Annotated in this window: 111 protein-coding genes (2 of these 111 running past the window's edge); 61 read left to right on the forward strand and 50 right to left on the reverse strand. The window is 68.7% G+C overall.

The genetic code is table 11. The features are described 5' to 3' along the window. Positions 1-441: the beginning of a circularly permuted type 2 ATP-grasp protein gene (locus RCO38_RS00515; RefSeq protein ID WP_308326322.1), read on the reverse strand. The gene continues 999 nt to the left of window position 1, outside the view; 441 of the gene's 1,440 nt are visible here — the first part of the coding sequence; its start codon is at positions 439-441; its stop codon lies beyond the left edge, outside the window. A 46-nt stretch (positions 442-487) separates the two neighbouring features. Beyond that, positions 488-2,860: a DNA internalization-related competence protein ComEC/Rec2 gene (locus tag RCO38_RS00520; protein ID WP_308326323.1), complete on the reverse strand. Its 2,373-nt coding sequence runs from the start codon at positions 2,858-2,860 to the stop codon at positions 488-490. 125 nt (positions 2,861-2,985) lie between these two features. Between RCO38_RS00520 and RCO38_RS00525 the strand changes: the two genes are divergently transcribed. The 5 genes from RCO38_RS00525 to RCO38_RS00545 all read left to right on the forward strand — a co-directional run bounded on the left by RCO38_RS00525 (position 2,986) and on the right by RCO38_RS00545 (position 10,656). Continuing rightward, positions 2,986-6,504 carry a transglutaminase family protein gene (locus RCO38_RS00525; protein WP_308326325.1) on the forward strand — a complete coding sequence of 1,173 codons (3,519 nt, stop codon included), beginning with the start codon at positions 2,986-2,988 and terminating at the stop codon, positions 6,502-6,504. An 86-nt stretch (positions 6,505-6,590) separates the two neighbouring features. Beyond that, complete coding sequence (locus RCO38_RS00530; protein ID WP_445297925.1) at positions 6,591-9,185, forward strand: circularly permuted type 2 ATP-grasp protein; 2,595 nt, start codon at positions 6,591-6,593, stop codon at positions 9,183-9,185. Positions 9,186-9,188: 3 nt separating this feature from the next. Next, positions 9,189-10,163, forward strand: coding sequence for a transglutaminase family protein (locus RCO38_RS00535; protein ID WP_308326328.1), 975 nt, complete (start codon positions 9,189-9,191; stop codon positions 10,161-10,163). Positions 10,164-10,211: 48 nt separating this feature from the next. Next, complete coding sequence (locus RCO38_RS00540) at positions 10,212-10,358, forward strand: hypothetical protein (RefSeq protein WP_308326329.1); 147 nt, start codon at positions 10,212-10,214, stop codon at positions 10,356-10,358. Positions 10,359-10,374: 16 nt separating this feature from the next. Then, positions 10,375-10,656, forward strand: a complete 282-nt coding sequence (locus RCO38_RS00545; protein WP_308326331.1) for a DUF427 domain-containing protein — start codon at positions 10,375-10,377, stop codon at positions 10,654-10,656. Between the two features lie 15 nt (positions 10,657-10,671). Here the strand turns inward: RCO38_RS00545 and RCO38_RS00550 are convergent, their stop codons facing one another. From RCO38_RS00550 to ylqF, 3 genes are read right to left on the reverse strand one after another with little or no spacing between them, the layout of a single operon-like run. Further along, positions 10,672-11,268 carry an NAD(P)H-dependent oxidoreductase gene (locus tag RCO38_RS00550; RefSeq protein ID WP_308326332.1) on the reverse strand — a complete coding sequence of 199 codons (597 nt, stop codon included), beginning with the start codon at positions 11,266-11,268 and terminating at the stop codon, positions 10,672-10,674. 60 nt (positions 11,269-11,328) lie between these two features. Then, positions 11,329-11,730 carry a carboxymuconolactone decarboxylase family protein gene (locus RCO38_RS00555; RefSeq protein WP_308326333.1) on the reverse strand — a complete coding sequence of 134 codons (402 nt, stop codon included), beginning with the start codon at positions 11,728-11,730 and terminating at the stop codon, positions 11,329-11,331. Between the two features lie 16 nt (positions 11,731-11,746). Next, positions 11,747-12,730, reverse strand: a complete 984-nt coding sequence (gene ylqF, locus RCO38_RS00560; RefSeq protein WP_308326334.1) for a ribosome biogenesis GTPase YlqF — start codon at positions 12,728-12,730, stop codon at positions 11,747-11,749. A gap of 72 nt (positions 12,731-12,802) precedes the next feature. On the opposite strand from ylqF, the gene RCO38_RS00565 reads away from it, so the two are divergent. Continuing rightward, the gene (locus tag RCO38_RS00565; protein WP_308326335.1) at positions 12,803-13,285 is read left to right on the forward strand and encodes an SRPBCC family protein; all 483 of its coding nucleotides are present in this window, start codon (positions 12,803-12,805) and stop codon (positions 13,283-13,285) included. On the opposite strand, the gene RCO38_RS00570 is transcribed toward RCO38_RS00565, so the two are convergent. Then, entirely contained in the window at positions 13,286-13,474 is a 189-nt protein-coding gene (locus RCO38_RS00570; protein ID WP_308326336.1) for a YgaP-like transmembrane domain, read from the reverse strand. It abuts the gene before it with no gap. A 270-nt stretch (positions 13,475-13,744) separates the two neighbouring features. Here RCO38_RS00570 and RCO38_RS00575 point away from each other — a divergent pair, with 270 nt between their 5' ends. Then, positions 13,745-13,984 carry a 2Fe-2S iron-sulfur cluster-binding protein gene (locus RCO38_RS00575; protein WP_308327298.1) on the forward strand — a complete coding sequence of 80 codons (240 nt, stop codon included), beginning with the start codon at positions 13,745-13,747 and terminating at the stop codon, positions 13,982-13,984. A gap of 39 nt (positions 13,985-14,023) precedes the next feature. On the opposite strand, the gene RCO38_RS00580 is transcribed toward RCO38_RS00575, so the two are convergent. The 3 genes from RCO38_RS00580 to RCO38_RS00590 all read right to left on the reverse strand — a co-directional run bounded on the left by RCO38_RS00580 (position 14,024) and on the right by RCO38_RS00590 (position 17,612). Continuing rightward, positions 14,024-14,920, reverse strand: coding sequence for a dienelactone hydrolase family protein (locus tag RCO38_RS00580; protein ID WP_308326337.1), 897 nt, complete (start codon positions 14,918-14,920; stop codon positions 14,024-14,026). A 102-nt stretch (positions 14,921-15,022) separates the two neighbouring features. Beyond that, positions 15,023-16,588, reverse strand: coding sequence for a glutamate--cysteine ligase (gene gshA / locus RCO38_RS00585; protein WP_308326339.1), 1,566 nt, complete (start codon positions 16,586-16,588; stop codon positions 15,023-15,025). 31 nt (positions 16,589-16,619) lie between these two features. After that, positions 16,620-17,612, reverse strand: a complete 993-nt coding sequence (locus tag RCO38_RS00590; protein WP_308326341.1) for a tRNA dihydrouridine synthase — start codon at positions 17,610-17,612, stop codon at positions 16,620-16,622. A gap of 137 nt (positions 17,613-17,749) precedes the next feature. Here RCO38_RS00590 and RCO38_RS00595 point away from each other — a divergent pair, with 137 nt between their 5' ends. The 10 genes from RCO38_RS00595 (at position 17,750) to RCO38_RS00640 (ending at position 26,131) form a co-directional block, all read left to right on the forward strand. Further along, the gene (locus RCO38_RS00595; RefSeq protein ID WP_308326342.1) at positions 17,750-18,289 is read left to right on the forward strand and encodes a FecR family protein; all 540 of its coding nucleotides are present in this window, start codon (positions 17,750-17,752) and stop codon (positions 18,287-18,289) included. Further along, positions 18,286-18,942: an OmpA family protein gene (locus RCO38_RS00600; RefSeq protein ID WP_308326343.1), complete on the forward strand. Its 657-nt coding sequence runs from the start codon at positions 18,286-18,288 to the stop codon at positions 18,940-18,942. The genes RCO38_RS00595 and RCO38_RS00600 overlap by 4 nt, the downstream gene beginning before the upstream one ends. A 10-nt stretch (positions 18,943-18,952) precedes the next feature. Further along, the gene (locus RCO38_RS00605) at positions 18,953-19,435 is read left to right on the forward strand and encodes a HugZ family pyridoxamine 5'-phosphate oxidase (RefSeq protein ID WP_308326344.1); all 483 of its coding nucleotides are present in this window, start codon (positions 18,953-18,955) and stop codon (positions 19,433-19,435) included. Next, entirely contained in the window at positions 19,432-20,088 is a 657-nt protein-coding gene (locus RCO38_RS00610) for an RluA family pseudouridine synthase (protein ID WP_308326345.1), read from the forward strand. The genes RCO38_RS00605 and RCO38_RS00610 overlap by 4 nt, the downstream gene beginning before the upstream one ends. A 29-nt stretch (positions 20,089-20,117) precedes the next feature. Further along, entirely contained in the window at positions 20,118-20,885 is a 768-nt protein-coding gene (locus tag RCO38_RS00615; RefSeq protein WP_308326346.1) for an SDR family NAD(P)-dependent oxidoreductase, read from the forward strand. Between the two features lie 33 nt (positions 20,886-20,918). Next, positions 20,919-21,512 carry a histidine phosphatase family protein gene (locus RCO38_RS00620; protein ID WP_308326347.1) on the forward strand — a complete coding sequence of 198 codons (594 nt, stop codon included), beginning with the start codon at positions 20,919-20,921 and terminating at the stop codon, positions 21,510-21,512. A 95-nt stretch (positions 21,513-21,607) separates the two neighbouring features. After that, positions 21,608-22,792, forward strand: a complete 1,185-nt coding sequence (gene bktB / locus RCO38_RS00625; protein WP_308326349.1) for a beta-ketothiolase BktB — start codon at positions 21,608-21,610, stop codon at positions 22,790-22,792. Between the two features lie 141 nt (positions 22,793-22,933). Further along, a complete protein-coding gene (locus tag RCO38_RS00630) occupies positions 22,934-24,292 on the forward strand; it encodes an AAA family ATPase (protein WP_308326350.1) in 1,359 nt (452 codons plus the stop codon). Between the two features lie 12 nt (positions 24,293-24,304). Then, a complete protein-coding gene (locus RCO38_RS00635) occupies positions 24,305-25,759 on the forward strand; it encodes a vWA domain-containing protein (RefSeq protein WP_308326351.1) in 1,455 nt (484 codons plus the stop codon). Between the two features lie 96 nt (positions 25,760-25,855). Then, positions 25,856-26,131: a YkvA family protein gene (locus tag RCO38_RS00640; RefSeq protein WP_308326352.1), complete on the forward strand. Its 276-nt coding sequence runs from the start codon at positions 25,856-25,858 to the stop codon at positions 26,129-26,131. Between the two features lie 42 nt (positions 26,132-26,173). Here RCO38_RS00640 and RCO38_RS00645 read toward each other — a convergent pair whose 3' ends face one another. Further along, complete coding sequence (locus RCO38_RS00645) at positions 26,174-26,914, reverse strand: 2OG-Fe dioxygenase family protein (RefSeq protein ID WP_308326353.1); 741 nt, start codon at positions 26,912-26,914, stop codon at positions 26,174-26,176. A gap of 145 nt (positions 26,915-27,059) precedes the next feature. On the opposite strand from RCO38_RS00645, the gene RCO38_RS00650 reads away from it, so the two are divergent. Together RCO38_RS00650 and RCO38_RS00655 are read left to right on the forward strand one after the other, a co-directional pair. Further along, positions 27,060-27,503, forward strand: coding sequence for a bacteriohemerythrin (locus tag RCO38_RS00650; protein ID WP_308326354.1), 444 nt, complete (start codon positions 27,060-27,062; stop codon positions 27,501-27,503). An 86-nt stretch (positions 27,504-27,589) separates the two neighbouring features. After that, positions 27,590-28,444: a DUF2189 domain-containing protein gene (locus RCO38_RS00655; protein WP_308326355.1), complete on the forward strand. Its 855-nt coding sequence runs from the start codon at positions 27,590-27,592 to the stop codon at positions 28,442-28,444. Between the two features lie 7 nt (positions 28,445-28,451). Here the strand turns inward: RCO38_RS00655 and RCO38_RS00660 are convergent, their stop codons facing one another. Continuing rightward, on the reverse strand, positions 28,452-30,161 hold the full coding sequence (locus tag RCO38_RS00660; protein WP_308326356.1) for a long-chain fatty acid--CoA ligase: 1,710 nt from the start codon (positions 30,159-30,161) through the stop codon (positions 28,452-28,454). Between the two features lie 363 nt (positions 30,162-30,524). On the opposite strand from RCO38_RS00660, the gene RCO38_RS00665 reads away from it, so the two are divergent. From RCO38_RS00665 to RCO38_RS00680, 4 genes are all read left to right on the forward strand, one after another. Continuing rightward, a complete protein-coding gene (locus tag RCO38_RS00665; protein WP_308327299.1) occupies positions 30,525-31,496 on the forward strand; it encodes an amino acid ABC transporter substrate-binding protein in 972 nt (323 codons plus the stop codon). Positions 31,497-31,602: 106 nt separating this feature from the next. Beyond that, complete coding sequence (locus tag RCO38_RS00670) at positions 31,603-32,802, forward strand: amino acid ABC transporter permease (RefSeq protein WP_308326357.1); 1,200 nt, start codon at positions 31,603-31,605, stop codon at positions 32,800-32,802. A gap of 1 nt (position 32,803) precedes the next feature. Next, complete coding sequence (locus RCO38_RS00675) at positions 32,804-33,907, forward strand: amino acid ABC transporter permease (protein WP_308326358.1); 1,104 nt, start codon at positions 32,804-32,806, stop codon at positions 33,905-33,907. A 31-nt stretch (positions 33,908-33,938) separates the two neighbouring features. Continuing rightward, complete coding sequence (locus RCO38_RS00680; RefSeq protein WP_066262178.1) at positions 33,939-34,694, forward strand: amino acid ABC transporter ATP-binding protein; 756 nt, start codon at positions 33,939-33,941, stop codon at positions 34,692-34,694. Positions 34,695-34,702: 8 nt separating this feature from the next. Here the strand turns inward: RCO38_RS00680 and RCO38_RS00685 are convergent, their stop codons facing one another. After that, a complete protein-coding gene (locus RCO38_RS00685; RefSeq protein WP_308327300.1) occupies positions 34,703-35,167 on the reverse strand; it encodes a Cd(II)/Pb(II)-responsive transcriptional regulator in 465 nt (154 codons plus the stop codon). A 73-nt stretch (positions 35,168-35,240) separates the two neighbouring features. On the opposite strand from RCO38_RS00685, the gene RCO38_RS00690 reads away from it, so the two are divergent. The 6 genes from RCO38_RS00690 to RCO38_RS00715 all read left to right on the forward strand — a co-directional run bounded on the left by RCO38_RS00690 (position 35,241) and on the right by RCO38_RS00715 (position 39,194). Then, positions 35,241-35,876 carry a cation transporter gene (locus RCO38_RS00690; protein ID WP_308326360.1) on the forward strand — a complete coding sequence of 212 codons (636 nt, stop codon included), beginning with the start codon at positions 35,241-35,243 and terminating at the stop codon, positions 35,874-35,876. Between the two features lie 31 nt (positions 35,877-35,907). Beyond that, positions 35,908-36,279: a hypothetical protein gene (locus RCO38_RS00695; protein ID WP_308326362.1), complete on the forward strand. Its 372-nt coding sequence runs from the start codon at positions 35,908-35,910 to the stop codon at positions 36,277-36,279. 88 nt (positions 36,280-36,367) lie between these two features. Beyond that, on the forward strand, positions 36,368-36,853 hold the full coding sequence (locus RCO38_RS00700; RefSeq protein WP_308327301.1) for a cupredoxin domain-containing protein: 486 nt from the start codon (positions 36,368-36,370) through the stop codon (positions 36,851-36,853). A gap of 24 nt (positions 36,854-36,877) precedes the next feature. Then, complete coding sequence (locus RCO38_RS00705) at positions 36,878-37,360, forward strand: DUF411 domain-containing protein (RefSeq protein WP_308326364.1); 483 nt, start codon at positions 36,878-36,880, stop codon at positions 37,358-37,360. Between the two features lie 14 nt (positions 37,361-37,374). Beyond that, positions 37,375-37,671 (forward strand): copper-binding protein, encoded by a 297-nt coding sequence (locus tag RCO38_RS00710; protein ID WP_308326365.1) that lies wholly within the window; start codon positions 37,375-37,377, stop codon positions 37,669-37,671. Positions 37,672-37,859: 188 nt separating this feature from the next. Next, positions 37,860-39,194: a TAXI family TRAP transporter solute-binding subunit gene (locus tag RCO38_RS00715; RefSeq protein WP_308326367.1), complete on the forward strand. Its 1,335-nt coding sequence runs from the start codon at positions 37,860-37,862 to the stop codon at positions 39,192-39,194. Positions 39,195-39,215: 21 nt separating this feature from the next. Here RCO38_RS00715 and RCO38_RS00720 read toward each other — a convergent pair whose 3' ends face one another. The 6 genes from RCO38_RS00720 to RCO38_RS00745 form a co-directional block, all read right to left on the reverse strand. Then, positions 39,216-41,297: a DUF1631 family protein gene (locus RCO38_RS00720; RefSeq protein ID WP_308326369.1), complete on the reverse strand. Its 2,082-nt coding sequence runs from the start codon at positions 41,295-41,297 to the stop codon at positions 39,216-39,218. Positions 41,298-41,399: 102 nt separating this feature from the next. Further along, positions 41,400-41,954: a DUF1415 domain-containing protein gene (locus RCO38_RS00725; RefSeq protein ID WP_308326371.1), complete on the reverse strand. Its 555-nt coding sequence runs from the start codon at positions 41,952-41,954 to the stop codon at positions 41,400-41,402. After that, complete coding sequence (locus RCO38_RS00730) at positions 41,951-42,598, reverse strand: hypothetical protein (RefSeq protein WP_308326373.1); 648 nt, start codon at positions 42,596-42,598, stop codon at positions 41,951-41,953. The genes RCO38_RS00725 and RCO38_RS00730 overlap by 4 nt, the downstream gene beginning before the upstream one ends. Positions 42,599-42,648: 50 nt before the next feature. After that, a complete protein-coding gene (gene ettA, locus RCO38_RS00735; protein WP_308326374.1) occupies positions 42,649-44,310 on the reverse strand; it encodes an energy-dependent translational throttle protein EttA in 1,662 nt (553 codons plus the stop codon). A gap of 75 nt (positions 44,311-44,385) precedes the next feature. Then, complete coding sequence (locus RCO38_RS00740) at positions 44,386-44,943, reverse strand: hypothetical protein (protein WP_308326375.1); 558 nt, start codon at positions 44,941-44,943, stop codon at positions 44,386-44,388. A 29-nt stretch (positions 44,944-44,972) separates the two neighbouring features. Next, complete coding sequence (locus RCO38_RS00745; protein ID WP_308326377.1) at positions 44,973-47,135, reverse strand: DUF1631 family protein; 2,163 nt, start codon at positions 47,133-47,135, stop codon at positions 44,973-44,975. 302 nt (positions 47,136-47,437) lie between these two features. Between RCO38_RS00745 and RCO38_RS00750 the strand changes: the two genes are divergently transcribed. From RCO38_RS00750 to RCO38_RS00765, 4 genes are all read left to right on the forward strand, one after another. Further along, entirely contained in the window at positions 47,438-49,210 is a 1,773-nt protein-coding gene (locus RCO38_RS00750; RefSeq protein WP_308326378.1) for a DEAD/DEAH box helicase, read from the forward strand. Positions 49,211-49,300: 90 nt separating this feature from the next. Next, positions 49,301-49,963: a response regulator transcription factor gene (locus RCO38_RS00755; RefSeq protein WP_308326380.1), complete on the forward strand. Its 663-nt coding sequence runs from the start codon at positions 49,301-49,303 to the stop codon at positions 49,961-49,963. Beyond that, a complete protein-coding gene (locus RCO38_RS00760) occupies positions 49,960-51,309 on the forward strand; it encodes an ATP-binding protein (protein ID WP_308326381.1) in 1,350 nt (449 codons plus the stop codon). The genes RCO38_RS00755 and RCO38_RS00760 overlap by 4 nt, the downstream gene beginning before the upstream one ends. 40 nt (positions 51,310-51,349) lie before the next feature. Beyond that, positions 51,350-52,384 carry an endonuclease/exonuclease/phosphatase family protein gene (locus RCO38_RS00765; RefSeq protein WP_308326383.1) on the forward strand — a complete coding sequence of 345 codons (1,035 nt, stop codon included), beginning with the start codon at positions 51,350-51,352 and terminating at the stop codon, positions 52,382-52,384. On the opposite strand, the gene RCO38_RS00770 is transcribed toward RCO38_RS00765, so the two are convergent. From RCO38_RS00770 to RCO38_RS00785, 4 genes are all read right to left on the reverse strand, one after another. Next, a complete protein-coding gene (locus tag RCO38_RS00770; RefSeq protein ID WP_308326385.1) occupies positions 52,381-53,475 on the reverse strand; it encodes a WD40/YVTN/BNR-like repeat-containing protein in 1,095 nt (364 codons plus the stop codon). The genes RCO38_RS00765 and RCO38_RS00770 overlap by 4 nt on opposite strands. A 31-nt stretch (positions 53,476-53,506) precedes the next feature. Continuing rightward, positions 53,507-53,776: a MoaD/ThiS family protein gene (locus tag RCO38_RS00775; protein WP_308326386.1), complete on the reverse strand. Its 270-nt coding sequence runs from the start codon at positions 53,774-53,776 to the stop codon at positions 53,507-53,509. 70 nt (positions 53,777-53,846) lie between these two features. Continuing rightward, positions 53,847-54,230: a hypothetical protein gene (locus tag RCO38_RS00780; protein ID WP_308326388.1), complete on the reverse strand. Its 384-nt coding sequence runs from the start codon at positions 54,228-54,230 to the stop codon at positions 53,847-53,849. Positions 54,231-54,361: 131 nt separating this feature from the next. Further along, positions 54,362-54,976 (reverse strand): DUF4148 domain-containing protein, encoded by a 615-nt coding sequence (locus tag RCO38_RS00785; RefSeq protein ID WP_308326390.1) that lies wholly within the window; start codon positions 54,974-54,976, stop codon positions 54,362-54,364. A 226-nt stretch (positions 54,977-55,202) separates the two neighbouring features. Between RCO38_RS00785 and RCO38_RS00790 the strand changes: the two genes are divergently transcribed. The 4 genes from RCO38_RS00790 to RCO38_RS00805 all read left to right on the forward strand — a co-directional run bounded on the left by RCO38_RS00790 (position 55,203) and on the right by RCO38_RS00805 (position 58,535). Continuing rightward, entirely contained in the window at positions 55,203-56,135 is a 933-nt protein-coding gene (locus RCO38_RS00790; RefSeq protein WP_308326392.1) for a LysR family transcriptional regulator, read from the forward strand. A 99-nt stretch (positions 56,136-56,234) separates the two neighbouring features. Then, a complete protein-coding gene (locus RCO38_RS00795) occupies positions 56,235-57,017 on the forward strand; it encodes a hypothetical protein (RefSeq protein WP_308326394.1) in 783 nt (260 codons plus the stop codon). 31 nt (positions 57,018-57,048) lie between these two features. Then, positions 57,049-57,624 (forward strand): RNA polymerase sigma factor, encoded by a 576-nt coding sequence (locus tag RCO38_RS00800; protein WP_308326395.1) that lies wholly within the window; start codon positions 57,049-57,051, stop codon positions 57,622-57,624. Then, complete coding sequence (locus tag RCO38_RS00805; protein ID WP_308326397.1) at positions 57,621-58,535, forward strand: ankyrin repeat domain-containing protein; 915 nt, start codon at positions 57,621-57,623, stop codon at positions 58,533-58,535. Before RCO38_RS00800 ends, RCO38_RS00805 begins: the two co-directional genes overlap by 4 nt. Positions 58,536-58,574: 39 nt before the next feature. Here RCO38_RS00805 and RCO38_RS00810 read toward each other — a convergent pair whose 3' ends face one another. Continuing rightward, positions 58,575-59,576, reverse strand: coding sequence for a GlxA family transcriptional regulator (locus RCO38_RS00810; RefSeq protein WP_308326399.1), 1,002 nt, complete (start codon positions 59,574-59,576; stop codon positions 58,575-58,577). A gap of 92 nt (positions 59,577-59,668) precedes the next feature. Between RCO38_RS00810 and RCO38_RS00815 the strand changes: the two genes are divergently transcribed. Then, a complete protein-coding gene (locus tag RCO38_RS00815; RefSeq protein WP_308326401.1) occupies positions 59,669-60,013 on the forward strand; it encodes a DUF2834 domain-containing protein in 345 nt (114 codons plus the stop codon). Positions 60,014-60,028: 15 nt separating this feature from the next. On the opposite strand, the gene RCO38_RS00820 is transcribed toward RCO38_RS00815, so the two are convergent. Both RCO38_RS00820 and RCO38_RS00825 read right to left on the reverse strand, forming a co-directional pair. Then, on the reverse strand, positions 60,029-61,012 hold the full coding sequence (locus RCO38_RS00820; RefSeq protein ID WP_308326402.1) for a 2-hydroxyacid dehydrogenase: 984 nt from the start codon (positions 61,010-61,012) through the stop codon (positions 60,029-60,031). Between the two features lie 8 nt (positions 61,013-61,020). Beyond that, on the reverse strand, positions 61,021-61,368 hold the full coding sequence (locus RCO38_RS00825; protein WP_066150438.1) for an FKBP-type peptidyl-prolyl cis-trans isomerase: 348 nt from the start codon (positions 61,366-61,368) through the stop codon (positions 61,021-61,023). 174 nt (positions 61,369-61,542) lie between these two features. On the opposite strand from RCO38_RS00825, the gene RCO38_RS00830 reads away from it, so the two are divergent. Further along, on the forward strand, positions 61,543-62,358 hold the full coding sequence (locus RCO38_RS00830; RefSeq protein WP_308326404.1) for a hypothetical protein: 816 nt from the start codon (positions 61,543-61,545) through the stop codon (positions 62,356-62,358). 4 nt (positions 62,359-62,362) lie between these two features. Here RCO38_RS00830 and RCO38_RS00835 read toward each other — a convergent pair whose 3' ends face one another. The 3 genes from RCO38_RS00835 to RCO38_RS00845 all read right to left on the reverse strand — a co-directional run bounded on the left by RCO38_RS00835 (position 62,363) and on the right by RCO38_RS00845 (position 64,611). Then, on the reverse strand, positions 62,363-63,091 hold the full coding sequence (locus tag RCO38_RS00835; protein ID WP_308326405.1) for a nitroreductase: 729 nt from the start codon (positions 63,089-63,091) through the stop codon (positions 62,363-62,365). Between the two features lie 72 nt (positions 63,092-63,163). Next, a complete protein-coding gene (locus RCO38_RS00840; RefSeq protein ID WP_308326407.1) occupies positions 63,164-63,616 on the reverse strand; it encodes an acyl-CoA thioesterase in 453 nt (150 codons plus the stop codon). Between the two features lie 26 nt (positions 63,617-63,642). Beyond that, on the reverse strand, positions 63,643-64,611 hold the full coding sequence (locus RCO38_RS00845; protein WP_308326408.1) for a histone deacetylase family protein: 969 nt from the start codon (positions 64,609-64,611) through the stop codon (positions 63,643-63,645). 229 nt (positions 64,612-64,840) lie between these two features. Between RCO38_RS00845 and RCO38_RS00850 the strand changes: the two genes are divergently transcribed. Beyond that, positions 64,841-65,383 carry a phasin family protein gene (locus tag RCO38_RS00850; protein WP_308326409.1) on the forward strand — a complete coding sequence of 181 codons (543 nt, stop codon included), beginning with the start codon at positions 64,841-64,843 and terminating at the stop codon, positions 65,381-65,383. 230 nt (positions 65,384-65,613) lie between these two features. On the opposite strand, the gene RCO38_RS00855 is transcribed toward RCO38_RS00850, so the two are convergent. Next, on the reverse strand, positions 65,614-66,543 hold the full coding sequence (locus RCO38_RS00855; RefSeq protein WP_308326411.1) for a patatin-like phospholipase family protein: 930 nt from the start codon (positions 66,541-66,543) through the stop codon (positions 65,614-65,616). A gap of 48 nt (positions 66,544-66,591) precedes the next feature. Between RCO38_RS00855 and RCO38_RS00860 the strand changes: the two genes are divergently transcribed. Beyond that, complete coding sequence (locus tag RCO38_RS00860) at positions 66,592-67,632, forward strand: extracellular solute-binding protein (RefSeq protein ID WP_308326412.1); 1,041 nt, start codon at positions 66,592-66,594, stop codon at positions 67,630-67,632. Between the two features lie 89 nt (positions 67,633-67,721). Next, on the forward strand, positions 67,722-68,480 hold the full coding sequence (locus tag RCO38_RS00865; protein ID WP_308326413.1) for a 3-hydroxyacyl-CoA dehydrogenase: 759 nt from the start codon (positions 67,722-67,724) through the stop codon (positions 68,478-68,480). 142 nt (positions 68,481-68,622) lie between these two features. On the opposite strand, the gene RCO38_RS00870 is transcribed toward RCO38_RS00865, so the two are convergent. Beyond that, positions 68,623-70,566 (reverse strand): GspE/PulE family protein, encoded by a 1,944-nt coding sequence (locus RCO38_RS00870; RefSeq protein ID WP_308326415.1) that lies wholly within the window; start codon positions 70,564-70,566, stop codon positions 68,623-68,625. Positions 70,567-70,696: 130 nt separating this feature from the next. Here RCO38_RS00870 and RCO38_RS00875 point away from each other — a divergent pair, with 130 nt between their 5' ends. Continuing rightward, complete coding sequence (locus RCO38_RS00875) at positions 70,697-72,541, forward strand: gamma-glutamyltransferase family protein (RefSeq protein ID WP_374694492.1); 1,845 nt, start codon at positions 70,697-70,699, stop codon at positions 72,539-72,541. On the opposite strand, the gene RCO38_RS00880 is transcribed toward RCO38_RS00875, so the two are convergent. After that, entirely contained in the window at positions 72,538-74,184 is a 1,647-nt protein-coding gene (locus tag RCO38_RS00880; protein ID WP_308326416.1) for an acyl-CoA synthetase, read from the reverse strand. The two genes, RCO38_RS00875 and RCO38_RS00880, sit on opposite strands and share 4 nt — an antisense overlap. Positions 74,185-74,228: 44 nt before the next feature. Here RCO38_RS00880 and dnaG point away from each other — a divergent pair, with 44 nt between their 5' ends. Together dnaG and rpoD are read left to right on the forward strand one after the other, a co-directional pair. Next, on the forward strand, positions 74,229-76,217 hold the full coding sequence (gene dnaG, locus RCO38_RS00885) for a DNA primase (protein ID WP_308326418.1): 1,989 nt from the start codon (positions 74,229-74,231) through the stop codon (positions 76,215-76,217). A 301-nt stretch (positions 76,218-76,518) separates the two neighbouring features. Beyond that, entirely contained in the window at positions 76,519-78,831 is a 2,313-nt protein-coding gene (rpoD, locus tag RCO38_RS00890; protein ID WP_308326420.1) for an RNA polymerase sigma factor RpoD, read from the forward strand. A gap of 399 nt (positions 78,832-79,230) precedes the next feature. On the opposite strand, the gene RCO38_RS00895 is transcribed toward rpoD, so the two are convergent. Both RCO38_RS00895 and RCO38_RS00900 read right to left on the reverse strand, forming a co-directional pair. Further along, entirely contained in the window at positions 79,231-80,079 is an 849-nt protein-coding gene (locus RCO38_RS00895) for a class III extradiol dioxygenase family protein (RefSeq protein ID WP_308326421.1), read from the reverse strand. A gap of 16 nt (positions 80,080-80,095) precedes the next feature. Then, the gene (locus RCO38_RS00900) at positions 80,096-80,440 is read right to left on the reverse strand and encodes a protocatechuate 4,5-dioxygenase subunit alpha (protein ID WP_308326422.1); all 345 of its coding nucleotides are present in this window, start codon (positions 80,438-80,440) and stop codon (positions 80,096-80,098) included. A 93-nt stretch (positions 80,441-80,533) separates the two neighbouring features. Here RCO38_RS00900 and RCO38_RS00905 point away from each other — a divergent pair, with 93 nt between their 5' ends. Further along, the gene (locus RCO38_RS00905; RefSeq protein ID WP_308326423.1) at positions 80,534-81,433 is read left to right on the forward strand and encodes a LysR family transcriptional regulator; all 900 of its coding nucleotides are present in this window, start codon (positions 80,534-80,536) and stop codon (positions 81,431-81,433) included. Between the two features lie 74 nt (positions 81,434-81,507). Further along, a complete protein-coding gene (locus RCO38_RS00910; RefSeq protein WP_308326424.1) occupies positions 81,508-82,509 on the forward strand; it encodes a lysylphosphatidylglycerol synthase transmembrane domain-containing protein in 1,002 nt (333 codons plus the stop codon). Between the two features lie 22 nt (positions 82,510-82,531). On the opposite strand, the gene RCO38_RS00915 is transcribed toward RCO38_RS00910, so the two are convergent. Genes RCO38_RS00915 through RCO38_RS00935 form a run of 5 tightly spaced genes read right to left on the reverse strand, consistent with a single transcriptional unit; the run spans position 82,532 to position 86,406 of the window. Further along, positions 82,532-83,908 carry a HAMP domain-containing sensor histidine kinase gene (locus tag RCO38_RS00915; protein WP_308326425.1) on the reverse strand — a complete coding sequence of 459 codons (1,377 nt, stop codon included), beginning with the start codon at positions 83,906-83,908 and terminating at the stop codon, positions 82,532-82,534. Then, positions 83,905-84,606, reverse strand: coding sequence for a response regulator transcription factor (locus tag RCO38_RS00920; RefSeq protein WP_308326426.1), 702 nt, complete (start codon positions 84,604-84,606; stop codon positions 83,905-83,907). Before RCO38_RS00920 ends, RCO38_RS00915 begins: the two co-directional genes overlap by 4 nt. Before the next feature lie 4 nt (positions 84,607-84,610). Then, positions 84,611-84,901 carry a hypothetical protein gene (locus RCO38_RS00925; RefSeq protein WP_308326427.1) on the reverse strand — a complete coding sequence of 97 codons (291 nt, stop codon included), beginning with the start codon at positions 84,899-84,901 and terminating at the stop codon, positions 84,611-84,613. Continuing rightward, positions 84,894-85,364 carry a Spy/CpxP family protein refolding chaperone gene (locus tag RCO38_RS00930; RefSeq protein ID WP_308326428.1) on the reverse strand — a complete coding sequence of 157 codons (471 nt, stop codon included), beginning with the start codon at positions 85,362-85,364 and terminating at the stop codon, positions 84,894-84,896. The genes RCO38_RS00925 and RCO38_RS00930 overlap by 8 nt, the downstream gene beginning before the upstream one ends. Positions 85,365-85,419: 55 nt before the next feature. Continuing rightward, on the reverse strand, positions 85,420-86,406 hold the full coding sequence (locus RCO38_RS00935) for a LysR family transcriptional regulator (RefSeq protein WP_308326429.1): 987 nt from the start codon (positions 86,404-86,406) through the stop codon (positions 85,420-85,422). A gap of 78 nt (positions 86,407-86,484) precedes the next feature. Between RCO38_RS00935 and uraD the strand changes: the two genes are divergently transcribed. From uraD to RCO38_RS00960, 5 genes are all read left to right on the forward strand, one after another. Further along, positions 86,485-87,072 (forward strand): 2-oxo-4-hydroxy-4-carboxy-5-ureidoimidazoline decarboxylase, encoded by a 588-nt coding sequence (uraD, locus tag RCO38_RS00940; protein ID WP_308326430.1) that lies wholly within the window; start codon positions 86,485-86,487, stop codon positions 87,070-87,072. Further along, the gene (locus RCO38_RS00945) at positions 87,069-88,043 is read left to right on the forward strand and encodes a Bug family tripartite tricarboxylate transporter substrate binding protein (protein WP_308326431.1); all 975 of its coding nucleotides are present in this window, start codon (positions 87,069-87,071) and stop codon (positions 88,041-88,043) included. Before uraD ends, RCO38_RS00945 begins: the two co-directional genes overlap by 4 nt. A gap of 3 nt (positions 88,044-88,046) precedes the next feature. Next, positions 88,047-88,415 carry a hydroxyisourate hydrolase gene (locus RCO38_RS00950; protein ID WP_308326432.1) on the forward strand — a complete coding sequence of 123 codons (369 nt, stop codon included), beginning with the start codon at positions 88,047-88,049 and terminating at the stop codon, positions 88,413-88,415. A gap of 111 nt (positions 88,416-88,526) precedes the next feature. After that, on the forward strand, positions 88,527-89,873 hold the full coding sequence (locus RCO38_RS00955) for an esterase-like activity of phytase family protein (RefSeq protein WP_308326433.1): 1,347 nt from the start codon (positions 88,527-88,529) through the stop codon (positions 89,871-89,873). A gap of 102 nt (positions 89,874-89,975) precedes the next feature. Then, complete coding sequence (locus RCO38_RS00960; RefSeq protein WP_308326434.1) at positions 89,976-90,761, forward strand: alpha/beta hydrolase; 786 nt, start codon at positions 89,976-89,978, stop codon at positions 90,759-90,761. Between the two features lie 11 nt (positions 90,762-90,772). Here RCO38_RS00960 and RCO38_RS00965 read toward each other — a convergent pair whose 3' ends face one another. After that, entirely contained in the window at positions 90,773-91,666 is an 894-nt protein-coding gene (locus tag RCO38_RS00965) for a LysR family transcriptional regulator (RefSeq protein ID WP_308326435.1), read from the reverse strand. A gap of 137 nt (positions 91,667-91,803) precedes the next feature. On the opposite strand from RCO38_RS00965, the gene RCO38_RS00970 reads away from it, so the two are divergent. The 7 genes from RCO38_RS00970 to RCO38_RS01000 all read left to right on the forward strand — a co-directional run bounded on the left by RCO38_RS00970 (position 91,804) and on the right by RCO38_RS01000 (position 99,079). Beyond that, on the forward strand, positions 91,804-92,781 hold the full coding sequence (locus RCO38_RS00970; RefSeq protein ID WP_308326436.1) for a Bug family tripartite tricarboxylate transporter substrate binding protein: 978 nt from the start codon (positions 91,804-91,806) through the stop codon (positions 92,779-92,781). A gap of 81 nt (positions 92,782-92,862) precedes the next feature. Next, the gene (locus tag RCO38_RS00975; protein WP_308326437.1) at positions 92,863-93,636 is read left to right on the forward strand and encodes an SDR family NAD(P)-dependent oxidoreductase; all 774 of its coding nucleotides are present in this window, start codon (positions 92,863-92,865) and stop codon (positions 93,634-93,636) included. Between the two features lie 18 nt (positions 93,637-93,654). Then, positions 93,655-95,328 (forward strand): (2,3-dihydroxybenzoyl)adenylate synthase, encoded by a 1,674-nt coding sequence (locus RCO38_RS00980; protein ID WP_308326438.1) that lies wholly within the window; start codon positions 93,655-93,657, stop codon positions 95,326-95,328. 25 nt (positions 95,329-95,353) lie between these two features. Continuing rightward, positions 95,354-96,196 carry an amidohydrolase family protein gene (locus RCO38_RS00985; protein ID WP_308326440.1) on the forward strand — a complete coding sequence of 281 codons (843 nt, stop codon included), beginning with the start codon at positions 95,354-95,356 and terminating at the stop codon, positions 96,194-96,196. Positions 96,197-96,198: 2 nt separating this feature from the next. Then, complete coding sequence (gene pcaF / locus RCO38_RS00990; protein WP_308326441.1) at positions 96,199-97,401, forward strand: 3-oxoadipyl-CoA thiolase; 1,203 nt, start codon at positions 96,199-96,201, stop codon at positions 97,399-97,401. Positions 97,402-97,499: 98 nt separating this feature from the next. Beyond that, the gene (locus tag RCO38_RS00995; RefSeq protein WP_308326442.1) at positions 97,500-98,309 is read left to right on the forward strand and encodes a crotonase/enoyl-CoA hydratase family protein; all 810 of its coding nucleotides are present in this window, start codon (positions 97,500-97,502) and stop codon (positions 98,307-98,309) included. Then, on the forward strand, positions 98,306-99,079 hold the full coding sequence (locus RCO38_RS01000; RefSeq protein ID WP_308326443.1) for an enoyl-CoA hydratase-related protein: 774 nt from the start codon (positions 98,306-98,308) through the stop codon (positions 99,077-99,079). Before RCO38_RS00995 ends, RCO38_RS01000 begins: the two co-directional genes overlap by 4 nt. Before the next feature lie 21 nt (positions 99,080-99,100). On the opposite strand, the gene RCO38_RS01005 is transcribed toward RCO38_RS01000, so the two are convergent. The 7 genes from RCO38_RS01005 to RCO38_RS01035 all read right to left on the reverse strand — a co-directional run bounded on the left by RCO38_RS01005 (position 99,101) and on the right by RCO38_RS01035 (position 105,159). After that, positions 99,101-100,099: an aldo/keto reductase gene (locus RCO38_RS01005; RefSeq protein WP_308326444.1), complete on the reverse strand. Its 999-nt coding sequence runs from the start codon at positions 100,097-100,099 to the stop codon at positions 99,101-99,103. 68 nt (positions 100,100-100,167) lie between these two features. Then, a complete protein-coding gene (locus tag RCO38_RS01010) occupies positions 100,168-101,118 on the reverse strand; it encodes a Gfo/Idh/MocA family oxidoreductase (RefSeq protein WP_308326445.1) in 951 nt (316 codons plus the stop codon). 15 nt (positions 101,119-101,133) lie between these two features. Then, positions 101,134-102,012 (reverse strand): class III extradiol dioxygenase subunit beta, encoded by an 879-nt coding sequence (locus RCO38_RS01015; protein WP_308326446.1) that lies wholly within the window; start codon positions 102,010-102,012, stop codon positions 101,134-101,136. Positions 102,013-102,014: 2 nt separating this feature from the next. Beyond that, a complete protein-coding gene (gene ligA, locus RCO38_RS01020) occupies positions 102,015-102,458 on the reverse strand; it encodes a protocatechuate 4,5-dioxygenase subunit alpha (RefSeq protein ID WP_308326449.1) in 444 nt (147 codons plus the stop codon). A 1-nt stretch (position 102,459) separates the two neighbouring features. Continuing rightward, positions 102,460-103,392: an amidohydrolase family protein gene (locus RCO38_RS01025; RefSeq protein WP_308326450.1), complete on the reverse strand. Its 933-nt coding sequence runs from the start codon at positions 103,390-103,392 to the stop codon at positions 102,460-102,462. A 9-nt stretch (positions 103,393-103,401) separates the two neighbouring features. Further along, a complete protein-coding gene (gene ligK, locus RCO38_RS01030; RefSeq protein ID WP_308326451.1) occupies positions 103,402-104,085 on the reverse strand; it encodes a 4-carboxy-4-hydroxy-2-oxoadipate aldolase/oxaloacetate decarboxylase in 684 nt (227 codons plus the stop codon). A 27-nt stretch (positions 104,086-104,112) separates the two neighbouring features. Continuing rightward, the gene (locus RCO38_RS01035) at positions 104,113-105,159 is read right to left on the reverse strand and encodes an amidohydrolase family protein (protein ID WP_308326452.1); all 1,047 of its coding nucleotides are present in this window, start codon (positions 105,157-105,159) and stop codon (positions 104,113-104,115) included. A gap of 208 nt (positions 105,160-105,367) precedes the next feature. On the opposite strand from RCO38_RS01035, the gene RCO38_RS01040 reads away from it, so the two are divergent. Together RCO38_RS01040 and RCO38_RS01045 are read left to right on the forward strand one after the other, a co-directional pair. Next, positions 105,368-106,369, forward strand: a complete 1,002-nt coding sequence (locus RCO38_RS01040; protein ID WP_308326453.1) for a Bug family tripartite tricarboxylate transporter substrate binding protein — start codon at positions 105,368-105,370, stop codon at positions 106,367-106,369. 73 nt (positions 106,370-106,442) lie between these two features. After that, positions 106,443-107,345: a LysR substrate-binding domain-containing protein gene (locus RCO38_RS01045; protein ID WP_308326454.1), complete on the forward strand. Its 903-nt coding sequence runs from the start codon at positions 106,443-106,445 to the stop codon at positions 107,343-107,345. A 9-nt stretch (positions 107,346-107,354) separates the two neighbouring features. Here the strand turns inward: RCO38_RS01045 and RCO38_RS01050 are convergent, their stop codons facing one another. From RCO38_RS01050 to RCO38_RS01065, 4 genes are all read right to left on the reverse strand, one after another. Further along, on the reverse strand, positions 107,355-108,311 hold the full coding sequence (locus RCO38_RS01050; protein WP_308326455.1) for an AEC family transporter: 957 nt from the start codon (positions 108,309-108,311) through the stop codon (positions 107,355-107,357). A gap of 98 nt (positions 108,312-108,409) precedes the next feature. After that, positions 108,410-109,315, reverse strand: a complete 906-nt coding sequence (locus RCO38_RS01055) for an NAD(P)-dependent oxidoreductase (protein ID WP_308326456.1) — start codon at positions 109,313-109,315, stop codon at positions 108,410-108,412. 12 nt (positions 109,316-109,327) lie between these two features. After that, positions 109,328-110,314, reverse strand: coding sequence for a Bug family tripartite tricarboxylate transporter substrate binding protein (locus RCO38_RS01060; protein WP_308326457.1), 987 nt, complete (start codon positions 110,312-110,314; stop codon positions 109,328-109,330). A 102-nt stretch (positions 110,315-110,416) separates the two neighbouring features. Further along, on the reverse strand, positions 110,417-110,719 hold the final stretch of the coding sequence (locus RCO38_RS01065; RefSeq protein ID WP_308326458.1) for a TRAP transporter large permease. 1,023 nt of this gene lie beyond the right edge of the window; 303 of the gene's 1,326 nt are visible here — the last part of the coding sequence; its start codon lies beyond the right edge, outside the window; it ends in the stop codon at positions 110,417-110,419.

The following is a 110,719-nucleotide window of genomic DNA, read 5'->3' on the forward strand; positions in this document are numbered from 1 at the left end:
GCCCGCGATGTGCGAGTAGATCTGGCTGGGCACCTGCACACCCATCATCTCAGGGCGGAACTGCGCGTTCTGGAAGATCTGGTCGGCCGGGATGTGGCCGGCCTTGATGATTTCCTGGTCGTGGTAGACGTCGTGTATGAAGCGGTTGAGCGCGGTCACGCGCTGCACCAGGCCGGCCTGCATGCGCTTCCACTCGTGCGCGGGGATGATGCGGGGAATCAGGTCGAAGGGGATGAGCCGCTCGGTACCGGCGCCGTCCTCGTCCTTGGCGCCATACACCGCGAAGGTGATGCCGACCCGGCGAAAGATCATTTCCGCCTCTTCCCGGCGCGATGCCATGACCTCTTCAGGTTGTTGTGCCAGCCACCGAGCGTAGTTCAGGTAGTGGGCCCGCACCTCCTCGGGGGAGGCGTTCATTTCGTCAAACATCGGTCGGCTCATGGGCTTTTTTCTCCTGTGCTCAGCATAGCAAGGAGCGGGCCAGTGGTCACCCACCCGGGTCCGCGCCATCGCCCTCATCCTCCATGGGCGCACCCGGATGGTGCCAGTAGCGACGCACGGCATCCCGGTGGCAATGCACGCCGGAAGGCTCGTCGCTGCGCCACAACGCCGCACCACATTGGGGCGAAGTCACCCAGTGCATGGCCCGCGCCCGGTACCGGTCCACCACCACGGCCGCCGGATGCCCGAAGCGGTTGCGGTAGCCGGACTGCACGAGCGCCACCGACGGACGCAGGGTGTTGAGCAGCACCGGGCTGCTCGAGGACGCACTCCCGTGGTGCGGCGCCAGCAGCAGGTCGGCCCGCAACTGCGGCCGCGCCAGGGCCAGCCGGGTTTCGCGCTCGGCGTCCAGATCGCCGCTGAGCCAGGCCCAGCGCCGACCGTTGCCCACCCGCAGCACGCAGGACATGGCGTTGCTCGGCAGCCGCCCCTGGCCGTTGTCATCGAAGTGTTCGGGCGACGGATGCAGCAGTTCAAAGTCCACCCCGTCCCACTGCCAGCGCTGGCCGGCCAGGCAGCGCTCACCGTCGCCGAACGAGGACAGCCAGCGCGCCTGCGGCCACGCAGTGCGCACCGCAGCAGAACCACCCGAATGGTCGCTGTCGCTGTGGCTCACCACCACTGCGTCGGGCGCCTCGCCCAGCGCGCGCAGCAGCGGCACCACCACCCGGTCGCCGGCGTCGCTGCCCGGGCCGTAACGCGGACCGGTGTCATAGAGCAGGCTGTGGCCGGCGGTGCGCACCAGCACTGCGCTGCCCTGGCCGACGTCGACCGCCAGCACCTCGAACTCGCCCGCCCCGGGCCGCGACGGCGCCCAGACCAGCATCGGCGTCAGCAGCACCAGCCCGCCCGAGCGCAGCGGCCAGGGCAGGCGCAGTGCCAGCAGCAGCCCGCCGGCCACGCCGCAGAACGCGATGGGCAAGGGCGGGATGGGCCAGAACAGCGTGGCCCAGCGCCACCCCCCGAGCCACTGCAGAAAAGCGACCAGCCCCTGCACCGCCAGCGCCGCCAGGTCCCACAGCCACGGCACCAGCACGCCGAGCATGGCCAGCGGCGTGACCACACCCGTCACCCAGGGAATCGCCAGCAGGTTGGCCGCCAGGCCGGCCAGGGACAACTGGCCGAACAGCAACACGCCCAGCGGCGCCAGGGCCACCGTCACCACCGCCTGCTCGCGCAAGAGCCGCACCATCCGGCCGTGCTGCACGCCGCTCCCCGAGGCGAACAGGATGCCCACCGCCACAAAGCTCAGCCAGAACCCGGGCTGCAGCAGCGCCCAGGGGTCGAGCGCCAGCACCGCCACCATCGCCAGCAGCCAGACCAGGGGCCAAGGCCACTGGCGCACGCCCTGCCGCAGCCCCACCACCAGCGCCAGCATCAGCACCGTGCGTTGCGCAGGCACGCCCCAGCCCGAGAACAGGGCGTAAGCGGCCGCGGCCGCCACACCACCCCAGGCCGCCGCCCGCGGCGCCGGCACGGCCAGCAGCACCCCCGGCCACACGCGGGCCCAGCGCCGCCAGCCCCAGCCGATGCCCGCCGTGGCCAGCCATGCAAACACCGTGACATGAAGACCGGAGATGCTCATCAGATGAGCCACGCCCGTGTCGCGAAACAGGGTCCAGTCGCTGCGTTCGATCGCCGCCTGGTCACCCACCACCAGCGCCGCCAGCACGCCGGCGCTGCGCGGCTCCGGCACGCGTGCCGCGATGCGGTCGGCCACCCACTGGCGCGCGGCCTCGACCGGGTGGCTGCCGTGCGCCCCGAGGAACACCGGCGCAGGGTCGCGCGGGCCGGCGCGCAGGTAGCCGGTCGCGCCGATGCCCTGCTCCCAGAGCCAGCGCTCGCGGTCGAAGCCGTGGGGATTCGATGCACCATGGGGCCGCTTGAGCCGCACCGTCAGCCGCCAGGCGTCGCCCGCCCGCCAGGAGCGCCCCGCGCCCTGCCCGCGGAAGTCGCTGATCAGCAGCCGCGGCGGGAGGTCCACCGATTGCCCGCCCTGCGTCGCCGATTCCACAACGAACTCGAAGCGGTCGCTGTCGGCGCCCCGCTGGGGCAGGGTGGCCACCTGCCCGGTGACCACCAGGTCCACGCCCTCCATCGCGGGGGCCAGCCCCTGCGCCTGGTACCTCGCCGCGCGCAGGCCTGTGGCCCCGGCCGCGGCCAGCGCGCCCGCCAGCAGGGCCACGCCGGTCGCCCACCCGATACGGCGCCCGCCGCCGATCCGTGTGGCGATGCCCGCCAGGAGGAGCGCCGCCGCCAGCAGCGCCCCGTAAATGGTCCCGGGCCACAACCGCCCTTGCTGCAGCTGCAGCGCCACACCCAGCACCGCGCCGGGCAGCACCGCCCACAGCGGGTGCATCAGGCGGTCCGCCGGACGGCCATGCGCCGTGGCGCGGGACTTGCTAGATTCTGCAGAACGCGCGCGGCGTCCCGCCCTGGCAGCGTTTTCATTGTTTGTGACTCCCTGTTGAAAGTGACCCCAGCATGGCCATCCATGTCGCCCTGAGCCACATCACCCATTATCGGTACGACCGCCTGGTCAAACTGGGCCCGCAGGTGGTCCGGCTGCGTCCGGCGCCGCACAGCCGCACCAAGGTGCTGTCGTACTCGCAGAAGATCGAGCCGGCGGGACACTTCATCAACTGGCAGCAGGACCCGTTCGCCAACTACCAGGCGCGCCTGGTCTTCCCCGAGCCCACCACCGAGTTCAAGGTCACCATCGACCTGGTGGTCGAGATGGCGGTCTACAACCCGTTCGACTTCTTCCTCGAGCCGCGTGCCGAGAAGTTCCCGTTCAGCTACGACGAAGCCCAGCGGCAGGAGCTGGCACCTTACCTCGCCACGGCACCGGTGACGCCCCTGCTCAAAAGCTACCTGGAGCAGGTCGACCGCAGCGAGCAACGCACCATCGATTTCCTGGTCGGCATCAACCAGAAGCTCTGGAAAGACATCGCCTACACCATCCGCATGGAACCGGGCGTGCAGACGCCAGAGGACACTCTGACGCTGAAGAGCGGCTCCTGCCGCGACTCGGGCTGGCTGCTGGTGCAGCTGCTGCGCCACCTCGGCCTGGCCGCGCGCTTCGTCTCGGGCTACCTGATCCAGCTGACGCCCGACGTGAAAGCCATCGACGGCCCCAGCGGTCCCGAGAAGGACTTCACCGACCTGCACGCCTGGTGCGAGGTCTTCCTGCCCGGCGCCGGCTGGATCGGCCTGGACCCGACCTCGGGCCTGCTGGCCGGCGAGGGCCACATCCCGCTGGCCTGCACCCCGCAACCTTCCAGCGCCGCGCCGGTGGAGGGTGGCGTGGACAAGTGCGAGGTCACGTTCAGCCACGAGATGAAGGTCACGCGCATCCACGAATCGCCGCGCGTGACCAAGCCCTACACCGAGGACCAGTGGGCCGATGTCCTGAAGCTGGGTGCACAGGTCGACGCCGACCTGGTGAAGGGCGACGTGCGCCTGACCCAGGGTGGTGAGCCCACCTACGTGGCCGTGAGCGACCGCGACGCCGCCGAATGGAACACCGACGCGCTGGGCCCCACCAAGCGCGGCTACGCCACCGAACTGCTGGGCCGCCTGCGCGAGCGCTACGGCGACGGCGGCTTCGTGCACATGGGCCAGGGCAAGTGGTACCCGGGCGAGCAGTTGCCCCGCTGGGCGCTGTCGGTGTTCTGGCGCGCCGACGGCGAACCCTGCTGGGGCAACCCGGCCCTGCTGGCCGACGAGCGCGACGAGGCCCACTACACCGCCGAAGACGCGCAGCGCTTCACGCAGGCGCTGGCCCGGCGGCTCGGCCTGTCGACCCAGTACATCACGCCCGGCTACGAGGACACCTGGTACTACCTGTGGCGCGAGCGCCGCCTGCCGGTCAACGTCGACCCCTTCGACAGCAAGCTCGACGACGAGCTGGAACGCCAGCGCCTGCGCCGCGTGTTCGGCCAGGGCCTGGACGCCACCGTGGGCTATGTGCTGCCGCTGCAGGCCTCGGGCCACGGTCCGCTCTCGAACAACGGCAAGAGCGCCTACCACCGCGTCAGCGGCACCGTCTGGTCCACCGGCCCCTGGTTCTTCCGCGACGAGCGCATGTACCTGATCCCTGGCGACTCGCCCATGGGCTACCGGCTGCCGCTGGACTCCCTGCCCTGGGTGTCGATGGGCGACTACCCCTACCACATCGAACAGGACCCTCACAGCGCACGCGACCCGCTGCCCACCGGCGCGGCGCTGCGCCACCAAGTGCACCCGCACACCGTGGGCGGCGGCTTTGCCGAAGGCGGCACGGTCTCGCTGCAGGGCACCGACTGGTTCGAGGAACAGGGCCCGGGCGGCGAGGTCGAGGCGCTCGGCCTGCGCCGCGGACAGCCGCACCCGGCCTCGGCGCCTGCGCAGCACCTGTCCTCCCGCTTCCCGCAGCGCGGCGAATCGGCCGCCTGGCTGACCCGCACCGCGCTGGTGGTCGAGGCGCGCGACCCGCAGCGCGCCAACGGTCCCAAGGCCGAGAAGGCCAGCGGCGGCAAGGGCCAGCACCTCTACGTCTTCATGCCGCCGATGCAGCGCCTGGAGGACTATCTCGATCTGCTGTCGGCGGTGGAAGACACGGCCGAACGCCTGGGCATGACGATCGTGCTCGAAGGCTATCCGCCGCCGCGCGACCCGCGCCTGAAGATGCTGCAGGTCACGCCCGACCCGGGCGTGATCGAGGTCAACATCCACCCCAGCAGCAGCTTCGAAGAGCTGGTCGAGCGCACCGAGTTCCTCTACGAGGCCGCGCACCAGACGCGGCTGTGTGCCGAGAAGTTCATGACCGACGGCCGCCACACCGGCACCGGCGGCGGCAACCACTTCGTGCTCGGTGGCGCGACACCATCGGACTCGCCCTTCCTGCGCAAGCCCGAGCTGCTGGGCAGCCTGGTGGCGTACTGGCACAACCACCCCTCGCTGTCCTACCTGTTCAGCGGCCTGTTCATCGGCCCGACCAGCCAGGCGCCGCGTGTGGACGAGGCGCGCAACGACCAGCTCTACGAGCTGGAAATCGCGCTCAACCAGATCGAGCAGAACCGTCAGCGCCACGGGCAGGACATGCCGCCGTGGCTGGTGGACCGCACGTTGCGCAACATCCTGGTCGACGTCACCGGCAACACCCACCGCAGCGAGTTCTGCATCGACAAGCTCTACTCGCCGGACTCGTCCACAGGTCGTCTGGGCCTGCTGGAGCTGCGCGCTTTCGAGATGCCGCCGCACGCGCGCATGAGCATCGCCCAGCAGCTGCTGCTGCGCGCCCTGATCGCGCGCTTCTGGCAGCAGCCCTGGCAGGGCCGGCTCACCCGCTGGGGCACCGAGCTGCACGACCGCTTCCTGCTGCCGACCTTCATCCGCATGGACTTCGAGGACGTGCTGGCCGAGCTGGCCGAGGTGGGCTACCGCTTCGACATGGCCTGGTTCGAACCGCACTTCGAGTTCCGCTTCCCGCTGGTGGGCCAGGTCGCCGCACGCGGCATCGAACTGACGCTGCGCAACGCGCTGGAACCCTGGCACGTGATGGGCGAAGAAGGTGCGCCTGGCGGCACCGTTCGCTACGTCGATTCGTCGCTGGAACGCATCGAGGTGCGCGTGAGCGGCTACAACGACAGCCGGTACGTGATCACCTGCAACGGCCGCGCCCTGCCCCTGCAGCCCACCGGCACCGCGGGCGAACACGTGGCCGGTGTGCGCTACAAGGCCTGGAACCCGCCGTCGGCGCTGCACCCATCCATCGGCGTGCACGCACCGCTGACCTTCGACATCGTCGACACCTGGATGCACAAGTCGCTCGGTGGCTGCCAGTACCACGTGGCCCACCCGGGCGGCCGCAACTACGACACCTTCCCGGTCAACGCCTACGAGGCCGAAAGCCGGCGCCTCTCGCGCTTCTTCCAGATGGGCCACACGGCGGGCAAGATGGTGGTGGCCGCAGCCACCCCGAGCCGGGAGTTCCCGTTCACGCTCGATCTGCGCCAGTGACCGTGACCACGTGCCCGTGACGGATGCAACGGCCCGAACCGCCCGGGGGTCCCCCAAAGGATGAGCCACGGGCATACTCCAAGTCCGTGACTTCAGAAGAATCCAGAGACTCCCTGTTCGACGAGCTCAGCCCCGAATCCCCACGGGACTGGGCCTTGTCGCTGTCGGTGCCGGCCGACGCGGGACACCGCGACGAGCTGCGCGACAGCAGCGACCCGCATGCCCTGGCGCCCCACTGGGGGCGCTTCTTCGACCACGTGGGCACCGACGGCCTGGCCGACCTGAACCGGCGCGCCGAGAACCTGCAGCGCCAGATCCGCGACAACGGCGTCACCTACAACGTCTACGCCGACGCCGCCGGCGGCCTGCAGCGCCCCTGGGCGCTCGACCTGTTCCCCATGATCGTGGCGCCCCAGGAATGGGCCGTGATCGAGGCCGGCGTGCTGCAGCGCGCGCGCCTGCTCAACGGCATGATGGCCGACCTCTACGGCCCGCAGGACCTGCTGCGCCGCGCCCTGCTGCCCACCGCGCTGGCCCAGGGGCATCCCGGCTACCTGCGCGCGATGAAGGGCGTCACGCCGCCCGGCCACACCTGGCTGCACATCGCCGCCTTCGACCTCGCGCACGGACCCGACGGCCGCTGGTGGGTGGTGGGCCAGCGCACCCAGGCGCCCTCGGGACTGGGCTATCTGCTGGAAAACCGCATCGCCATCGCGCGGCAGTTCCCCAAGGCCTTCGCCGGCATGAAGGTGCAGCGCCTGGCCGCCAGCTACCGCGCGCTGATGGACGGCATCAAGGCGCTGGCGCCCGAAGGCGACGATGCGCGCATCGCCCTGCTCACGCCCGGCCCCTACAACGAAACCTATTTCGAACACGCCTACCTGGCGCGCTACCTGGGCCTGACCCTGGTCGAGGGCAACGACCTGACGGTGCGCGATCAGCGCCTCTACCTCAAGACGCTCAAAGGCCTGGAGCCGGTGCACGCGCTGATCAAGCGCGTGGACGACCAGTGGCTGGACCCGCTGGAGCTGCGCGCCGACTCCAGCCTGGGCGTGCCCGGCCTGCTGCAGGTGCTGCGCGCAGGCAACCTGCTGCTGGCCAACGCGCCGGGTTCGGCGCCGCTCGAGTCGAGCGCGCTGCTGGGCTTCATGCCGGCCATCAGCCGCCACCTGCTGGGCGAAGAACTCAAGCTGCCCTCCCTGGCCACCTGGTGGTGCGGCGAAGACGCCGCGCTGCGCGAGGTGCTGCCCCTGCTCAAGGGCGGCGTGATCAAGCCCACCTACCCCGGCTCTGGCCTCGACACGGCCATCGGGCAGAGCCTGGGTCCGCGCGAGCTGGACGAATGGTCCGGCCGCATGGTGCGCCACCCCGACGACTACACGGTGCAATCCTGGCTGCCGCTGTCGCAGACGCCGACCTGGACCGGCGAGCGGTTGGTGCCGCGCTCGGCGATGCTGCGTGTGTTCGCGCTTGCCGACGGTCCACAGAGCTGGCGCGTGCTGCCCGGCGGCCTGGTGCGGCTGGCGCCGCGCGGCCAGCTGATGGCGTCGATGCAGCGCGGTGGTTCGAGCGCCGACTGCTGGGTGATGACCGAGGGCGAGGTCGACACCACCAGCCTGCTGCAGTCGCAGCCGAGCACGCTGGCACTGGCGCACCAGAAGCGCCCCGTCACCAGCCGCGCGGCCGAAAACCTGTTCTGGCTCGGCCGCTACACCGAGCGTGCGGAAAACGCGGTGCGGCTCGCGCGCATCGTGCTCGACCACCTCGGTGGTGAAGAACCCAGTTCGCGCGCGCTGCTCGCCTGGCTTTCGGCGACCGCGCGCGAGAACGCGCTGGTGCTGGACGATGTCCCCGGCGCCGAGCAGGCGGCACGCGTGTTCGCGCGTTCGCTGATGGCCGGTCTGGCACCGGTGCCGGACTCGCCCCTGGCGGGCCGCAGCTTCAGCGTGGGCCACAACCTGCGCGCGCTCAAGAGTGCGGCCGCCCAGGTGCGCGACCGGCTCTCGCCCGAGCACTGGAACCTCATCGAGCACGCCGAGGCCAGCTTCGGGCAGGACTGCGCGGCCATGGCCGCCGACGCCGAATACGGCACTGCCGAAGCGCTGGCCGCGCTCGCGGCGCTGAGCGAGCGGCTGGCCGCCATCACCGGTGCGCAGACCGACCGCATGGTGCGCGACAACGGCTGGCGCCTGCTGTCCGTGGGGCGGCACATCGAGCGCCTGATCACGCTCTCGCGCGCGCTCTCGCTCGGGCTGGAACACCGCTGCATGGAAGACCCGACAGGCTTCGAGGCGGTGGTCGCGCTGTTCGACAGCACCATCACTTTCCACGCCATGTACCAGCAGCGGCGCGACATGGTGGCGCTGATCGACCTGCTGGTGATGGACCGCGACAACCCCCGCTCCATCGCCTGGGTGGTGCAGACGCTGCGCTCGCGCCTGGCCAAGCTGTCGCAAAGCGCCACGCCGCAGGACGCCGTGCTGGCCCAGGGCCTGCCCGACCCCGACGTCTGGGTGCTGACCGAGCTGAGCAGCTGGCAGCGCGAGGGGCAGACCATGCGCTACGGCACGCTGGCCGAACTGCTGGACGGGTGCGAGGCCGCAGCGGCCGACCTGTCCGACGAAATCACCCGGCTGCACTTCAGCCACGCCGACCGCAAGACACAGAGTGTCGGTGTCTGAGCCATGGACCTGCGCATCCTGCACACCACCACCTACCGCTACCAGGGCAGCGTGGACATGGCCCAGCACATGGTGCACCTCTCGCCGGTGGACACCGCCACCCAGACCGTGCTCTCGCACACGCTGACGGTCTCGCCCGAACCGGCGGCCCGCAGCCAGACCACCGACGCCTTCGGCAACCTGCGCATCTTCTTCTCGCTGCAGGCGCCGCACGAGGTGCTCACCGTCACCGCCGACAGCCGGGTGGACACCCGCGCGCCCGCGCCGCTGCCGGACGACCCGGCCTGGCAGACACAGACCTGGGAAGCCGTGCGCGACCACTTCCGCTACCGCGCCCGGGCCCCCTACGACCCCGCCAGCGAATTCCTGTTCGCGTCACCCCACGTGCCGCGTGACGACGCCTTCACCGCCTTCGCCCGGCCGGCCTTCGCCGCGGGCCTGCCCATGCTGGCCGCGGCCCGGGCCCTGATGGAGCGCATCCACACCGGGCTCGCCTACGAAACCGCCAGCACCGAGGTCAACACCCCGGCGCTGGTCGCGCTGGCGCAGGGCAAGGGCGTGTGCCAGGACTTCGCCCACATCATGACCGGCTGCCTGCGCAGCCTGGGCCTGCCGGCGCGCTACGTCAGCGGTTACCTGCTCACGCAGCCGCCACCGGGCCAACCGCGGCTGATCGGGGCCGACGCCTCGCATGCCTGGGTCTCGGTCTACGTGCCGCTGCCGCCGGGCACCGGGGCGCAGGCCGGCGGCGAACCGGCCACCGGGGCCTGGTTCGACTTCGACCCCACCAACAACCGCTGCGGCTGGGGCAGCCCCGGCGAGGACTATGTGACGCTGGCCACCGGGCGCGACTTCGCCGACGTCTCGCCCATGCGCGGCGTGATCCAGGGCGGCGCCCACCACACGCTGGAAGTCGCCGTCACCGTGGCACCGCCCGACGAGCTGGACGCGCTGCAGGACCCGGCCGCGGGCCGGTAACATCGCGCGATCGGCCGCAGCCCGCGGCCATTTCCAACGGAGCACACCATGGGCAAGGAACAGCGCAACGAGAAGATGAGCAAGAAGCCGAAGAAGGACACCTCGGTGCCCAAGGGCCCGGTCAGTTCCGACCGCCCGGTCGCGCCGGTCACCGCGGTGATCCCGCGCGGCAAGGACAAAGACAAGTACAAGTGACCCGGGAACGGACCGCATGAAAGCCACCTGGAACGGCGCCGTGATCGCCGAGAGCGACGACACGGTGCTGGTCGAAGGCAACCACTACTTCCCCGAGAGCGCGCTCAACCGCGCATTCGTCACCTTCAGCAACCACCGCACCACATGCCCCTGGAAGGGCGAGGCCAAGTACCTCTCGCTGTTGGTGAATGGCGAACTCAACGCCGACGCCGCCTGGTACTACCCGGACCCCAAGCCCGAAGCCGAGCACATCCGCGGCCGGGTGGCGTTCTGGAAGGGTGTGAAGGTCGAGGACTGAGCCCGGCGCGGCCGCTCAGGCGGCCTGCGTTCCCAGCTTGCGCAGCTTCATGCACCACTGGGCCACGCCCGGCTCGCCCAGCCGGTCCACCAGCCCGACCAGGGTTTCGTGCACCGGGGCAATGCCGACAAAACCCAGGATGTTGCGCTCCAGCGATCTGACGCTGTGGGCGCGGAAATACCAGCGGTAGACCAGGGCCGGCATGCCCATGGTCACCACGATGCGGGCCGAACGCCCGCCCAGCGCTTTCTGGCCGAACGGGTTCTTCTCGTCGCGGTGAAAGGCGAAACCGGGCCGCGCCACCTGCTCCAGAAAGCCTTTGAGCACGGCCGGCATGTCGCCCAGCCATAGCGGAAAAGCCAGCACCAGGTGCTGGCACCAGGCGATGTCGTCCTGGGCGGCCTTCAGCCCTTCGGGCAGCGCGCCATGCTCCCATTCCGCCGCGCTGCGCAGCAGCGGAAAGTCCAGCGCCCCGACCTCCACCCGCCGAACCTCGTGGCCCGCCGCCTGCGCGCCCTCGGCGTAGGCGTCGATCAGTTGGTGCAGCAAATGGCGCGCCCCGGCGTCGGGGTGGCCGTTGACGATCAGGATGCGGCGGGGTTCGGTGCTCATGGCGGGGCTCCCAAAAAACCCCATGCTGCGCCTCTGCGCCGCCAGCGTCCTTGACCCGGCTCAAGCCTTCTGAAACTCCGGGTCCACCGGCACCTGCAGACCCGTGGCGAGCTGGTTGGTCTTGGCCGCCAGCGCGATGATGGACAGCAGCTCGGCGTGCTGCTCGCGCGTCATGCCCTTGGCCGCGGCCGCCGCCGTGTGCGAGTGCACGCAGTAGCTGCAGCCGTTGATGATGGACGCCGTGATGTAGACCAGCTCCTTGGTCAGCGGGTCCAGCGTCGACGGCGTGGCCATCACCCTCTTGACCTCGGCCCAGGTCTGCTCCAGCAGCGCCGGGTCGAAGGCCAGGTAGCGCCACATGTTGTTGATGAAGTCCGTCTTGCGGGTGGCGCGGATGTCGTCGAAGACGGCCTTGACACGCGGATCGGCCTCGGGGTTCGTGGGCGGGGCGATGGTGGACATGGGCGTCTCCGGTGTGTCAGCGGGGCTTGCGCGCCGACGGGCGTTTGTCGGCCTTGGGCTTGCGTTCGGGGCTGATGTGCCCGTCCTCGCGCAGCTTTTTCTTGCGCGCCGCGCGTTCGGCGTCGGCCTGCTTGCCGGCCTTGAGCCAGCGCGCGAACTGCTCGGGCGTTTCCAGGGTGATGCGGCCGATGTGCAGGGCGCGGAAGTCGGCGATCACCAGCTCGGCGGCCTTCTGCATGTTCACCCGGCCGCCGCCGGCCAGCGCACCCCGTTTGCGGCCGATGGCCTCGACCAGTTCGTCGTCGTGCGTCTGCGCCCAGGCCTCGGGTGTCAGGCCCAGCTGGTAGCGCGCCTCCATGAGCTTCGGGTAGTCGGTCTTGAGCTTGGCGATGAGTTCGTAGGCCACTTCTTCCTCGTCGTAGGCGTTCTTGCCCACCGCGCCGCTGGCCGCCAGGTTGTGGCCGCTCTCGGGCACGAAGATGCGCGGCCAGAGCATGCCCGGCGTGTCATACAGATAGAAGTCGTCGGCCAGCACAATGCGCGCCTCGGTGCGGGTGACGCCGGCTTCGTCGCCGGTCTTGGCCGCGCGCTTGCCCTTGAGCGTGTTGATCAGCGTGGACTTGCCGACGTTGGGGATGCCGCAGATCAGCACCCGCATCGGCTTGAGCATGCCGCCGCGCTTGGGCGCCAGTTCGAAACAGGCATCGATGAGCGCCCGCGCGGGCGCGGTCACGCTGGCGTCGAGCGCGATGGCGCGGGTGTCGGGCTGGGCGTTGTAGTGCGCCAGCCAGAGCGCGGTGCGCGCCGGGTCGGCCATGTCCTGCTTGTTGAGCACCTTGAGCGTCGGCCGGCCGCTGGTGAGCTGCTGCATCAGCGGGTTGGCGCTGCTGCCGGGCAGGCGCGCGTCGAGCATTTCGATCACGACGTCGATCTCCTTGACGCGCTCGGCAATCGCCTGCCGCGTGAGGTGCATGTGCCCGGGGAACCACTGGATGCTCATGTATTGCCGTTCTGTGTGCGTGGCCGCTGCGTGCCACAATGATTTTTCCCGCCAACCACAAGAGGAGACCCCATGGCCATCACCGTGAAGATCGATCTGGGCTACGAATTCAATGTCAAGGCCAAAGCCGCCGAGGTGTTCGAGGTGCTCTCCGACGTACCGACCTCGGTCAGCCATTTTCCCAAAGTCGACCAGCTGGTCGACCTGGGCGGCAACAGCTACCGCTGGGAGATGGAAAAGGTGGGCACGGCCCAGGTCAACATCCAGACGGTCTACGCCTGCAAGTACGCGAGCAAATGGGACGCCGCCAAGGGCCACGGCGCGGTGAAGTGGACCCCGGTCAAGGGCGTGGGCAACGCCCTGGTCTCGGGCAGCTGGGACATCAGCGACCAGAAGAAGCACACCGCGATCGCGCTCGCCATCCAGGGCGACATCGAGGTGCCGCTGCCCGGGCTGATGAAGATGGTGGTGGTGCCGGTGGTCGAGGGCGAATTCGAGAAGCTGGTCGAGAAGTACATCGCCAACCTGATCAAGCGCTTCGGCGGCGAAGCCTGATCAAGACGTGCTGCGGACCTGCAGCTCCACCAGCGGGCAGGCGTTGATGATTGCGGTGGTGAGCACGAGGCCGGCCGAAGCATAGGCCAGCACCTGCAGCAGCCCGGTCAGCGAGAACACGGCCACCAGAAGGATGGCGGCGCCGGAGAGGAAGCGGTAGGCCCGGTCTGCGCCGGTGAGGCTGTACATGATGGGAAATGCAGGTTCAGGGAAAACCCTGAACTCTAGCCAGACCCCGCTTCCACAGTGTTGATACTTCTCAACTTGTCCCAAGATTTCCGGGACAAGCTTGTGGATAAGCCTGGAGAAGTCCTGTACGGGGCACCCAAGTCCTTGATCTGCATAGGCAATCTTCAGACTGCCTGTTGAACAGGCAACCGGACACAAGGTTAGATTCGGGGCATGCCGACAGAAGATATCCCCCGCCGCTGGGTGCTGGACCTCCCCGAACAAGGTCTCATGCTGCAGGCCCCTGAAGAGCGCACCCTGCTGCAGACCCTGCAGAGCGCCGGCGTGGCCTGGCCGGCCTCCTGCCGCAACGGCACCTGCCGCACCTGCATCGGCCGGCTCACCGCCGGGCAGGTGCGCTACGGCGTGGACTGGCCCGGCCTGTTGCCCGAAGAAAAGGCCGCGGGCGCGGTGCTGCCCTGTGTGGCCTACCCGGTCAGCGACGTGGCGCTCGTGCCGCCGGTGGATTGAATCCCCTGGCGGCGTCCCGCCGCGTGGGGGGAAACGCGGTCAACGGAGGTGCTGTGCGAAAAATGCCAGGGTGCGGTCCCAGGCCAGCTTCGCGGCGGCGGCGTCGAAGCGCGGGGTGGTGTCGTTGTTGAAGCCGTGCTGGGTGCCGGGGTATTGGTGGGCGGTGTAGCGCACACCGGCCGTCTTGAGCGCGGCCTCGTAGGCCGGCCAGGCGGCGTTGATGCGCTCGTCCACCGCAGCGAAATGGATCAGCAGCGGCGCCTTGACCCTCGCGGCGTCCTCGACCGGCGGGTGGTTGCCATAGAACGGCACGGCGGCCGCCAGGTCGGGCAGTTGCGTGGCCAGGTAATGCGCCATGCCGCCGCCGTAGCAGAAGCCAACCACGCCCAGCTTGCCGTTGCTGTCGGGGCGTGCCTTGAGCAAGGCCGCTGCGGCCAGAAAGTCCTGCCGGGTCTTGCCCTGGTCGAGCTGGGCGAACAGGGCCCGGGCCTTGTCCTCGTCGCCGGGGTAGCCGCCCAGCGGGGTGAGCGCATCCGGGGCCAGCGCCAGGTAGCCGTCCACCGCCAGGCGGCGGGCGATGTCCTCGATGTGCGGGTTCAGGCCGCGGTTCTCGTGCACCACCAGCACGGCGGGCAGCTTGCTTGGGGCATTGGCCGGTCGGGCCAGGTAGGCTTTGACCTTGCCCGAACCATTGGGCGAGTCGACTTCGATCCGCTCGGTGGCGATGCGCGGATCGCCCTGCGGCACCACCTGGGCAATGGCAAAGTCCGGGCTGAGCGAGGCCAGCAGGCCAGCCGCCGTGACACCCCCGACGGCGAACTTCGCGGCCTTGTCGAGGAAGCCCCGGCGGTCGATGTCGCCGTGCACATAGGCGTCGAAAAGGATGAGCAGTTCCTGGTCGAAATCGGCGGCGGTCAGGCGCGGGGTCGGTGCCATGGCGGTCTCCTGGAGGAAAGGGAGGGCACAGGATAGGACCGATCCTCCGCAGCCCCCGCGGCGTCCGGCAAACACCCTGCGCCAGCAGGGGTTCGCGGTACCTCAGGCGGGCTGCGCCACCGCGGAACGCGGCATCAGGCGGGCGGGCGAGACGTATTCCTGGCGGTAGATCTCGAACGGCATCGAGTCGGCCGCTTCAATGGCCTGCTGGTCCGCCATCGAGCGCACCGCCATGACCACGTAGCGGGACTGCTGCTCGGCGCCCCAGGGCAGGTCCAGCAGCTGCTGGCGGATGCGCTGCGAACGGGTGCGGACAAAGTCGATGAACGAGGAGCCGTGCTCGTGCCGGGTGGCCGCGAGCACCCGGGCCGACGGCAGGGTGTCCGGCGCGAGCAGCGAGGCGCGTGCAGCGGCCACCGCCTCGCGGTGCAGGGACCCGCCGTGCAGGGCGTCCAGGTGGTCGGCGATCGGTTCGAGCTGGTCCAGGATCTCCAGGCCCCAGGCCTGCAGGGCCACCTCGGCTCCGCCGCGCAGCAGGTGCAGGCCGGGCTCGCGGCCGCGCGCCGCGGTCAGGTGCTGGTTGTGGGCCAGTTCGCGGATTTCCTCCGGCGTGTCCGGCGGGCTCTCGGACAGCAGGCAGTGCAGGAGGAACACATCCAGGAAGCGCAGCGTGGCCGCGTCGATGCCGATGGCTTCGAAGGGGTTGAGGTCCATCAGGCGCACCTCGATGTACTCAACACCGCGCTCGCGCAAGGCGTGCAGCGGGCGTTCGCCCTGGTGGATCACGCGCTTGGGCCGGATCGTGCCGTAGAACTCGTTCTCGATCTGCAGCAGGGTCGTGGCCAGCTGGTTGTAGTCGCCCCCGGGGTTGCGGATGCCCACCGTTTCATAGGCCGGCCAGGGCCGGGTGAGCGCGTCGTGCAGCGAGGCCGCATAACCTTCGAGGCTGTTGTAGCTCACGGCCAGCGAAGCCTGGGCGTCGCTCTGGTAGCCCAGGCGCCCCATGCGCAGGCTGGTGCCATGCGGCATGTGCAGGGTGCCGCCGCTGCCCAGGGGCTGCAGCTCGTGCTGACGCCCCTCGACGAAGGTCGAGCACAGGGCCGGCGACGCGCCGAAGAGGGTCAGCAGCAGAAACGCGTGGCGGCGGAAGTTGCGGATCAGCGCGAAGTAGCCTTCGTTGTCCACCCCGGGCAGCGACCAGTTGTAATGGATACCGCTGATGGTCTGCATGCGGCGGCCGTAGCGGTGCCCCAGGCCCATGCGGTACACGCTCTTGGCGCGGCCCACGTTGGACGAGCCGTAGCGCCCGAGCGGAATGGTCTCGTCGGTGGGCAGGCCGCAGGGCATGCTGGAAGCCCAGAGCATTTCTTCGCCCGCCACCCCGCCCTGCGCCTGAAGACTGCGCAGGGTGAACTGGTGGATCTCGGTGAGCTCGGCCAGACAGCTTTCCACGCTGGCATGCACACCCGTGATCAGCTCCAGCTGCGATTCAGAATAGTCGGTGGTGATGTGCGGGTGCGTGAGCGCGCTGCCGAGCGCCGCCGGGTGCGGCGTCAGCGCCAGCTTGCCATCGGGTTGCGACCGCAGGCTCTCCTTCTCCAGCCCGCGCCGCATGCCGCGCAGTCGTTCGGCTCCCAGGCTCTCCAGCCGCTGTTGCAGGGTCTTCATGGTGGTTTCTAGTCTTGACCGGGGCCGGACCTTAGCACGCCACCGGAATTTCCGCTGGCGGCACGGACATGGGTTCCTGTGGCAGAGATTGCCCCTGCAGCCAGGCCTCCACACGGGCCGGGTCGTTGGACTCGCGCAGCTCGTCGAACGCGCGCTGACCTTCGGGATAGCGCTTGCGCAGGTAGTTCAGCCACTGCTTGAGCCGGCCGGCGCGGTGCCGCCGCTCGACCCGGTCGCACACCTGGGACCAGAACACCGACAACAGGGGCAGGATCTGTGACCACGGCACATCCCCCTGCCCCCGGATCGCCAGCGCCAGACCAGGATCGGTGACCATGCCGCGACCGATCATGAGCCGGTCGCAGCCCGTCACCTCGCGGCAGCGCAGCGCATCGGCCACGGTCCATATCTCGCCGTTGGCAATCACCGGCAGGCGATCGGGCAGCACGGCACGGACCTCGGCAATGCGTTCCCAGTAGGCCGGCGGGCGGTAGCCCTGGGCCTTGGTGCGCGCATGGATCACGAGTTCGTCGGCCCCGGCCTCTGCAATGGCCCTCGCGCAGTCTTCAGCCACGCGGTCGTCGCCATAGCCCAGCCGCATCTTGGCCGACACCGGCCGGTGTGCCGGCACAGCGCGCCGCACCGCCGACACGATGCGCCCGATCAGTTCGGGCTCGTCCAGCAGCACCGCGCCGCCCCGGCTGCGGTTGACCGTCTTGGCCGGACAGCCGAAGTTGAGATCGACACCGAACGGACTGAGTGCCGCCAGCCGCGCGGCGTTCTCGGACAGGCAGACCGGGTCCGAGCCGAGAAGCTGCGGCCGCACCGGCACCCCGGCGCGGGTCCGACCGCCGTTGAGCAGTTCGGGCACCACCCGCACGAAGGCCCGCTCGGGCAACAGGGTGTCGGTGACCCGGATGAACTCGCTCACGCAGCGGTCGACGCCGCCGGTGCGCGTGAGCACATCGCGCAGCGTGGCATCGAGCAGGCCTTCCATGGGCGCCAGCAACAGGGTCGGGGTCATCGGGGCAAGGGGGTTGGGGCCGACAGAAACGTGACGCATGTCACTGGAAGGCGGACCGGGGCGAGGATTGTAGGTGCATGCATTGGTCCACGTGAAAGGCTGCGACTACCATGCCGGGTAAACCATTTGGAGTACCCATGCCCGCCCTGAACGCCCGCCGACTGTTCCGCACCTTGCCCGCCGGCGTGCTTGCGCTGGCGGCGGCTGTGGCGTCGGCCCAGACCTCCGGCGCCGCGGCCGACACACGGGCCGGCACGTTCAAGCAGGTGCAGGGCGAAGTGCGGTTGGGCCGGGACGATGGCCGCCCCGCCCGGCCCGGCGAACCCGTCCGAGCGGGCGAACGCATCCGCACCGGCAAGGACGGCGCCGCCAGCATCGTGCTCAAGGACGGCACGGTGATGGTGCTCGGCCCGGACAGCACCGCCGACCTGAGCCAGTACCGGTTCGACACCACCACCCAGGAAGGCAGCCTGCTGGTGGAGCTGCTGCAGGGATCGGTGCGCATGGTCACGGGCCTGCTGGCCCGGGTCAACCCCGAGCGTTTCAAGGTCAAGACCCCGACCGCGGTGGTCGGAGTCCGCGGGACCGACTTCATCGTCGAGGCCAACCCCAGGGGCGAGCCGCTCTATTACTACCTGCGTCACCACTGGAACGACCATAGTAGACTGCGGCGATGACGCTTCCGAGCCCCGTCCCGCACGCTGCGACACGTTCGGTCGCCGCCCTCCCCCCCCTGTTCCGGCCCCTCACCCGCGGTTTCGCCGTTGCGGCACTGGCGGCCCTGTGCGCCGCCTGCGCACCGGCCGGCCGTGTGATCCTGCTTCCCCAGCCCGAACGGTCCAGCGCGGTGCTGGTGTCCACGGCCCAGGGCTCGGCCGAGCTGGCCACCCCGTACGCCGCCGCCGAGCTGGGTCACCAGGGTGAGGTCCAGCCGGCGCAGTCCAGCGAGGCCGAGGTGCGGGAGCGCTATCCCGCGCTGCTGCGACTGGCGCCACCGGCGCCTCAGCGCTTCACGCTCAATTTCCAGCCCGGCACCTCGGACCTCACGCCTGACTCGGCCGCCCAGCTCGACCAGGTGGTTGCCGCGGCCCGCGCGCGCAGCGGTGGCGAGATCGTGATCGTCGGCCACACCGACCGCCAGGGTGCGGCCGACGCCAACGACGCCCTCTCGCTGCGCCGCGCCAATGCCATCCGGGACCTGCTGGTGGGCAAGGGCTTCCGGCCCGAGCTGGTCGAGCCGGTCGGGCGCGGCGAGCGTGAGCCGGTGGTTTCCACGGACGACGACGTGCCGGAGCCTCGCAACCGCCGGGCCGAGGTGTTTGTCCGCTGAAGAGGCTCCCTTGGGCGAACACAGCCTGACCCGCGCGCTGCGTGAGCTGCTGCTGGCGCGCCGCACCGCGGCCCTGGGCACGCTCGACAGACACGGCGGCGTGTTCGTGTCCATGGTGCCCTTTGCCATCGACAGGGAGGCGGGTGAACTGGTGCTGCACGTCAGCGCGCTGGCGGCCCACAGCGGCAACATGCAGCACAGCCCCCATGTCTCGCTGCTGGTGTGCGCGGCCGAGCCCGACGGTGAACCGGTGCACGCCCTGCCGCGCGTGACCCTGGAGGCGCGGGCCCGGTTCGTGGAACCCGGCGGTCCGGAAGCGGCGGCGTCGCGCCTGGTCTACCTGCAACGCTTTCCCGAAGCCGAGATGATGACCACGCTGGGCGACTTCCGCTTCGTGCGCCTGCACCTGCTGGGGGCGCGCCAGGTCGCCGGCTTCGGCGCCGCGCGCAGCCTGCCGACCGACGAGTTGTACCGGGCTCTGGCGGCCATATGAGCCCCCACCCCCTGTCGCTGATCCACGCCGATGAGCACCTGCTGGTGTTCGACAAGCCGGCCGGGCTGCTGGCCGTGCCGGGTCGCGGACCGGAGAACCAGGACTGCCTGAGCGCCCGCGCCCAGGCGCAGTATCCGGACGCGCTGATCGTGCACCGGCTCGACATGGCGACCTCGGGCCTGATCGTGATGGCGCGCGGCATCGAGGCGCAGCGCCGCCTGAGCATGGCCTTCGAGAAGCGCCGGGTGCACAAGCGCTACATCGCCGCCGTCGCGGGCGAACTGCACAACCCGCTGCCCGACAACGGCTGGAACAGCATCGACCTGCCGCTGATCGTCGACTGGCTGGCGCGGCCGCGCAGCAAGGTCGACCACGAGATCGGCAAGCCCAGCCTCACGCGCTGGCGCATCGCGCCCGCACCGGCACCGGAGCGGGGCTCGACGCGGCTCGAACTCGAACCGGTCACCGGCCGCTCGCACCAGTTGCGCGTGCACCTGATGGCCATCGGCTTCCCCATCGTGGGCGACCCGCTGTACGCGAGCGAGGCGCAGGAGGCCATGGCCCCGCGCCTGCTGCTGCACGCGCAGGCCATCGACATCCCCCACCCCGCGACCGACCAGCTCATGCGCTTCGAAGCGCCCTGCCCGTTCTGAGGTCACCCGGCTCCTGTCACACTGGTGGCATGCAAGACCTTGTCATCCTCACCGGCGCCTCGCGCGGCCTGGGGCTGGCGATGGCGCGACAGCTGATCGCGCCGGGCCGGCCCCTGCTCTGCCTCTCGCGCCATGCCAATCCCGAACTCAACGACCTGGCCCAGGACCGCAAGGCCACGGTGCTGCAATGGACCGTGGACCTCGCCGATCCGGCGCCGGTCCCGACGCGTCTGCAGCAATGGCTGTCGCAACTGGACGCGCCCAGCCTGGCCAGCGCCACCCTGGTCAACAACGCGGGCGTGATCCCGGACATCGCGCCGCTGGAGCAATGCCCGCCGGACGGCATCTCGCGGGCCCTGCGGGTCGGTCTGGAGGCGCCGATGCTGCTCACCGCCGCCTTTCTGAACGCCAGCGGGGCCTGGGTCGACGCGGGCTGGCGCGGCCCGCGCAAGGTGCTCAACATTTCCTCGGGGCTCGGCCGCCGGGCGATGGCCGCCCAGGCCCCCTACTGCGCGGCCAAGGCCGGCATGGACCATTTCTCCCGCTGCGTGGCGCTGGACGAGGCGCGCCGCGCGCACGGCGCACGGATCGTCTCGCTGGCCCCTGGCGTGGTCGACACCGACATGCAGACCCAGCTGCGCGCGGGCGACCCGGCCGGCTTTCCCGACCACCAGCGCTTCGTGGAACTCGAGCGCCAGCAGCAGCTCACCAGCCCGGACGACGCGGCGGCCCAGGTGCTGGCCTGGCTGCAGCGACCGGACTTCGGCCGTGAGCCCGTGGCCGACGTGCGGGGCTGACCGCCCGCGCCGCCACTCCCACCCTGCACCCGCATGCCGCCCTTCGCCCCGCCCACCCCGAACCGCCGCCAGGCGCTGCTGCTGGCGGCGGGCACGCTGTCCGGCCTTGATATGGCCCAGGCGGCGCCCGGCGGCTTCTGGCCGCTGCTGCGCCAGGGAGGTTTCGTGGTGCTGATGCGCCACGCCCAGACCGAGCCCGGCGTGGGCGACCCGCCCGGCTTCACCCTGGGCCGCTGCGAGACCCAGCGCAATCTGAGCGCCGCCGGCCGCGCACAGGCGGGTCGCGTGGGCGAGGCCTTTCGGCGCGAAAGCATCTCCATCGCCGCGGTGCGCAGCAGCGCCTGGTGCCGCTGCACCGACACCGCCCGTCTGGCCTTCGGCCGCTACACCGTGTGGCCGGCCATCAACTCCTTCTTCCAGGGCCAGGGCGAGCAGGACGCCCAGACCCGCGAGGTGCTGGCCACTGTCGGCGACCTGGGTGCGCCGATCAACTGGGTGCTGGTGACGCACCAGGTGAACATCACGGCGCTCACCGGCGAACACCCCGCGATGGGCGAGCTGTTCCTCACCCGCGCCGACCCCGCCATGCCGGGGCGCCTGAAGCTGCTGGCGCGGCACACGGTCTGAGACTGTCGTCTGCTTGACGTGGCACAAGCCCCCTGTAAGGGAGCTGGCCTTACCATGTGCCGTTGATCCCGTACCCATCCACAGAGGAGCATTCCATGAGCCGTGAAGTCGTCGTCGTCAGCGCTGTCCGTACCGCCATCGGTACCTTCGGGGGCAGCCTCAAGGACAGCCCGCCCACCGAACTGGGCGCCCTGGTCGTGCGCGAAGCGCTGGCCCGCGCCAGCACCGAGGGCAAGGACGTCGGCCACGTCGTGTTCGGCCACGTGGTCAACACCGAGCCGAAGGACATGTATCTCTCCCGCGTCGCCGCCATCAACGGCGGCTGCGCCGAAGGCACGCCCGCCTTCAACGTCAACCGCCTCTGTGGCTCGGGCCTGCAGGCCATCGTCTCGGCCTCGCAGTCCATCCTGCTGGGCGACACCGACATCGCCATCGGCGGCGGCGCCGAGTGCATGAGCCGCGCACCGTTTGCCTCGCTCAACATGCGCTGGGGAGCCCGCATGGGCGACACCAAGATGGTGGACATGATGATCGGCGCGCTGCACGACCCCTTCCACAACATCCACATGGGCGTGACGGCCGAGAACGTGGCCACCAAGTACGGCATTACCCGCGAGATGCAGGACGCGCTGGCGGTGGAAAGCCACAACCGCGCAGAGCGCGCCACCGCCGAAGGCCGCTTCAAGGACCAGATCGTGCCCGTCATGCTCAAGAGCAAGAAGGGCGACGTGGCCTACGCGACCGATGAGCACTTCCGCGCCGGCTGCAAGCTGGAGGACATGACCAAGCTCAAACCGGTGTTCCTCAAGGAAAACGGCACCGTGACCGCCGGCAACGCCTCGGGCATCAACGACGCCGCCGCCGCCGTGGTGCTGATGGACGCCAAGGCCGCGCAGGCCCGCGGCGCCAAGCCGCTGGCCCGCCTGGTCGGCTACGCCCACACCGGCCTGGACCCCAAGATCATGGGCGTGGGCCCGATCTCGGCCACGCAGGCCGTGCTCAAGAAAACCGGCCTGTCGGTCAACGACCTGGACGTGATCGAGGCCAACGAGGCCTTCGCCGCCCAGGCCTGCGCCGTGACCAGGGAACTGGGTCTGGACCCGGCCAAGGTCAACCCCAACGGTTCGGGCATTTCGCTGGGCCACCCCATCGGCGCCACCGGCGCACTGATCACCGTGAAGGCGCTGTACGAACTGCAGCGGGTCAACGGCCGCTACGCCCTCGTCACCATGTGCATCGGCGGCGGCCAAGGCATTGCCGCTGTATTCGAGCGGCTATAAGCCGCCCCCCGCGCCGCTTCGCGTCACCCCCCCAGAGGGGGGCGATGCGAGTGGCCCGGCGAAGCCGGTTCCACCGCATCCTGGCGGGTGTCCCCTCTCCGGATGCAAAATTTCGCGATGACCAGCCTACAGGAGTGCCGGATGCGATGGACAGCCGCCATTGAAGAACTCGAGCGCGGCCTGCTCCAGCGCGACGTGGCGGCCCGCGCGCTGCTGCTGGCGGCGCTGGCGGGTGAACACGTGCTGCTGCTCGGCCCGCCGGGCACGGCCAAGAGCGAACTCGCGCGCCGGCTGCAGCGCCTGCTGCCCGGCGCGCACTATTTCGAGCGCCTGCTGACCCGCTTCTCGGTGCCCGAGGAGCTGTTCGGTCCGCTCTCGCTCAGTGCCCTGGAAGACGACCGCTACGAGCGCCTGACCGCAGGCTACCTGCCGTCCGCCGAGGTTGCTTTTCTGGACGAGGTGTTCAAGGCCAACTCGGCCATCCTCAACACCCTGCTCGGCCTGCTGCACGAGCGTTGTTTCGACAACGGCCAGCACCGGGTCGACGTGCCCCTGGTCTGCCTGGTGGGCGCGAGCAACGAGGTGCCGCAGGACGAGAGCCTGCACGCCTTCTACGACCGCTTCCTGCTGCGCGTGCCGGTGACACCGGTGGACGACGCGCACTTCGCCGCCCTGCTGCAGACCGCCCTGCCCGACGGTGAGGCGCACCCGGATGCACAGCTGTCGTCGGCTTCGTTGCAGGCGTTGCGCGCGCAGGCGGGTCGCGTGCGGCTGGGTGACGAGGTGATCGCCCTGCTGTCGTCGGCCCGCGAACGTGCGCGAGACACGCAGCAGACCGTCTCCGACCGGCGCTGGCGCCAGACCGCCGCGCTGCTGCAGGTGCAGGCCGCCAGCCGCGACGCCACCGAGGTCTCTGTCTGGGACGCCTGGCTGCTGCCCTTCACCCTGGCCGCCGACCCGGACCAGGTGCCCGGCTGGACCGACTGGTTCCTGCAGACCGTGGCCAAGGCCACGCCGCTCGCCATCGACGGGCTGGAGCGCGCCGCCACCGCCTTCGAACAACAGCTGGACGTGGAACGCCGCGCCCCGGCCGACGCACAGGACGACAGCGCCGGCAAGCTGGCCCTGGCCCGCGCCATCGCGGGCCCCAGCAGCGAGAGCGAACTCGTGCGCATCACCAGCGAACGGGCGCACCGGCGTTATGGCGCACTGCACATCCGCGCCCGCGTGGCCCAGGTGGCCGAGGTGCAGCAGCGCGTGACTGCGGTGCACACAGAGGTGCAGACCACCGCGCAAACGGTGCCGGCGCAGGCCCGTGCCCACGGCTGGCTGCCGCCGTCGTGGCTCGCGCGCGTCGAAGCCGCGCACACTCAACGCTGCGCACAGATGGACGCGCTGGCCGCGCGGCTGACCGAACTGCACGCTGGTTTCGCAGCCCTGCCCCGTCTGGCCGAAGACGCGTCCGAGTTCGTGCCCACGCCGGTCAGCTGGCAGGCCTGAGCCCTCACAGCCATGACGGCCCCCGCCGACCGCCCCTACCACCACCTCGACGCCATCGCCCGCGAACTGTGGCGCTGGTCGGTGGTGTGCAGCGGCGGCACGGCCGAGGCCCGGCTGGCACAGGCCGCGCCCTGGCACGATGCGCTGCTGGCCGGCCGCCTGCCCGACGCCGCGCTGGACCTGGGCGACCCCGAAGCCGTCGCACCGCTGCGCCGGCTGCTGACCGAACTTGACCTGCTCACACTCACCCAGGGCAACGCATCCCTGACGCGCCAGATGTTGCAGAGCCTGCTCTGGCACCTGGACAGCCTGATCGAACGGCCCGCCAGCGAAACGCGCACCGAGGCCATCGCCCGCATGGCCGACGAATTCCGCGAGAACTGGACCCTGCAGCGCCAGGGCTGGGAAGAAGCCATGTCGCTGCTCAAGTCGCTGGGCGACCCCTCGCACCTGAACTGGGACGACCTCCAGGGCCAGCTGAGCCGCCGCGAATGGACCGATGCCCGCCGCATCGGCAGTCTGCTCGAACGGCTGCCCGCGCTGGCGCAGTTCATCGACGGTGTGGGCCGACGCCAGCTGGCCGCGCACCAGCCGCTGGCGCGCACCGCCACGCCGCAGCCGCAGGCCGCCGACCAGGCGGCGCCTCTGCCCACCGACGACGACGAGCGCCGACCCGAACCCACCGCCGTGGATGGCGTGCACCGCTCGCGGGCGCTGGCGCGCATGACCGGCAGCGAGAGCCTGAACCTGACCCACCCGGTGCTGCGCCGCCTGTGGCGCGCACGCTTCGCCGAAGCGCAACTGCTCACCTACGACGACCGCGCGCGTACACCGTGGCCGAATCCGCGCCCGCAACCCGAGGGCGCCGCCGCACGCCCGCAGGACACGAACATGGGCCACGGCCCGCTGATCGTCTGCCTGGACACCTCGGGCTCGATGCAGGGCGCGCCAGAAAACGTGGCCAAGGCCTGCGTGCTGCAGGCCCTGCGCAGCGCCCACACGGGCGACCGCCCCTGCCGGCTGCTGGCTTTCGGCGGCCCGGGCGAGTTGTTGGAGCGGCCGCTCACGCGCGACGCCGCCGGCCTGGACGCTTTGCTGGACCTCATGGGCCAGTCCTTCGACGGCGGCACCGATGTGCAGACCCCGATCGAGCGGGCCATCGAACAGGTGCAGCAGCGGGGCTGGGAAGACGCCGACGTGCTGATCGTCAGCGACGGGGAGTTCGGCCTCACGCCCGCCACGCTGGCTGCGCTGCGCCAGGCCAAGGAACGGCTGGGCCTGCGGGTGCACGGCATCCTGATCGGTGACCGCGAGACGATTGGTCTGGTCGAGATCTGCGATGCCCTGCACTGGGTTCGCGACTGGCGGCGCTACGGGCAAGCCAGCGGTGCCGCCGCGGAGGGCTTTTCACCGGTGCACAGCCGCAGCCTGACCGCGATGTACTTCCCCAACGCCATACGACGGTGATCGCACGGGGAACCTTGCGCTTGCAATCGCGGTCCACACCCCCACACTTCGTGTCGTCCGGAGGTTCCGGACCGCAAGCGCCCTGGAGGTGAACGCATGTGGAAACGTCTGTCGGTGCTCTGGCTCGCCGTGCGCGGCGATGCAAAGAGGCTCTGGTACGCGCTGGGCCACCCGGACGCGCCGGTCTGGCTCAAGGCCGGCACAGCGGCCATCGTGCTCTACCTGCTCTCGCCGATCGATCTGATCCCGGAAATGATCCCGGTGTTCGGCGTGGTCGACGACCTGGTCATCGTGCCGATGGCGCTGCGCTGGCTGCTGTCGCGGTTGCCGGCGCACATCCGCGACCATGCAGTGGCAAAGGCAAGCAGATAGCCTTTGAGGGAAGCGACCCGCGCAGCGGTGGAGCGTGGGGGCTTATCCCCCCTGGAACCCGCCGCGCCGGTAGGTCAGCACCAGCGTGTCGCGCCAGCCCAGTTCACCGGGGACGAGCGGCTGGATCGGCGTGGTCTCGTGGATCACGCGCGCGTCGTCCAGCAGCAGCAGCGACCAGGGCTCGGTCAGCGTGAAGCGCTGACCGGCTGGTCCCTCGGCCTCGAACACCCGGCTTTCGCCGCCCTTGATGCCGTGGCGCTCCAGCATGAAGACCGCGACCAGGTCCACACCATCACGGTGCGCACCTTCGGGCGTCGGCCGGCCGATGCCGTCGGTGGTGTCGATGCGAAACGGATGCGCCTCCACGTACCAGGGGCGCGCGCCATGCAGCGCGGACACCGCCTCGCCGACCCGCACCAGGATGCGCTGCCACAGCGGGTCCGCGCGCGTCTGCGCCGCCATGGGCTCGAACCAGCGCTGCATGCCACCGTGGAGCGCGTTGTATTCCAGGGGCTGCCAGTGCGCACGGTGCGGTGATTCCACGACTTGCTCGCCGTCCACCACGAAACAGCTGTGGCGCCGGCGCCGGTAGCGCCCGCCGTCCTTCAGATAACCATCGGCCGGCAGATCGCTCCAGGCTCCGTGCAGACGCTCCAGGTCGGTCGCCGATGCGCCCAGCCATGCCGCCACTTCTGGAGCGCCCAGCAGGCTGAAACCCTGCCGGGCCAGATCGGCGTCGGACTGGTCGAGGGAGGAATAAGGAGGATCGAAGGCGCGTGTCATGCGGGCAGTGTAGCGACCTGCGCCAGGGCAAACCCCGGCGAAAAACGGCCGGCCACCCGCCCGATGCGCGCGAAAGTTCTGCGCTGGATCAAGGATCGGCCGCGCGCACGCTGTCAAGCTGTTTTCAACAGACGGAGGTGCTGCAATGAACACTGTTGAATGGTCCGACACACTGCTGCTGGACTTCCCGCCCATGGACGAGGTGCACCACACGTTCGTGGACCTGCTCGCGATGGCGCAGACCGCGCCCGACGAGACACTGCCGCAGGCCTGGTCGGCGGTCATCGACCACACGGTCCGCCACTTCGGCAGCGAGGACGACTGGATGAGGCGCACGCGTTTTGCCGCCGCAGACAACCACATCATGCAGCACAAGGTGGTGCTCAACGTCATGCGCGAAGGGCTGGGGCTGGCGCGTGCCGGCAACACCGCCGCAGTGCGGGAGATGGCGGGCGAGCTGGCGGTCTGGTTCGCCAAACACACCCAGACCCTGGACGCCGCACTGGCCCTGCACATGCGTTCGGTGGGCAGCGAGGCACCGGCCCGCCGCACGCAACGGGCCAACGGGCATCCGGCCTCGGCGCCCTGACCCGGCCGGCACCGGGGTCTCCGGGAAAACCATGTCCACCCACTATGCGCGCATGGTTATATTGATTTTTATCAACAGGAGACCCCATGGCCGAGGCCTTGCACGCGAACGCTGTCCCCGCTTCTGCTCCGGAGGCGGACGCGACGGAGCCCAACGAAGACCGACCGGACCCCGGGCAGGAAGCCCGCGGGCCCTCGGTGTTCTCGCTGCCGCTGGCGAAGCTGTCCGCCCGCGATCCACTGCGCTGGCTCCAGTTCGGCTGGGAGGACTTCCGTCGCTGTCCGCGCATCGGGCTGTTCTATGGCCTGTGCTTTTTCCTCATGGGCCACGCGCTGCTGGCCGTGTTCCAGAACGCGCCGGCCTCTGTGCTGGCGCTGAGCGCCGGCTTCCTGCTCATGGGGCCGTTTCTCTGCCTGGGCCTGTACGACGCCAGCAAGGCGCTGCAGACGCAGGACCATCGGCCGTCGCTGCGTGCCTCGCTGCAGGCCTGGCGCCCCACCAAGGGCACGATGGCGATCTTCGCGGGGGTGCTGCTGATCCTGGAGATGCTCTGGGGCCGCGCCTCGCTGGTGGTGTTCGCGGTGAGCTTCAACACCATGCCGGAGAAGGCCAACATCCTGGCGATGCTGATCGACCCGGAGAACATCGGCTTCCTGGTCACCTACACCGTGGTGGGCGCCGTCTTCGCCGGCCTGATCTTCACCACCAGCGTGATCTCGATCCCGATGATCATGGACCGTCAGGTCGACGCCATCTCCGCCGGCCTGACCAGCATCCGCGCCTGCCTGCAGAACCCGGGCGTGATGCTGCTGTGGGGCGCGCTGATCACCGGCATCATCCTGCTGGCGATGCTGCCGGTGTTCCTGGGTCTGTTCGTTGCCGGACCGGTCATCGGGCATGCCACCTGGCACGCCTACAGACACATCGTCCCGAAGGAGTGAGGCGCGCTCACTCCTTTTCCTGAAGCAGTCGCCACATCACCTTGCCGCTGCCGCTCTTGGGCAGCGCGTCGACGAACTGCACCACGCGCGGGGCCTTGTAGACCGCCATGTTCTCGCGGCACCAGTCGATGATGTCCTGCTCCGTGGTCTGGCCGCGCGCGGCCTCGCGCAGCACCACCACGGCCTTCACGCTCTCGCCGCGGTAGTCGTCCTTTGTGCTGATGACGCAGGCCTCGGCGATGGCGGGGTGCTTGAACATCAGCGCCTCCACCTCGGCCGGCCAGACCTTGAAGCCGCTGGCATTGATCATGCGCTTGAGCCGGTCGGTGATGAAGAAGTAGCCATCCTCGTCCACCCGACCCAGGTCGCCCGAGCGGAAGTACCTCCGGCCCTCGAACTCGACGAAGGCGGCCTCGGTCGCGTCGGGCCGCTTCCAGTAGCCGCGGAACACCTGGGGGCCACGGATGATGATTTCGCCGGCTTCGCCGGGCGGCATCTCCTGCAGCGTGTCGGGGTCGACCACGCGGGCGTCTACGCTCAGGAACGGGATGCCCAGGCACTGCTGTTTGGGGTGGTCGGCCGGGTTGTTGTGCGAGGGCGCCGCGGTCTCGGTCAGGCCATAACCCTCGGCGTAGCGCAGGCCGAACTGTTCGAGCAGGCGCTGCGCCACCGCCTGCGGCATGGCCGCGCCGCCACCGCCGATGAAGACCAGGCTGGAGAGGTCGTACTGGTCGAAGCGCGGGCTGGCCAGCAGGTCGATCACCATGGTGGGGATGTTGGTCCAGTGCGTGACCTTCCACTGCGAGATCAGGCGACCCGCCAGTTCGCGGTCCCAGCGTGGCATCAGCACCAGGGTGGTGCCGGTGTAGACCCCGCAGTGCATGCCTACCACCATGCCGGTGATGTGGAACATCGGCACGACCAGCAGCGCGACGTTCTCGTGCGTGCCACCGGTCCACAGCTGCCCGGCCACGGCGTTGTGCATGATTGATGCGTGGGTGTGCATGCAGCCCTTGGGCAGGCCGGTGGTGCCGCTGGTGTAGGGCAGCACGGACAGATCCTCGGGCCTGCGGTCGTGCACCGGCGGCGCGGCGCTGCAGGCCAGCGCCTCGGACCAGTCGGCCACGGTGCCACCCGCCAGCACCGGCAGCGGGTGCCGGGTGGCCAGCCAGTCGGCCCAGGCTGGGGGAATGTCTGCGTCGGGTCCGATGGCGTCGTGGTAGTGGGCCACCACCAGGTGCGACAGGCGTTGGGTCTCGGGCAGTTCGGCACTGGCCTTGATGAGGTCGCCCGCGAGGTCGGCTGCGGCGATGGCCACCTTCACATCCGGATCGGTGATGTAGTGCTTGAGCTCCTCGGCCCGGTTCATCGGGTTGACCGGCACCACCACCGCGTTGGCGCGCAGGATGGCGTAGTGCGCCACGATCCACTGCGGGCAGTTCTGCATGAACAGGATCACCCGGTCGCCGGCCTTCACGCCCTGCGCATGCAGGTGAGCCGCCAGGCGTTCAGCCTGTTCGTGCAGCTGGCGGTACGAGGTGCTGCGGTCGAAGAACACCATCGCCGGCTTGTCCGGGTAGCGGCGGGCACTGACCTCGAGGTTGAACCAGAGCGAGGTGGCCGGCGGCGTGATGGCGTGCGGCAGCCGGCGCGGCCAGAAGCGGTGGTGGGGGCGCAGGCCGGCGGGTGCGGCACTGGCGGCGGCAGGGTGCGTCATGGCTTGTCTCCTGGTGTTTTTCGCTCGCAGCATACGGGCCGCCGCTGCAAAAAGGAAAGCACGCTTGTCGCTGCCGTGACGGGCCGCGGGACGGCCTTTGGCATGGAAACTGCTGCGGCCAAGGCGGCGGACACGGGGGTGAACCGGCAGGCCATGCGGTCATACATTCTTCGCATAGTTTTCCCACGTAAACCCCGATGTCCCGGCCTGCTGGGCGGGAATACATTCGCTCGGCGGGTGCGGGGCGCCCCGATCTGGTGCGCTACCCCCTGGCTGTTCACAACTTCCCTACAAACGGAGTGACCGATGAAATTGAATTCCCTGAAACTGACCGCCCTCGGACTGGGCGCTGCGGCGGCCCTGATGAGCCTGCCCGCCCATGCCGGCAAAACGGTGGACGCCATCAAGGCGCGCGGTCAGCTGATCTGCGGCGTGAACGTGGGCCTCGCAGGCTTCTCTGCCGCCGACAGCAACGGCAACTGGACCGGTCTGGATGTGGACTACTGCAAGGCCGTGGCGGCCGCGATGCTGGGTGATGCAAGCAAGGTCAAGTGGGTGCCGCTGACGGCGCAGCAGCGCTTCACCGCCCTGCAGTCCGGAGAAGTGGACGTGCTCTCGCGCAACACCACCAACACCCTCTCGCGCGACGCGTCGCTGGGCCTGCACTTCGTGGGCGTGAACTACTACGACGGCCAGGGCTTCCTGGTCAACAAGGGCAAGATCACCAGCGCCAAGCAGCTCAAGGGCGCCACCGTGTGCGTGCAGTCGGGCACCACGACCGAGAAGAACCTGACCGACTTCTCGCGCGCCAACAACCTGGGCATCAAGGCCGTGGTGTTCGAGAAGCTGGAAGCCTCCACCGGCGCCTACTTCTCGGGCCGCTGCCAGGCCTACACCACCGACGCCTCGGGCCTGGCCTCGATCCGCGCCAAGGAAGCCAAGGACCCGGCGGCCCACGTCATCCTGCCCGACCTGATCTCCAAGGAGCCCCTGGGCCCGATGATCCGCCGCGGCGACGACGAGTTCTTCGCCATCTCCAAGTGGGTGCTCAACGGTCTGATCGAGGCGGAGGAATACGGCATCACCCAGGCCAACGTGGACGAGATGAAGAAGAGCACCGACCCGCAGGTCGGCCGCATGCTGGGCTCCACGGAAGACCTGGGCAAGCACCTGGGCCTGGACAAGGAATGGCTGGCGCGCGCCCTCAAGGCGGTGGGGAACTACGGCGAGAGTTTCGAGCGCAACGTCGGCCCCAAGACGCCGATCAACCTGCCGCGCGGCAAGAACAACCTCTGGAGCAACGGCGGCTTCATGTACGCCGCTCCGCTGCGCTGATCCCTCGCACACGGCACTTGGCCGTCGCAGGCACAAGGGCTCTATGAACGTCGTTCGTAGGGCACTTGTGCCCTTTTTTTAGCCTCTCCCGCCCGGAGCTTCCAACATGTCCCAAACGACCATGATCGAGGCGCGCCCCCTTCCTGCCAGAAAACGGCGCTCGATATCCTGGAACAGCCGCGAAGGCCGCGGCGTCATCTACCAGGTGGTCGCCATCGCCTCGGTGGCCACCCTGATCTGGCTGCTGGTCCGCAACACGCTGCGCAACATGCGCGAACGCGGCATCCAGAGCGGCTACGACTTCATGGGCCAGCCCTTCGGTTTCGATGTCAGCGAAACCATGATCCCGTACGACGTGATGAGCACGTACTGGACGGCCTTCTCCATCGGCCTGCTCAACACCCTGAAGGTGGCCGTGATCGGCATCGTGCTGGCCACCATCCTTGGCACCCTGATCGGCGTGGGCCGCTTCTCGGCCAACTTCCTGGCGCGCAAGCTCTGCTACGGCTACGTCGAGTTCTTCCGCAACGTGCCGATCTACCTGCAGTTGCTGATCTGGTACATCGTCTTCACCGAAGTCCTGCCGCCCTTCGAAGAGGCCTGGCAGGCGGGCCACTTCTACCTCAGCAAGGGCGGGTTCGCCTTTCCCTGGCCGGTCTGGAAGCTGGGTCAGACGCTGGCGCTCATCGGGCTGCTGGCGGGTGTGGCCGGGTCCTGGATCTACGCCCGCAAGGCCAGCCGGCACTTCGACCTGACGGGCCAGCAAAAGCCGGTGCTGCTGGTGTCGCTGGGGCTGATCGTTGGCCTGGCGCTGCTGGGCTGGCTGGCCGGCGGCGCGCCGACCGGCTGGGACCTGCCGGTCAAGGGCGATTTCCAGATCGAACAGGGCGCGGCTTTCAGCCCCGAGTTCCTGGCCCTGCTGCTGGGCCTGGTGACCTACACCGCCTCGTTCATCGCCGAGATCGTGCGCTCGGGCATCTCGTCGGTGTCGCTGGGCCAGCACGAGGCCTCGGCCTCGCTGGGCCTGAGCAAGCGCCAGTCCATGCGCCTGGTGGTGCTGCCGCAGGCGCTGCGCGTGATCATCCCGCCGCTGACCAGCCAGTACCTGAACCTGACCAAGAACTCCTCGCTGGCGGTGGCCATCGGCTACCCCGATCTGGTCTCGATCGCCAACACCACGCTCAACCAGACCGGCCGGGCCATCGAGGCGCTGTCGATCGTGATGCTGGTCTACCTCACGCTCTCCCTCCTCACCTCGGCGCTGATGAACTGGTTCAACGCCAGTGCCGCCATCCAGGAGCGCTGACATGCAGAACACCTTCCAACCGATTGAAGCCCGCCCCATGCCGGGTCAGCAGACCGGCGCCGTCGCCTGGCTCAGGACCAATCTGTTCTCCAGCCCGGGCAACGGCCTGATGACCATCGCATTGGTGGCGGTGGTGACCTGGGCGCTGTCCCACGCCCTGGACTGGAGCGTGTTCAACGCCGTGTTCGGTGCCAACCTCGAGGCCTGCAACAACCTGCGTGGCGTGGGCGCCTGCTGGGGTGTGGTGGCCGAAAAAGGCCGCCTGATCGTGATGGGCCGCTACCCCGACACCGAGCACTGGCGCCCGGTGATCGCCACCGCGCTGATGCTGGGCGTGGTGATGATCAGTTGCATGCCGCGCTTCTGGAACAGGGCGCTGCCGCTGGTCTGGGTGGTGATGCTGGCCGTCTACTTCACGCTCATGAAAGGCGGTGTGCTGGGCCTGACCGAGGTGCCCACCGACCAGTGGGGCGGCCTGCCGCTGACCGTCATGCTCACCGTGGTGTCGATGACGATGGCCTTCCCGCTCTCGATCTTCGTGGCACTGGGTCGGCGCTCCAACATGCCGGCCATCAAGACCCTATGCACGCTGTACGTGGAGCTGATCCGCGGCGTGCCGCTGATCACGGTGCTGTTCATGGCCTCGTTCATGCTGCCGCTGTTCATGCCGCACGGCGTGAGCATCGACGTGCTGATCCGGGTGGTCGTCGGCATCACGCTGTTCTCGGCCGCGTACATGGCCGAAGTGGTGCGCGGTGGCCTGCAGGCCCTGCCCAAGGGCCAGACGGAAGCGGCCGCCACGCTGGGCCTGACCTACTGGCAGACCCAGCTCAAGATCGTGCTGCCGCAGGCGCTGACCACCGTGGTGCCCTCGCTGATGAACACCTTCATCGGCATGTTCAAGGACACCTCGCTGGTGACCATCGTCTCGCTGTACGAACTGACCGGCGCGCTGGCGCTGGCACTCAACGCCGACGCCGACTGGCGCCCGTTCAAGCTCGAAGCCTATTTCTTCATCACGCTGATCTATTTCGTGTTCTGTTTTGCCATGTCGCGCTACTCGCTCTGGGTCGAGAAGCGCACCGCCGTCAGCAAGGTCCGCTGAGCACCGAACACCTCAAAAAAGAAGGCCTCTCATGAATTCACAAGAAGCTCCCATCATCCAGTTCGAAGGCGTGAACAAGTGGTACGCCAGCAATGGCTATCACGTGCTGCGCGACGTGAACCTGAGTTTCGCCAAAGGCGAGAAGGTCGTGATCTGCGGCCCGTCCGGTTCGGGCAAGTCCACGCTGATCCGCTGCGTCAACGCGCTGGAGGAATACCAGCAAGGCAAGCTCACCGTCGACGGCACCGTGGTCGGCGACGACGTCAAGGGCATCGACAAGGTGCGCCGCGAGGTCGGCATGGTGTTCCAGCAGTTCAACCTGTTCCCGCACCTGACCGTGCTGGAGAACCTGATCCTCTCGCCCACCTGGGTGGCCAAGATGCCGCGCAACGTGGCCATCGAGAAGGCCATGGTCCAGCTCGAGCGGGTGCGCATCGCCGAGCACGCCAACAAGTACCCGCTGCAGCTCTCCGGCGGCCAGCAGCAGCGCGTGGCGATTGCGCGCGCGCTGTGCCTGACGCCCAAGATCATGCTGTTTGATGAGCCCACCTCCGCGCTCGACCCGGAGATGATCAAGGAGGTGCTGGACGTGATGATCGGCCTGGCCGACCAGGGCATGACCATGCTGTGCGTGACGCACGAAATGGGCTTTGCCAAGGCCGTCGCCGACCGCGTCATCTTCATGGACCAGGGCCAGGTGGTGGAGCAGAACACCCCCGAGGAGTTCTTCAACCACCCGCAGACCGACCGCAGCAAGGACTTTCTGTCCAAGATCCTGGGGCATTGAGCCCCGGGTCACACGTGGCGCCGCGCTGCTGACACGGACGGTCGTGGCGCACCGGCATCGGCCCGCTCGTGCAGGGCTTCGATGATGTGGCAGTGGTCGTCGGAGCCGTCGCAGCGGTCGCGCAGGCCGCGCAGGTCCTTCTCCAGCGCGCGCAACTCGGCCAGGCGCTCGCGCACATGGGCGAGGTGCTCGTCCAGCACCTCGCGCGCCCGTGCGCAATCGGCCTTGCGCCCCAGGTCCAGCGACAGCAGGGACCGCACCTCCTCCAGCGACATGTCCATCGCCCGGCACAGCCTGATGAAGCGCAGGCGGTGCACGTCGTCCTCGCTGTAGAGGCGGTAGTCGTTGTCGGCGCGGGCCTGCGGCGCCAGCAGCCCCTCGCGCTCGTAGTAGCGGATGTTGGCCGCACCCACGCCGCTGCGGCGCGCGGCCTCGCCGATCTTCCAGCGGGGTTCGTTCGAAGGAGCTGACATCATGCGGCTTGACCTTGAAGTGACTTGAAGGTTTCCAATCGTGGCACGAATTCACCTTCAGCGAAAGATTGCCATGTCCTGCGAATGCCACGACCACTGCACCATCGAATCCCGGGGCCGCGACAGCGCCACGAACCCGGCCTGGCGCCGCGCGCTCTGGATCGCCCTGGCGCTCAACCTGGCCATGTTCGTGGTCGAGCTGGCGGCCGGCCTGCAGGCCGACTCGGTGTCGCTGCTGGCCGACGCGGTCGACTTTGCGGGCGACGCCGCCAACTACGCACTGTCGCTGGCGGTGCTCGGCATGGCCGTGGTATGGCGCAGCCGTGCTGCCCTGGTCAAGGGCCTTTCCATGACGGCCTATGGCCTGTTCGTGATCGGCAAGGCCGCCTGGGTGCTGCACAGCGGCACCGTGCCCGAGCCACTCACCATGGGCTTGGTGGGCGCCATCGCGCTGCTGGTGAACACCGGCGTGGCGGTGCTGCTGTACACCTTCCGCAGCGGCGACGCGAACATGCGCAGCGTCTGGCTGTGCTCGCGCAACGACGCACTGTCCAACCTGGCGGTGATGCTGGCGGCGCTGGGGGTCTTCGGCACCGGATCGGCCTGGCCCGACCTGACCGTGGCCGGCGTGATGGCGGTGCTGGCGCTCAGCGCCGGGGTCACCGTGGTGCGGGACGCCCGGCGCGAGCTGGCGGCCGTGCCAACCTGAACTTTCCGCACCGGGACGTATCATTTCTCGCATGCACCGCTGGTTCGTCGTCCTCCTCATCGTGCTCCTGCCTTGGCGGGCCTGGGCAGGCGATGCCATGGTGCTCTCGATGACCGCGGGCCCGGACCACACGGTTGAACCCGTGGGTTCGATGGAGGTCGTCACACCCCACTGTGCCGACCATGCGGTGGCCGACCTCGCCGCGGCTGCGCTCCGGCGCGGTGCGTTTTGCCAGCGCCCTGTCCCGCCCGTGGCACAAGCCGCCCATTTCCTGACCTCCCCCACCCGTGGTGCGTCCGCTCGTCCGCCAGGCGCGGTGTACCGGTTCGTGAAGCCAGGAGATTCCCATGATTCCAATGAAGCGAGGCTGGCCGGTCTGGGTGCAGACACGGCCGGCAGTTGAAAGCCCCGAACTCAGCGAGGTCCGGCAACGCTGGCGCGAGGTCGACGAGCCCGGAGACCGGGCCGTGCACTGCCACCGGCGCCAGTTGCTGCGCACGCTGGGCCTGCTCGCAGCCCCTACCCTGTTGCCCCTCGCCGTGCGCGCCCATGGTGACCGCCATGCCGACGGCCCGCGCGATGTCGTGCGCGAACAGAAACCCTGGGGCATCGGCGCCGCACCGGCCGAAGCCACGCGCACCATCACGATCCGCATGGACGACAAGATGCGCTTCACGCCCGCACACCTGGACGTGCGTGAAAGCGAGACGCTTCGCCTGCGCATCGCCAATCGCGGCAAGCTGCTGCACGAAATGGTGATCGGCACGCCCGAGGAGCTGCAGGCCCATGCCGAGCTGATGAAGAAGCACCCAGGCATGGAGCACGACGAGCCCTACATGGCCCACGTGAACGCCGGCCGACGCGGCGAGATCACCTGGACCTTCAACCGCCCCGGCGAATTCGAGTTCGCCTGTCTGATCGCCGGCCACTTCGAGGCCGGCATGCGCGGCACCATCCGCGTCCGCCCGAAATCCTGAACCCTTGCCTGAACGGAGCACACCATGCATCGACGTTCCCTCCTCCTCGGCGCCACCGCCCTGCTGGGCGCCACCCCACTCGTGGCCCGCGCCGCGACACCCGCCACCAAGACCGGTGCCCTGCCCGTGATGCAGGTCTGGAAAGACCCGAACTGCGGCTGCTGCAAGGACTGGATCGCCTACCTGCAGCGCGACGGCTTCCAGGTCCAGGTCTTCGAAACCGGCAACGCCGCGGTGCGCCAGCGCCTGGGCATGCCGCAGAAGTTCGCGTCCTGTCACACCGCGCTGATCGGTGGTTACGTGATCGAGGGGCACGTCAACGCCCCGGAAATCAGGCGCCTGCTGGCCGAGAAGCCCCAGGCCCTGGGACTCTCCGTGCCCGGCATGCCGGTGGGGAGTCCCGGCATGGACGGCCCCGAATACGGCGGCCGCAAGGACCCGTACGACGTGGTCCTGGTCCAGCGCGACGGCGGCAGCCGCGTCTACCAGTCCTATTTCCGCGCCTGAACCCGGAGCCCTTCATGAACCACCTCCTGCGCACGCTCATCGCCTCCACCAGCCTGATCGCCACACTGGCGATCGCCGCCGACCCGCCGCCGTTCGTCGACGCCGAGGTCCGCAAGGTCGACACCACGGCTGGAAAGGTCACGCTCAAGCATTCGGACATCCCGAATCTGGACATGCCGCCCATGACCATGGTGTTCCAGGTCAAGGACCCGGCCACCCTGACCCCGCTGAAGGCGGGCGACCAGGTCCGCTTCCGGGCCGAGAAGGTCAACGGGGCGTACGTAGCCACGGACATCGAACCCAGGCGCTGAGCGGCGAGCGAGGCCGCCGCACTGGCCAGCAAGGCCACCGACGTGGCCCGCCAGGACAACGAAGCCATGGGCCGCGTCGCTCAAGGGCCAGGCGGCGGTCATGCAGGAATCCGTGAAGGTGTTCCGCCTGAACAGCGGCTCGCACTGACCGTCACGGGCGGACAGGCCGCCCGTGCTAAGGTAGCGCGATGCCCCACAACATCCGCTACACCCTGCTGTCGCTGCGCGATCTGCTGGCGTCGATCGGGCCCTTTGCGCTGCTGACGCTGCTGCTGCTGGCACTGACCTACTGGTGGCTCGACCCGAACCCGCCCAAGCGCGTGGTGCTGGCCACCGGCCCGGCGCAAAGCGCATACGACGAGTTCGGCAAGCGCTACGCCCAGGCACTGGCGCGCTACGGCATCACCGTCGAACTGCTGCCCTCCCAGGGCTCCTCGGCCAACCTCGAACTGCTGCGCACCGGCCAGGCCGACCTGGGCTTCGTACAGGGCGGCAGCGCCGACATCGGCTACGACGACGAAGAAGCCATCACCTCGCTCGGCAGCCTGTTCGTCGAGCCGCTGTGGCTGTTCTACCGCGAGGACTCGGCGCAGCGGCTCAAGCAGAGCCCGACCATCCAGTCGCTGGGCGATCTGGTCGGCTGGCGCGTCAACGTCGGCACCCCCGGCAGCGGCGTGCCCCGCCTGTTCTCGACCCTGCTGGACGTCAACCGCATCGACCGCCAGCAGCTGCAGCTCAGCGAGCTGGAGCAGACCCCCGCCACGGTGGCCTTCCTGGACGGCCAGATCGACGCCATCGTGTTCGCCTCCGCCCCCGAGTCGCTGATGGTGCAGATGCTGCTGCAGTCGCCCGGCGTGCGCCTGCTCAACTTCTCGCAGAGCGAGGCCTATTCGCGCCGCTTCGGCTACCTCACGCCGGTGGTGATGCCGCAGGGCGTGGTCGACCTGTCGAAGAACATCCCCGACACCGACATGCATCTCGTGGCCTCGACCACCAGCCTGCTGGCCGGCGCCAAGACCCACCCGGCCATCCTGCAGCTGTTCGCGCAAACGGCCACTGGCCTGCACAGCGGCGGCAGCTGGTTCAACCGGGCGCGCGAATACCCGAGCCTGGAACACAGCGAGGTTCCGATCTCGCCCGAAGCGGTGCGCGCGATCAAGAACGGCCCGCCCTTCCTGCAGCGCTACCTGCCGTTCTGGCTGGCCAACCTGGTCGAACGCATGTGGCTGGCGATGGGCCTGATCCTGGCGCTGGCCCTGCCGCTCTCGCGCGTGGTGCCCCCGCTCTACACCTTCCGCATCCGCTCGCGTGTGTTCCGCTGGTACGCCGAGCTGCGCAGCATCGAGCAGCGGTTCACCGAGCCGGGCGATGAGCCGGTGCCCGTGGACGAACTGATCGAGCAGCTCGACCGGCTGGAAGCCCGCGTCGAGCAGGTGGTGGTGCCGCTGTCCTACACCGACGAGCTCTACGCCCTGCGAAGCAACATCGGGCTGGTGCGCAAGAAGCTGCTGCGCAAAGGCTGAAGTCCCGCCAACACCGCCCCGTCAGGCCAGCTTGCCCGAGTTGGCCCAGGCCAGGCGGGCGACCGCCGCGAGGGCTTCGTCCACCACGCCGTGTTCGGCCACCACCCGCAGCTGGCCGCCTGCTTCGAGACGGTCCATGCCCTGGCGGGTGAGCGACACCGACTGCCCTTCGGCGGTGGCGAACAGGAACAGCGTGCGGTGCGGACTCGCCCAGCGCAGCTGGCAGCGCTGCACGTGGTCCGTGTATTGCAGCTCGATCCAGGCGCCCACCGCGAGGGTGTCCCCGCTGCCCAGCGGCTGCTGGCAGGTGACCGGTTCGGTGTCGGCGAACTCGGCGACCATCAGCTGGGTGTCGATGAACCCGGACTCGCGGGCCTCGTGACCCTGCAGCCAGGGCTCCGGCGCGGCCACCGGCGCCTCCGGACGGCGCAGGCCGGCCTTGAGCAGGCCGTCGCTGCGTTGCGACTTGTAGGCCGCCTCGTGCAGCCCCATCAGGGCCTGGAAGAACGATTCGGCCTGCGGACGGGGGAAATCGATCGCGTCCAGCCCTTCGCGCAGCGTGCGCAGCACGACCGGCACCACACGGACCAGCCGAGCCCGGTCCTGGCTCGCCTGCGCCAGCTGGCAGGACCAGAGCAGGTCGGTGAGGATGTCCATGTAGCGTTCCGAAGACAGCTCGCGCACCGCCAGCAGGTCGGGCTGCGTCGCCAACTCGCCCAGGATGTCGGCCGTCAGCCGGGCATGGGCCACCACCTGGGCCCAGGGGCCACACAGGAAGCGCTTGACCAGGGCGGGTGCACGTTGGAAATCGTCCCGCGTCCGGATCTCCCGCGCCACCCGTTCGGCCAGCAGGTGCCGCTGCTCGACGCGCACCAGCGTCTGCATCGCCGGCCCTTGGTCGGTCAGCCCCAGGGACTCCATGTGCTGCATGCAGGCCACCACGCGCTCGGGCAGGTCGGCCGACGGCGACTGCAGCGACTGCACCGTGTGCAGCACCTGTCCCGCGAACTCGCCGAACCCGGTGTCCTGCTCGTGGATGTAGGCCAGGCTGCGCGCAGTGATTGCGTCCAGCAGCCGGCGGGCCGGGTTGTCGCGGTCGGCAAAGAAGCGCGGATCGGTCTTGGCCAGGTGCAGCAGCGCGGGTTTGAGCTGCATCACCAGGTCGCGCACGGGCGCCAGCAGCCGACGGTCTTCGGCGATGCTGCGCAACATCTGCGTCACCACCTCCGCCGCCAGCGTCCGCACCAGCGCGTTGCCCGAGCCCGAGGCGCCATGGTCGGACACCTCGGCACCGCCCTGGGCCAGATTGCCCACCAGCAGACGGTGCAGATGGTCCAGTGTGAGCACCAGCGGAGATTCATCGGCGGTGGCGCCGGCGGCCGCCTCGGCGGCCTGGTCCGCGAACGGATCTGTGGACGGCGCGCGGGCGCCCCGCACCGGCAGCACCGTGGGCACCACCACGTAGCCGGCCGGCTGCACGCCGTCCGCTTCCAGGTGCCGCACCAGCGCGGCGTAGAACCGCCCGAGGGTCTGCCCGAGGGACACCGCGCCAGCGTGCAGCCAGCGCTGCCGGACGGTCTCGTCGATGCGCAGCTCGGTCAGGGTCGCCATCAGGGTGTCGATGACGACATCGGGGCGCAGCGGGTTGGCCTCGGCGCGCACGCTGGGCAGGCCCCGCGCGGCGCAGAGCAGCGCACCCAGCGTGATCAGCTCGTCGTCCACCGCCATCCTGACCACCTGCTGCAGGCGGGCCAGCTCCACCGAGGCCTGCACCTGGCCATGGTCCATCAGTGTCAGGTCGTCCAGGCTCAGCGCGGCCTTCGGCTTGCGTGGGGTGGCCGAGGGTGCACCGGCCTCGCGCGCCACGTCGGCGTGGACCGCCTCGGCGAAGGCCTCCACCAGACGGGCCTCCAGCCGCTCTCGGCACCGCACCAGCTCCAGGCGCGCATGGCCGAAGCCGCGCTTCTCGTGCGTGGCGCCGGTCGCCTCCCGGTGCACCAGGGCGGCCTGCAGTTGGTCCAGCCAGCGCGGAATCCACTCGCCGGACAGGACCAGCGCGGCCGTCAGACAGCTGTCAAAGGGGGTGCGGGTGCGGGCGTTCATGGCGGGGGCAGCACAAGTCGATCGGTCGGGACCTCATGACCGAGGATTGTGGGCACCCCTTGCGGCGGCAAAGGCCGGATCAGCCCTGGATTTCCACGCAGTTCAGGGCTTAGAGAGCAAGACCTTCCAGCCCTCGGCGCCCAGCGTGCGCAGCGTGGCAATGTTGCGCTCCACGATCTTTTCGGCGTCCCCGCCGTCGCTGGCCACCGCGCGCTCCACGCTGTCCTCGCGCAGCAGGTGCAGCGTGGGGTACGGCGCGCGGTTGGTGAAGTGGCTGGGATCGTCCACCGCCTCGCCCTCGAAGAGGAACTGCGGGTGGAAGTTGGCCACCTGGATCTCACCTTCGAGTTCGTGTTCGGCCACCACGTCGTCGACCACGTTCATGAAGTCGTTGAAGACCTCGAAGTCGGGGAACAGCGTCGGATGCACCAGCAGCGTGGTGTCAATCTCTTCGGCCGGCGTGTTCACCAGCAGGTCCAGCTCGCGGTCCAGCTCGTCCAGGAAGGCGTCGAGGTGCCGCGCGCGGCTGACCACGATGCGCACCTGGTTCTTCACGTACACCGAGCGCGCGAACGGACACAGGTTCAGCCCGATCACCGCCTTCTCGATCCAGCGGCGGGTGTCGTCGAGCACCTGCTCGTCGTCGGCTGAAGTCACTCGACCGCTCCCTTGCGTGGGCCGGCAGACGCCGTCCAGTCTCCCATGGGCAGGAGCCGGGTGGTCACCCGCCCCTTGATGGACACAACCTTCTTTTCAGCCAGAGGGATGTCGATCACAGCCCTGTCCCGGACCTCGGGCACGGCCCCGGCCACCGCTTTGACACCGATCAACGAGCGACCAGCCACGTGGTTTAGGTTGAGGTTCCCGATGTAGACGACTTCTCCGGCCCGCACATCGAACGTGAGCGGGGGCAGTTCGGCACGAGGCTCCAGTCGAGACATGCCGGTGACCGTGAACCATGAGCTGACCGTGTGGGTACCCGGTTCCATGTCCAGCACATAGACCCGCCCGTGTACGTCGTCGAAATCACTGCCCTTCGGCACGCCCAGCACTTCTTCGATGGAGCGCAGGATCCGCGTCGAATGGACCTTGCTGTCGCGGTCCAGCACGAACCCCGCCTTGGCACGGCGCCCGGTCTCCGCATCGTGGGTGACCGACACCACGACCACCGCCTTTTCACCAACGCTGGAAGCGGGTGCATCGGCGGCAATCTGGTTTCCCGCGCAGCCTGCAAGCATCAGCAAAAAGACCGCTGACCCCGCAATGAGGCGGCGCACAGTCGAAAGTTTTCCCTGTTTCATGTCTTGGTCACTCTTGGTCCGTCTGTCAAACCACGCATCCGATCAGAACGTCAGATGGACTTGAAGCGCGTGCGCTTCGGACGCGCGCCCTCTTCGCCCAGGCGCTTCTTCTTGTCGGCCTCGTACTCGGTGAAGTTGCCGTCGAAGAAGTACCACTGCGAGTTGCCTTCGCAGGCCAGGATGTGGGTGCAGATGCGGTCGAGGAACCAGCGGTCGTGCGAGATCACCATGGCCGAGCCGGCGAATTCCAGCAGCGCCTCTTCCAGCGCGCGCAGGGTTTCCACGTCGAGGTCGTTCGACGGTTCGTCCAGCATCAGCACGTTGCCGCCCTGGGCCAGGGTCTTGGCCAGGTGCAGGCGGCCGCGCTCACCGCCGGACAGGTTGCCCACCAGCTTCTGCTGGTCGTTGCCCTTGAAGTTGAAGCGGCCGATGTAGGCGCGCGAGGGCATCACGAACTTGCCCACGGTGATGTTGTCGAGCCCGCCGGAGACGTCTTCCCACACGGTCTTGCTGCCGTCCAGGCTCTCGCGGCTCTGGTCCACGAAGGCCAGCTTGGCGGTCTGGCCGATCTCGACCGTGCCCGAATCGGGCTGCTCGACGCCCTGGATCATGCGGAACAGCGTCGACTTGCCGGCGCCGTTGGGGCCGATGATGCCGACGATGGCGCCCGGCGGCACCGAGAAGCTCAGGTTGTCGATCAGCAGACGGTCGCCGAAGGACTTGCTGACGTTCTTGAATTCGATGACCTGGTTGCCCAGGCGATCGGCCACCGGGATGAAGATCTCGTTGGTCTCGTTGCGCTTCTGGTATTCGACGTCGCTCAGCTCCTCGAAGCGGGCCAGACGCGCCTTGCTCTTGGCCTGGCGGCCCTTGGCGTTGGAGCGCACCCACTTGAGTTCTTCCTTCATCGCCTTGGTGCGGGCGTCTTCGGACTTCTGCTCTGTCTCCAGGCGGCGTTCCTTCTGGTCCAGCCAGTCGGTGTAGTTGCCCTTGTAGGGAATGCCGTGGCCGCGGTCGAGTTCGAGAATCCACTCGGCGGCGTTGTCCAGGAAGTAGCGGTCGTGGGTGATGGCCACCACGGTGCCGGGGAAGCGCTGCAGGAAGTGCTCCAGCCACTCGACCGACTCGGCGTCCAGGTGGTTGGTGGGTTCGTCGAGCAGCAGCATGTCGGGCTTGGAGAGCAGCAGGCGGCACAGGGCCACGCGGCGCTTTTCGCCACCGGAGAGGTTCTTGATGGTGGCGTCCCAGGGCGGCAGGTTCAGCGCGTCGGCGGCCAGCTCCAGCTGCAGGTCGGAGTTCTCCGAGCCACTGGCGGCGATGATGGCTTCGAGCTCGGCCTGCTCGGCGGCCAGGGCGTCGAAGTCCGCGTCGGGTTCGGCGTAGGCGGCGTACACCTCGTCCAGGCGGGCCTTAGCCTTGAGCGCACCACCGATGCCCTCCTCCACCGCCTGGCGCACGGTCTGCTCGGGCGCCAGCTGCGGCTCCTGCGGCAGGTAGCCGATCTGGATACCCGGCATGGCGATGGCTTCGCCCTCGATCTCCTTGTCGATGCCGGCCATGATCTTGAGCAGCGTCGACTTGCCCGATCCGTTCAGACCGAGCACGCCGATCTTGGCGCCAGGGAAGAAGCTGATGGAAACGTCCTTCAAGATCTGCCGCTTGGGCGGCACAGTCTTGGTGACACGGTTCATGGAAAAGACGTACTGGGCCATGGCGGATGGGCTCGCTGGTGAGGTCGCGTTGGTCCGGCGGGGCTGCCGGAAGGAGCAAAGGGGGGAAACCGGGGATTATCGCCCGGTGGCCGGTTCGTCGAGGTCGGGCGGCAGCGGCCGGCCCAGCAGGTCGCGCACCGCGGCGGGCGTCATGGGTTCCTGCAGCCACTCAGGCAGCGGTTCGGGCAGATTCCAGTGGGTCTGCTGGAGCACCAGGGCCAGCCCGCGGTACCACAGGTGCATGCCCTTGCGGCTGAGCCGCAGAACCACCGGGCCGGCGCCGGTCTCGAAGTTCAGGGTGACGCTTTGCGGCGTGGCCTGGGTGGTGAGCCTGGTGCACAGGCGCTGCTGCGGGTCGCTCTCCAGCCCCGGGCGTTCGCGGCCCGCGCGAATCTGCGCCGGTCGCTGGCCGGGCGCCGCCTCGTGCAGGGACAACTGGTGCTCGATCGACGCCCGCGCCCGGGGTGCCGCCCCGCCCTGCTGACCCGGGGTCGAATCCTCGAACACCTTGAGCATGGGCCCCAGGACACTGCGCACCATGCGCCGGGTCAGCCAGAGGGTGACGTCCTGGTCGTGCACCCGCATCCAGATGCGGTCCTGCGCCGGGTCGTAGCCGAAGGTGGTCGTGGTCAAGAGAGGAACCTGTGCGTGCCGGGGGCGCCTCAGTGGCCGATGTCCGGACCGGTCCCGTGCGCGTTGCGCAGTGCCTGCTGGGCCACCGCGTCCAGCGCCCCCTCCACCACCCCGCCGCGGGTGATGATGCGCAGGGCGTCCTTGCCCAGCAGCTTTTCCAGCGTGCGCCGGGTCATGGAGTGGGCCAGGCCATTGGCCGAGATGAACATGAACAGGCTGCCGCGGGGGCTGGTCCAAGTCAGCTGGGCCCGCAGCCACTCTCCCTGCACCTGCAGATCGACCCAGGCGCCCGGCGCAAGGTCCATTTCGACCACACTCAGCCCGTCGATGGGCATGGGGCCGGTCTCGGCCTCCACAAAACCCGCGTCCTCCGCCTCCTTGCCCGCGATCCAGAACGAATCGTCGATGGGCAGTTCCTCGACCGACATGCCCTGGGTGATCGGGTCATCGGGCCTGTCCACCGCCAGGTCGGCCCCGGGCGCATCGGTCAGGGTCGGCACATCGAAGGCCTTTTCGTGCACCGTCACCAGTGCGTCGAAGAACTGGCCCGTGAGTTCCGCGGGGTAGGCGATGCGTTCCAAGCCCTGGCGCATCTGGCCCAGCAGGCGGGGCACCAGCCGCGCCAGGCGGTCGGCGTCGCGCCGGATCAGCGCCGGTTGCACGCTCCAGATCAGGTCGTCGGCCACGCCGTCCAGCGAATCGCCCTGGTTGCCCGGCAGGCGGCCCACCAGCTGCGTTTCGGCCAGAACCTGCGCCCAGGGGCCGGAGAGAAAGCGCTGCACGAACTCCGGCACTTCCTTGTCCTGCATGCGCTGCTGGAACTCGCCGGCCAGCCGTTCGGCCAGCACCTGCCGCTGCTCTGCGTGCAGCAGTGCGCGCGCCGCCTCTGCCTGCCGCTGGTTCTTACGTTCGTCGTCCTCTTCCCAGCGGCGGCGCAGGCGCTTGAGCAGCCGGGCGAACACCTCCTCGCTGGCGTCGACGCGCTGCAGCGAACGGACCGCCCCGGCCACGGAGCGCAGCAGGTCGCTGAACCCATCCTCGCTCTGACTCTGGTAGCCCAGGCTGCGCTGGGTGATGCTCTCCAGCAGCTGGCGCGCGGGGTGCTGGCGGTCGCTGAAGAAGCGGGGGTCGGCCTGCGAGAGCCGGGTCAGCGAGGGCTCGAGCAGCCCGATCTGCTGGCGGATGGCCGGCAGCAGGCGCTCGTCCTGGGTCAGGTTGTCCAGCATGAGGCGCACCACTTCCTGGCCCAGCAAACGTCCCAGCTGGTGGCCCGAGACCACCGGCAGCTCCGCCACCGCCCCCTGACCGGCGGCCCGGGCCGGCCGCTGGCGCAGGCGCTGCATCAGCGGCTCGATGAGGTCCATGTCCTCGAGCGCCGACATCGAGGCCGGCACGGTGTGCAGGAAGATCGGCCCGCCCTCCTGCTCGCCGTTGAGGTCCCCGGCGAGCAGCTGGCGCAGCCGGCTCAGCGTGAGCAGGGTGCGCCCCACCGCATTGCGCGACGCCTTGTCGGCCTGCAGCGTCTGGGTGGTGTTCTCCAGCGGCTCGACACCGTGCGCCATCAGCCACTGGACCAGTTCGCGGTACACCTGCCGCAGGCTCTCACCCAGGATGCCGGCGACCGGCACGAACAGCGCCGTGCGCTGGTGCGGATCGGGCACGTGCTGGACCATCACGGCGCGCAGCGCACGGGCGTAGGCCGAGGGTCGCAACGGATTCAGATCAGGCTGCACCGTGAGCCAGCCCATGAGATTGCTCACCAGCGCGTTCAGACGCGGCAGCAGCTCCTGTGTGGATTTGGTCAGCGCCTGCTCGGCGATGGCGAATTCGATGCTCGCGTCCAGCTGCCGGTCGTCCAGCAGACGGAGGTCGTCGAAACGCACCGTGGCGTGCAGCTCGGGGTCGTGCACCTCGCCGTGATAGAAGACCTGGCGCAGCTGCTGCGACCAGGTGTGCTTGATGGCGTCGGCCTCGTGGATCCAGCGGTCGATCTGCCCCACGTCCACATGCTCCAGTTCCATCGGCAGGTTGGCCAGGCGGTCCGGGTCGGCCACCGCGGCCAGTTGCGCCAGCAGCTCGTCGATCATGGAGTCCGCGATCGACAGCGCGGCCTCCAGGCAGTGCTGGAGGGTCGGGCGCAACTTTCCCGCGTCATTGGCCACACCGGACCGGATCAACTTGTGCGAATCCATGGCTTCTCGTGGAGAGTGGGGCCGACCGGCCAGGGCGGCGGGAGGGCGGACCGCCATTATGGAGACAGGTGCTGACAGGCGGACACGACGATTCTCCGGACGGTCGCCCGGCAAGACGTGCGACAATATGGCCTGTTGCGTCGCATCAGTGGCCCGCAACACCGGCAACCCCGCCGGAGGGTCGGCCCCAGTTCCTGGTCCTGCTGCCCACTTTGTAGACCCCGTCTGCCTTCAACTGAACGGCTGCTTTGGCAACCGCACAGGCAGATGCCCCCAGCACCCTGGACGGGTGCCTCTCATTGATGAAATTCGAAGATCTGAACCTGGCCCCGGCCATCGTGCAAGCGGTGCGCGAACACGGTTATGAAACCCCCACCCCGATCCAGGTCGAAGCCATACCGGCCGTCCTGGCCGGCCGCGACCTGCTCGGTGGGGCCCAGACCGGCACCGGCAAGACCGCTGCCTTCACCCTGCCGATGCTGCAGCGCCTGTCGCAAGGCGAGCGCGGCCAGAGCCGCTTCGGCGGCGTTGCCATCCGCGCCCTGGTGCTCACCCCCACCCGCGAGCTGGCGGCCCAGGTCGAAGAATCGGTGCGCGTCTACGGCAAGCACCTGTCGCTGACCTCCACCGTGGTCTTCGGCGGTGTCGGCATGAACCCGCAGATCAACGCAATGAAGCGTGGCGTGGACATCCTGGTGGCCACCCCTGGCCGCCTGCTGGACCTGCAGCAGCAGGGCTTCCTGGACCTGTCGCAGGTGCAGATCCTGGTGCTCGACGAAGCCGACCGCATGCTGGACATGGGCTTCATCCACGACGTCAAGAAAGTGCTGGCCCTGCTGCCACAAAGCAAGCAAAGCCTGCTGTTCTCTGCGACCTTCAGCGACGAAATCCGCGACCTGGCCAACAACCTGCTCAAGGACCCGCAGAGCATCCAGGTCACGCCGCGCAACACCACGGTGCAGCGCATCACCCAGGTGATCCACCCTGTCGGTCGCGGCAAGAAGAAGGCCCTGCTGGTGCATATCATCAACCAGCACAACTGGAGCCAGGTGCTGGTGTTCACCCGCACCAAGTTCGGCGCCAACAACGTGGCCGACTACCTGACCAAGAACGGCATCAAGGCCATGGCGCTGCACGGCAACAAGAGCCAGGGTGCCCGTACCCAGGCGCTGGCCGACTTCAAGAGCGGCGACATCCGCGCCCTGGTGGCCACCGACATCGCGGCCCGCGGCATCGACATCGACGAGCTGCCGCACGTCGTGAACTACGAAATCCCCAACGTCTGCGAAGACTACGTGCACCGCATCGGCCGCACCGGCCGCGCCGGTCGCGAAGGCCAGGCGGTCAACCTCGTGAGCCTGGACGAAGAGGGCTTCATGATGGACATCGAACGCTTCACCAAGCAGCAGATTCCGGTCGAGATCTTCCAGGAGTTCATGCCCGAGCCGGGCGAGAAGGCCGAGCCCATCGCCATGGGCCGCCAGACCATCTGGGGCGGTGCCGGCAAGCCGCCCAGCCGCGAGGTGATGGCCGCCGCCGCCAAGGCCGCGCGCCAGGAAATGATGACCCGCATCCGCGAGAAGAAGGCAGAGGGCGGCAATGGCGGGCGCAGCAACAACAACGGGGGTGGGCAGCCGCGCCAGCGCGCCGAGGCCGGCGATGGCCAGCCGCCCGCCGAGGGCCAGGGCGAAGGACGGCGCCGCAACCGCAACCGCCGGGGCGGCGGTGGCGGCAACGGACAACCGCGCCAGGCCAATGCCAACGGAAACCCCAACCAAAACGGCCAGCCCCGCCAGCACCAGGAGCGCCCGCCGCGCGCCCCGCGCGAGGACCGCTACGACGGCGAAGACCGCCCCGAGCGACAGCCCGGCCCCAACGCCCACCTGGGCAGCCTGCGCATCCGCGAGCCGCGCGCCCGCGCCGCCGCGCCGGGCGGCCAGCCCGACCCGCTGCGCACCAGCATCGATTCGATGCGCACCGGCAACCGCAACAAGAACAAGGGTGGTGGTCAGCGTGGTGGCAACGGTGGCGGTGGCGCCGATCCGCTGCGCACCAGCTACGGCCGCATCCGCTGAGCCCGGCCTTCTGGCCCCCCGGCGACCGAGAGGCGGGCATGTGCCCGCCTTTTTTTCGCCGCTACCATTGCGCACCAGAGGTCATCCACCATGAAGCTGCTGCTTGCCGAAGACGACGTGATGCTGGGTTCCAGCATGGAAAAGGGGCTGGATCTGGCCGGGTTCCAGGTGGACTGGGCCAAGACCGGGGAGCAGGTGGTCGATGCGCTGGGTCGCCGCAGCTACGACGTGGTGCTGCTGGACATCGGCCTGCCGCAGCTCGACGGGCTGCAGATCCTGCGCTGGATGCGCAAGGAAGGTCAGACCACACCGGTGATGCTGGTGACCGCGCGCGACGCGGTGCCCGACCGTGTGGCCGGGCTCAACCAGGGCGCCGACGACTACCTGACCAAACCGTTCGACCTGGACGAACTGTGCGCGCGCATCCATGCGCTGGCACGCCGCCAGGGCGGGCGCGTCACCTCGCACATCCATCTGGGGCGCCTGGAGGTGCGGCCGGCGGAACGTGAGGCCCTGCTGTCGGGCAAGCAGCTGCCACTGTCGCAGCGCGAGTTCGACCTGCTGGCCACGTTCGCCCGGCAGCCGGGCGTCGTGCTCTCGGTCGAACAGCTGGAGAAGCAGCTGTACGGCTGGAGCGAGGACATCTCCAGCAACGCCGTCGAGGTGCACCTGCACCACCTGCGCCGCAAGCTCGGGGAGCCCTGGATCGTCAATGTGCGCGGGGTGGGGTACAAGCTGGTGCAGTTGCCTTGAAGCTTCGCTCGATCCGCTCCCGGCTGCTGCTCTGGCTGATCTCGTCGGTACTGATCACCACCCTCGTGGTCGGTTACCTGACGGCGCGGCTCACCTGGAGCGGATTCAACAATGTGCGCAACATGGGGCTGGAGCAGATCGCCCAGACGGTCATGCGCCACGACGAGGCGGCGCCCGCACAGCCCTCGGCGCCACTGCCATCGACCGCACTGGCCGATGACGACCTCGACCAGTTCGTGAGCCAGATCTGGGAGCACTCGGGCCAATTGGTCTACTCTTCGCTGGCCGATATTGGCCCGCCCCTCCAGAGTCCGGGGCACCACATCGTCACCTGGCAGGGCCAGAGCTGGCGCGTCTACACGCAGGCGCACGACCGTCGCATTGTCCAGGTCGCGGTCACCACCAAGATCCGGCGCCAGCACTTCTACTCGCTCACCCCGTGGCTGCTGGTGCCGCTGGTGCTGCTGGTGCTCGTGTTGGCCGTGCTCACGAGCACGGGCGTGGACCGTGTGCTGCTGCCGCTGGAACAGCTGCGCAGCGACATTGCCCGCAGCAATCCGGAAGGCCTGCAGCCCATCGACACCTCCGGCCTGCCCGCCGAAGTGGCCCCACTGGCCGACACGCTCAACCAGCTGCTGGCGCGCATCGAACACATGCTCAATCACCAGCGCCGCTTCCTGGCCGACGCTGCGCACGAGCTCAACACCCCGCTGGCCGTGGTCAAGCTGCAGGCACAACTGGTACGGCGCGCCAAACCGGGCGAATGGGATATCGCCCTGGACCAGCTGGATGCGGGCATCGAACGGGCTTCCCGGCTGAGCTTCCAGCTGCTCCAGCTGGCGCGCCTGGAGCCCGAAGGACAGACGGCGCAGCTGCAGGCCCTGCGGCTGGACGACCTGCTGCGCGAGGCGGTGGCGGGCTTCTCGGCGCGGGCCGAACAGCAGGGCAGCGACCTGGGCCTGGTGCATGCGGACCCGGTCGTCCTGATCGGCGACCCGCACGCGTTGCGCACGCTGGTGGACAACCTGATCGGCAACGCGCTGACGCACAACCCGGGGCCGGTGCGCATCGACGTGGGCCTGCACACCGAGGGCGCGCACGCGGTGCTCGAAGTCAGCGACAACGGCAGCGGCATCGCACCCGAGGACCGTGCGCGGGTGCTGGAACGTTTCGTCCGGCTCTCGCCGGGCGACGGCAAAGGCAGCGGACTTGGGTTGTCCATCGTCGGCGAGATCGCGGCCCTGCACGGCGGCACGGTGGCCCTCGACGATGCGCCCGGTGGCGGACTCACGGTGCGCGTGCGCCTGCCGCTGGCCGAGGCCCGGCCCGCGCCGCGCACAGCCTGAGCCCGCCGGCAGCGCCGGGCCACTGGTTACATTCGCGGCCATGGTCACCACATTGCCACCACCCTCCCGCTGGGCCACCCTGACCGTCGCCAGTGCGAACGTGCTGAATCTGGCGCAGCCGGGTCGCCATTTCTACGACGGGCAGGAGCCCTACAGCCAGAACGAGTTCGAGCGCAAGGTTGGGTGGCTCGGGGAGCGCTTTCGCGTGCTCAACGCCGATGTGCTGGCGGTGCAGGAAGTCTGGGACGAGGTGGCGCTGCGCGCCGCCATCGCCCGCAGCGGCCTGCAGTACGGCACGGTGGTCGTGCCCGGCGCTGAAAACGGTCCCGGACAGCACGGGGCGCAGGGCACGCCGCGCGTGGGCCTGGTGACACGGCTGAAGGTGGAGTCGCTGCAGTCCATCGCCGATTTCCCCGCCGCCGCCGTGGTGCAGGTGCCCGGGCTGGGGCCCCACACCCGCTTCGAGCGTCCGCCCCTGCTGGCCACGCTGCGCATGAAACATGGGCAGGAGATCGCCGTGCTCACGGCGCACCTCAAGTCCAAGCGCCCCAAATACCTGCAGGACGCCAGCGGCCAGACCCTGGAGGACACCGAAGACCCGGTTGTACAGGCACTGGGTTCGCTGCGTTCGCTGCTCATGCGCGCGGGCGAGGCGCTGGCGCTGCGGCTGAAGGTGGTCGAGCTGCTGCACCGCACGCGACTGCCTCTGGTCGTGATGGGCGATTTCAACGACGGCCCGCACAGCGTGACCACGCAACTGATCGCAGCGACCTCACAGGTGGCCTACGACAAGGGCGCGCGCGACAACGCCCTGTTCAGCGCCTGGGATGTGCAAGGCGATGCCGCCCTGCGGCGCGACGTGGCCTATTCGCACATCCACCAAGGCTACCCCGAGGTGCTGGACCAGGTGCTGGTGAGCGAGGAGTTCGTGGCCACCAGCCGCGCCGCCATCGGCGACGTGCGCCGCGTGGAGTTCTTCAACGACCACCTGCACGAAGGCCGCGACCGCAGCCGCAGCGACCACGGCTTCGTGCGCGCGCTGCTGCGACTGAAGCTGCCGGATGTGCTCGTCTAGACGAACCTGACCATCGCCAGAGGGGGCAGGTCGCGGGAAAGCTCCTGCCAGCGCTCGCCCGCATCGGCGCTGACCCAGAGCCCGCCCGTGGTCGATCCCATGGCCAGCACCCGGCCCGTGCCGTCCACGTCCAGCGCATGCCGGTAGACCAGGTGGTAGGCGTGGCGCTGCGGCAGGCCCTCGCCGAAGACCTGGAAGCTCTGGCCGCCGTCGTCGGTGCGCAGCACCACCAGCCGCCCGTCCACCGGGATGCGGCACACGTCGGCCTTCGCCGGCACGAACCAGGCCCGTTGCGGGTTGTTGGGATCACAGGCCACGGCAAAGCCGAAGCCCGACGGCGCGGGCGCGGCGATGGGCTGCCACAGCGCGCCACCGTCGGCAGAGCGGTAGATGCCGCAGTGGTGCTGCACCCACAGGGTGTCGGGCTGCACCCGGCACTGCACCATGGCGTGCGGGTCCTGGGTGTTGCCGTCGTCGGCGCTCTCGGCCGGCAGGTAGTCGGCTCTCATGCCCTGTGCGGTCAAGGTCCAGCTGTCGCCGGCGTCGCGCGTCTGCCAGACGCCACCGCAGGAGATGCCCAGTGTGATGTGGCGCGGCTCGCGCGGATCGACCAGGATGGAGTGGATGCCGGCGTGGTCGTAGCCGCCGCCAAACCATTCGCGACGACCGGGTTGCTCCCACAGCGGCCGGTTCAGCGCCCAGCTGGCGCCGTGGTCGTCCGAGCGGAACAGGCCTGCCGGCAGACAGCCGGCCCACAACACCCCTGGTTCGTCGGCGCCGCCGGCCGCCATCGACCAGACCAGATCGACCGTCCAGGGCATGGTGTCGTCGGCCATCGGCCCTTCGGCAGGTTTGGGCGGAAACGCCGGCGCAGCCACCTCGGTCCAGTGCACGCCCCGGTCGGCGCTGCGGTGCAGCTTGACGCCGAAATGGCCCAGGCGCAGCGCGGCGTACCAGTGGCCGTCGCGCGGATCGACCAACACGCTGGTGACCGGCTCGCCGGCAAAGTGCAGCGCCGTGATGCGCCATTCGGTGCCCTCGCCCTCCCACACGAACAGGCCTTTGCGGCTCGCCACCAGCATCGTCGGCATCGCGGTCTCCTTGGTTTGTGGGGGCGGCGGTTCAGCCGCCACTCAGCGCCTGCACCACCAGCACCCGGTCGCCCGCCACCAGGGCCCGGTCCAGCCGGACGCGGTCGGCCACCAGCTCGCGGTTGACGAACACCGCCACGTGCTTGCGAACGGCGCGCTGATCGTCGAACACATATCCCGCCAACGCCGGCGCAGCCCGCAGGGCCTGTTCCAGCGCCGCACGCAGCGTGCCCGGCGGCACCTGCTGGGGTCCGCAGTCCACGTGGCGGCGCAAGGCGGGGGCGAATTCGACAGTCACCATGGCGGGCTCCGTCCGCAGTGTCTGTTCAGACGCGGGCAGGCGCAAGGCCGGAACCCTTCTGGGGGCGGGGTCAGCCTCGCACGAACAGCGTCACCAGCGGCTGGTCGCCGACCTGGCGGCTCCAGTGGCCATGCACCGCCGGATCGAAGGTCGCGCCCTCGGGCAGGGTGTCGGCGGAATAGAAGTGATCGCCCGGGCCGAAGATGCGCGAGCTGCCGTCCTGCAGCCCTATTTCCATCTGCCCCTGCAGCACGAACAGCCACTGCGGAGCGCCGGTGCAGTGGAACTGGCTGCGAAAGCCGACCGGGCTATGGCGCAACTGGTAGCCACCCGAAGGCATCAACGGCGAAAGGCACGCCGCTGGCGTGCCTTCGCTGAGTTCGACCGATTCCTCGCGGAACGCGGCCCGTCCGTCGGTGCCGGTGTAGAGCACCACCTTGGTGAAACTTGTCATGGTCATCTCCTGCGTCGCAGGGTTGTACCAGACACGTTCGCCCGACATTCCAGCACACACCGCGGAACCGGCTTTGCCGGGCCGCTGGTGTGGTCCCCCCGGGGGGAAGCCGCGAAGCGGCGCAGGGGGGGTCAGTTCTTCGGGTAACGGCTGGGGTACAGCTCGTTGAGCTTCTTGCCGCTTTCGCCATCGGCAATGATGTCGCCGGTGCGCTGGGCTTCGGCCAGTTCGGCCTTGACCTGCTCACGCGTCTTGCCCTGGGCGACGACTTCCTTGGGGTAGCGGTTCGGGTAGACCTCGCGCAGGGTGCGGCCGGACTCGTTGTCGGCGATCACGTTGCCGCTTTCCTGGGCGGCACGCAGCTCAGCGCGCACTTCCTCGCGGGTCAAGGCCTGGCCCTTGGGTGCGGCGGCGTAGGCGCTGGGGTTGATTTCGCGGGCGGTGCGGCCGGACTCGTTGTCGGCGATCACGTTGCCCTCACGCTGGGCGGCAGCCAGCTCGGCCTTGACGTCGGCGCGGGTCTTGACCTGGGCGGTGGCGGCGGCCGGGTAGCGGTTGGGATACATCTCGCGCAGGGTGCGGCCGGATTCGACGTCGCCGATCACATCACCGGCTTGCTGGGCCTGGATCAGTTCGGCGCGGACCTGCTCGCGGGTCAGCGGGGCATCCGCGTCGGCGGCGAAGGCCTGACCGGCCGACAGGGCGGCCACGGCGAGGGCGATGCTGGAGAGGTAAGAGGCTTTCATGGTGCTTCCTTTCAAGAAGTGGTGAAACGGTGAAGTGATGGTGCCGGCCGGAAGGTCGGGTGTCTTTTCGCGGCGGTTTCGCTTCTTTGCGTTGTGTTTCGGAAGAGATTCGTTCGCGATGGGTGAACTTTAAAATTTCATCCACAGAAGAAAAACCGCCGAATCGTCGTCAATCTATTTCCAATTCAGCAACAATCACCCCGTTTTAAATCCTCACCATCGACCCATGGACCGACTGACCTCAATGCGTGTGTTTCTCCGTGTGGCGGACGAAGGCGGCTTCGCCGCCGCTGCGCGGGCTTTGGACATGTCGCCCGCCGTCGTGACGCGGCTGGTGGCCGACCTGGAGGAGCACCTGGGCACCCGGCTGCTGCAGCGCACCACACGCCGGCAGTCGCTCACCGACGCCGGCGAGGCGTACCTGGAGCGGGTGCGCCACATCCTGCAGGACCTGGACGATGCCCACTCGCTGGTCAGTTCGCAAACCCAGCAGCTCTCGGGCACGCTGCGGGTGCTGGCACCGCCGGTGCTGGCCACGCACGTGCTGGCGCCCATGGTCGCCAGCTTCCACCAGCGCTACCCGCAGATCCAGCTGGACATCGAAGTGGCCAGCCACCGCGAGCCCCCCATTGAAGCCTTCGACATCACGCTCATGGGCACCGACGAGGGCTACGACGCCAACATCATCGCCCGCAAAGTGAACACGACCGAGGCCTTCCTGGTTGCGTCTCCGGCGTACCTCGCGCGCCGGGGCTCCCCCGCCACGCCGCAGGACCTGCTGCAGCACGACTGCCTGCGCATCAAGCCCGACATGGGCACCCGCAGCCGGCTGTTGCGCCTGTTCCGCAGCGACCAGGAGGACGAGGTGCTGCTGGATGTGCGCCCGGTGCTCTGGGCCAACCACACCGACACGCTGATGCGGGCCGCGCTCGATGGTGCCGGTATCACCGGAACCACGGTCGAGCTGGCCGCGCCGCACCTGGCCAGCGGCGCGCTGGTGCGCGTGCTGGCGCCGTGGATCACCGGCCGTTTCACGCTCTACGCAGCCCTGCCCAGCCGCAAGTTCCTGCCGCAGCGCACCCAGGTCTTCCTGGATCACCTGACCGACCGGACGCGCGAGCGCGTCGCACAGGCGCTGGCCGGCTGCAACGTGTGCTGAAAAAGGAGCGGCCCGGGACTGAATTCGTTCGCCAAGGTTTCACCCCGTTTCGCCGTTCCGTTCGTTTCAGTGGACTCCATGCATTTTTCTGGAGTCCTCATGAACACCACCCTGCGCCACCTGACCCTGCCCACCTTCGCAGCACTGGCCCTGCTGTCCGCACCGCCCGCCCAGGCCATTGGCGGGCTCGCCGACGTCCAGGTGATCGACCGCGACAGCGGCGAAGCCCTGCCGGTCTACCGGCACCGGGGAGAACACTGGGTCGCCGGCCGGCCCGGCGCCCGCTACGCCGTCTCGGTGCGCAACGCGCAGCCTGGCCGCCTGATGGGCGTGGTCTCCGTCGACGGCATCAATGTGGTCTCGGGCCAGACCGCGGCCTGGCACCAGACCGGCTATGTGCTCGGCCCCTGGCAGCGCTACGACATCACCGGCTGGCGCAAGACGGACCACGAGGTCGCGGCCTTCCACTTCACCGCTTTGCCGGCGTCCTACGCGGCACGCACCGGCCGCCCGGCCCATGTGGGCGTGATCGGTGTGGCGCTGTTTCGCGAGAGGGTCGAGGCGCCCGCGGTGGCTCCGCTCTCCGAACCGGGGGACGGGTCCTGGCGCGACCGGCTCGAGTCCGGTGCGGCCGAGCGCAGCGCGCCCCAGGCCGCCGCTGCGCCGAAGCTGGGCACCGGCCACGGTGAACGTGAACACGACCGCATCGGCCACACCACGTTCGAGCGCCGCGGCGACCGGCCCGACGAGCTGATCCGCATCCGCTACGACAGCCGCGAGAACCTGGTGGCGATGGGCGTCCTGCCGCCGGACGTGGTGCCCCACCGCCCGCAGCCCTTCCCCGGTTCGCGCTCGCCGCGCTACGTGCCCGACCCGGACTGAAGCGCGCACGCCTCCACCCATAATCGCCCGCATGACCGCGGCCGACACGCCTACCAACGAACAGCTCATGCAGGCCTACGCCCGCGGGGACATGCGCGCCTTTGAAACCCTGTACGACCGCCACGCCCTGCCGGTGTGGCGCTTCGTGCAGCGCAGCGTGCAGAACGCGGCGCTGGCCGACGACCTGGTGCAGGACGTCTGGTTCAGCGTGGTGCGCCATGCCTCGCAATACGAGCCGCGGGCGAAGTTCCGCACCTGGCTGTTCACCCTGGCGCACCACCGCGTGGTCGACCACTGGCGCACGCAGAAGAACCACACCAGCCTGGACGCCGAGAGCGAGGACGGCACCGCGCTGGCCGAGATGCTGGCTGCTGAATCCGGCTTCGGTCCCGAGCGGCGGCTTGATTCGCGCGAGCTGGCGCAAGCGCTGCTCGACGCGCTCGCGGCCCTGCCCGAGGTGCAGCGCGAAGCTTTCCTGCTGCAGGCCGAAGCCGGCATGAGCCTGGCCGAGATCGCGCAGACCACGGGCGTCAACATGGAAACCGCCAAGAGCCGCCTGCGGTATGCCCGCGCCCGCCTGCGCGAGACCCTGGAGGCCCACGCATGAACCGCCGCGACCACCTGCCACCGACGCCCGACGACGCCCTGTTGCAGCGCTACCGCGAAGCCAACGAGCTCGACACCGCGCGGCCCGGCGCCGCGCTGCGCGAAAACGTGCTGGCCCACGCGCGTGCGGCCGCCGCCTCGCGCACCGACGCGATCCGCCCCGAAGTGCGGCCCGCGGCCAATGACAGTGTCTGGACCTGGCGAGCCCTGGGCGGCCTTGCGGTGATCGGCCTGGTCGGTCTGCTGGTGCTGCAATTCGACCACGGCAACTTGGAGGAGAAGGAGCTGGCGCTGGGCTCCGGCATCTCGCGGCCCGCCGCCGAAACAGCCGCCAGCAGCCCCCCGCCAGAGCCCGCTCCAGCGGCAGAACCGGCTCCACGGAAAGCCTCGCCGCAACGAAGCGAAGCACCTGCCCCTGCCCCCGCCTCCGATCCCCAAGCCCCGGACCGCATGGCCAAGGCCGAAGCGCCGGAAGGACCGGAGGCGCCCGCCCCAGCGGCCAAGTCCTTGACACCCCAGGCGCCCGCCCCCATGCCCCGTGCAGCGCCCGCCTCACGTGCCGCCGCGCCCGCCACCGCCGACAGCGCGGCGTCCGCCGAAGGAGGGGTGATGCGGGAGCGGCGGGAGGTCACGACCATCCGTCCCGAGCCCCTTTCTCCCATGTTCGCCGCCATCGCATCCGGTGACGCAAAAGCGGTGGATCAGCGGCTGGCCGAAGGTGCCGACCCGAACGAGCGCGACCCCGCCGGCCGCACGCCACTGATCGCGGCCGCGCGGACCGGCAACGAGGCGGTGGTGAAACGGCTGCTGGCCGCAGGCGCGGACCGCACCCTGCGCGACCGCGACGGGCTCAGCGCCGCGGACCACGCCGGACGCAACGGCTCCCCCGGGCTGCTGCCGCTGCTGCGCTGAGCCGGCCAGGCGGCGGACACACCGTTCCTCCCGACGCGCTCAGCCCGCCGGCCGCACCGGCCTGGCCCACGAGCGCTGCCGCCGGACCTGGCGCGGCGTGGCCTCCATCAGCCGCAGCAACATCCGGCGCAAGGCGGTGGCGTCCTGGTAGCCCACGGCGGCCGCCACCTGCTCCACCGGCAGCCGCGTGTTCTCCAGCAGCGCCCGGGCGCGCCGAAGCCGCACGCTCTGGATCAGCGCCATGGGCGACCTGCCAGTGGCGCGCTGCACATGGCGGGCCAGCGTGCGGGTCGACATCGCCGCCTGCTCTGCCAGCATGGCCACGGTCACGGGTTCGGGCCAGCGCGCCTCGATCCGCTGCACGAGGCCGCTGACGAAGTCGTCGCCGGCCACCAAGGCCTGGGGCACCACGTAGGGCGACTGTGCTGCACGCGCGTCGATCAGCAACACCCGGCCGACCCAGTCGGCCAGGGCATGGCCACCGTGTTCGCGCAGCAGGTGCAGCATCAGGTCGGTCTGCGCCAACGCCGCCCCGGCGGTGGCGACCGGGCCGTCCACGCACACCATGCGGTCGGCCTCCACCCGGCAGCCAGGAAAACGCTGTTGCAGCAGATGGGCCAGCCACCAGGTGGTCGTGGCGCGGCGCCCGTCCAGCACCCCAGCCAGCCCAAGCACGAACACCGAGAAACACGACGCCGCCACACGCCCGCCCGCGACCACGTGGCGGCGCACCGCAGCGGCCGCTGCCTGCACCAGCGGGTCGTCCAGGTGCTGTGCCAGTTGAGCGGTGTCCGCCAGGCGAAGGCCCGGCAGCACCCACACCGAAGAGTCGGCGCCCGCCCGCCGCGGCAGAGGGCGGGTGTCCACGGTCAGCCCCATCGACAGCCGCACTGGGCCGCCCGCCGGCGACAGCACCCGCCAGGTCGGTGCAGGCACGCCGCAGCGCGGCGCCATCACCTGCGCCGCCGACAGCATGTCCAGCGTCACTGCCACACCGCTGGTCAGGCTCCCGGGCAACACGATCAGATTGAAATCGGCCATGTCTCAAAACGCTTCAAAGATGTCATTCCGGACACTGTAAGACACGCCGCTCCACGGGTTCAATGAACCCCATCGATTCAAGGAGCCCCCTCTTGAAACCCGCCTCTTCGACCGCCTCCTCCCGCGTCTATCTGGTCCTGGCACTGGCCGGGCTGGTGCTCACCTGGTTCTTCAACCTGCAATACTTCCTCTCGGGGGGCAGCGTGGCACCCGACCGCTTCTGGGCCGATGCCATGGCCAACCCGCTGACCCGCGCGATCACGCTCGACGTGTACCTGTCGGCGCTGGTGTTCGGGGTCTGGGTCTGGCGCGAAACGGCCACGGCCGGTCGCTGGCGGCCACTGGCCTGGGTGGCGCTGTGTTTCGGCATCGGGCTGGCCGTCGCCCTGCCGCTGTATCTGGCGCGCCGGGAACGCACCGCAGCGCCAAGGCCGTGAACGGGTCCGCAGGCCTCAGCGCGGTGCGACGCAGTTGAGCGGTGTCTTCGCCTGGCCTTTGGTGAGGTAGGCGATCAGGTTGTCGGCCGCCAGCATGGCCATGGCCATGCGCGTGGGCAACGTGGCGCTGGCGATGTGCGGCGTGAGCACCACGTTGGGCACGGTCAACAGCGCGGGGTTGACCTGTGGCTCGCCTTCGAACACGTCCAGCCCCGCCGCAGCAATGCGCTTCTCGCGCAGCGCCGCGACCAGCGCGTTTTCATCCACGATGCCGCCGCGGGCGATGTTGACCAGCGTCGCGGTCGGCTTCATCAGGGCGATTTCGGCCGCACCCACCGTGTGGTGCGCAGCCGGGGTGTAGGGCAGCACCAGCACCACGTGATCGGCCTGCGAGAACAGGTCCTCGCGCGAAACGTAGTGCGCGCCGCAGGCCGCTTCCTTGTCGGTATCGAGCCGTGAGCGGTTGTGGTAAATCACCCGCATGCCGAAGCCGTGGGCGCCGCGGCGGGCGATGGCCTGGCCGATGCGGCCCATGCCCAGGATGCCCAGTGTGCTGCCGTGGATGTCGGCGCCAGCGAACAGGTCGAGCGACCACTGTTTCCAATGACCGGCGCGCAGGTAGTGTTCGCTCTCCGCAATACGCCGCGCGGTCGCCATCAGCAGCGCGAAACCGAAGTCGGCCGTGGTCTCGGTGAGCACGTCGGGCGCGTTGGTGGCCTGCACGCCGGCCGCCGTCATCGCGTCCAGATCGAAGTTGTTGTAGCCCACCGCGAGGTTGGCCACGATCTTCAGCTGCGGGCAGGCCGCCAGCAGCGCCGCGTCGATGCGCTCGCTGCCGGAGGTCAGCACCCCGTCCTTGCCCTGCAGGCGCTCGATGAACTCGGCCGGGGACCAGACCACGCCATGCGGTGTGGTCTCGACCTCGAAATGCCCGCGCAGGCGCTCCACCACCTCGGGGAACACCGCGCGCGCGATCAGGATGGTGGGGCGCTGGTTCATGCGCGTGCTCAGACCGCCAGCAGATCGACTTCGAACAGCAGGGTGGCGTTGGGCGGAATCACGCCGCCAGCACCGCGCGCGCCATAACCCAGCGCGGCCGGGATCACCAGGCGGCGCGTGCCGCCGACGGCCATGCCCTGCACGCCTTCGTCCCAGCCCTTGATCACATGGCCGGCGCCGAGCGGAAATTCGAAGGGCTGGCCGCGGTCCTTGCTGGAGTCGAACTTGGCGCCCTGCACGCCGTCGTTGTAGAGCCAGCCGGTGTAGTGCACCTGCACACGGCGGCCGGCCTGGGCGACCTCGCCGTTGCCGACGGTGGTGTCTTCGTACTGCAGGCCGCTGGGGGTGGTGATCATGGTGTGTCCTCGGGTTGAAAAAAACGGAAGGCCGATTATTCCAGCCCCGCACCGCCCCGGCGCTGGCACCACTTCAAACACCTGTTTACACAGGCTTTGCACGGCATGGGGCAAACGTTGACGCGGCGGCGGTGTACTGCAGTCCTCGCAACCACCGGTCCCAGGAGACCCACGATGACCACCTCCATCCCCCTGCTTTCCCGCCGCCTGGCGCTGGGCGCCCTTGCCGGCTCGGTCCTGCTCACCGCGTTGCCGGCCATGGCCGAGGGACGCCTGACCGACGTGCGGGTGGTCGACCGCGACCGCGACGCGGTGCTGCCGGTCTACCGTTTCCGCGGCGAGCTCTGGGTGGCGGGCGAACCCGGCGCCCGCTATGCCATCGAACTGCTCAACGACAGCCGCGAGCGTCTGCTCAACGTGGTGTCGGTGGACGGGGTGAACGTGATCACCGGCGAGACCGCCGACTTCGACCAGGCCGGCTACGTGCTGGAACCCATGCAGCGCTACGACGTGGCGGGCTGGCGCAAGAGCAAGCGCGAGATCGCGGCCTTCGAGTTCACGCGCCACTCTCGCTCCTACGCCGCGCGCACCGGGCGGCCGGACGACGTGGGCGTGATCGGCGTCGCGGTGTTCCGCGAGCGCGAGGCCTTCCATCTGCCGCGCCCGCCGCTGCCGCCCTTCCCGCCGTTCGACCGCAGCGAGCCCCGCTCGGGCAGCAAGTCCAGCCCGCAGCTGCAGGAACGTTCGCATGGCAGCGCCCAGGCGGGACCTCAGCTGGGCACCGGCCATGGGGACCGTGAACGCGACCGCGTCGGCGAGACCGACTTCGAGCGCCGCAGCAGCCGGCCGGACGAGGTCATCCGCATCCGATACGACAGCCGTGAGAACCTCATCGCGCTCGGCGTGATCCCTCCGGAGCGCCGCCGCTGGCGCGACCGGCCCAGCGCCTTCCCGGGCGCGAACCGGGGGTATGTGCCGGACCCCTATTGACCCTTCACTCCAGCCAGTGCGTGAAGCTTGCCACCGGCTCGCGGGGTGTGACGAACCCGTTCACCTTGTCGGCCGGGTCGGCGTAGCCCAGTGCCATGCCGCAGACCAGCATCTCGTTGTCGCCCGCGCCGATGTGCGGCAGGATGATCTTCGCGAAGCCGTTCCAGGCCGCCTGCGGGCAGGTGTGCAGGCCGTGGCCGCGCGCGGCGACCATGAGGTTCTGCAGGAACATGCCGTAGTCCACCAGCGAACCGCGGCCCATGACCCTGTCCAGCGTGAACATCAGGCCCACCGGTGCGTCGAAGAACCTGAAGTTGCGCTGGTGCTGGGCGTGCATTTTGTCCTTGTCGCCCTTGGTGATGCCCAGCAGGCCATACAGGCTCCAGCCGTTCTCGCGCCGGCGGTCGATGTAGGGGCTGACCCACTGCGTCGGGTAGTAGTCGTATTCCTCTCGATACTGCTCGGCCAGCGACGGGTCGGCGCGCAGGGCGTCGTGCGCGGCGCAGCATTTCTCCACCAGACCGTCTCGGCTGGCGCCTTGCAGCACATAAACCTTCCAAGGCTGGGTGTTGGTGCCCGACGGCGCGCGAGAGGCCACCTCCAGCAGGTGCTCCAGCGTGGCGCGCGGCACAGGCTGGGGCAGGAAGGCGCGCGCCGACATGCGGCTGGTGATGGCGGCATCGACGCTGGCGGCATCGATCACCGGAGAGGCGGCAGGCGGGTTGTGGCTCATGATGTCTCCTGTATGTGACGTTTACGTCAACGTCAATTATGGCAAGCGGTGCCGCCCTGCGTTGGCCGGCGGTCAGATGAGGGTTTGCAGGGTGGCCTTGAGTTTCTCGGGCAAGGGGACGGGCCGGCGGGTTTCGCGGTCCACGTACACATGGATGAAGTGGCCACAGGCCGCTGCCTTCGGCTCGCCTTGGGCGAACAGACCGACCTCGTAGCGCACGCTGGAACTGCCCAGGTGCGCCACCCGCAGACCGGCTTCGATGGTCTGCGGAAAAGCCAGCGGCGCGAAGTAGTTGCACTGGGTCTCGATCACCAGCCCGATCACGCCACCGGCATGGATGTCCAGCGCGCCCTGCTCGATCAGCCAGGCGTTGACCGCGGTGTCGAACCAGCTGTAGTAGACGACGTTGTTGACATGGCCGTAGACGTCGTTGTCCATCCAGCGCGTGCCGATGGCGCGGAACACGCGGTAGTGATCGCGCGGCAGGGCCTGGGGACGTGGAGCGGGGGTGGCGGCAGCGTTCATGGCGGCGGATTCTGCCTGCGCGGCCTTCAGGCGGCTGTCGCCGCCGCGCGTTCCCCATCCCGGGCGGCCGCCGCCCAGCGGTCGTGGTACCCGAGTGCCACCCGGTAAGTGTTCATCTGCACCTGCACCGTGGCCTCCATGTCGGTGCCGTAGCCGCCGGCCATGGCAAAGGCCAGCGGCAGGCGGCGCTGCCAGGCCCAGTCCATCACCCGCCGGTCGCGCGCCTCCAGCCCGTCGAACGTGAGCTTCAACCGTCCGAGGCGGTCTCCTTCGTGCGGGTCGGCTCCGGCCAGGTAAATGACAAGACCCGGGTCGAAGCGGTGTGCCAGTTCGTCCAGCGCACGCTCCAGCGCCTCCAGGTAGGCGGCATCGCCGGTGCCGTCGGGCAGCTCCACGTCCAGGTCGCTCGGCTCCTTGCGGAACGGGAAGTTCTTTTCGCCGTGCAGCGAGAGCGTGAACACCGAGTCGTCGCTGGCAAAGATGCGCGCCGTGCCGTTGCCCTGGTGCACATCGAGATCGATGATGGACACTTTCAATGGCCCGCGCGCCCGGTGCTGCCGCGCGTGTTCGGCCTGCATCAGGCGTGCGGCCACGGCGGCGTCGTTGAACACGCAGAAGCCACTGCCCTTGTCGGCGTAGGAATGGTGCGTGCCACCTGCGATGTTGGCGGCCAGGCCTTCGCCCGACATCGCGGCGCGGCAGGCCTGGATGGTGGCACCGACCGAGCGCCGCGCTCGCTCGGCCATGGCGGGGCTCCAGGGAAAGCCGATCTCGCGCTGGGCGGCGGCGCTCAGCGTGCCGGTCTGGACCGCCTGGATGTAGGCCGGCGTGTGCACCAGCGCCAGTTCGCCGTCGCTGGCCGGCAGGGCCTGGCCCAGCCGGATCTGCGGGCACTCGGCCGCCAGCCGCTCGCGCAGGCGCCCGTACTTGGCCATGGGAAACCGGTGCCCCACGGGCAGCGGCAGGATGAAATGGTCGGCGTAGAAGACGTGCACGGCGCATTGTGGCCGGAGCAAGAAATCCAGCCGTGGCAGACCGGTTTTAGAAAACCGCATCTAGATTGCTGCAGCGCAACAAAAAACCCTTGCGCCCGCCCGGCCAGTCTCTATAATTCAAGTCATGTTGCAGCGCAGCAAAGCGAACGAAAACAACAGCGTCCAGACAGCGCGGTGTTCTCGAAGCAGCCTTCAACTACCCTTTAAAACCCTCTACAGGAGCTAAAAAATGTTGACCGCTGAACAGATCGTTGCCGCCCAGAAAGCCAACATCGAAACCCTCTTCGGCCTGACCCAGAAAGCCTTCGAAGGCGTTGAAAAGCTGGTCGAGCTGAACGTGCAAGCCACCAAGGCCGCCCTGAGCGAGTCCGCCAACAGCGCCCAGGCCCTGCTGTCCGTCAAGGACGCCCAGGAACTGCTGACCCTGCAAGCCAGCCTGATGCAGCCCCTGGCAGAGAAGACCGTGGCCTACAGCCGTCACCTGTACGACATCGCTTCGGGCACCGGTGCCGAGTTCGGCAAGGCCGCTGAAGCCCAGGCCGTCGACGCCCAGAAGAAGTTCATGGCCGTCGTCGACAACGCCGCCAAGAACGCTCCCGCCGGTTCGGAAACCGCCGTGGCCGTGATGAAGAGCGCCGTGTCCGCCGCCAACAACGCCATGGAGTCGGTGCAGAAGGCCGTCAAGCAGGCCACCGAAATGGCCGAAGCCAACTTCAACACCGTCACCGCCCAGGCCGTGACCGCCACCAAGGCCGCCGCCAAGAAGCGTTGAACAACACCGGGTTTCTGCGAATGTTCCGGCCTTTGACTTCGATCAAGGCCGATACCATTGAACTCAAGCAGACTAGCGCCAGACCTGTGAAGGCGGCGCTGAACCCTCAGACCGTTTTTCTGGTTGTCTCCTCGGGTCCTTTTCGAAATCCCGATTTCATCGGACCCCTTCAAGCCCTCGCTGCAAAGTGAGGGCTTTTTTTATGGGCCTGAGCCCGGCCGGCCAGGTGATCAGTGGGGTTCCACCGGCCGCCCCCTGGCCAGCAGTTGTTTGAGCCTGGGCAAAGCCACCAGCATCGCGGCCCGGCCCGCTTCGATGGATCGCTGGCGCGAGGCGAAATCGGCGCTGCCCACCCCCGCCAGAGCAGGCCGCACGACCACGTCGGCACGCAACAGCTCCAGCCGGTTGATGCTCTGCCCCATGATCGCCGTGGTCTTGGGCAGCAGGCTGAACAGGCCCCCGGCGGGGATGTCCTGCGGATCGGCCGAAATGTCGATCGCCAGCACCACCTCGGCCCCCATCTCTCGCGCCTGCCGCACCGGCACCGGCGCCACCAGGCCACCGTCAACGTACTCCCGACCGGAGATCGATACCGGGTTGAACACCCCTGGCACCGCGCTGGACGCGCGCACCGCCTGCGCGGTGTCGCCCCGGCGGAACAGCACGCCGCTGCCGTTGGACAGATCGGTCGCCAGGATGCCCAGCGGCAGCGCCATCTGCTCGATCAGCCTGCCGTCCACCGCCTGCCGCACATAGCGCGCCAACGCCTCGCCCCGCAGCAGGCCACGGCTGGCGAGGGGCATGGTCCAGTCCGTCAGCAGCGCCTCGTCCATGCCCTGCGCCACACGCTCGAGTTCGGCCGCGCCCTTGCCGCTGGCGTAGAGCGCCGCCACCAAGCTGCCGGCGGAGGTGCCGGCGACCACATCGGGGCGGATGCCGTTCGCCTCCAGCACCTGGATCACGCCCACATGGGCGAAACCGCGCGCCGCGCCGCCACCCAGCGCCAGTCCCAGCCTGGGTGGCCGCTGGGGCGCCTCCACCACGGGCGGGGTCACCACCGGTGGCTGCGTGGGCGGTGCCACGGTCGAACAACCAGCCAGCAACGCCAGCACCAGGGCATTGACCCAGATCAAGAATCTCTTATCAAGAACCATTCGCATTTGTGTTAGCATCCGCCGCAATTCATTCCCCACCCTGAAAGACAACCCATGCGCCAACTCGCCGTGCTCCCGATTGTCCTGGCTGCCGCCACGTCCCTGAACGCCCTGGCCCAGGACAAGGTCCTGAACCTGTACTCCGCCCGCCACTACCAGACAGACGAGGCGATGTACGAGAACTTCACCAAGACGACGGGCATCAAGATCAACCGGGTGGACGCCGACGACGCCGGCATCGTGGCCCGCCTCAAGGCCGAAGGCAGCGCTTCGCCGGCCGACGTGATCATGCTCGTGGACGCCGCCCGCATGGCCAGTGCCGACAAGGACGGCCTGTTCCTTCCGATCAAGTCTGCCAAGCTGGACGCCGCAATCCCGGCCAACCTGCGTGCCGACGCCACCGGCGAGGGCGTGACCTGGACCGGCTTCTCCACCCGTGCCCGAGTGATCGTGTACGACCCGCTGCGCGTCAAGGCCGCCGACGTCGCCACCTACGAACAGCTGGCCGACCCCAAGCTCAAGGGTCTGCTGTGCACCCGTTCCGGCTCGCACCCCTACAACCTCTCGCTGTTCTCGACCGTGGTCGAGCGCCTGGGCGACGCCAAGGGCGAAGCCTGGCTCAAGGGCCTGGTCGATAACATGGCGCGCGCACCCAAGGGTGGCGATACCGACCAGATCAAGGCCGTGGCGTCCGGTGAATGCGGCGTGGCCATCACCAACACGTACTACGTCGCACGCCTGGTCAAGTCCAGCAAGGCCGACGAGAAGGAAGTGATGGAGAAGGTGAAGGTGGTGTTCCCCAACCAGGGCACGACCGGCACGCACGTCAACATCGCCGGAGCCGCCGTGGCCAAGCACGCCAAGAACAAAGACAACGCCATCGTCTTCATGGAGTACCTGTCCAGCCCGTATGCACAGGACTACTTCGCCAACGGCAACAACGAGTTTGCGGCCGCCAAGGGCGTGAAGATCGAGAACGCGGCCCTCAAGTCGATCGGTGGTGACAACTTCAAGGCCGAGCAGATTCCGCTGGGCGTGGTGGCCAAGAACATGGTGAAGGTGCAGCAGATGCTGGACCGCGTCGGGTACAAGTGATCGCCTGAAAGCCCGCTTTTCGCGGGCTTTTTTGTGGGCGATAATTGACGTTTACGTTAACGTCAATTCCACCCTTCGAGGAGCAGCACATGGAGATTGCAGGCAAGGTTTTCATCGTCACCGGCGGCGCATCGGGCCTCGGTGAAGGCACGGCGCGCATGCTGGCCGCCAACGGCGGCACCGTCGTGATCGCCGACATGCAGATCGAAAAAGGCGAAGCGGTCGCCAAGGAGATCGGCGGCGCCTTCGTCAAGTGCGACGTGAGCAACGAGGCCGACGGTCAGGCCGTGGTGGCCAAGGCGGTGTCGCTGGGCAAGCTCATGGGCCTGGTCAACTGCGCCGGCATCGCACCGGCCGAAAAGACCGTGGGCAAGAACGGCGCGCACTCGCTGGCCGTGTATACCAAGACCATCATGGTCAACCTGGTGGGCAGCTTCAACATGATCCGCCTTGCCGCCGACGCCATGTGCAAGAACGAGCCTGAGGCCACGGGCGAGCGCGGCGTCATGATCAGCACGGCCAGCGTGGCCGCGTACGACGGCCAGATCGGCCAGGCGGCCTACGCCGCGTCCAAGGGCGGTGTGGTCGGCATGACGCTGCCCATCGCGCGCGACCTGGCCCGCAACGGCATCCGCAACATGACCATTGCCCCCGGCATCTTCGGCACCCCCATGCTGTTCGGCATGCCGCAGGAGGTGCAGGATGCGCTGGCCGCCAGCGTGCCCTTCCCCAGCCGCCTGGGCACGCCCCAGGACTACGCCAAGCTCGCCAGGCACATCATCGAGAACGACATGCTCAACGGCGAGGTGATCCGCCTGGACGGCGCGATCCGCCTCGCCCCTCGCTGACAAGGCCCACCCCCGCCGCGCTTCGCGCGCCCCCCTCCAGGGGGCGATGCGAGTGGCCCGGCAAAGCCGGTTCCACCGCATCCTGGGCGGGATGTCTTGCGCCAGAGGGTTCTTCCCTGACCATGCCGAGCTTCTGGCGGGCTCAGCGATAGGCTGTGCGGGCCTGCTTGAGGTCGATGCGGCCCTGCACCACCTTCTCCAGGGCATCGTGGCGCAGGCTGCGCATGCCCTCGCGCACCGCCACATCGAAGATCTCGGTCGGCCTGGCGCGGGCCTGGATCAGTTGCCGGATGGCCCGGCTGTTCTGCAGAATCTCGTAGACCCCCAGGCGGCCCTTGTAGCCCTTGCCGCCGCAGTGGTCGCAACCCGCCGCGTGGCGCACCACGACCTCGCCTGGGGTTGCCGCGCCCGCGGCCGCCAGCAGGCGCTCCTGCGCCTGGGCCAGTCCGAGCTCACTGCCTTCGCGGTACTCCTCCAGCAGCGCTGTCCAGGCGGCGGCATCCAGCGGCCCGGGCTGTGAGCAGTGCGTGCACAGCGCCCGCACCAGGCGCTGGGCCACCAGTCCCAGCAGCGAGTCGGCGAAGTTCATCGGGTCCATGCCCAGGTCCAGCAGGCGCACCACGCTCTCGCAGGCGTTGTTGGTGTGCAGCGTCGAGAGCACCAGGTGCCCTGTCAGCGAGGCCTCGATGGCGATCTTGGCCGTCTCGGCGTCGCGGATCTCGCCGATCATGATGATGTCCGGATCGGCGCGCAGGAAGCTGCGCATGGCGCTGGCGAAGGTCAGGCCGATCCTGGCGTTCATCTGGACCTGGCGCAGCCCGGCCTGCGTGATCTCGATCGGGTCCTCGGCGGTCCAGATCTTCTTGTCGGCTGTGTTGACCTCGGCCAGCATCGAATGCAGCGTGGTGGTCTTGCCCGAGCCGGTCGGCCCCACCGCCAGCACCATGCCGAAGCTGCGCCGCGAGAAAGAGGCGATGGTCTCCAGGTCGCGCGGTTGCAGGCCCAGCCGCGGCAATGCGATGGGTTTGGCCGATTCGAGCAGGCGCAGCACCACGTCTTCCAGGCCGTCGTGGGTGGGCATCACCGCCACCCGCAGTTCCAGTGCGGGCCCGCCGAATTCGGCGAAGTCGATCTTGCCGTCCTGCGGGCGCCGCCGCTCGGCGATGTCCAGCCGCGCCATGATCTTGATGCGCGACACCAGCGGCGCGCGCAGCTTCGCGGGCAGCCACAGGTAGGGCTCGAGATCGCCGTCGCGGCGAAAACGGATGGCTGTCAGCGCCTCCCCGGGGTTGGACTCGATGTGGATGTCGGAAGCATGCACGCGCTGCGCCTCGGTGATCATCTGGTTGACCAGGCGCACCATGCCGGCCGACTCGCTGGCCGAAGCCATCTGCTCGGACTCGGCCGCCGAGCCGACCTCCACCATCGCCTGCATCACCAGGTCGTCCACCAGCGCATGCCCCACCACGTCGACCTCGCCCTGCGCCGACAGTCGCCGGCGCGCCTCGTCGACGATGACCGGCGCGCTGTGCGCCTGGGCCGCGCGTTCGACCCGGTCCTGCACCTCCAGCCGCCGCTCGATCGCTTCGCGACTGGCCCAGACCAGCGCCACGGTGTGTCCCGTCGAAGAGCAGAGCGTACGTCGCAGCGCTTCGCTGGTAGGCGCCCAGGACGCCACGAAGAACTGGTCGGCGGCCATGCCCAGCGGCAGCACGGTATGGGTGTGGGCCAGTCGCAGGGGAAGGATGTCGAATGCGCCACGCGCGACCTCGAAACCCAGTGCCTCGATCTCCACAACTCCGGCCACCCGGGCCAGCGCCCGGTGCAGCTCCTCGTCGGTCAGCAGCAGCCGGGTGACCAGCTCGTGGCAGCGCGACCGGCACAGATCGGGGTCCTCGGCTTCCAGGGCTGCCACGGTCCCGTGGTCGAGGATGCGCAGCTGCAACAAGGCCTCGCGCAGGCTGAGGATGGGCCAGCGGTGCTGCCACTCGATGGCCTGCATCAGTTGCGGGAGGTTGTGCACCGGTCCTGGCGTCGAGGCGCTCGGGGCGGGGGACGGCGAGGCAGCGGGAGGCATCTGTGTCATCAGCGTTTTCCTTGTGGTCGAAGCGACTTGCCGTTATGGTCAAGATACCCCAGGGAGCGTCGCTGCGGTTTGACCATGGGCAAGCGCCTGTGCGACCGCCACCACAGAGGACCACACGATGAACCTTTCCATGAAAGACCGCACACCTGCACCGGTTCGGCTCGTGCTCATCCTTGCCGTCGGCGCGATCATGGGGGCCTGTGCCGGATCGACGGACACGCACCGGTTGACCGGCGTGGCATCGTCACCGGCACAGCCCGAATTGGCTTCTGGCCTGCAGTCCAAACCCGGCTGGGAGTTCGCCCTGCAGGCGGTGGCGGCCGCCAACCCGCTTGCCGCCGAGGCCGGATTGCAGGTGCTGCGGGCCGGCGGCAGCGCGGTGGACGCAGCCATTGCCGTGCAGATGGTGCTCACCCTGGTGGAACCGCAGTCCAGCGGCATCGGCGGTGGCGCCTTTCTGCTGCACCACGACGGCCGCCGTGTGCAGGCCTTCGACGGGCGCGAGACCGCACCCGCGGGCGCCACCTCCCAGCTCTTTCTGGCCGGCGACGGCAAGCCGCTGCCTTTCATGGACGCGGTCGCCTCCGGCCGTTCGGTGGGCACGCCGGGCGCTGTCGCCATGCTCGCGCTCGCCCACCGCCAGCATGGCCGGCTGCCCTGGGCCAAGCTGTTCGAACCGGCCATCGCGCTGGCCGAGCAGGGTTTTGCCGTCAGCCCGCGACTGCACACGCTGCTGGCGGCCGAAAGCGCGCTCAAGGCCGACCCGGTGGCCACCGCCCATTTCTACCGCCCCGACGGCACGCCGCACCCGGTTGGCCATCTGCTGAAGAACCCCGAGCTGGCGGCCGTGCTGCGCGAGATCGCGACGCTGGGTCCGAGGGCGCTGCATGAGGGCCGGGTGGCGCAGGCCATCGTGGACAAGGTGCGCCAGCATCCATCGGCACCCGGCACGCTGTCGCTGGACGACCTGGCGCGTTACCAGCCCCGCGAGCGTGAAGCCCTGTGCATGGACCACAGGGCGGCGGCCCGGGCGCTGCGCATCTGCGGATTTCCGCCGCCCAGCTCGGGCGCCATCGCGGTCGGGCAGATACTGGGGCTGCTGGCCCGCACGCCGCACGGCGCCGCGCCGCTGCACACAGCGCCCGGCGCCGACTGGCTGCATGCCTACATGGAAGCCTCGCGCCTGGCGTTTGCGGACCGGGCGCAGTACCTGGCCGATCCGGACTTCGTGGCCGCCCCGGCCGGCCGCTGGGACAGCCTGCTGCAGCCGGCCTACCTGGACGAACGCGCGCGCATGATCACGCCGGCCCGCGCGCCGCAGGTCGGCCCGGGTCGTCCTGGCGGTGCGCCACTGGCCCACGCGCCCATGCCCATCCAGCCGGAGTACGGCACCAGCCACATCAGCATCGTGGACCGCTTCGGGAACGCGCTGGCCATGACCACCACCATCGAGGCCGGCTTCGGATCGCGCCTGATGGTGAACACCGGACAGGGCCGCAGCGGCGGCTTCCTGCTGAACAACCAGCTCACCGACTTCAGCTTTGCCCCGACCGATGCCCAGGGCCAGCCCATCGCCAACCGGGTGGAGCCGGGCAAGCGGCCGCGCTCTTCGATGTCACCGACATTGGTGTTCGACAAGGCCACGGGCCAGTTGCTGATGAGCGCGGGCAGCCCGGGAGGCGCGCTCATCATCCACTTCACGGCCAAGACGCTGCTGGGCACACTGGGCGGCGGCCTGACGCCCCAGGCGGCCATTGATTTGCCGAACTTCGGCACGCTGGGCGGCCCGGTGATGCTGGAAGCGAGCCGCTTTCCGGCGGCGACGGTGCAGGCGCTGCAGGCCAAAGGCCACACGGTCAGCGAAACCGCCATGCCCAGCGGCCTGCAGGCGATCCAGCGCGGGACCAAGGGCGGCCGACCGGTGTGGCTCGGCGGCGCCGACCCGCGGCGCGAGGGAGTGGTGGCCGGGGACTAAACGTCGATCGCGCTGGCCGACCCGGCCCGCTTGCGCAGCTCGAACTTCTGGATCTTGCCGGTGCTGGTCTTGGGCAGCTCGCCAAACACCACGTAGCGCGGCACCTTGAAGCCGGCCAGGTGCTGCTTGCAGTGCTTCACGATGTCCTCGGGCGTGGTCTGCGCGCCGAACTTCAGCTCGACGAACGCGCAGGGCGTCTCGCCCCACTTCGGGTCGGGCCGTGCCACCACCGCGGCGGCCAGCACGTCGGGGTGGCGGTACAGCACGTCTTCCACCTCGATGGAAGAGATGTTCTCGCCGCCCGAGATGATGATGTCCTTGCTGCGGTCCTTGATCTTGAAGTAGCCGTCGGCGTACTGCACCGCCAGGTCGCCGCTGTGGAACCAGCCGCCGGCAAAGGCCTCCTGCGTCGCCTTCGGGTTCTTGAGGTAACCCTTCATGGCGATGTTGCCCTTGAACATGATCTCGCCCATGGTCTCGCCGTCCTGCGGCACCGGCTGCATGGTCTCCGGGTTGAGCACGCGCACGTCGCGCTGCAGGTGGTAGCGCACGCCCTGACGCGCGTTCAGCCGGGCACGCTCGCCGATGTCGAGCGCGTTCCAGGCGTCGTGCTTGGCGCACACCGTGGCCGGTCCGTAGACCTCGGTCAGGCCATACACATGGGTCAGGTCAAAGCCCATCTGCTCCATGCCCTCGATCATCGAGGCCGGCGGCGCCGCGCCGGCAACCATGGCCTTGACGCCCGCGGGAATGCCTTCCTTTATCGCCGCCGGCGCATTCACCAGCAGGCCCTGCACGATGGGCGCGCCGCAATAGTGCGTGACGCCGTGCGCGCGCATCAGGTCGAAGATGGTCTGGGCCTCCACACGACGCAGGCACACGTTGACGCCCGCGCGTGCCGCCACCGTCCAGGGGAAGCACCAGCCGTTGCAGTGGAACATGGGCAGCGTCCAGAGGTACACCGCGTGCTTGGGCATGTCCCATTCGAGGATGTTGCTGATCGCGTTCATGGCCGCTCCGCGGTGGTGGTAGACCACACCCTTGGGGTTGCCGGTGGTGCCGCTGGTGTAGTTCAGCGCGATGGCGTCCCACTCGTCGCCGGGCAGCTGCCAGGCGAAGCCTGGGTCGCCGCCGGCGATGAAGGCCTCGTAGGTGGTGCCGCCGATGGTCTGGCTCTCGCCAGTGAACAGGGCATCCTGCACGTCGATCACCAGCAGCGGTGTGGTGGCCTGGCGCAGCTTGAGCGCCTTGGCCATGGTGCCGGCGAACTCGGGGTCGACGATCACGGCCTTGGCCTCACCGTGGTCGAGCATGAAGGCGATGGCTTCCGGGTCCAGCCGGGTGTTGAGCGCGTTGAGCACCGCACCCGCCATCGGCACGCCGAAGTGGGCCTCCACCATCGGCGGTGTGTTGGGCAGCATCACCGCCACCGTGTCGTTCTTGCCGATGCCGGCCTTTTGCAACGCGCTGGCCAGCTGGCGGGTGCGGGCATAGGTCTGGGCCCAGGTCTGGCGCAGGCTGCCATGCACGATGGCCAGCCTGTCGGGATAGACCTCGGCGGTGCGCTCGATGAAAGACAGCGGCGAGATCGGCGCGAAGTTGGCTTCGTTGCGGGGCAGGTCCTGGTCGTAGATGCTCGTCATGCGTTTCTCCGTGTTCAGAAGGGTCGTTGGGCGAGAATAGCCCGGTGGCCATACCGCAATCTTTCATCCAGGAACTGCTCAACCGCGTCGATGTGGTCGACGTGGTGGGACGCTACGTCCAGCTGAAGAAAGGCGGTGCCAACTTCATGGGGCTGTGCCCGTTCCACGGCGAAAAATCGCCGTCGTTCAGTGTCAGCCCTACGAAGCAGTTCTACCACTGCTTCGGCTGCGGGGCCAACGGCAACGCCATCGGTTTCCTGATGGAACATGCCGGCATGAACTTCGTTGAGGCCGTCAAGGACCTGGCCCAGCAGGTCGGACTGCAGGTGCCCGAAGACGATGTGTCGCCGCACGAACGCGAGCGCGCCGCCCAGCAGCGCCAGAAGCAGGCCACGCTGACCGATGTGCTGGAGAAAGCGGCCAAGGCCTACCAGAAAGACCTGAAGGCCTCGCCGCGCGCGGTGAACTATCTCAAGGGGCGCGGGCTGTCGGGCCAGATCGCCAAGGCGTTCGGCCTGGGATATGCGCCCGAGGGCTGGCGACACCTGGCCAGCGTGTTCCCGGACTACAGCGAGCCGCTGCTGGTCGAGTCGGGCCTGGTCATCGAGCACGAGGACGAAAAAGGCCAGGACGGCGAGACGAAGCGCTACGACCGTTTCCGCGACCGGATCATGTTCCCGATCCGCAATGTCAAGGGCGAGTGCATCGGCTTCGGTGGCCGTGTGCTCGACAAGGGCGAGCCCAAGTACCTGAACTCCCCCGAAACCCCGGTGTTCAGCAAGGGCCGGGAGCTGTACGGACTGTTCGAGGCCCGCACCGCCATCCGCCAGCACGGCTACGCCCTGGTGACCGAGGGCTACATGGACGTGGTGGCCCTGGCCCAGCTGGGATTTGCCAACGCGGTGGCGACGCTGGGCACGGCCTGCACGCCTGACCACGTGCACAAGCTGTTCCGATTCACCGACGCCGTGGTGTTCAGCTTCGACGGCGACGCCGCCGGCCGCCGCGCGGCGCGCAAGGCGCTGGACGCCGCCCTGCCGCTGGCCTCCGACACGCGCAGCGTGAAGTTCCTGTTCCTGCCGCCCGAGCACGACCCGGACAGCTACATCCGCGAACACGGCGCCGACGCCTTCGCCAGCTTCGTGAAGCAGGCGCTGCCGCTGTCGAAGTTCCTGGTCGACGCCGCCAGCGCCGACTGCGACCTGGGCACGGCCGAGGGCCGCGCCCGCCTGTCGAGCCAGGCCCGCCCGCTGTGGGGCGCCCTGCCCGAGGGCGCGCTCAAGCGGCAGTTGCTGGGCGAGCTCGCGCAGCAGATCGGCATCGGCACCCCGGACCTGCAGCAGCTGTGGCAGCGCGACGAGCGCGGCCCGCGACGGGCAAGGGAAGAGCGTCAGCCGCTGGCCCCGCACCCGGCCCAGCCGCCGGCCAACGGTGCACCTGTGCAGTACCCGGCCGCCGTCCCCGCCCCGCCCGCTCAGCGCGAGCAGGGGGCCTGGAGCGCCCCGGCCGAAAACCGCAGCCGCGGCGGGTGGGGCGGCGGCGGCCGTGGCAACTGGCGCAAGGGCCCGCCACCGCCGCCCCGCATGCTGGGCCGCCAGACCGCCAGCAAGAGCCGCACCGACCGGGCGGTGGGCCTGCTGCTGGCCAACGCCGCCGCCTGGGACCGTCTCTCGGCCGACGACCACGCGATGCTCGCCCACCTGCCACCGCCCCACGGCCCGGTGTTCGCCTGGCTGGAAGCACAGCTGCACGAACACGGCGCGCAGTCGTGGGCGGCGCTGCGTGAAGCCCTGCGGGGTCAGGTTTTTGAAGCCTATGTCTGCGCGGAGGTGGAACAAGCCACCATCGCAGCCGACAGCGATGCCGAGCGCGAGGAACTTGCCGGGGTCATGGAGTTGCTGCGGCGCGACGCGCTGGAAACCCGTGCCAAGCAGCTGGCCGCCCTGGCGCAGCAGGGCGATCGCGCGGCATACGAGGAATTCAAGCGGGTGACCGAACTCTTGAAAGCACTGAATTCAGGCCACGCGGTATAATCTCGCGTTTTGCACCGCAAGCGCGACAGCAGCACCTCCGGCACCGGCCACCCCCCAGCACAGGGGTTTCGGATACAGACATCCCGGCCACCTCGGCGCCCCCGGCCCGACGGAACCCCGCAAGGACTGCACACCAAATGTTCGCCCACACAGCTTGCAGGTCCGCCCTTCCCCGGCGAAGTGCGGGCCCCAGTGTTTGACTCGCCCGACAAAAACCACCGGATTTGCGCCCACACGGCGGAATTCTGGCGATTTTTGTGTGTCTCAGCCGGTATCTTTCCTGACGTTTTTTGAGGTTCCCATGCCCGCGAAGAAAGCCAGTACGCCTGCCCCCAGCACCAAAGCCGCCCAGAAGTCCCCTGCCAAGGCCGCGCCTCCGGAGCCGAAAAAGAAAGCCTCTGCCCCCGTGACCGACAAAGCCCCCGCCAAGAGCGCCACCAAAGCCACCAAGACCGGCAAGACCAAGGCCGAAGAACTCGACACCGTCGACGCCGACGAACCGGCGAAGAAGAAGCCAGGCCGCCCCGCCAAGGCCGCCGCCGACAAGCCGGCCGCCAAGCGCGGCCGCAAGCCCAAGGCCGCAGCCAAGGAAGAGAGCGACCTGGACGATGCCGACCTGAGCGACATCGAAGAGGATCTGGGCGAAGAGGTTGTCGAGGAAGTGGCCGACCCCGCGGCGCCGGCCGAGAAGGTCAAGCCGCTGCGCATGAAGATCAGCAAGGCCAAAGAGCGCGCGCTGATGAAGGAATTCGGCCTGGACGAAACCGTCCTGTCCGAAGAAGAAGCCAAGCTGCGCCGCGAACGCCTCAAGACCCTGATCAAGCTGGGCAAGACGCGCGGCTACCTGACGCACGGTGAGATCAACGACCACCTGCCCGACAAGCTGGTCGAGGCCGAGACGCTGGAAGTGGTGGTCTCGCTGCTCAACGACATGGGTGTCGCGGTCTACGAACAGACACCGGACGCCGAGACGCTGCTGCTGTCCAACGCCGGCCCGACCGCCGCGACCGAAGAGGAAGCGGAAGAGGAAGCCGAAGCCGCCCTGTCCACCGTGGACAGCGAATTCGGCCGCACCACCGACCCGGTGCGCATGTACATGCGCGAGATGGGCACGGTCGAGCTGCTGACGCGCGAGGGCGAAATCGAGATCGCCAAGCGCATCGAAGGCGGCCTCAACGACATGATGGCCGCGATCAGCGAAAGCCCGGCCACCATCGCCGAACTGCTGGCCATGTCCGAGGAGATCCGTGAAGGCAAGGTCGTCATCTCCACCGTGGTCGACGGTTTCGCCGACGCCGACGCGGCCGACGACTACGTGGCCGAAGAAGACTTCGACGACTACGACGAAGCCGACGACGACGATGGCAAGGGCGGCTCCAAGGCCCTGACGCGCAAGCTCGAAGAACTCAAGCGCGAAGCGCTGGAGCGCTTCGACACCATGCGCAACCTGTTCGAGAAGCTGCACAAGATCTACGACAAGGAAGGCTACGGCACGCCCTCGTACATCAAGACCCAGCAGGCCATCACCGAAACGCTGATGACCATCCGCTTCACCGCCAAGGCGATCGAGAAGCTGTGCAGCACGCTGCGCGGCCAGGTCGACGAAGTGCGCAAGAAGGAGCGCGAGCTGCGCCGCATCATCGTGGACAAGTGCGGCATGCCGCAGGAGAAGTTCATCGCCGACTTCCCGGCCAACCTGCTGAACCTCAAGTGGGTGGAGAAGCAGGCTGCGGCCGGCAAACCCTGGAGCACGGTGATGGAACGCAACATCCCGCCGATCCAGGAACTGCAGCAGGGCCTGATCACCATCCAGAACAGCGTGGTGGTGCCGCTGACCCACCTCAAGGACATCCACAAGCGGATGAACGAGGGCGAGGCCAATTCGCGCGATGCCAAGAAGGAGATGATCGAGGCCAACCTGCGCCTGGTGATCTCGATCGCGAAGAAGTACACCAACCGCGGCCTGCAGTTCCTCGACCTGATCCAGGAAGGCAACATCGGCCTGATGAAGGCGGTGGACAAGTTCGAATACCGCCGAGGCTACAAGTTCTCGACCTACGCCACCTGGTGGATCCGCCAGGCCATCACGCGCTCGATCGCCGACCAGGCGCGCACGATCCGCATCCCGGTGCACATGATCGAGACCATCAACAAGATGAACCGCATCAGCCGCCAGCACCTGCAGGAGCACGGCTTCGAGCCCGATGCGTCCATCCTGGCCGAGAAGATGGAGATGCCCGAGGACAAGATCCGCAAGATCATGAAGATCGCGAAGGAGCCGATCTCGATGGAAACCCCCATCGGCGACGACGACGATTCGCACCTGGGCGATTTCATCGAGGACCAGGCCAACACGGCGCCGATCGAGGCGGCCATGCAGGCGGGTCTGCGCGAGGTGGTCAAGGAGATCCTGGACAGCCTGACGCCGCGCGAAGCCAAGGTGTTGCGCATGCGTTTCGGCATCGAGATGTCGACCGACCACACGCTGGAAGAAGTGGGCAAGCAGTTCGACGTGACGCGCGAGCGGATTCGTCAGATCGAGTCGAAGGCGGTGCGCAAGCTCAAGCACCCGAGCCGTTCAGACAAGCTGCGCAGCTTCATCGATTCGCTGTAATCCGTTTCAGCGGTTCACTTTGCAGAACGGGGGCCTTCGGGCTCCCGTTTTGCTTTCTGCTCTCCACCTTGGTTGGGCAGTGCCTGAATCGCCGGGTATCCGACTCCGCTCATGTCCCCCGAACCGGCTGCGCCGGTTCTCCTCCTTTACTTCGCTGCGCGGACACCCGACGCTTCAGGCACCACGAGGTTTCGGCTCACCAACAGTGGTGCGCCACCACCTCGCCGGTTCGGTGCGTGCGGGTGCCCTGCAGAGCGAAGTAAAGGAGGAGGCGGCCGCAGGCCGCCGGGGGACATGAGCGGCGCAGGGCACCCGTGCGCACCGAACCACCCCACAAAAGCAGGCACGAAAAAGGGGCCGCAAACGGCCCCTCTTCAACGCAAGAACAGGAACAACCGGTCAGACCGTCTCCAGCGCCAGCACGCCAGTAGCGGTGTTGGAAATCGGGATGTGGTAGTTGCTGTGCACCTTGCGCACACCCGACGCGGACACCGTCAGCGCCGCCCGCATCGCAAGCCACATCAGCAACTCCACACCCTGCGTGCCCGCCTTCTCAACGAGTTCGAGATCGCTGAACTGCGTCGCCCACTCCGGGTTGGTCTCCATGCTGTCCAGGAACTGAAGGTCGAACTGCTTGTTGATGAAGCCTGCGCGCTCGCCGTCCAGCTGGTGCGACAGGCCACCGGTGGCCATCACCGCCACACGTTTGCTGCTGTCCCAGCTCTGGATCGCCTCGCCCACCGCCTTGCCCAGCTTGTAGACGCGCTTGGCGGTCGGCAGCGGGAACTGCACCGTGTTGATGTTGATCGGCACGATCTGCACCGGTGCCACCTCGTGCTCGGGCCAGAACAGCTTGAACGGCAGCGTGCAGGCGTGGTCCACCAGCATTTCCTGGCAGGTCACGATGTCGAACTCCTTGGCGATCAGCTCGCGTATCAGGTGCCAGGACAGATCCGGACAGCCCGGAATCGGCGGCAGCGTCGGGATGCCCCAGCCCTCGTCGGCGTTGCTGTAGGTGGCCGCCGCGCCCACGGCGAAGGTCGGCATCTTGTCGAGGAAGAAGTTCAGTCCGTGGTCGTTGTAGAACACCACGACCACGTCGGGCTGGACCTTGCCCAGCCACTGGTGGATGGGCGGGAAACCGTCGAAGAAGGGCTTCCAGTACGGCTCGTTCTGCTTGCCCTTGTGGATGGCGCCGCCGATGGCGGGGATGTGCGATGTGGCCAGGCCACCGATGAGTTGTGCCATGTTGATGTCTCCTGGTTCAGCACTGTTCGTTCGCAGCCACGAGCTTGGCTTTGAATTGGTCTTTGGTCATACCCGTCTGCTGGGCACCGATGTCCTGCATGTCCAGCCCGAAGATGCCGGCGAACTTGGCCAGGTAGTAGGCGTTGCCGCCGGCCGCGATCAGGGCCAGCACCTGCTTGGAACGGATCGCCTCGGCCTGTTCCTGGTTCAGGCCGTACTGCTGCATGTAGGCCTCGGGGTCGGCCACGAACGCATCGCGGTTGGCCTTGTGGTTGAAGGAGAAGCACATCTTGTTCAGTGCGTAGCCCTTCTGGGCCGCGCCACCGTCGAACGGCGTGGTGCCGGGAATGGTCTTGCTCATGGATGTCTCCTGCGTGGGGTGGGTTGACGTGGGTCAAGCCGGAGTATTCCGCCCGCATTGCCAAAGATAAACAGATGAATGATCATCTGACGCATGAGTGATTTCGATTGGTCAGACCTCGACGCCCGCCTGCTGCAGCTGCTGGTGGCCGTCGTCGAGGCGGGCAGCATCACCGGCGCGGCGCAGTCCCTGGGCGTCACGCAGTCGGCGGTGAGCCACCAGCTGGACAAGCTGCGCGCCATCACCGGCGACCCGCTGTTCGTCAAGAGCGGGCGCGGCATCGTCGCCACGGCCCGCGCGGCGGGGCTGGCGGTGCAGGCGCGCGAGCTGCTGCGGCAGCTGCAGGGCTTTGCGCAGAGCGGCGCCTTCGACCCGGCGCGCTGGAAAGGCACGGTCACCGTCGCGGCCAACGACTTCCAGCGCGAGGTGCTGCTGCCGGCCCTGGCGCAGCGGCTGCGCGAGCAGGCGCCGGGCCTGGCGCTGCGCATCATCCCGTCCGACGTGCCGAGCCTGGAGATGCTGCGCGATGGCGTGTGCGACCTGGCGATCAGCCCGCGCCCGCCCGAGGGCAGCGACATCGTGCAGAAGCGCCTGTTCGAGGACCGCTACGTCGTCTATTTCGATGCCAGCCTGCGCACGGCACCGGCAACGCTCCAGGACTACCTCGCGGCCGACCACATCACCGTGGTCTACGAGCCCCGTCGCACCCTGCACCTGGACCGCACGCTTGAAGCCCGCGGCCTGCACCGCCGCTTTGCGGTGATGGTGCCGGGCTTCGGCGCCCTGCCCGCCTTCCTGCGCGGCAGCCCGCTGCTGGCGACCGCGCCCTCGCTGCTGGCCGAACGCTTCATGGCGGGTTTCGGCAGCTGCGAGGTGCCCGTGCCCTGCCCGTCGCTGCCGATGTACCTCATCTGGCACCGGCGCCACCAGGACGATGCCGCCCACCGCTGGCTGCGCGAGCGGGTGGCCTCGAACACCCCGCCCGTGGCCTGAGCGCACTACCGGATCGTGGGAACACACCCCGATAAAATCCCGGGCTTCTTTCGACTCTGTGCAGAACGCAGAACATGACCCACGCCTCTGCGTCCACCCTCAACGGGGAAGCCGCGCCCCGTCCCTCCCGACCCGCCCGCTACTGGCTGCTGCGCGGGCTGGCGCTGGCCCTGCTGCTCGCCTCCTGCGGCTACTTCGGCTACCACCTCTGGGACAACCTCCACCAGCTGCCGCCCATTGAATGGGGCTGGTCGGCCGTCGGCGTCATCGCGCTGGCGGTGCTGGGCTGCCTCAGCAGCGTGCCGCTGATCGCACTGATGTGGCAACTGCTGCTGCGCGACCAGGGCGTGAAGCTGCCCTACCGCCAGGCGCTGCAGATCATCGCGGTCTCGCAGATGGGCAAATACCTGCCGGGCAACGTGGGCCACTTCGCGGGCCGCGTGCTGCTCGGCAGCCAGGCCGGCATCCCGGCGGGCAAGACCATCGCCACCATGGCCATGGAAACCTTCTGGGTGCTGGGCATCAGCGGCATCTTCGCCGTGGCGGCCCTGCTGTTCGTGGTCAACGACCTGCACGAAGGCCTGGTGGACACCAACCACCCGGGGTACCTGGCGGCCGTCGCCGTCACCATGCTGATCGCACCCTTCCTGGCGGTGCGGGTGGTCAACCGCCTGCTGCCGGGCCTGAGCCGCAAGCTCGGCCGCGGCCAGCTGCTGACCGAGCCGCGTCTGCTCACGGCCATGGCGGTGGCGGGTCTGATCGCCTTCTCCTTCGTGGTGCTCGGGGCCGTGGTGGAGCTGCTGGCGGCCGAGCTGTTCCAGCACCCCGAGATCAATCTGCTGGAAATGGTCCTGCTGTTCGCCGTGTCGTGGACGGCCGGCTTTCTGGTGCCCGGGTCACCGGGTGGCATCGGCGTGCGCGAGGCGGTGATGATCCAGCTCATGGGCCCGGCCATCGGCCTCGAAACCGCGCTGGGCGTGGCCCTGGTGATGCGCCTGTGCTCCATGGGAGCGGATGCGCTGGCCTTCGGTACCGGGCTGTTCTTCCGTCCGCGTCCGTCACCGGACCCGGCGTGAGCTGAACCGGGGCCCGCGAACCTCAGGCGCCGGGCAGCGTCACCGTGACGGCCAGCCCGGGCTTCGCGTTGCGCACCGCAAAACTGCCGCCATGGGCCTTCGCCACCAGGCGGCACAGATAAAGCCCCAGTCCCACACCACCGGCCGCACGGGTGCGCGCACTGTCCGGGCGGTAGAAGGCCTGCGCGAGGTGGGCCAACTGTTCATCGGGCACCCCGGGTCCGTGGTCGCGCACCTCGATCACCACCCCGCCCGCCTCGGGCGTGATCGTCACCGAAGGCGGTTCGGCGGCGTCGGCTCCGTGGCGCAGCGCGTTGTCCACCAGGTTGCGCAGCAGCAGCCGCACGCGCGAGGCATCCACCGGCACAGCCGGCATGCCCTCCGGAGCTTGCACCGCCACCTTGGCCGCGGCCGGGTGCCGCGCCTGGAGCTCACCGATCACCTGCCGGGCCAGCGCGGGCAGGTCGGTGGGCGCGCGCTGCAGCGCCGTGTGATTGCCGGCCAGCCGCTCGCTCTCGAGCAGGTCGCTGATCAGCGCGGCCATCTCCTGCAGGTCGCGCAACAGGGCGTCGCGCTGCGGGTTCACGTCCGCGGTTTCGGGCAGCAGCTCGGCGTTCAGGCGCGCCCGGGTCAGCGGGCTGCGCAGCTCGTGGCTGATCGCCAGCAGCAGCGCGCGTTTGGCTTCGAGCATCTGGTGGATGTCCTGGCCCATGGTGTTGATGGTGGTCGCAAGCTCGCCCAGTTCGTCGGGACCGTGGATGCAGCGCTCGGGAATCGGCTGGCTGAAGTCGCCCTTGCCGAAGCGGCGCGCTCCCTCGCCGATGGCGTCGAGCGGTTTGAGCAGGTGCCGCACGTACATCCAGGCCAGCAGCGTGAGCACCAGCAGCCCGGTGAGCGCGAAGCCGATCATGCGGGGCTTGCGCTCGAAAGCCTGGCCGTTGATGCCGAAGGTGAGCACATGACCGTCGGCGGTGGTGCGCTGCAGAATGCCCTGCCAGTCAGGTCCGTTGTCGGCATCGTCGCCCCGCCGTGACAGCCCTGCGTCGGGTTTGTCCCGCAGCCAGTCGGGAGGCGGCTGGTCGGGGTGCGACGACCAGTTGATCTGCGGGCCGGTGATGGAGATCGTCAGCGGCAGGCGCCCGATGATGGCCCGCGCGCGTTCGACGCTGGGCGTCGGCCCACCCGCGGTGCACTCGCGGGTCAGCTGGTCGACGTAGTCCATGAGCAGCGGGCGCGCGGCTTCGCGCCAGCCCATCGTGAACGCCCGCTGGGCGCCGGTGAAGAACACGAAGGTCATGCCCGCCGCCAGCAGCAGGAACACCAGCACCATGCGCAGCTTGATCGAGTGCGCCACACGGTGCTTGGCCCGCTTCCAGGCCGAGATCTTCTTGCGGTTCATTCGGATTCCCGCCGCAGCGCCAGCGAGTAGCCCGCGTTGCGCAGGGTCTTGATGCAGTCCAGCGGTTCCAGCTTCTTGCGCAGGCGGCTGACCACGATGTCGACCGCGCGCGTGTAGAGCTCGGCCTCGTGACCGCGCAGCTGGTTGAGGATGTCGTCGCGGCTGAACACCTTGCCGGGTTCGCGCGCCAGCATGGCGAGCAGCTCGTACTCGGTGCCGGTCAGTTCGATCGTCTCGCCCTGGCGCATCACGCTGCGGCGCGCGGTGTCGATCTCCAGCCCCTCGAACTTCAGCGTCGGCGCGGCGCTGAGCACCGCCGTGTGGCCGTTGCCGTTGGGCTTGAGGCGGCGCAGCACGGTCTGGATGCGCGCCACCAGCTCGCGGGGCTCGAAGGGTTTGGGCAGGTAGTCGTCGGCACCGATCTCCAGGCCGACGATGCGGTCCATCACCTCGCCGCGCGCGGTCAGCATGATGATCGGGATGTCGCTGTCCTTGCGGATGGTGCGGCACAGCTCGAAGCCGTCCATCTCGGGCAGCATCACGTCCAGGATGGCGGCGTCGAAGCCGCCGCTGCGCAGCTGGGCCAGTCCGGCGCTGGGCCGCGTGGCATGGACCAACTGGATCTCGAAGCGCTGGAAGTAGGTGGCCAGCGGCGGTCCGAGGTTTTCGTCGTCGTCGATCAGCAGGATGCGGTTCATCGGATCATTCTGACAGGGCGCGGTGGCGGACGATGAGCCGGCGCAGCCGGTCCTTCTCGGTGCGTTCGAGCGCATCGAAGCGCTCACCCACCGCCAGCAGTTCCGGCAGCATCGGAACAGCCTCGACCGGCTCGCGCCGTGAGAAACGCGCCCACAGGGCGAGCGCGTGTTCCCGGTCGAACTGCGGGCCCCAGAACAGGGTCAGCAGCTCGGCGTGCGGATCGTCGGCGTCGGCCAGCAGGGCCGCCGTGTGCGGGCGGACCTGCCGTGCGATCGCGTGCAGGGCGTCAGCCACGGCCCCACCACCCATGGCCACGGCGCTCCAGCTTCTCGCGCACCTGCTTCTGCTGCTCGGGGTTGAGGCTGTCGTAGAAGTCGCCGAAGGCGGCCACCACTTTCGGCCCCTGGCCCTGCAGCACGGTGGTTTTCTGCTCCAGCATCTGCTGCGCCTTGCTGCGGTCGAACTTGTCACCGGCGATCAGCGCGGCCATGTCGGCGCGCGGATTGGCCGACTCGCCGCGAAAGGCCTTGCGCGAGGCGATCATCTCGTCGGCCAGCGCACCCAGCTTGGCCTTCTGTTCGGCGTTGAGATCGAGCTTGCTGCTGATCTTCTCGATCGCCTTGCCGCGCACCTCGGTGACGCGCTCGTCGCTCCAGCCGCGGGCGTGGTCGCCGCGCGTGCCGCACGCGGTCAGGCCGCCGAGCACGACGGTAACGGAGGCCAGGGCGATCAGGCTTCTCTTGATCCAGGGTTTCATGGCGGTGCTCCTTCGAAGGAACGTGTTGAACATGACCGCCATGGTGCCGGGCGCCCTACCCCGGCGGGTGTCGGCGCGGTCTCGCTTTTTTTCGAATTGTTTCGCCCCCGGCACCCCGGACCCGGACCAGGTAGTCGGCCAGGTGGACCCCCAGCCGCTCGGCCACCACCCGCGCCATGCGGGGCTGCGCGCGGGTGGCGCTGATGGCCACACCGACCGTCTGCGGCTGGGCACTGCGGTCCTGCAACGGGATGAAGCGCAGCTGGCCTTTGAGGATCTCGGGGCCGGCGTCGAGTTCGGAGGTGAGCGCCACATGGCTCCCGCTGCGCACCAGTCGCTTGACCAGCTGCAGCGAGTTGGTGACCAGCGGGGGCCGCGCCTCCTGCAGCAGCCAGTTGTGGCGCTTCTCCAGATAGCGACGAATCGCCAGGGCCCGGCTCTGCGCCGCCAGCGGCCAGGCGGCCACGTCCTTGAACCCGACCTCGGTCTGCGCCGCCAGCGGGTGGTCCGGCGCGACCACACAGCCCAGCGGCAGATCGGCGCTGGCCACCATGTGCAGATCGCGCGAGGGCTTGAGGTTGAACACGATGGCCAGGTCGACCTCGCCCTCGCGCAGGCGCTGCACCGCCTCGTCCGGGCTGAGCACGTCGATCTCCAGCACCACCCCAGGGTACTCCTGCGCCACCAGCTGCACGAACTCGGGCAGGAAGCCATTGGTGTGGCTGTCCATCGCCGCCAGCCGCAGCTGACCGTGGCTCACGCCCTGCAGGTGCTTGATGTCCGAGAGCGTGCGGTTGAGGTCGGCCTTCCAGCGCTGCGACAGCGCCAGCAGCAGCTCGCCGGCAGCCGTCAGGCGCATGCCGCGCGGCTGGCGCTCGAACAGCGGCAGTCCGAGACCTTCTTCGAGCAGCAGGATGTGCCGGTCGATGGCGGAGGCCGAGATCGACACCTCGCGCGCCGCCGCCTGCACCGAACCGAGCTGGGCCACGGCCGCCAGATAGCGCAGCGCCTTGGGATGCAGCAGGCTGTTGAGGTTGCTCATCTGTTCCAAAAATCAGCACGCAATGTGTCCAATTATGCGATGGACAGCAATGCTGGCCAACCGCACACTGCGGCCATCATGAACAGCCCGTCCCCCGTCTCCCTGAGCATGGCGTCGGTCCGCACACTGGACGAAACGTCCTTCGTGGCCCTGCTTGGCGCGGTGGTCGAACACTCTCCCTGGGTCGCCCGCCGGGCCTGGCACCGGCGGCCCTTCGGCACCCGCCAGGCCCTGTTCGACGCCCTGTCCGCCGAGATCCATGGCGCCAGCGACGCGGAACAGCTCGCGCTGCTGCGGGTGCACCCCGAGCTGGCCGGCCAGGAGGCCCGCGCGGGCACCATGACCGCCGACTCGCAGTCCGAGCAGGGCCGCCTGGGCCTGCTGCGGCTGGACGCCGCCACCGTGCGCCGCCTCGACGAACTGAACCGCCGTTACCGCGAGCGCTTTGGCTTTCCGTTCATCGCCGCGCTGCGCCTGCACGCCTCGCTGGACTCGGTGCTGGCCGACGGCGAACAGCGCCTGGGCCACGACGCCAACTCCGAACGCCGCATTGCCCTCGACCAGGTCGGCCAGGTGGTGCGCGGACGGCTCGAACGCATGGTCTCCGACGACGCCGTTTCACCCTCATCCCTCAGCCCCACCACCCACGCAGGAACCCCATCATGAACACGCCACGCCGCACCCTCCTCGCCGCCGCAGCACTGCTGCCGCTCGCCCTGCCGGCCGTGCATGCCCAGGCCTGGCCGGCCAAGCCGATCCGCATCGTCGTGACCTTCGCGCCCGGCGGTTCGTCGGACATCGTGGCGCGCCTGCTGCAGCCCGGCCTGCAGGAGAAGCTGGGCCAGACCGTGATCGTGGAGAACAAGCCCGGTGCCGGCAGCACCATCGGCGCCAACGAGGTGGCGCGCGCCGCGCCCGACGGCTACACCCTGCTGCTGTCGAACACCGCGCCCATGAGCATTTCGCCCTTCATGATGGACAAGGCGCCCTACGACCCGGTCAAGAGCTTCACCCACATCGCCTACATCGGCTCGGTGCCCAACGTGTTCGTGGTGCATCCCTCGGTGCCGGCCAAGACCCTGCCCGAACTCATCAAGTGGATCGGCGCGCAGGACAAGCCGGTGAACTACGGCTCGGGCGGGGTCGGCTCCATCGGCCACATCGTCGGTGAGATGTTCAAGAACCAGTACAAGCTGAAGATGGAACACGTGCCGTACAAGGGCTCGTCGCCGATGCACACCGACCTGCTGGGCGGCCAGCTGCAGTTCGCGGTGGACACGCTGACGCAGAACGTGCCCTACATGAAGGACGGCAAGCTGGTGGGCATCGCGGTCACCTCGCGGGCCCGCGCACCGATGTCCCCCGCGGTGCCGTCGGTGGTGGAGGCCGGCTACCCCAAGCTGCTGGCCGAGAACTTCCTCGGCATCTCGGCGCCGGCGGGCGTGCCCAGGGACGTGGTCGACAAGGTGCACGCCGCGGTGGCCGAGGTGGTGGCGCGGCCCGATGTCGCCAAGCGCCTGGCCGACCTTGGTGTGTCGCCCGAGAAGATGAGCCAGACCGAGTTCTCGAAGTTCGTGACCGACCAGGTCACCGAATGGGCACCGGAAGTCAAGGCCTCAGGCGCGCGCCTGAACTGAGCCATGGGCGGCGGACTTTCCATCCATTGCGTCGACGTCGCCAGCGGCCGCGTCGCCGCCGGCTTGCGCGTCACCGTGCAGCGCCTGGGCGCCGACGGTCGTCCGGCCGGCCCCCTGATCGCCGACGGTGGCATCGGCGCCAACGGCACGCTGCAGCACCCGGCCCTGATGAGCGAGGCCATCACGGCCGGGGGCTACGAGGTCTGTTTTGCCGTGGGCGACTTCTACCGCGCCCAGGGCCACGGCGGCGCCGGCCCCGGCTTCCTGGAGGTGGTGCCCTACCGCTTCCACATCGCCGATGTGTCGCAGCACTACCACCTGCCGTTCAAGTTCACGGCCTGGGGTTTCTCGCTGTTCCGCGGCGGTGCCTGAGCAGGCCTTCACGGCCCCGTCACACACCTGTCGTCCGGGTTTCACGGCGCGCGGCGAAGCTGCGCGGCTGTGCGGCTTCACCGCCGATCCGAACCCTCACCCGACGACACCATGCACCCCACCCTCCGGTTTCTGCCCGCCCTGCTCATCCTGGCCGCCGGCCACACCCACGCACAGACCGCCCACACCGCCACACTCGCGGGCCACGCGGTACTGCCGGCCCAAACCTTCATCGCAGCGCCGAAGGACGCGCCGGCCGACCTGCAGGTCAGCGGCAAGTTCACCACCGGCCAGCGCGTCGAAGCCATCGGCTCGGTGGAAGGCAAGTCCGCGGGTCGCCCCACCGGCGTGTCGCTGCCCTTCAAGGGCCAGCCGGTGCAGGGCCATTCGGGCATCAAGCGCATGGCCGACGGCAGCTTCTGGCTGCTGACCGACAACGGCGCCGGCTCCAAGGCCAATTCGCCCGACTTCGCGCTCTTCCTCAACCGCTACGCGGTGGATTTCAAGAGCGGCCAGTTCAAGCGCCTGCAGACCGTGTTCCTGCACGACCCCGACAAGAAGGTGCCGTTCCGCATCGTCCACGAAGGCACGAAGCAGCGCTACCTCACCGGCTCCGATTTCGACACCGAAGGCTTCCAGATCGCTGGCGGGCACTTCTGGATCGGCGACGAGTTTGGCCCGTACCTCATCAAGGCCGACATGAAGGGCCGGGTACGGGCCGTCATCGACACGAAGGTGGACGGCAAGACCATCGTCTCGCCCGACCATCCTTCGGTCACCACCCCGGGCGCGCCGAACGGCGAGCTGAAGTTCCAGTCGCGCCGCTCCAAGGGCTACGAAGGCCTGGCTTCGTCACCCGACGGCAGCAAGCTGTATGCCCTGCTCGAAGGCGCGCTGTGGGACGAGGCCACCAAGGCACCCGAGCAGCTGGACGGCAAGCAGTTCCTGCGCGTGCTGGAGTTCGACGTGAAGGCCGAACAGTGGACCGGCCGGCACTGGAAGTACGTGCTCGACGCCAACCACCATGCCATCGGCGACTTCAACATGATCAGCCCCACCGAAGGCCTGATCATCGAGCGCGACAACGGCGAAGGCACACCCGACAAGGCCTGTCCCGAAGCCGAAAAGCGCAGCGACTGTTTCCACGACCTGCCCAAGTTCAAGCGCGTGGTGAAGGTGGAACTGAGCGACGCGAACGTGGGCGGCCCGCTGCGCAAGATCGGCCACATTGACCTGCTCAACATCGCCGACCCGAACAAGCTGGCGCGCAAGCCGCTGGTGAACGGCAAGCTGAGCTTCCCGTTCTTCACCATCGAGAACGTGGAGATCGTGGATGCGACGCACATCGTGGTCGGCAACGACAACAACCTGCCCTTCTCCAGCAGCCGCGATCCGAACAAGGCCGACGACAACGAGCTGATCCTGCTGGAGGTGGGGGAGTTTCTGAAGGCGCGGTGAGGGAGAGGTGATGCGCTGAGCGAATCACCGGCGGCCCGACCGCATCTGGCAGAAGCGGGGCCTGCACCCTAGAGTGCAGGCCTTGTCGCTTCCGGACCGCCCATGAGCCCTGATCAGCCCATCCTTGACGAACTCGCCTACGGCCCGCACGCCCGGCACCGGCTGGATGTGTACACGCCCCCGGGCGCGGTGGGCGCGCCGATGCTGGTGTTCTTCCACGGTGGCGGCTTCATTCGTGGGCACAAGGCCGACCGCGGCAACGTCGGCACCTGGGGCGCGTCGCAGGGCTTTGTGACCGTGCTCGCGAACTACCGCCTCGCGCCCGAATGCCGCTGGCCCAGTGGGCCGGAGGATGTGGCCGCAGTCTGGCGCTTCGTGCGGGGCCACGCGCGCCACTGGGGCGGCGACCCGGACCGGATCGTGCTGGCAGGCGAATCGGCCGGCGCGGCGCACGTGGCCGCGGCCACGCTGATGACGCGCTTCCAGCCGCCGGGATGGCGCATCGCAGGCGCGGCCCTGCTCTCGGGACCGTACAACGCAGGTCTCGAGGCCCTGGCCCCGCAGGCGCTCGGCATCGCACAGCCCGACATGCGCAACAACGCCTACTTCGGCGATGACCCGACGTTGTGGTCGAAGGCCAGCATCGTCGACCAAGTGGACGCGGCGCCCTTTCCCCTGCTGATCGCCGCCGCCGAGCGCGACCTGCGGCAGATGCAGGTGCAGGCCGGCGAGCTGTTCGCGCGTCTGGTCACGAAACACGGCTTTTCACCCGAGCTGCACTGGTGGGCGGGGCTCGACCATTTCACACCCGGCGCCTCGCTGGGCAGCGACGACACCACCGTGGGTGAACCGCTCGCCGCCTTTGTGCGCCGCTGCACGGGCGGCTGAACCGAACAGCCTCAGCCGCGCGGCAGTCCGCGCAGCAGCACGTCGCTGAAGAACTCGGCCGGCGGCGACAGCGGCAGGTCGGGCCGGCGCACCAGCACGATGGCCGGCGCCGGCAGCACCTCTCTCACCGGAATCAAGTCCAGCACGTCGCGCGTCATCGCAAAGCTCGTCCATTGCTTCGGCAGCATGGCCAGCAGGTCGGTCTGCGCCAGCGCCACCTGCACCGACAGCGCCGAGTGGGCGCGCAGCATCACGCGCGGCGCTTCGAGACCGTGGGCGCCGAACAGCCGCGCCAGGTCTTCTTCGGCGTTGTGGTCGATGGTGGTGGCGGCCCACTCGGCGCCGGCCAGCGCCTTGAGGCTGCGCACCCGCGCCAGCGGATGCCCCTTGCGGCAGACCACCACGCGCGTGTTGTCGCACAGGTGCTGCAGCGCCAGGCCCGGCGCGGGCTTGAGGCGCGGTGCGGCCCCCAGATAGAAGTCGATGCTGCCCTCGCGCAGCGAGCCCTCGACGGCCGGCAGCAGGCTCTCGGTGATGCTCAGCTTGACCTTGGGGTAGGTGCGGCGGAACACCGGCAGCGCCTCGGGCAGCATGCCCAGGTGAGGCATGATGGACAGCGCCACCGACACCGTGCCCTCGTAGTCCGGCCCGGGCTGCTGCACCTCCTCGCGCGCGCGCCGAGCCTCGTTGGCAATGGCGCAGGCCCGGCGGTGGAAACGCCCCCCCTCGGCCGTCAGCACCATGCCCGTGGTCTGGCGCGCAAACAGGTCCACCCCCAGCTCCCGCTCCAGCGCCCGAACGCTGCGCGTGAGTGCGGGTTGCGGCACGTCCAGCCGCCGCGCGGCCGCGCGCAGGCTGCCATGTTCGACGATGGCGATCAGGTGCTGGAGCTGTTCGAGTTTCATGGGCTGGGACTCCGGACCGGGTGATTCTTGAATCGAATCACTTTTGATATTGCGCCATCTTATTGGAATCCCCGCATCTCCCTAGAGTCCGCTCCACCCCATGTCGGGGACACACGAATAGACAACGGAGACACCACATGCCCATCACCTCCAAGCGCCGGCTCGTCCAGGCGGCGGCCCTGTCCCTGCTGGCCCTGGCCAGCACCACCACCCTGGCAGAAGGCTGGCCCAACAAGCCGGTGCGCATGATCGTGCCGGCCGGCGCCGGCGCCGCGCCCGATGTGATCGCGCGCATCCTGGGCGAGAAGCTCGCCGCCGCCTGGGGCCAGGGCGTGGTGGTGGACAACCGGCCGGGCGCGGGCGGCATTCCCGGCATGTCGGCCCTGGCCAAGTCGGCGCCCGATGGCTACACCATCGGCTTCGTTCCTGCGGCCATGGGCACCATCACGCCGCTGGTGTTCAAGAACCCGCAGTTCAACCCCGACACCGAACTCAGCTCGGCCGCCACCGTGGGCATCAGCCCGCTGATGCTCGCGGTGCCCGCCAGCAGCGGCATCCAGTCGGTGGCCGATCTGGCCAAACAGGCCAAGGCCCACCCGGGCAAGCTCAACTTCGCGGCGCCGCAGCTCAATTCACTGCCCCATCTCGCGGGCGAGATGGTGAACAAGGCAGGGAGCATGGGCCTGTTCACCGTGCCCTTCCGCGCACCGCCGGAAGCCGTGGCCGCCGTGCTCTCGGGCGATGCGACGCTCACCATCGACGGCGTGCCCGGGCTGCTGCAGCACGTCAAGTCGGGGCGTCTGCGCGCCATTGGCGTGACCTCGGCCAAGCGCCTGCCCGGCATCGACGTGCCGGCCGTGGCCGAAACCTACCCGGGCTACGAAGCGATTGGCTGGTTCCAGATCATCGTGCCCGCCGGCACGCCGCAGGCGGTGGTCGACCGCATCAACGCCGACGTCAACCGCATCACCGCTTCGCCCGAGGTCAGCACCCGCCTGACCGAGATGGGCGTCTACCCGCGGCAGGACAGCGTCAAGGCTGCGGCCGACTTCTTCGACGAACAGCAGAAGGCCATGAAGCGCCTCGTCGCAGACCTGGGCATCCAGGCCCAGTAGGCCATCCCTTTTTTGCATCTCCAAGGCCCCGGACCGCCGGGGTCCGGACCCTGCTTACCCTTTTTCAACCGGAGACCCTTCATGACACCACGCAAGAAAGCCCTCGTCACCGGCGGCGGCACAGGCATCGGCCGCAGCGCCGTGCTGGCCCTGGCCCGCGCCGGCTTCGACGTCGCCATCAACTACGCATCGAGCGCCCAGGCAGCCCAGGCCGTGGCCGAAGAAGCCCAGGCCCTGGGCGCCCAGACCCTGCTGCTGCAGTGCGACGTCAGCAACGACGCGGCCGTGCGCCAGATGCTCGCCAAGGTGGGCGAGACTTTCGGCCATCTCGACACCCTGATCAACAACGCCGGCACCACCGCCAACTGGAAGGTCAAGGACCTGGACAGCCTGGACATGGACGCCTGGGACCGCACCTTTGCGGTCAATGTGCGCGGCAACTTCCAGGTGACGCGCGCGGCGGTGGAGTTGCTGCGCAAGAGCAAGGACGTCGGCGGCGAGCCCTGCATCGTCAACACCGCCAGCATCGTGGGCCTGCGTCCCGGCCCGCAGCCGCCACCGTACGCCGCCAGCAAGGCCGCGGTGGTGAGCCTGACCAAGACGATGGCCTGGAACCTGGGGCCGGACATCCGCGTGAACGCGGTCGCCCCGGGCTGGATGGAAGGCGACTGGATGGAACGCATGCTGGGCGACAAGTACGACGCGCTCATGGGCGCGCGCGCCAAGGCCACACCGCTCAAGCGCTGCGTGACGGCCGACGACGTGGCCGAGGTGATGCTGAACCTGATCACCGGCATGCGCTTCGTGACCGGTGAAGTGGTCGTCATCGACGGTGGCTTCACGAGTTCGACCTGACACCCCAAGGAGACTCCCATGCTTGAAGGATTCGTACCCTTTCCCCCCGAGTTCGCTGCGCGCTACCGCGCCAAAGGCTACTGGCAGGACCGGTCGCTGGCGCAGGAGTTCGCCGACGTGTTCGCGCGTTTCGCCGACCGTGTGGCGCTGATCGACGGCGACACCGTCTACACCTACGCCGAACTGGACCGCGTCAGCTCGAACCTCGCACTCAACCTGCTGGAGCTCGGTCTGCAGCCGCTGGACCGCGTGGTGCCCACCCTGCCCAACGTGCACGAGTTCGTGGTGCTGTACTTCGCGCTGCAGAAGATCGGCTGCATCCCGATCGCCGCCCTGGTCACGCACCGCTACGCCGAGATCAGCCAGTTCGTGCAGCTCTCGGGTGCCACCACGGCGGTCTACCCGGAGACCGCGGGCGACTTCGTCTTCGCGCCCGTGATTCAGCGTGTGCAGAACGAGCACCCGTCGCTGAAGTTCCGCATCGTGCTCGGCGAAGCCGGCGCGGGTGAAGTCTCGCTGCGCGAACTGATCCGCAAGCCCGCCACGCTGCCCGCCTCGCGCCTGGCCGAGATCCGCATCGACCCGACCGACCCCTGCATCTTCCAGCTCTCGGGCGGCACCACCGGCATCCCCAAGCTGATCCCGCGCACGAACAACGACTACGCCTACAACTCCAAAGTCGCGGCCGACGTCACCGAGATCACGGCCGACTCGACGCTGCTGCTGGTGCTGCCCATCGCGCACAACCTGCCGCTGGCCTGCCCGGGCATCCAGGGCTTTTTGTTCAAGGGCGCCAAGGTGGTCCTTCACGGCAACACCAAGCCGGTGGAGATGTTCGCGCTGATCGAGAAGCACAGGGTCACGCACCTCAAGGTCGTGCCGGCGCTGCTGATCCGCCTGATCAACGACCCGGCGGTGGAGCACTTCAACCTGTCCAGCCTGAAGCTGATCCAGAGCGGCGGCCAGCGCATGCAGCCCGAGGTGCGCGCCAGGACGCGCGCGCTGATCCCCGGCGTGTTCGTGCAGGAGAACTTCGGCATGTCCGAAGGCACGCTGATGTTCGTGCGCGCCAGCGACCCGGAAGAAGTGAAGCTGGAAACCTGCGGCCGCCCGGTCTGCCCGGACGACGAGGTGCTGCTGCTCGACGACGAAGGCCGCGAGGTGCCCGACGGCGAGGTGGGCGAGTTCACCGTGCGCGGCCCGTACACGCTGCGCGGCTACTACGGCGTGCCCGAGTACAACGCGCGCCAGTTCACGCCCGAGGGCTTCTACCGCTCCGGCGACCTGATGCGCAAGCATCCCAGCGGCAACTACATCGTCGAGGGCCGCAAGAAGGACCTGATCAACCGCGGCGGCGAAAAGATCAGCGCCGAAGAGGTGGAGAACCTGATCCTCATGCACCCCGCGGTGCAGAACGTGGCCTGCGTGCCCATGCCCGACGCGGCCATGGGCGAAAGGATGTGCGCCTTCGTGATCCTCAAGGCTGGCCACACGCTGCACCTGAAGGAACTGGTGGGCTTTCTGCTGACCAAGGAAATCGCCAAGTTCAAGCTGCCCGAGCGGCTGGAAGTGCTGCCCGACTTCCCGGTCTCCACCTTCGGCAAGGTGTCCAAGAAGGCCCTGGGCGAACTGGTCGCCCGCAAGCTGCAGGACGAACAAGCGGCGACTGTGGGTGCTGCCGCCACCCTTTGACCTCATTCACGACGAGAGACACACCATGCGCATCATCGACCTGCACTGCTACCCCGGCACACCCACCTGGATCGAATCACAAGGCCCCTACCCGGCCGAACTGGCCCGCTACTGGAAACGCGACTGGGTGGGCAAGAGCGAAGAAGACGTGGTGGCCGAATTCACCGGCGCCGGCGTCGAGGCCTGCCTCGTCGCGCTCGACCTGGAGACCACCGTGGCCGCCCCGCCCTGCACCAACGAATACGTGCACGGCATGTGGAAACGGAACCCGCAGCGCATCATCCAGTGCTGGGGCGCGGTGGAACCGGCCAAGGGCGAGATCGCGATGATCCAGGCCCGCAAGGCCATCAAGGAGCTGGGTTTCATCGGCTTCCACTTCCACCCCATCATGCAGCACTTCGGTGTCAGCGACCGGCGTTACTACCCGCTGTTCGAAGAGATCAACGCGATGGGCGCGGCGGTGATGATCGACGTGGGCACCACCGGCATGGGCGCGGGCATGCCCGGCGGCCACGGCGCCCTGGTGCGCCACGCCCACCCCCAGCACATCGACCAGCTGGCGGCCGACTTCCCGAACCTCAAGATCATCATGGCCCACCCCGGCTGGCCATGGGTCGACGAGACCACGGCCGTCGCGCTGCACAAGGGCAACGTGTACTGGGAGATGTCGGGCTGGGCGCCCAAGCACTTCCCGGGCAACCTCAAGGTCGACATCCGCGGCCGCCTGCAGGACAAGATCATGTTCGGCAGCGACTACCCCAGCCTGCCCTACGAACGCATCCTGCGCGAGTGGGACGAGCTGGGTTACAAGCCCGAGGTCATGGAGAAGATCATGCACGGGAACGCGGAACGCGTGCTGGGCCTGTGAGCATGAACGCCTTTCTCTGTGACGGCGTGCGCACACCGATCGGGCGCTATGGTGGCGCGCTGTCGTCGGTGCGCACCGACGACCTGGGCGCCATCCCGATCCGGGCGCTGATGGCGCGGCATCCGGGCCTCGACCCGGCGCTGATCGACGAGCTCATCTGCGGCTGCGTCAACCAGGCCGGCGAGGACAACCGCAACGTGGCGCGCATGAGCGCGCTGCTCGCGGGCCTGCCGGTCGAGGTGCCGGCGGTCACGGTGAACCGGCTCTGCGGTTCGGGCCTGGAAGCCGTGGCGCAGGCGGCGCGCGCCCTGCACGCGGGCCAGGCACAGATCGCCATCGCGGGTGGTGTCGAGAGCATGAGCCGCGCGCCGCTGGTGATGCCCAAACCCATGGCCGCGTTTTCGCGCCATGCCGAGATCCACGACTCCACCATCGGCTGGCGCTTCGTCAATCCGCGCATGGAACAGCTGCACGGCGTGGACGCGATGGGCGAGACGGCCGAGAACGTGGCGCAGGAACACGGCATCTCGCGCGCCGACCAGGATGCGTTCGCGCTGCGCAGCCAGCAGCGTGCGGCGGCCGCGATGCGCTCGGGTGTCCTCGCGCCTGAGATCACCCCCGTGGAGATCGCGGGGCGCAAAGGCACCGTCACACAGATCACCGAAGACGAACACCCGCGCGCCGACACCACGGCCGAGAGCCTGGCTGCGCTCAAGCCCGCCTTCCGCAAGGACGGCAGCGTGACCGCTGGCAACGCATCAGGCGTGAACGACGGCGCTGCCGCCCTGCTGCTGGCCAGCGAAGCGGCCATGTCCCGACACGGCCTGCGACCGCTGGCGCGCATCGTGGGCTGCGCCAGCGCCGGCATCGCGCCACGGATCATGGGCTTCGGTCCCGTGCCCGCCGTGCACAAGCTGCTGGCGCAGACCGGCCTGCGCGTGAGCGACTTCGACGTGATCGAACTCAACGAAGCCTTCGCCGCACAGGGTCTGGCCGTGACCCGCGCATTGGGTCTGCCCGACGACGCCCCGCACGTGAACCCCAACGGCGGCGCCATCGCCTTCGGCCACCCGCTGGGCATGAGCGGTGCGCGCCTGGTGCTGACCGCCGCTCGGCAGCTGCAACGCACGGGCGGCCGCTACGGGCTGGTCACCATGTGCGTCGGCGTGGGCCAGGGCGTGGCCATGGCGATTGAACACATATGAACCCCCACGCTCCACCGCTGCGCGGGTCGCTGCCCCCCGAGGGGGCTGATCCGGCTTGGGGCGGCCCGGCGCCGGATCGTCAATCAACGGAACCACACATGAATCACCCTCCCCTGCTCATCACCCGCCGCGGCCACGTGGCGCTGGTCACGCTCAACCGGCCCGACACGCGCAACGCGCTCAGCGGGGAAGACATGTTCGCGGCCTTCGAATCGCTGGTCGATGCACTCAACGCCGACCTGTCGGTGCGCGCCGCCGTGCTCACCGGCGCCGGCACCGCCTTCTGCTCGGGCGGCAACGTGGCCGAGATGCGCGACCGCACCGGCATGTTCGCCGGCACGCCTGAAGAGATCACCGAGCGCTACCGCCAGGGCATCCAGCGCATTCCGCGCGCGCTGGCGCGGCTGCAGGTGCCGCTGATCGCAGCCGTGAACGGCCCGGCGATTGGCGCGGGCAACGACCTGGCCTGCATGTGCGACCTGCGCATCGCTGCCACCACCGCCCGCTTCGCCGAGAGCTTCGTGAAGGTTGGCATCGTCCCGGGCGACGGGGGGTGCTGGCTGCTGCCGCGCGCGGTGGGTCATGCCAAAGCGGCCGAGCTGGCGTTGACTGGCGACCCCATCGACGCCGAAGAAGCCCTGCGCATCGGCCTGGTCTCGCGCGTGGTGCCGCCCGAAGCGCTGTTGCCGGAGGCGCTGGCCCTGGCCGGTCGCATCGCCGCCAACCCGCCGCAGGTGCTGCGCTGGACCAAGCAGCTGCTGCAGCAGGCGCGCACCGGCACGCTGGACGAAGCCCTGGACGCTGCGGGTCGGTTGCAGGGGCCGGCGCATCACACGGCCGACCACACCGAAGCCGTGGCGGCATTCTTCGAAAAGCGCGCGCCGGTGTTCAGCGGAGGCAGCGCATGAGCGAAGTCCTGATCGAAGAGCGGCCGCTCGACGGCGTGGTGCTGCTGCGCCTCCACCGGCCCGAGGTGCTCAATGCGCTCAACCTCGATCTGCGCCGTGCGTTGGCCGAAGCCTTCCGCCGGCTCGACGCCGACCCGGCGGTGCGCGTGGTGGTGCTGGCCGGCGGGTCCAGGGCCTTCTGCGCCGGCGCCGACCTGGGTGAGTACGTGGACGCCACGCCCATCGACCTGCTGCGGCGCCGGCACGACCTGCTGTGGGGCGCCATTGCCGCCTGCCGAACGCCGGTGCTCGCGGCGGTGCGCGGCCATGCGCTGGGCGGCGGCTGCGAACTCGCGCTGCACGCCGACCTGATCCTGGCCGGGCGCAGCGCGCGCTTCGGTCAGCCCGAGGTGAAGGTTGGCATCATGCCCGGCGGTGGCGCCACGCAGCGCCTGACCCGCGCGCTGGGCAAACACGGCGCGATGAAGCTGCTGCTGCTCGGCGAGCCCATCGACGCCGACACGGCGGCGCGCATTGGCCTGGTGGCCGAGGTGCTGGACGACGAGTTGGTCGAGGCCCGGGTGCTGACGCTGGCACAGCAGCTGTGCGAACTGCCGGCGGTCGCGCTGCGGCTGATCAAGGAATCGGTGCTGATGGCGCTGGAGACGCCGCTGTCGGCCGGGCTCGAATACGAGCGCAACGCTTTCCAGACCGCGTTCGCCAGCCCCGACAAACACGAGGGCATGCGGGCCCGGCTGGACAAGCGGCCGGCGCGCTTCAACCAGGGCTGAAGCGGCGCGGAAGCTCCGGACTCAGAATGTCTCGGTGTCCACCTCGCTGTTGGCCTGTGCGTTGTAGCGGTCGCCGTGCACGGTGTGCTGGTTGATCAGCACGTTCAGCCGCGCGATCACCTCGGCCGACAACACCACGTTCGCCGCGCCGATGTCGTCCATCAGATGTTCCACGCTGGTCGTGCCGGGGATGGGCAGGATGTCCTCGCCCTGGTGCAGCAGCCAGGCGATGGCGAGCTGCGACGGCGTGCAGCCGACCTCGGCCGCGATGGCGTTGTAGGCCGGCAGCAGGGCCTGGTTCTTCGCGTAGTTCTCGGGCGAGAAGCGCGGCATGCTGCGGCGGATGTCCTTGGCATCGAAGGCGTTCACGTCCATCGGGCCGCACAGGAAACCGCGCGCCACCGGGCTGAACGCGACGAAGCTCACGCCCAGCTCGCGGCAGGCCTTGAGCACCGCGATCTCGGGGTTGCGCGACCACAGCGAGTACTCGGTCTGCAGCGCAGCGATGGGGTGCACCGCGTGGGCCTTGCGCAGCGTCGGCGCAGACACTTCGGAGAGGCCGATGCTGCGGATCTTGCCTTCGCGCACCAGGTCGGCCAGCGCGCCCACGCTGTCTTCGATGGGCACCTGCTTGTCCCAGCGGTGCAGGTAGTAGAGGTCGATCACCTCGGTCTGCAGACGCTTCAAGGCCTCTTCGCAGGTGGCCCTGATGGTCGCGGGCCGACCGTCGATCACGCGCACCTTCACGCCCTGCTCGTTGGGCACGCCCTGCATGCCGCACTTGCTGGCGAGCGTGAACTTCGAGCGGTGTTTCGAGAGGACCTTGCCGACCAGCGTTTCGCTGGCACCGAAGCCGTAGAGCGCCGCGGTGTCGAAGTGCGTCACGCCCGCGTCCAGCGCCCCCAGCAGCACACGCTCGGCCTGCTGTTCGGAGACAGGCGCGCCGTAGGCGTGGCAGATGTTCATGCAGCCCAGGCCGATGGCGCTGACGGTGAAGGGTCCGAGTGGGCGTTGTTGCATGGTGGTCCTCTTGAAATGACAAAGGCCCCAGCCGATGGCATGGGGCCGCTGGAACGGATGATAGGGAATCAGGCGTTCAACTGCTTTTCAAGGTCATGCAGCACCTGGTAACAGTTGAACACCTTGGCAACGCTGGAGTTGGGCTCGCGGCCTTCCTTGATCGCGGCGAAGAACTCGCGGTCCTGCAGCTCGATGCCGTTCATGGACACCGCCACCTTGCTCACGTCGATCTTTTCTTCCTTGCCGGTGAACAGGTCGTCGTAGCGCGCGATGTAGGTCGCGGTGTCGCCGATGTAGCGGAAGAAGGTGCCCAGCGGGCCGTCGTTGTTGAACGAGAGGCTCAGCGTGCAGATCGCGCCGTTGGCGGCCTTGAGCTGGATGCTCATGTCCATGGCGATGCCCAGGGTCGGGTGGATCGGGCCCTGGATGGCGTTGGCCTGCACGATGGGGCTGTTGCACTGGTAGGCGAACAGGTCCACGGTGTGGGCGGCGTGATGCCACAGCAGGTGGTCGGTCCAGCTGCGCGGCTGGCCCAGCGCGTTGGTGTTGGTGCGGCGGAAGAAGTAGGTCTGCACATCCATCTGCTGGATGTTGAACTCGCCTGCCGTGATCTTCTGGTTCACGTACTGGTGGCTGGGGTTGAAGCGGCGGGTGTGGCCGCACATGGCCACCAGGCCGGTCTGCTTCTGCAGCGCCACCACGTCTTGCGCGCCCTTGAGACTGTCGGCCAGGGGAATCTCCACCTGCACGTGCTTGCCGGCCTTCAGGCAGGCGATGGTCTGCTCGGCGTGCATCTGCGTCGGCGTGCAGAGGATGACGGCGTCGACTTCCTTCATCGCCAGACTATCTTCGAGCTTGGTGGTGATGTGGCCGATGCCGTACTTGTCGGCGACTTCCTTGGTCTTCTCCAGATCGCGGCTGATCAGCGACACGACTTCGACACCGTCGATGTTCTTGATGCCGTCCAAGTGCTTGACGCCGAAGGCGCCGGCACCGGCGAGTGCGACTTTGATGGTCATGGTGGTTTCCTCGGGTTATGCGTTCTCAAGAATGGCGTGACCGACGGCGGTGTTGGACGCGGGCACATGGTAGAAGCGGTGCTTCACGACGGGCGCCGGGCCGACGACCTTGCCGTCGACCACATCGGACATGGCGCCGCGGGCGATCAGCCACATCACGAGTTCGATGCCTTCGCTGCCCGCCTCGCGCACGTAGTCGATGTGCGGCGTGTTGGCGCAGGCCACCGGGTCGTTGATCATGAGATCGAGCCAGTGGTTGTCCCACTCGCGGTTGATCAGGCCGGCGCGCGCGCCCTGCAACTGGTGGCTCATGCCGCCCGTGCCCCAGATGTGCACGTTGAGGTCTTCGTCAAAGCTCTCGACCGCCTTGCGGATGGCCTGGCCCAGCGCGAAGCAGCGCTTGCCCGAAGGCACGGGGTACTGCACCACGTTGACCGCGAACGGAATCACCGGGCAGGGCCAGGCGTCCTTCTTCGGGTCGAGCTCGCCGCACATCAGCGACAGCGGCACGGTCAGGCCGTGGTCCACGTCCATCTTGTTGACGATGGTCAGGTCGAAGTCCTGCTGGATCACCGACTGCGCGATGTGCGAAGCCAGCTCCGGATGGCCGATCACCTTGGGCACCGGGCGCGGGCCCCAGCCTTCGTCGGCCGGCGTGAACTCGGCCGCGGTGCCGATGGCGAAGGTCGGGATCATCTCCAGGCTGAAGGCTGTGGCGTGGTCGTTGTAGACCAGAAAGATGACGTCGGGCTTGTTGTCCTTCATCCACTGTTTGGAGTACTCGTAGCCCTTGAACAGCGGCTTCCAGTAGTCCTCCTGGGTCTTGCCCAGGTCCATGGCCGCGCCGATGGCGGGCACGTGGGACGTGAAAACGGATGCGGTGATCTTGGCCATGTTCAGGCTCCTTTGTTCTTGCCGGCCGCACCCTGCGGCTGGCGGTGCGCCTGCGCGTCGCCGTCCTCGCCGATGACGCGGTTGCCTTCGGCGCTGCGGCCGCCGTTGATCATCATGGCACGGTATTCCTCCTCGGTCATGCCAGTCATGGAGCCCGCCATCTGCTGGAAGCTCTTGCCGTCGGTGGCACCGATCTTGGCCAGGAAGTAGATGTTGCCGCCGGTGCGCATGCACCAGTTGAGATCGCGTGCCAGCACGGCCTGCTTCTGCTCTTCGGTCATCGGCCACTGGTCGAGGTAGGCGCGCTCGTCGGCCTTGAACTTCTCGCGGTTCTCGGCCTTCATCAGGCTCATGCAGAACTGGTTGAGCCAGTAGCCTTTGCGGCTTTGCTCGGCGTCAAAAATGATGGTGCCGGGCACGTCCTTGTAGGGTTTGTCGAGTGCCATGTCAGACCTCCTCGGGCCAGTAGAGACGCATCGGGTTGTCGACCAGAAGTTTCTTCTGCAGCTCGGCGGTCGGCGCGATCTGCGGGATGAAGTCCACCAGCAGGCCGTCGTCGGGCATGTGGTCCTTCAGGTTGGGGTGCGGCCAGTCGGTGCCCCACAGCACGCGTTCGGGGAACTCCTCGACCACCTTGCGCGCGAAGGGCACCACGTCCTGGTAGGCGGCCTGTTCGCCGTTGAGCGCCTTGGGACCGGTGACCGACAGCCGCTCGGGGCAGCTGACCTTGCTCCAGACGTTGGGGTGCTCGCGCATGAACTTGAGGAACAGGTCGAACTCCGGCCCGTCGATGGGCTTGCTCACGTCGGGCCGCCCCATGTGGTCCACCACCACGGTGGTCGGCAGCGCGGTGAAGAAGTCCCACAGCTCGGGCAGGTCCACGGCCTCGAAGTAGATCACCACGTGCCAGCCCAGCTTGGCGATCCGACCGGCGATCTCCATCAGCTCGTCCTTGGGCGTGAAGTCGACCAGGCGCTTGACGAAGTTGAAGCGCACGCCGCGCACACCGGCGGCGTGCAGCTGCTGCAGCTCTTCGTCGGTCACCGAGCGCTTGACCGTGGCCACGCCGCGCGCCTTGCCGCCGCTGGACAGGCAGGCGTCCACCATGGCGCGGTTGTCGGCACCGTGGCAGGTGGCCTGCACCACCACGTTGCGGGCAAAGCCCAGGTGGTCGCGCAGCGCGTACAGCTCGTGCTTGCTGGCGTCGCAGGGTGTGTACTTGCGCTCAGGCGCGTAGGGGAATTCGGCGCCCGGACCAAACACATGGCAGTGCGCGTCCACGGCACCGGCGGGCAGCTGGAACTTTGGCTTGGACGGGCCGGTGTACCAGTCGAGCCAGCCAGCGGTTTTGGTGAAGTCACCTGACGTTGTTTTGCTCATGCCGTCTCCTCAATCGATATAACGCAGGCCCTTGGCGGCCAGCGGTTCGCGCATCTTGTACATGTCCAGGCCCAGGATGCCCGAGGCCAGCTTGGCGCGCTTCTCGCCTTCGAAGCTCTCGCGCTTCTGCGCGGCGGCCAGGGTTTCCACCGCGCGCGCGGCGGGCACGCAGACCACGCCGTCGTCGTCGGCCACGATCACGTCGCCCGGCGTCACCAGCATGCCGGCGCAGACCACGGGGATGTTCACCGAGCCCAGGGTTTCCTTGATGCAGCCCTTGCTGGAGATGCACTTGCTCCAGACCGGGAAGTTCATTTCGTTGAGCGTCTTCACGTCGCGCACGCCGGCGTCGATGATCAGCGCGCGGGCGCCACGGGCCTGGAAGCTGGTGGCCAGCAGGTCGCCGAAGTAGCCGTCGGTGCACTCGGCGGTGATGGCCGCGACCACGATGTCGCCCAGCTGGATCTGCTCCGCAGCCACGTGCAGCATCCAGTTGTCACCGGGGTGCAGCAGCACCGTCACCGCGGTGCCGCTGACCTGCACACCGGTCTGGATGGGACGCATGTAGGGCTTGAGCAGGCCGACGCGGCCCATGGCTTCGTGGACGGTGGCCGAGCCCAGCGCGGCCAGGCCGTCGGCGGCCGCGCGGTCGGCGCGGGTGATGTTGCGGTAGACAACGCCCAGTTCGTACATGTTTTTCTCCTCGGGTCTGTGAATGGTTTATTTGCCAGCCGCTTTGAGGCGGGCATCCAGGCGCGGGAACACGCGGCGCGCGTTGCCTTCGTAGACCTGGTAGCGCTGCTCGTCGCTGAGGTTGCCGGTGGCCTGCACATAGCGCTTGGTGTCGTCGTAGTAGTTGCCGGTCTCGGGGTCGATGCCGCGCACGGCGCCGATCATTTCGGAGGCGAACAGGATGTTGCCGACCGGGATCACCTTGGTCAGCAGGTCGATGCCCGGCTGGTGGTAGACGCAGGTGTCGAAGAACACGTTGTTCAGCAGGTGGTCTTTCAGCAGGGGCTTCTTCATCTCCTGCGCCAGTCCGCGGAAGCGGCCCCAGTGGTAGGGCACCGCGCCGCCGCCGTGCGGAACGATGAACTTGAGCGTGGGAAAGTCCTTGAACAGGTCGCCCTGGATCAGCTGCATGAAGGCCGTGGTGTCGGCGTTCAGGTAGTGCGCGCCGGTGGTGTGGAAGCAGGCGTTGCAGGAGGTCGAGACGTGGATCATCGCGGGGATGTCGTACTCGACCATCTTTTCGTAGATGGGGTACCAGGACTTGTCGGTCAGCGGCGGGCTGGTCCAGTGGCCGCCCGACGGGTCGGGGTTCAGGTTCAGGCCCACGTTGCCGTATTCCTTGACGCACTTCTCCAGCTCGGGGATGCAGGTGGCCGGGTCCACGCCGGGCGACTGCGGCAGCATGGCGGCCGGCACGAAGTGGTCGGGGAAGAGCTGCGAGACGCGGTAGCAGAGTTCGTTGCAGATCGCGGCCCAGGTGGACGACACGTTGAAGTCGCCGATGTGGTGGGCCATGAAGCTGGCGCGCGGGCTGAAGATGGTGATGTCCGAGCCGCGCTCTTTCATCAGCCTGAGCTGGTTGGTTTCGATGGACTCGCGCAGCTCGTCGTCGCTGATCTTGAGGTCGGCGACCTTCGGCATCGCGGCCGGGTCCTTGATGCCGGCGATCTGCTGGTTGCGCCAGTTCTCCAGCGCCTTGGGCGCCGTGGTGTAGTGGCCGTGGCAATCGATGATGAGGGGCTTCTGCAGGCTCATGCGCGGGTCTCCTGGGTGCTTTCGGTGGTTGCGCATTCTGGTTCCGCCCTAAAGCCATCACAAGCGACATAACCCTCTACCAGATATCGCAAAAAATCATGAGGACACCCTCTCATGCCGGGATGCGATAGCTGCCAGATGCCGGGGCGACTGACACGCGCCCCGTCCCGCTGCTAGATTGGTTTCACAACATTCCCAGGAGACAAGCATGCACCGCACCCTGCCCCGCCGCCGGCTGTTCGGCCAGTGGATCTCCCTCGCCACCCTCGGCCTGCTGGCTGCCCTGCCCGGGGCCGCCCTGGCCCAGGCCTATCCCAGCCGCCCGATCCGGCTGGTGGTGCCCTTCACACCCGGGGGCAGCACCGACATCCTGGCGCGAGCGATCGGTCTGGAGCTGGGCAAGGCCTGGAACGCGTCGGTGGTGGTGGAGAACGTGCCCGGCGCGGGTGGTGCCATCGGCGCCGACAAGGTGGCCAAGGCCGCACCGGACGGGTACACCCTGCTCATGGGCCACATCGGCACGCTGGCCGTGAACCCCAGCCTCTATCCGAAGCTGCCCTACAGCCCGCTCAAGGACTTTGCACCCGTGGCCTGGGTGGCCAACGTGCCCAATGTGCTGGTGCTGCACCCCTCGACCAAGGCGGCGAACATGAAGGAGTTCGTCGCCTACGCGAAGTCCAACCCCGGCCGGCTGAACTACGGCTCGGGCGGCAACGGCAGCGCCGCCAACCTGGCCACCGAGTACCTGAAGATGCGCACCGGCGTCTCGCTGGTGCACATCCCCTACCGCGGCACGGCGCCCGCGGTGAACGACCTGGTGGCCGGCCAGACGCAGGTGCTGTTCACCGGCGTGCCGGCCGTGATCGCGCAGATTCGCAGCGGACAGCTCAAGGCGCTGGCCGTGTCGGGCAAGGCGCGTGTCGAGGCCCTGCCCGAGGTGCCCACGGTGAACGAGGCCCTGGACCTCAAGGACTTCGAGGCCGACCAGTGGTACGGCGTGGTCGCGCCCGCCGGCACACCGGCCGACATCGTGGCCCGGCTCAACCAGGCCATCAATGCCTCATTGAACTCGGCCGAACTGAAGAAGCGCCTGGGCGCCGAGGGCGCGGTGGCCAACCCGACGACGCCCGAGGCCTTCGGCAAGTACATCGCGTCGGAAATCGAGCGCTGGAAGCCGGTGATCAGCTCTGGCCGCGTGAAGGTGGACTGATCCCTTCGTCCACACATAACCCGGCGCCGGTTATCGCAGAGTGGAATAATCAGGTCCTCACCGCGGGACCTGTATGGACCTCAAACAACTCGAATACTTCGTGCGCGTGGCCGAACTGGGCAGCTTCACCCGGGCCGCCCTGGCGCTGGACGTGGCGCAGCCCGCCCTCTCGCGCCAGGTGCGCCTGCTGGAAGTGGAGCTGCGGCAGAACCTGCTGATCCGCAACGGCCGCGGCGCCACCCCCACCGACGCGGGCAAACTGCTGCTGGAGCACGGCCGCGGCATCCTCCACCAGGTGGAGCGCGCGCGCGAAGAGCTGGGCCGGGTGCGCGGCGCGCTCGCGGGGCGCGTGGCCATCGGCCTGCCGCCCAGCCTGGCGCGCGTGATGACGGTGCCGCTGACACGCGCCTTCCGGGCGCAACTGCCCGAGGCCAGCCTCTCGATCAGCGAAGGCCTCTCGGCCACCATGCAGGAGTGGCTGCACACCGGCCGGCTGGACATCGCCGTGCTCTACAACGCCACGCCGGCGCCGGACATCGAGATCACGCCGCTGATGGAGGAAGAGCTGCTGCTGGTGCAGCCGCGCCCGCCCGGCCTGGCCGAAGAGCCACCGCCCCCGCCGGTGCCGCTGGCCGAGGTGGCGGCGCTGCCGCTGGTGATCCCGAGCCGCCCCAACGCGCTGCGCATGCATGTGGAAGCCGAGATGGCCGCCATCGGGCTGCGACCCACCGTGGCGCTGGAGATCGACGGGGTCTCGGCCATCCTCGACCTGGTGGCCGACGGCGCGGGCGCGGCCCTGCTCTCGCGCCAGGCGGTGGTGTCGTCGATCCGGCCCTCGGCCTACCGCATGCGCCCGATCGAGCCGCGGCTGCGCACGCGCGTCAGCCTGGCCACCAGCTCGCAGCGCCCGGCCACGCTGACCCAGCGCGCGGCCCTGGACCTGATTGGCCAGGTCCGCACCGCGCTGGGCCTCTGAACGCGCCGTTCAGCCCAGCCAGCCGGCACTGTGGCGCAGCAGCCAGAGCAGGCCGCTGAGCGTGAAGAACGAGGCCATGGTGGTCACCAGCAGCGCCGCCGAGGCCAGCCCCTCGTGGCCGTGCCGCTGCGCCAGGATGGTGTAGATGCCCATCATCGGCATCGCCCCGGTCAGCAGCAGTGCCACCTTCAGCGGCGGATCACCGATCGGCACCAGCCAGGTCATCACCGCCAGCAGGCACAGCGGGTGCAGCACCAGCTTGCCGACGCCGATCTGCGCCACCGCCGTGCGCAGGCCCTGCAACTTCAGGCCCACCAGGCTGCCGCCGATCACGAACAGCGAGAGCGCGCTGCTGGCCTGCGCGAACAGCGTGACGGTGCGCGAGACGGGCGATGGCATCGGAATGCCCAGCGCCGACACCAGGAACCCACCGACGATGGCGATGATGAGCGGGTTGCGCACCAGCCCCTGCAGCGTCTGCAGCACCACCTGACGCCAGTGGCCGGCCTCGTGCCTCTCCATGTCGGCCAGCGCCAGCAGGACCGGGATGACCAGCAGGTTCTCCACCACCATGTTCAGCGCCAGCGCCACGCCGGCCACCGGCGCGCCCAGCGTGAGCAGCAGCACCGGGTAGCCCACATAGCCGCTGTTGGGGCAGGCCATGCCCATGGCCAGGATGGCCGAGCGGGCCATGCCTTCGCTCCCGAGCTTGCGGTACCAGAGCACGGCGGCCGACAGCAGCAGCAGGCTGCCCAGCGCATAGGCCAGCAGGTAGGGGCCGTTGAAGATCTCGCCCACGCTGCGCTGCGACAGCGCGTTGAACAGCAGTGCGGGCAGCGCGAGGTTGATGACGAACTTGCCGAACACGCGCATGTCGGCGCGGTCGAACAGGCCGTGGCGGGTGGCCAGGTAGCCCAGCGCGATGCAGAGGTAGATCGGGCCGGTGATGGCCAGGATGTCGAGCATGTGAGGTCAGGCAGGTTTCCAGCGCCGGGCCGCCCCAAGCGGAAACCGCGCCCCCTTGGGGGGCAGCGACCCGCGCAGCGGCGGAGCGTGGGGGTCAGTCAATCATCGTTCGCGGCAGGGCGGGCGGCGAGCAATTGGTCGGCGTAGTCTTTCCACGGCGGGTTCGGGCCGAGCCCCGCGAAGTGGCCGGCGCGCGCCTGCGCCGCCATCCAGTCGTGCTTCTGCGCAATGGCCGAGGCCATGAAGGGTTCGAAGCCGGCCTCGCGCACGGTGTTGGCCACCTCGCGCATTTCTTCGGCGCGTCGCTTGCCGTGCTGCGCGACGCGGCTGAAGAAGTAGGCGCCCTGCTTCGTCCAGTCGATGCCGGGAAAGGTTTCCTGCAGCGTGGCGATCATCGCGTCCTCGACGCCGTAGTGGCGCGCGGTGGCGTAACTCTCGATCACCAGCGCCTCCAGCCCCTTGATCATCACGCTGCGGCACATCTTGGTGGCCGAGGCGATGCCCAGCTGTTCGCTCGCGACCTTGCAGTCCATGCCCAGCGCCGCCAGCAGCGGCTGCAGGCGCGCGGCGTGCGCACCGCCCAGCAGCATGGGCACGCGGATGCCGTAGGGTGGCACCGAGGTCATGACGCCCGCCTCGACGTAGTGCGCGCCGGCCGCGTCGATCAGCGCCGCGGCCTTCTGCTTGGTGCCCGGCGAGGCGGAATTCAGGTCGAGGAACACGCTGCCCGGCCGGATGTGCGGCGCCACCGCCTCGGCCACCGCCAGCGTGTTGCTCGCGGTCACGGCCGAGATCACCAGCGTGGCCTGGGCGCAGAGCGCGGCGGCGCTGTCGCAGGCCACGACGCCGGCCGCCGCGGCGTGGGCCAGCGGCTCCTCGCGCAGGGCCGGGTCGGCGAACTTCAGGTCCCAGGCGCCGGTCCACACCGAAGCGGGCTTGAGCCCCGCCGTGAAGATGCGGCCCACCTCGCCGTAACCGATCAGGCCGATGCACACGTCACTCATGCCGCCTCCTCTTCACTGTTTGGGGATGCCGGCTTTTTCGATCACAGCGCCCCAGCGCTTGATGTCCGACGCGAGCAGCTGCGCCGCCTCGTCGGGCGTGCTGGGATCGGCGTCGATGTTCAGGTCGGCCAGCTTCTTCTTCACCTCCGGCTTGGCCAGCGCGGCCACGATGTCCTTGTGCAGGCGGTCGATCACCGGCCGCGGCGTCTTGCCCGGCACGGCCAGTGCGTTCCAGGACGAGGCCTGGAAGTCCTTCACGCCCTGCTCCACCGCGGTGGGCACCTCGGGCAGGAGGCCCGAACGCTTCTTGCCAGTGACGGCCAGGGCGCGGAAGGCCCCGGCCTTGATCTGCGTCAGCGTGGGCCCGAGGATCTCCACGCCCACGTCGACCTGCTTGCCGCGCAGCGCGCCGACCAGCTCGGGCGTGGCCTTGAACGGCACGACCTGCGCGTCGATGCCGGCGCTGGATTTGAACAGCTCGGCCGCCAGGTTCTGCGTGCTGCCGATGTTGATGCTGCCGATGTTGAGCCTGTTGGGATTGGCCTTGGCGAACGCGACCAGTTCGCCCAGGGACTTGAACGGCGACTCGGCCGGCACCACCACCACCAGGTCGAAGGTGCCCAGGGTCGAAACGGGCGCCAGGTCCTTCAGCGTGTCGTAGGGCAGGCTCTTGAACAGGCTGGCCGTGACGGCGGTGCCGTTGGACATCAGGAACATCGTGTGGCCATCGGGCTCGGCGCGCGCCACGGTCTCGGCCGCCACCACGCCACCCGCGCCGGGACGGTTCTCGATGGTGACCGGCTGGCCCAGCGAGGCGCTCAGTTCGGCCCCCACGATGCGCGCCGTGAGGTCGCCCGCGCCGCCGGCCGCGAACGGCACCACGATGCGCAGCGCTTTGGACGGAAAGGCCTGGGCGGCGGCCGGGCCGACAAAAGCCAGCGCGGCCAGTCCCAGGCCGGAAGCCAGCAGCGCGCGACGAAGGGAAGCGGTCGAAGTCATGAAGGTCTCCTTGGTTCTTGGGGCAAACAGCAGGATCAATGTACCGATCAGAAAAAAGGCCTGCAATGCGCTGCAGGCCTTTTCTGTTATTCGCGAACGCTATCAGGTGCCCACGTACTGCACCAGCCAGAGCGAGATCGACGGAAACAGCAGCAACAGCGTGGTGCGGAAGACGTCACTGATCAGGAAGGGCATCACGCCCTTGTAGCTCTCGCTGATCGGCACGTCCTTGGCCATGCCGTTGACGACGTACACGTTCAGCCCCACCGGCGGTGCCAGCAGGCCGAAGCCCACGGTCATCAGCACCATGATGCCGAACCAGATGGCGGTCATTTCCTGGCTCATGCCGAAATCCATCGCCATGATCATGGGGAAGAAGATCGGAATGGTCAGCAGGATCATGGA

The organism is Hydrogenophaga pseudoflava, assembly GCF_031020795.1.
Classification (GTDB): domain Bacteria; phylum Pseudomonadota; class Gammaproteobacteria; order Burkholderiales; family Burkholderiaceae_C; genus Hydrogenophaga; species Hydrogenophaga pseudoflava_A.

Bases quoted from the DNA above. Each gene is read 5' to 3' on its own strand.
- RCO38_RS00520 (WP_308326323.1), bottom strand. From the start codon at position 2,860: ATGCACCCGCTGTGGGCGGTGCTGCCCGGCGCGGTGCTGGGTGTGGCG.
- RCO38_RS00525 (WP_308326325.1), top strand. From the start codon at position 2,986: ATGGCCATCCATGTCGCCCTGAGCCACATCACCCATTATCGGTACGAC.
- RCO38_RS00535 (WP_308326328.1), top strand. From the start codon at position 9,189: ATGGACCTGCGCATCCTGCACACCACCACCTACCGCTACCAGGGCAGC.
- RCO38_RS00540 (WP_308326329.1), top strand. From the start codon at position 10,212: ATGGGCAAGGAACAGCGCAACGAGAAGATGAGCAAGAAGCCGAAGAAG.
- RCO38_RS00545 (WP_308326331.1), top strand. From the start codon at position 10,375: ATGAAAGCCACCTGGAACGGCGCCGTGATCGCCGAGAGCGACGACACG.
- RCO38_RS00550 (WP_308326332.1), bottom strand. From the start codon at position 11,268: ATGAGCACCGAACCCCGCCGCATCCTGATCGTCAACGGCCACCCCGAC.
- RCO38_RS00555 (WP_308326333.1), bottom strand. From the start codon at position 11,730: ATGTCCACCATCGCCCCGCCCACGAACCCCGAGGCCGATCCGCGTGTC.
- ylqF (WP_308326334.1), bottom strand. From the start codon at position 12,730: ATGAGCATCCAGTGGTTCCCCGGGCACATGCACCTCACGCGGCAGGCG.
- RCO38_RS00565 (WP_308326335.1), top strand. From the start codon at position 12,803: ATGGCCATCACCGTGAAGATCGATCTGGGCTACGAATTCAATGTCAAG.
- RCO38_RS00570 (WP_308326336.1), bottom strand. From the start codon at position 13,474: ATGTACAGCCTCACCGGCGCAGACCGGGCCTACCGCTTCCTCTCCGGC.
- RCO38_RS00575 (WP_308327298.1), top strand. From the start codon at position 13,745: ATGCTGCAGGCCCCTGAAGAGCGCACCCTGCTGCAGACCCTGCAGAGC.
- RCO38_RS00580 (WP_308326337.1), bottom strand. From the start codon at position 14,920: ATGGCACCGACCCCGCGCCTGACCGCCGCCGATTTCGACCAGGAACTG.
- gshA (WP_308326339.1), bottom strand. From the start codon at position 16,588: ATGAAGACCCTGCAACAGCGGCTGGAGAGCCTGGGAGCCGAACGACTG.
- RCO38_RS00590 (WP_308326341.1), bottom strand. From the start codon at position 17,612: ATGACCCCGACCCTGTTGCTGGCGCCCATGGAAGGCCTGCTCGATGCC.
- RCO38_RS00595 (WP_308326342.1), top strand. From the start codon at position 17,750: ATGCCCGCCCTGAACGCCCGCCGACTGTTCCGCACCTTGCCCGCCGGC.
- RCO38_RS00600 (WP_308326343.1), top strand. From the start codon at position 18,286: ATGACGCTTCCGAGCCCCGTCCCGCACGCTGCGACACGTTCGGTCGCC.
- RCO38_RS00610 (WP_308326345.1), top strand. From the start codon at position 19,432: ATGAGCCCCCACCCCCTGTCGCTGATCCACGCCGATGAGCACCTGCTG.
- RCO38_RS00615 (WP_308326346.1), top strand. From the start codon at position 20,118: ATGCAAGACCTTGTCATCCTCACCGGCGCCTCGCGCGGCCTGGGGCTG.
- RCO38_RS00620 (WP_308326347.1), top strand. From the start codon at position 20,919: ATGCCGCCCTTCGCCCCGCCCACCCCGAACCGCCGCCAGGCGCTGCTG.
- bktB (WP_308326349.1), top strand. From the start codon at position 21,608: ATGAGCCGTGAAGTCGTCGTCGTCAGCGCTGTCCGTACCGCCATCGGT.
- RCO38_RS00630 (WP_308326350.1), top strand. From the start codon at position 22,934: ATGCGATGGACAGCCGCCATTGAAGAACTCGAGCGCGGCCTGCTCCAG.
- RCO38_RS00635 (WP_308326351.1), top strand. From the start codon at position 24,305: ATGACGGCCCCCGCCGACCGCCCCTACCACCACCTCGACGCCATCGCC.
- RCO38_RS00640 (WP_308326352.1), top strand. From the start codon at position 25,856: ATGTGGAAACGTCTGTCGGTGCTCTGGCTCGCCGTGCGCGGCGATGCA.
- RCO38_RS00645 (WP_308326353.1), bottom strand. From the start codon at position 26,914: ATGACACGCGCCTTCGATCCTCCTTATTCCTCCCTCGACCAGTCCGAC.
- RCO38_RS00650 (WP_308326354.1), top strand. From the start codon at position 27,060: ATGAACACTGTTGAATGGTCCGACACACTGCTGCTGGACTTCCCGCCC.
- RCO38_RS00655 (WP_308326355.1), top strand. From the start codon at position 27,590: ATGGCCGAGGCCTTGCACGCGAACGCTGTCCCCGCTTCTGCTCCGGAG.
- RCO38_RS00660 (WP_308326356.1), bottom strand. From the start codon at position 30,161: ATGACGCACCCTGCCGCCGCCAGTGCCGCACCCGCCGGCCTGCGCCCC.
- RCO38_RS00665 (WP_308327299.1), top strand. From the start codon at position 30,525: ATGAGCCTGCCCGCCCATGCCGGCAAAACGGTGGACGCCATCAAGGCG.
- RCO38_RS00670 (WP_308326357.1), top strand. From the start codon at position 31,603: ATGTCCCAAACGACCATGATCGAGGCGCGCCCCCTTCCTGCCAGAAAA.
- RCO38_RS00675 (WP_308326358.1), top strand. From the start codon at position 32,804: ATGCAGAACACCTTCCAACCGATTGAAGCCCGCCCCATGCCGGGTCAG.
- RCO38_RS00680 (WP_066262178.1), top strand. From the start codon at position 33,939: ATGAATTCACAAGAAGCTCCCATCATCCAGTTCGAAGGCGTGAACAAG.
- RCO38_RS00685 (WP_308327300.1), bottom strand. From the start codon at position 35,167: ATGTCAGCTCCTTCGAACGAACCCCGCTGGAAGATCGGCGAGGCCGCG.
- RCO38_RS00690 (WP_308326360.1), top strand. From the start codon at position 35,241: ATGTCCTGCGAATGCCACGACCACTGCACCATCGAATCCCGGGGCCGC.
- RCO38_RS00695 (WP_308326362.1), top strand. From the start codon at position 35,908: ATGCACCGCTGGTTCGTCGTCCTCCTCATCGTGCTCCTGCCTTGGCGG.
- RCO38_RS00705 (WP_308326364.1), top strand. From the start codon at position 36,878: ATGCATCGACGTTCCCTCCTCCTCGGCGCCACCGCCCTGCTGGGCGCC.
- RCO38_RS00710 (WP_308326365.1), top strand. From the start codon at position 37,375: ATGAACCACCTCCTGCGCACGCTCATCGCCTCCACCAGCCTGATCGCC.
- RCO38_RS00715 (WP_308326367.1), top strand. From the start codon at position 37,860: ATGCCCCACAACATCCGCTACACCCTGCTGTCGCTGCGCGATCTGCTG.
- RCO38_RS00720 (WP_308326369.1), bottom strand. From the start codon at position 41,297: ATGAACGCCCGCACCCGCACCCCCTTTGACAGCTGTCTGACGGCCGCG.
- RCO38_RS00730 (WP_308326373.1), bottom strand. From the start codon at position 42,598: ATGAAACAGGGAAAACTTTCGACTGTGCGCCGCCTCATTGCGGGGTCA.
- ettA (WP_308326374.1), bottom strand. From the start codon at position 44,310: ATGGCCCAGTACGTCTTTTCCATGAACCGTGTCACCAAGACTGTGCCG.
- RCO38_RS00745 (WP_308326377.1), bottom strand. From the start codon at position 47,135: ATGGATTCGCACAAGTTGATCCGGTCCGGTGTGGCCAATGACGCGGGA.
- RCO38_RS00750 (WP_308326378.1), top strand. From the start codon at position 47,438: ATGAAATTCGAAGATCTGAACCTGGCCCCGGCCATCGTGCAAGCGGTG.
- RCO38_RS00755 (WP_308326380.1), top strand. From the start codon at position 49,301: ATGAAGCTGCTGCTTGCCGAAGACGACGTGATGCTGGGTTCCAGCATG.
- RCO38_RS00765 (WP_308326383.1), top strand. From the start codon at position 51,350: ATGGTCACCACATTGCCACCACCCTCCCGCTGGGCCACCCTGACCGTC.
- RCO38_RS00770 (WP_308326385.1), bottom strand. From the start codon at position 53,475: ATGCCGACGATGCTGGTGGCGAGCCGCAAAGGCCTGTTCGTGTGGGAG.
- RCO38_RS00775 (WP_308326386.1), bottom strand. From the start codon at position 53,776: ATGGTGACTGTCGAATTCGCCCCCGCCTTGCGCCGCCACGTGGACTGC.
- RCO38_RS00780 (WP_308326388.1), bottom strand. From the start codon at position 54,230: ATGACAAGTTTCACCAAGGTGGTGCTCTACACCGGCACCGACGGACGG.
- RCO38_RS00785 (WP_308326390.1), bottom strand. From the start codon at position 54,976: ATGAAAGCCTCTTACCTCTCCAGCATCGCCCTCGCCGTGGCCGCCCTG.
- RCO38_RS00790 (WP_308326392.1), top strand. From the start codon at position 55,203: ATGGACCGACTGACCTCAATGCGTGTGTTTCTCCGTGTGGCGGACGAA.
- RCO38_RS00795 (WP_308326394.1), top strand. From the start codon at position 56,235: ATGAACACCACCCTGCGCCACCTGACCCTGCCCACCTTCGCAGCACTG.
- RCO38_RS00800 (WP_308326395.1), top strand. From the start codon at position 57,049: ATGACCGCGGCCGACACGCCTACCAACGAACAGCTCATGCAGGCCTAC.
- RCO38_RS00805 (WP_308326397.1), top strand. From the start codon at position 57,621: ATGAACCGCCGCGACCACCTGCCACCGACGCCCGACGACGCCCTGTTG.
- RCO38_RS00810 (WP_308326399.1), bottom strand. From the start codon at position 59,576: ATGGCCGATTTCAATCTGATCGTGTTGCCCGGGAGCCTGACCAGCGGT.
- RCO38_RS00820 (WP_308326402.1), bottom strand. From the start codon at position 61,012: ATGAACCAGCGCCCCACCATCCTGATCGCGCGCGCGGTGTTCCCCGAG.
- RCO38_RS00825 (WP_066150438.1), bottom strand. From the start codon at position 61,368: ATGATCACCACCCCCAGCGGCCTGCAGTACGAAGACACCACCGTCGGC.
- RCO38_RS00830 (WP_308326404.1), top strand. From the start codon at position 61,543: ATGACCACCTCCATCCCCCTGCTTTCCCGCCGCCTGGCGCTGGGCGCC.
- RCO38_RS00835 (WP_308326405.1), bottom strand. From the start codon at position 63,091: ATGAGCCACAACCCGCCTGCCGCCTCTCCGGTGATCGATGCCGCCAGC.
- RCO38_RS00840 (WP_308326407.1), bottom strand. From the start codon at position 63,616: ATGAACGCTGCCGCCACCCCCGCTCCACGTCCCCAGGCCCTGCCGCGC.
- RCO38_RS00850 (WP_308326409.1), top strand. From the start codon at position 64,841: ATGTTGACCGCTGAACAGATCGTTGCCGCCCAGAAAGCCAACATCGAA.
- RCO38_RS00855 (WP_308326411.1), bottom strand. From the start codon at position 66,543: ATGCGAATGGTTCTTGATAAGAGATTCTTGATCTGGGTCAATGCCCTG.
- RCO38_RS00860 (WP_308326412.1), top strand. From the start codon at position 66,592: ATGCGCCAACTCGCCGTGCTCCCGATTGTCCTGGCTGCCGCCACGTCC.
- RCO38_RS00865 (WP_308326413.1), top strand. From the start codon at position 67,722: ATGGAGATTGCAGGCAAGGTTTTCATCGTCACCGGCGGCGCATCGGGC.
- RCO38_RS00870 (WP_308326415.1), bottom strand. From the start codon at position 70,566: ATGACACAGATGCCTCCCGCTGCCTCGCCGTCCCCCGCCCCGAGCGCC.
- RCO38_RS00875 (WP_374694492.1), top strand. From the start codon at position 70,697: ATGAAAGACCGCACACCTGCACCGGTTCGGCTCGTGCTCATCCTTGCC.
- RCO38_RS00880 (WP_308326416.1), bottom strand. From the start codon at position 74,184: ATGACGAGCATCTACGACCAGGACCTGCCCCGCAACGAAGCCAACTTC.
- rpoD (WP_308326420.1), top strand. From the start codon at position 76,519: ATGCCCGCGAAGAAAGCCAGTACGCCTGCCCCCAGCACCAAAGCCGCC.
- RCO38_RS00895 (WP_308326421.1), bottom strand. From the start codon at position 80,079: ATGGCACAACTCATCGGTGGCCTGGCCACATCGCACATCCCCGCCATC.
- RCO38_RS00900 (WP_308326422.1), bottom strand. From the start codon at position 80,440: ATGAGCAAGACCATTCCCGGCACCACGCCGTTCGACGGTGGCGCGGCC.
- RCO38_RS00905 (WP_308326423.1), top strand. From the start codon at position 80,534: ATGAGTGATTTCGATTGGTCAGACCTCGACGCCCGCCTGCTGCAGCTG.
- RCO38_RS00910 (WP_308326424.1), top strand. From the start codon at position 81,508: ATGACCCACGCCTCTGCGTCCACCCTCAACGGGGAAGCCGCGCCCCGT.
- RCO38_RS00915 (WP_308326425.1), bottom strand. From the start codon at position 83,908: ATGAACCGCAAGAAGATCTCGGCCTGGAAGCGGGCCAAGCACCGTGTG.
- RCO38_RS00920 (WP_308326426.1), bottom strand. From the start codon at position 84,606: ATGAACCGCATCCTGCTGATCGACGACGACGAAAACCTCGGACCGCCG.
- RCO38_RS00930 (WP_308326428.1), bottom strand. From the start codon at position 85,364: ATGAAACCCTGGATCAAGAGAAGCCTGATCGCCCTGGCCTCCGTTACC.
- RCO38_RS00935 (WP_308326429.1), bottom strand. From the start codon at position 86,406: ATGAGCAACCTCAACAGCCTGCTGCATCCCAAGGCGCTGCGCTATCTG.
- uraD (WP_308326430.1), top strand. From the start codon at position 86,485: ATGAACAGCCCGTCCCCCGTCTCCCTGAGCATGGCGTCGGTCCGCACA.
- RCO38_RS00945 (WP_308326431.1), top strand. From the start codon at position 87,069: ATGAACACGCCACGCCGCACCCTCCTCGCCGCCGCAGCACTGCTGCCG.
- RCO38_RS00950 (WP_308326432.1), top strand. From the start codon at position 88,047: ATGGGCGGCGGACTTTCCATCCATTGCGTCGACGTCGCCAGCGGCCGC.
- RCO38_RS00955 (WP_308326433.1), top strand. From the start codon at position 88,527: ATGCACCCCACCCTCCGGTTTCTGCCCGCCCTGCTCATCCTGGCCGCC.
- RCO38_RS00960 (WP_308326434.1), top strand. From the start codon at position 89,976: ATGAGCCCTGATCAGCCCATCCTTGACGAACTCGCCTACGGCCCGCAC.
- RCO38_RS00965 (WP_308326435.1), bottom strand. From the start codon at position 91,666: ATGAAACTCGAACAGCTCCAGCACCTGATCGCCATCGTCGAACATGGC.
- RCO38_RS00970 (WP_308326436.1), top strand. From the start codon at position 91,804: ATGCCCATCACCTCCAAGCGCCGGCTCGTCCAGGCGGCGGCCCTGTCC.
- RCO38_RS00975 (WP_308326437.1), top strand. From the start codon at position 92,863: ATGACACCACGCAAGAAAGCCCTCGTCACCGGCGGCGGCACAGGCATC.
- RCO38_RS00980 (WP_308326438.1), top strand. From the start codon at position 93,655: ATGCTTGAAGGATTCGTACCCTTTCCCCCCGAGTTCGCTGCGCGCTAC.
- RCO38_RS00985 (WP_308326440.1), top strand. From the start codon at position 95,354: ATGCGCATCATCGACCTGCACTGCTACCCCGGCACACCCACCTGGATC.
- pcaF (WP_308326441.1), top strand. From the start codon at position 96,199: ATGAACGCCTTTCTCTGTGACGGCGTGCGCACACCGATCGGGCGCTAT.
- RCO38_RS00995 (WP_308326442.1), top strand. From the start codon at position 97,500: ATGAATCACCCTCCCCTGCTCATCACCCGCCGCGGCCACGTGGCGCTG.
- RCO38_RS01000 (WP_308326443.1), top strand. From the start codon at position 98,306: ATGAGCGAAGTCCTGATCGAAGAGCGGCCGCTCGACGGCGTGGTGCTG.
- RCO38_RS01005 (WP_308326444.1), bottom strand. From the start codon at position 100,099: ATGCAACAACGCCCACTCGGACCCTTCACCGTCAGCGCCATCGGCCTG.
- RCO38_RS01010 (WP_308326445.1), bottom strand. From the start codon at position 101,118: ATGACCATCAAAGTCGCACTCGCCGGTGCCGGCGCCTTCGGCGTCAAG.
- RCO38_RS01015 (WP_308326446.1), bottom strand. From the start codon at position 102,012: ATGGCCAAGATCACCGCATCCGTTTTCACGTCCCACGTGCCCGCCATC.
- ligA (WP_308326449.1), bottom strand. From the start codon at position 102,458: ATGGCACTCGACAAACCCTACAAGGACGTGCCCGGCACCATCATTTTT.
- RCO38_RS01025 (WP_308326450.1), bottom strand. From the start codon at position 103,392: ATGAGCAAAACAACGTCAGGTGACTTCACCAAAACCGCTGGCTGGCTC.
- ligK (WP_308326451.1), bottom strand. From the start codon at position 104,085: ATGTACGAACTGGGCGTTGTCTACCGCAACATCACCCGCGCCGACCGC.
- RCO38_RS01035 (WP_308326452.1), bottom strand. From the start codon at position 105,159: ATGAGCCTGCAGAAGCCCCTCATCATCGATTGCCACGGCCACTACACC.
- RCO38_RS01040 (WP_308326453.1), top strand. From the start codon at position 105,368: ATGCACCGCACCCTGCCCCGCCGCCGGCTGTTCGGCCAGTGGATCTCC.
- RCO38_RS01045 (WP_308326454.1), top strand. From the start codon at position 106,443: ATGGACCTCAAACAACTCGAATACTTCGTGCGCGTGGCCGAACTGGGC.
- RCO38_RS01050 (WP_308326455.1), bottom strand. From the start codon at position 108,311: ATGCTCGACATCCTGGCCATCACCGGCCCGATCTACCTCTGCATCGCG.
- RCO38_RS01055 (WP_308326456.1), bottom strand. From the start codon at position 109,315: ATGAGTGACGTGTGCATCGGCCTGATCGGTTACGGCGAGGTGGGCCGC.
- RCO38_RS01060 (WP_308326457.1), bottom strand. From the start codon at position 110,314: ATGACTTCGACCGCTTCCCTTCGTCGCGCGCTGCTGGCTTCCGGCCTG.